Origin of the sequence: Mycobacterium sp. UM_CSW (assembly GCF_000455205.1) — a bacterium.
Classification (GTDB): domain Bacteria; phylum Actinomycetota; class Actinomycetes; order Mycobacteriales; family Mycobacteriaceae; genus Mycobacterium.
In genome coordinates this window covers 1-84,013 of the sequence record NZ_AUWQ01000007.1, presented here as the reverse complement: position 1 = coordinate 84,013, position 84,013 = coordinate 1, and the positions used below count along the sequence as shown (strand labels likewise).

Genomic DNA, 84,013 nt, shown 5'->3' with positions numbered 1-84,013 from the left:
CGGCGGGGCGGGCGGCGCGGGCGGCAAGCTGTTGGGCCTGCCGGGCCCGCACGGCTGACGGCTTTCAGGCCAGCCGGGTGACCTCCACGATCACGTCGAGATCGGTCGCGCCTTCCCCGGAATAGATGCCCTTGAGCGGGGCGACGTCGGTGTAGTCGCGCCCGGCGCCGACGCTGACGTACTGCTCGGTGATCTCGCTGTCGTTGGTGGGGTCGAAACTCCACCAGCCACCGGTCCAGGCCTGAATCCACGCGTGGCTTCGCCCGTCGACGGTGTCGCCCACGACGGCGTTGCGTCTCGGGTGCAAATACCCGGACACGTAACGTCCCGGAATTCCCATGGCGCGCAACAACATCAGCGACAGGTGCACGAAGTCCTGGCAGACGCCCTTACCCTCGTTCAGCGCGTCCAGCCCGGAGGAGTGCACCCCCGTGGTCCCCGGCAGATAGTCCAGCTCGCCGCGCACCCACTTGCCCGCCACCACGACGGCCTCGGCGGGGTCATAGGACTTGGCGATCTTCTTGGCGACCGACGCGACGCGCTTGCCGGTCGGCGTGTGCGCGGTGGGACGCAGCAATTCGTCGAAACGATCGATCACGGCCTCGGACCGCAGGTCGCTCCAGCTGACCTCGGCCACCGCCGGCTCCCCCCGTTCGGTCTCGACGACCGACGACGAGGTCACCGTGAGATCGGTGTGCGGCGCGTGCAGGTCGAATGCGGTGACGGCGGTGCCCCAATAGTCGATGTAGCGGTGCGACCTTGTCGCCGGGATGGTTTCGACGCGATTGAGGATGACGTTTTGCCTGGTGTCCGATCGCGGGGTCAGGCGGGCCTCGTTATAGGAGGCCGTCACCGGGGACTGGTAGGCGTAGCCGGTGGTGTGCACCACGCGCAGCCGCCACATCAGTTTTCGCCCTGCCTGCCGACCAGTCGGGCGCCCTGGCCGGCGTCCGACCACGCAACCCAGGGGGTCACGTGGAAGTACTGCAGCGACAACGCTTCTCCGACATCCCGACAGGTTCGCTGCAGGCCCGCCAAGCGGCTATCCAGCGACTCGAGCAACACACCCGGTTGGACGAATTCCAGTTCGCTGCGGGCCTTCCCGAGCAACCGCTGCGCTTCGGCGGTGGCCCCGATCCGGCTCTGCGGGCTGTGCACCAGCTCGTCAAGGTTGTCCTCGGCCAGCCTCAACGAGTAGAACACCGAGCGTGGAAACAGGCGGTCCAGCAACATGAATTGGACCACCCGGCCCGCGTCCAACACCCCCCGGTAGGTCCGCAGGTAGGTGTCGTGTGCGCCCGCCGAGCGCAGCAGGGTCACCCACGCCGGCGACGACGCGCTGTCGCCGACCCGCGACAGCAGCAGCCGCACCGTCATGTCGACCCGCTCGATCGCGCGGCCCAGCAGCATGAACCGGTATCCGTCGTCGCGCGACAGCGTCGAGTCGGCCAGCCCGGCGAACATCGCCGCGCGGCCCTCGATGAACGCCAGGAACTCATGCGGCCCAAGGCGTTTCGCGGCGCGCTCGCGTTCTGCCAGGGCGTGGTAGGTGGTGTTGAGGCACTCCCAGATTTCGCTGGACGTCACCTCGCGGGCCGACTTCGCGTTCTCCCGCGCCGCGGTGATGGCATCGACGATCGAACACCCGCCCGACGCGTTGGTGCTGAAGGCCACCAGGTCGGTCAACGACCACACGTCGAGGTCGTGATCCGGTGGGTCGATGCCGAGGACGCGCAGCAGCAACCGGGATGCCTGGTCCGGGTCGACGCTGGAATCCTCGAGCAGCTGGTGCAGCGCGACGTCCAGGATTCGTGCGGTGTCGTCGGCGCGCTCGACGTAGCGACCGATCCAGTAGAGCGCCTCGGCGTTGCGGGCCAGCATCAGCGCATCCTCTGCTGTTGCTGCTGCTGGGGCTGCTCGTCCGGCGCCCCGTTGGGCTGCGCCTGCTGCTGCGACAGCCGTGGCGACCCGTCGAGCACCGGATCCGGGATGGACTTCGGCAACGACCGCACCACCTCCGCGGCGCCCAGCTCCCGGGCGCCGGCCGCGGCGCGCGGCGCCAACACCCAGGTGTCCTTCGACCCGCCGCCCTGGCTGGAGTTGACCACCCGCGAGCCCTCGACCAGGGCTACCCGGGTCAATCCGCCCGGCAGCACCCATACGTCGTCGCCGTCGTTGACCGCGAACGGCCGCAGGTCGACGTAGCGGGGCGCCAGCGAGCTGCCGATCTGCGTCGGCACGGTCGACAGCTCCATCATCGGCTGCGCGATCCAGCTCCGCGGATCGTCGCGGATCTTCTTGGCGACGGCGGCCAACTCTTTGTCGGACGCCTCCGGGCCGAAGACGATGCCGTAACCGCCGGACCCTTCGACCGGCTTGAGCACTAATTCGTCGATGCGGTCGAGGACCTCTTCGCGCTCGTCGTCCAGCCAGCATCGGTACGTCTCGACGTTGGCCAGCAGGGGCTTCTCGCCCAGGTAGTACTCGATCATGGTCGGCACGTAGGTGTAGACGAGCTTGTCGTCGCCCACGCCGTTGCCGATCGCGCTGGAGATGACGACGTTGCCGGCGCGGGCGGCGTTGACCAGGCCGGCCACCCCGAGCACCGAGTCGGCTCGGAACTGCAGCGGGTCCAGGAACGTGTCGTCGATGCGCCGGTAGATGACGTCGACCTGGCGCTCGCCCTCGGTGGTGCGCATGTACACCTGGTTGTCGCGGCAGAACAGGTCGCGGCCTTCGACGAGCTCGACGCCCATCTGGCGGGCCAGCAGCGAATGCTCGAAGTAGGCCGAGTTCGCCACGCCGGGGGTCAGGACGACGACGGTGGGATCTGCCTCGTTGGTGGCCGCGGAATTGCGCAGCGCGCGCAGCAGGTGCGAGGCGTAGTCGTCGACCGCCCGCACCCGGTGGGTGGCGAACAGGTTGGGGAAGACCCGCGCCATGGTGCGCCGGTTCTCCATCACGTACGACACCCCCGAGGGCGAGCGCAGGTTGTCCTCCAGGACGCGGAAGTTGCCCTTCTCGTCGCGGATCAGGTCGATGCCGGCGACGTGGATCCGCACCCCGTTGGGCGGGACGATGCCGAAGGCCTCCCGGTGAAAGTGTTCGCAGGAGGTGATCAGGCGGCGCGGAATGATGTCGTCGTTGAGGATTTCCTGATCGCCGTATATGTCGTCGAGGTACATCTCGAGCGCCTTGACCCGCTGGGTGATGCCGCGCTCCAACCGGCTCCACTCGGCCGCCGAGATGACGCGCGGCACCAGGTCGAGCGGGAACGGCCGCTCCTGGCCCGACAACGAGAACGTGATGCCCTGGTCGATGAACGCGCGGCCCAGCGCCTCGGCGCGGGCCTTCAGCTCGGACGCGTCGGACGGCGCCAGCTCGGCGTAGATCCCCTTGTACGGGCCGCGGACCGTGCCCTGGGCGTCGAACATCTCGTCGAAGGCCTTGGAGTAAACCTCGGCGTACGAGTCCGACGCGGTGTAGCCGCGGAAGATGCGTTCGGAGCGCGCATCCGGCCGCGCCACGGCGCCGCGCGATCCCCGCCTGGTGTCCTCAAGCTGGCTCGGAAGACTCACTTTAGAGATGGTGCCTCACGTCGGCGTTGTAGCAGGCCACGGGTTCCCCTTTTGGGAAAAAACGTAACCGACTGCTAACCTGGGCAGTCGCTATTGGGTGTGGGGCCGCCCCCCGAGAAGCACCGCAATCACCGATTCGAAGAAGGAACTCACGCGTGGCCAACATCAAGTCGCAGCAGAAGCGCATCAAGACCAACGAGCGCGCCCGGCTGCGCAACAAGTCGGTGAAGTCCTCGCTGCGTACCGCCGTCCGCGCGTTCCGGGAGGCCGCCGAGGGCGGCGACAAAGAGAAGGCCGCGGAGTTGCTGGTCTCGACCAACCGCAAGCTGGACAAGGCGGCCAGCAAGGGCGTGATCCACAAGAACCAGGCCGCGAACAAGAAGTCGGCGCTGGCGCGGGCGCTCAACAAGATCTGAGCACCCGAGCTTCTCTGGGCCGGTCAGCGGCCCCGGTCGGCCACCAATTCGGCAACCTGCCGGACCGCCGATTCCAGCGCGTAGTCCGCGTCGGCGACGGCCCCCTTCACGTTGGCGTTCAGCTCCGCCACGACTTTCATCGCGGCCGCAACCGTTTCGCGCGTCCAGCGCCGGGCCTGCTTCTGGGCCTTCTGCACACGCCAGGGCGGCATGCCCAGCTGCGACGCCAGGCGGTACGGGTCGCCGGATAGCGGTCCCACCCGGCCGATGGTGTGCACGGCCTCGGCCAGCGCGTCGGCCAGCACCACCAGCGGCTCGCCGCGCATCATCGCCCACCGCACCGCCTCGGTGGCCCCCGCGACGTCGCCCGCCACCGCCTTGTCGGCGATGTCGAAGCCCTTCACCTCCGCCTTCCCGCTGTGATAGCGGCGCACCGCGGCGGCATCGACGTGGCCGGCGGTGTCGGCGACCAGCTGCGAGCACGCAGCGGCCAGCTCGCGCACGTCGGACCCGACGGCGTCGAGCAGCGCCGTCACTGTCTCCTCGTCGACCTTGACCCGCAGCGCGCGGAACTCCTTGCGGATGAAGTCGACGCGTTCGCTGAGCTTGGCGATCCGCGCGCAGGGATGCACCTCGGCGCCCAGCGACTGCAGCTCGGTGGCGAGCGCCTTGGCGCGCCCGCCGCCCGAGTGCACCACCACCAGCACCGTGCCGGCCGGCACGTCGGCGGCCGCCGCGGCGATGACCGCGGCCGCGTCCTTGCCGGCTTCGGCGGCCGCCTCCAGCACCACGATGCGCTCGTCGGCGAACAGCGACGGGCTGAGCAGCTCGGCGAGCTCGTAGGTGCCGACGTCGCCCGCCCGCATCCGGCTCACCGGGACGTCGTCGGTTCCGGCCCGCTCGCGCGCCGACCGCAGCACGTCGGCCACGGCCCGCTCGACCAGCAGCTCCTCGTCCCCCAGCACCAGGTGCAGGTGCGCAACCTCGCTCACCCCCCGATGGTGTCACGCGACACCGACTAACCGGCGAGCGCTCCCGACAGCGACCAGGCCAGCGCGCACACGGCCGCCGCTCCCCCGGCCCATCCGAGCGCCCGGCGACACCAACGCCAGCGACACGCCAGTCTGCCCACCAGAAGCACCGCTACGGTGGCCGAGGCGACCAGCACCACGCCGGGCGCACCGGCCGGAACCGGCAGCGTCGCCGCGGGCACGCCGGCCGACCACCTCGCCACGTTCACGACCCACCACAGTTCCGGGCCGGTGAAACGGATCAACAGCTGCGCGCCGGCAGGCCACGCGACACACAGCAGGGCCGCCGCGCTGCCCAACACGGTGATCGGCGCGATCACCGGCGCGACCGCGAGGTTGGCGGCCACGGCGACCAGGCTGACGCGGCCCGAGACGCCGGCGACCAGCGGGGCGGTCACCACGTGTGCGGCGCAGGCGACGGCGAGCGCATCCGCCAGCGGCTTGGGCCAGCCCCTGCCGACCAGGCGCCGCGACCAGGCCGGCGCGATCAGGATCAGCGCGGCCGTCGCCAGCACCGACAGCGCAAAGCCCACGTCGACGGCGAGGTGCGGGGCGACCGCCAGCAGGATCAGCACCGCGGCGGACAGGGCCGGAATCGCCTGCCGCCGACGCGACGACAGCACCCCCGTCAGCGCGATGGCGGCCATCACGGCGGCCCGCAGCACGCTTGCCGTCGGCTGCACCACGATGACGAACGCCACCAGCGCGACCGCGGCGAGGGCGACGGCGGCGCGCGGCCCGATCAACCGGGCCGAGAACAGCACCGCCCCGCACACGATCGTGACGTTGGCCCCCGAAACCGCGGTCAGGTGCGTCATGCCGGCCGCCCGAAACTCGCGGCTGGTCTGACCGGTTACGGCCGAGGTATCGCCGAGAACCAGGGCGGGCAGCATCGCGGCCTGGTCCACTGTCAGGGTCTCGCGGGCGGCGGCGGCAAACCGGCCGCGCACGGCGTGGGCGGTGCGCTGCACCACCCCGGCGGTGCCCATGGTCGGACGGCCCGATGCGTTGAGCACCGCGACGGTCAGGTCGTGGCGGCCCGGACGGCTGATCCGCGCGGTGAACCGCACCGGCCGGCCCACGGTGAGGTCACCGAAGTCCGACGCCCGGGCGAAGACCACCACTCGACCGGACATCCTATCGTCGCGCAGGCGCTGCAGGGTGGCGCGAAACATCAACCGGCCCGGCCCGAGGGGCAACGGGCTCTCGGTGGGGCTGACCGTCACCGGGGCGGCCGTGCCGAACGTCGCGGTGATCGGGTGGTGAGCGACCGCGTCGCTGCGCAGCGCGATGGCCAGACCAAACCCCGCGCCCACCACGCCGACCGCCACGAGGCCGGCGCCGACCGTCCGCAACCGGGGGGCCCGAGCCGGCCCGAGCGCCGCGTGGCAGGCCAGCGCCGCACCCACGCCGAGCAGCACGACACAACACGCCGCGACCGCCCGTCCGACCGGCCAGCAGATACCGGCGGCGGTGACCAGCCAGCCGGTCAGCGCGGCCGGGACCAGCCGCACATCGACGTGTGCGGACGCCGGGTCGCGCACCGCGGTCAGACACGGACCAGCGGGCGCAGTTTCTCCAGCCGCGCCGGGCCGATGCCGTCGACGTCGGCGAGCTGGTCGACGCTGGTGAATTTCCCGTTCGCCTGCCGCCACGCGACGATGGCCGCGGCCGTGACCGGCCCGACCCCGGGCAGCGCGTCCAGCTGCTCCTGGGTCGCGGTGTTGAGGTCGAGCGCCTCACCGACCTTCGGCTTCACCGTCCCCGAGACCGGCCCCGGCGGCCCGGCCGCCGCCGACGTCCCGGCGGACACCGAGCTGCCAAGCGCCGTCCGCTGCCCCGGGACGGGAGCGAGCCCGACCACGATCTGCTCGCCGTCGCCGACCGGCCGGGCCATGTTCAACCCGATGGTGTCGGCGCCGTTCACCGGTCCCCCGGCGGCCTGCAGTGCGTCGGCGATGCGGGCGCCGGGCGCCAGGGTGACCAGCCCGGGGGTGTGCACCAGCCCGACCACGCTGACCACCACCGGCCGGTCGGAAGCGGGCGGCCCGGCACCCGGGTTCGCCGACGACCTGGGGCTCGCGGTCGCGGCCTTCTCCACCGGCGGCAGCTTGGCCGACATCACCGGCGCAGGCCGGTCGCGCACCAGGGTGAACACCGTCACCAGCACCGCGAGGAGGGCCACCACCGCCAACGCGATGGCACCGGCGCGGCCCGGGTCGGCGCGCATCTTCGCCACCCAACCCCGGTGATCGGCGGCGTCGGGAAGCCAGCGCGGCAACAGCGAGTTCGGGTCCTCTGACTCGTCCGAGTCCGGGGACTGTTCCTCCGGGTCCGATTCGTCAGCTGGCTCGGCGCCGAGGCGTCGCTGTAGCCGCTCGGCGGGCAGTTCTGTTCGCATGTGCCGACCGTAGGCGCGCCGACCGCCACCACGGCCGCGCGCGACTTCGCCGCGGAACCAGGATGTGGACGAATCCGAGGCTGTGCAAAAGAGGATGCCGGGTTTGGCGTGCGCATGCGGGGGTAGCCAGCCGCGTATGAACCCGGAGGCAAAGCCGACGCCGGACGCGTCGATCGGCGAGCTGATGAGTCAGCTTTCGTCGCAGCTGTCACGGCTAGTTCGCGACGAAATGCAGTTGGCGCAGAAGGAAATCGAGCGATCGGCGAAACACGCCGGCATTGGCGCGGGGCTGTTCGGCGTGGCCGGAATACTTGGCTTAGCGGGCCTGGCCAGCCTGATCGCGGCGGGCATTGCCGCGGTGTCGCTGGCAGTGCCGGTGTGGGCAGCCGCCCTGATCGTCGCCGCGGCGCTGTTCGCCGCGGCCGGGGCGGCGGCGCTGCTCAGTAAGCACCAAGCCGAAGACGTCGCACCGGCGGCACCCTTCACCGTCGCCAACATCAAGAAAGACGTCCAGACAGTGAAAGACGCCCGCCATGACCGGAGCTGAACGGCCGCGGGGTCCCGGAACTCCACCGGTTGGGCCCGACGCCAGCATCCACGAACTACAGGCCGACATCGAGCAGACGCGCGAGCAACTCAGCGCCACCGTCGAAGCGATCGCCGGTAAGGCCGATAGGATCCGGTCCGCTGCGCCGCGCCTGGCGATAGCGGCCGTGCTCGGCGCGGCCACGATCATCGGCTTGGCCTGGTGGCTACGCCGGCGATGAACGCCCGGCGGTGACTGGGGGGGCGCCCGTGCCCCCCGATTAACGTTGAACGGCGTTGTGCGCCTAACCTGCAGGACGAGACTGCCGGTCTGACGCTGAGGATTCACGATCCGGTGGTCGCGCGACAAAGGAGGCTGCCATGCAACTGGCGCTCACACCGGAGGAAGCCGCGTTCCGCGACGAGCTTCGCACCTTCTACACCACCCAGATACCCCAAGAGCTGCGGGACCGGGTACGCCAGGGCTCGGCGTCGGTGCGCCGCGAAGACATCGTGACCAGCCACAAGATCCTGCACGAGCACGGTCTGGCGGTCCCGAGTTGGCCCGTCGAATGGGGCGGCAAGGACTGGACGCCGACCCAGCACCAGATTTGGGCCGACGAAATGCAACTGGCGTGCGTGCCCGAGCCGCTGAACTTCAACACCAAGATGGTCGGCCCGGTGATCGCCGAATTCGGTTCCGAGGAGATCAAACAACGCTTCCTGCCGCCGACGGCCAGCCTCGACATCTGGTGGTGCCAGGGCTTCTCCGAGCCCGAGGCCGGCTCCGACCTGGCGTCGCTGCGCACCACCGCGGTCCGCGACGGCGACCACTACATCGTCAACGGCCAGAAGACCTGGACAACGCTCGGCCAGTACGCGGACTGGATCTTCTGCCTGGTGCGCACCGATCCGCAGGCGCCCAAGCGGCAGGCCGGAATCTCGTTTCTGCTCTTCGACATGAAGACGCCGGGCATCACCCTGCGGCCGATCAAGACGATCGACGGCGGCCAGGAGATCAACGAGTTGTTCTTCTCCGATGTCCGGGTGCCCGCCGATCAGCTTGTCGGACACGAGAATCAGGGCTGGACGTACGCGAAGTTCCTGCTCGGCAACGAACGCACCGGCATCGCCGGCGTGGGACGCACCAAGGTGCGCCTCGCCGAGGTGAAAAAACACGCCGCCGAAACCGGGGTGCTCAACGATCCCCTGTTCGCGGCGCGACTCGCCGAGGCCGAAAACGAGGTCCTGGCACTGGAACTCACGCAATCGCGGGTGGTGTCGGATTCCGCGGACGGCCAGCCCAACCCGGCGTCGTCGGTGCTCAAGCTGCGCGGCAGTCAACTGCAGCAGATCGCGACCGAGCTGCTGGTCGAGGTCGCCGGCCCGGACGCGCTGCCGGCCGACGGGGAAGACATTTCATCACCCTCGTGGGCGCAACACAGCGCGCCGCACTACCTCAACTACCGCAAGACGACGATCTACGGCGGCAGCAGCGAGGTACAGCGCAACATCATCGCGTCCACCATTCTCGGATTGTGAGGCAGCCATGGACTTCCAATTGACCGACGAGCAGTCCCTGCTGCGCGACACCACCCGCGACCTGCTCTCCCGCACATACGACCCGGAAAGCCGCAACAAGGTCATCGGGTCCGACCTCGGCTGGAGCCGCGAGGTGTGGAGTCAGCTCGCCGACACCGGGATCCTCGGCCTCGGGTTCGAGCCGGACGAGGCCGGCCAGATCGAGATCATGGTGGTGCTAACCGAGGTCGGGCGCCGGTTAGCGCCCGAACCCATCCTGCACGCCGCGCTCGCACCGGGTGCGCTGATCGCCGAGCTGGGCAGCGACGCCCAGAAGCAACAGCTCGACGAGGTCGCGGCCGGCCAACACCTGCTGGCCTTCGCCCACCTGGAACCGGGGCACCGCGCCCCGTCGGCCACGGTCACCACTACCGCTGCGCGGCAAGGTGATTCGTGGACGTTGAGCGGACGCAAGAACCCCGTGCTGGCCGGCGACTGCGCAGACGCGTTGGTGGTCAGCGCCGCGTTGCCCGACGGCGGCACCGGCCTGTTCCTCGTCGACGCGGATTCGGTCACCCGGCATCCTTACCGGACCTTCGACGGACAGCGCGGCGCCCAGGTCGATCTCGACGGCGCCGCCGCCGAACCGCTTGGCGAAGGCGGGGACGCCTCGCTCGCCATCCGCAACGCCGTCATCCGGATCCAGTCGGCGTTGTGCTCCGAAGCTGTCGGGGCCATGGAGGAAGCGCTTCGCCTGACCACCGACTACCTCAAGACTCGCAAGCAGTTCGGTGTCACGCTCAACAAGTTCCAGGCGCTCACCCAGCGGGCCGCCGACATGTATGTGTCGCTGGAAGTGGCGCGCAGCATGAGCTTCTACGCCGCGATGTCGATCGCCGACGGCAACCTGGACCCGCTGATCGCGTCGCGCGCCAAGGTGCAGATCGGCCGGTCGGGGCGGCACATCGCACAGGAATCGATCCAGATGCACGGCGGAATCGGCGTCACCGCCGAATATCCCGTCAGCCACTACGCGGCCCGGCTCACCGCGATCGAACACACGCTGGGCACCTCCAGCGACCACCTGCACAACCTGATCGACCATCTCGGCGACTACGACCTGGCCCGGCTGTAGCGCACGGCCGAACCCGCAGAACTCTCCGACCGGGTCGTTGAGTTCCTCTCGGTGTTTTTCGGAGGCTGCCCGCACCGTGAATGTTCGGCTACGTCGCCGCCGACGGGCGGCCGCTGGTCGCGCCGGTTTGGTTTGTTGTCGACGACGGCCAACTGGCGTTCACCACCGGCCGGGACACCTCGAAAGGCCGTGCACTGGCTAGGGATTCGCGGGTCGTGATCTGTGTCGACGATCCGCATCCGCCGTATTCGTTCGTCCAGGTGCAGGGCCTGGCGTCGGTGAGCGAGGATCAACCGGACGTGCTCGACGTCGCGACGCGCACCGGTGCGCGCTACATGGGCGCCGACCGCGCGGACGAGTTCGGCCGCCGCAACGCCGTCCCCGGCGAACTGGTGGTGCGGGTGCGCCCCACCAAGGTCATCACCGGATTCGATATCGCCGACTGAGGCGTCGGGGCATCAACTCGGGTCCGGCCGCGCAGCGGATTCCTGGCTCGTCGCAATGGATTCCGGGCTCGGCTCCGCCGCAGCCGATCCGGCCTCCTCCGCGGGCGCTTCCGCCTCCTGCGGGGCCGCCGGGGCCGGCTCCGATTCCGCATCCGGTAGCTGGCTTGCCAGGTACTCGGCGAGCCCGCCGATCGTCGGATAGTCGAATACCGCGGTGGCGTTGATCGTGAACGCCCCACCGAACTGGCTGTAGAGCCGGTTGCGCAATTCGACCGCCATCAGCGAATCAGTACCCAGGTCCAGGAAGCGGCTAGTTGCGGCGGGCGGTTGCGCGAGCCTCAGGAAGCCCTGCACTTCGCGCTGCAGAAATTCGGTGATGAAGCCGGCGCGCTGGGCCACCGGTATCTCCTGCAGCTGCCGGAGCAACTCGCTGTCGCCGGTCGGCTCGGTGACGGCACTCGGCAACACCAGGTCGAGAATCGGCGGGCGGGAACTGCCCAGCAGCTTCGCGGCGCGCTGCCAGTTGGCCTTGATCACGGTCGCCTGCGCGGTCCCGCTGGCGACGGCCTCGGCCAGCGCGTTGAGGGCGGCCGCGGGTTCCAGCGGAATCAGGCCCTGCGCACCGAGATTGGCGCGCGCGGCCTCCGAAGACGCCATGCCGCCCTTGCCCCACGGACCAAGGTTGACACCGGTCGCCGGCAAGCCGTACGCCCTTCGCTCCGCCACCAGCCCGTCAAGCAGCGCGTTGGCGGTCGAGTAGTTGGCCTGGCCGGGTGAGCCGAGCAGGCTGGCCACCGAGGAGGACACGATGAAGAAGTCGAGATCGTCTTCTCTCGTCAACCTGTCCAAGTAGCTGGCGCCGAAAGCCTTGGGCGCCAACGTCGTCCGGAAACGCTCGAGGCTCTGCTGGGACAGCAGCGCGTCGTCGAGCACGCCCGCCAGATGGGCCACCCCCGCGAGCGGCGGCAACTCCGCACGGATCCGCTCCAGCAGCTTTTCGACTTGCGCCCCGTCGCCGACGTCCGCCGCGAACGTGTGGACGCGGCAGTGGTATCGCTCGACGATGTCCTCGATCGCCCGTTGCGCGTCCGCGTCGGGTGCGCGCCGGCTGGTCAACACGATGTCACCGGCGCCGAGTTGGGCCAGATACGCCGCCAGGTGCAGGCCGATCGCCCCGAGTCCACCGGTGATCAGGTAGCTCCGATCGCCGCGCGGCTGAAGCGGTTTCGGCATTTGCAGCACGATCTTGCCGATGTGCCGGGCCTGCTGCATGCGGCGGAACGCCGTCCTCGCCTCGGTCAGCGGGTAGATCTCCGCCGGCAGTGGCGCCCACTCACCGGCGGCCAGCCCCTCCGACACCTCCGCCAGCAGGCCGCGGATGCGTTCGGGCTCCTGGAACGTGACCGTGTCCAGCGCGACGATCTCGTAGGCGATGTCGGGACGGGCCGCCGCCATCTGCTCGGGGGTCCAGATGTCGCGCTTGGCGATCTCTGCGAAGCGGCCATTCTGTGCGGTGGCCCGCACGGTCGCTTCGACAAACCCCTCGTTGGTCAGGCTGTTGAGCACCACGTCGACGCCGGCGCCGTCGGTGTCGGCCAGGATCTGGTCGGCGAAATCCGTGCTGCGCGAGTCGTAGACGTGTTCCACGCCCAGCTTGCGCAGCGTCGCGCGTTTGTACGTGCTGGCGGTGGCGAACACGATCGCGCCGTGCTGCTGCGCCATCTGGATGGCGGCCAGTCCGACACCGCCGCTGGCGGCGTGGACGAGGACGCGGTCACCGGGCTGAAGCTGCGCCCAGTCGAATGCGAGCCGGGCCGTCAGCGCCGCAGCGGGGATCGTCGCCGCGTCCACCGCGCTCAGCCCGTCCGGAATCGGCGCCAGCAGCTGGGCCGGCACGTTGAACCGGCTGGCGAACGCACCCTGCATGAAGCCGAAAACGCGCTGACCGACCTCGAGTCCGGTGACGCCGCCGCCCAATTGGGTGACCACGCCGGCGAAGTCGCCGCCGATCGGACCCGGATCGCCGGGGTAGAGGCCCAGCACATTGAGCACGTCCCGGAAATTCAACCCCGCGGCCTCCACGCGGACCTGGACGTAGCCGTTGCCCGGCGGCGGCACTTCCGCCTCGGTCAGGCGCAGGTTGTCGATCGCGCCGCGCTCGGTGGGTGCCAGGACGTAATCGGTTGACCGCGGCAACGCGAGATGACCGCTACGCGACCACTGCAGCAACCGGGACGCCAGGAACTTGCCTTGCCGCACAGCGAGTTCGGGCTCTTCCATCGGTGCGCCGAGCAGACCCGCCAGCGAGTGCACGGCCTGCTCCGACCCGTCGCAATCGACCAGCCTGCAGCGCAGGGCCGGTTCCTCGTTGACGATGGTGCGCCCGAGTCCCCACAGCGCCGCCTGCACCGGGTCGACCGGCTCGCCGGACTCGGTCGCGACGGCGCGCTCGGTGATGATCCACAGCCCGTTCGGAAGTTTGAGCTTCCCGTCGGCCTGTACCGCGTGCACGACACTGAGCAACTGGGCGATCCCCGCCTCGAGGCGGGCGGCCGCTTGCGCGTCCGACTCCTCCGCGCTCGGTCCGGCGCTGCGCCAGACGATCCCGGAGAACGGCATGCCGCGCTCCTTGGCCTGCGCCAACAGCTGCCCCACGGGCTCCGGGTCGGTGGCCGGATCAAACGCGATGCAGCCCGGCAGCTCGGCCGCGAGTTGATCGAAGCCGGCAACCAGCCAGGTGCCGTTCAGGTTCCCGGGGCCCTCGGCGTCACCGCTGGACGGCGGGGCCGGCACCTCGTGCCAGCCGAGGGTGTACAGCAGCCGGGTGGCGTCGCCGCCCAGCCCGCGCAGCAACGCCTCCCGGGGCGCCCGCTTGACGGTGAACTCACGAATCCCGCCGAGGCGGCGGCCATCGCGATCGACGAAGTCGAGATCGAAGACCTGGGTTTCGCTGTCGAGGCCGCTGGTGTGCCACTTCGCGCGGCAGTAAAACCGCCGCGGCATCTTCTCGCGCAGCTCGACCTGCCCGTATCGCAACGGCAAGAACAGGTCGGAGACGCCCTGTTCGGCCGCCAGCAGCGCCGGGAACGCCGGGAACGCGACACCGGTGCACAGGTCCATCAGCACCGGATGCATCGGCTCTGTTCCGAGATGTTCGGCCAGTTCCTCGCCGACGGTAATGTCGCCGATCGCCTCGCCCTCACCGAGCCACAGCGACTTCAGCGAACCTGACCAGTTGGGCCCCCAGGCCAGCTCCATGTCGGCGAAGGTTTCGAACAGCTGCTGCGGACGCATGCGGTTCATCCGCTCGATCGCCGTGTCGATCGAATCCTCGGACTCCGCGGGTCCCGCGCCGGCATCAGCGACATCAGCGACAGGGCTGAGTCCGGTGTTCAGGGTCCCGTCGGCATTCAGCGACCATTCGGCATCGCTGACGCCGTAGGGGCGGCTGTGCACGCGGAAGCTCCAGCCCCCTCCGTCCTCCAGCGGGTGCAGGGTCAGCTGCACCTCGCGAGAAGCCCTCTCGGGCAGGATGATCGGCTCGTAGAAAAACACGTCCTGTACCCGCGCCGGCGGCCCGACGGCGGCGAGCGCCATGGCCGCGTACGTCGCGCCCGGAACGACGACAGTGCCGTAGATGACGTGATCGGAAAGCCACGGCTGCGACTTGACGGAGAGTCGGCTCGTGTAGACGGAATCGCCGGAGGCGAGCTCCTTTGCGCTGCCGAGGATTCCGGATACTCCGGCGCCCGGTCCGTCGATGCCGGCGATCCCGGCGGTCTTGGGCCAGAAGTGACGGCGCTGGAACGGATAGGTGGGCAGTTCGAGCCTGCGACGGGGTTGACGGTGTAGCGCGGCGAACGTGGGCCGGTGGCCGCTGACGTAGGCCGCGGCCACCGCCTCGGCGATCTGGCGCCGGTCGCCGATGCCCTTGCGCAGCGAGACGATCGCGCGCGGCGCGGCGAGGTGTTCCGGCCAGACCTGCACCGCGGCGCCGGTCAAAACCGGTTGCGGACCGATCTCCATCAACACCGAGCAGCCCAGCGCGGCCACGGTGCGCACGCTTTCGGCGAACTGCACCGGCTGGCGCGAATGCCGCCGCCAATACTGTGCGTCCAGAGGGGTTTCCGCGGTCAGCACGGCGCCGGTGCGGTTGCACACCAGCGGCAACGTCGGCACGGCGAACTCGAACTGCGCCGCGTACGACTCGAATTCACCGAGGACCGGTTCCAGCAGCTCCGAGTGGAACGCGTGGCTGGTTTCCAGCCAGCTGCACCGGATCCCGTCGCCACCGCACCTGGCGAAGATCTGTTCCAGGTCGTCGCCGGGTCCCGAGAGCACCGTGTTCGGGCCGTTGTAGGCGGCAACCGACACCAGGGGGAAGTCGTTGGCGATCTCCTCGACGTACTTGGCGTCGGCGAACACCGCCACCATTCGCCCGCCGTCGGGCAGGCTGCCGAACAGCCGGCCGCGCTCGGCGATCAGCCGGGCCCCGTCCTCGAGGCTGAAAACCCCGGCCACACACGCCGCCGCGTACTGGCCCACGCTGTGCCCCAGCACCACGTCGGGCTCGATGCCCCAGGACTGCCACAGCCGGGCCAGACCCATCTCGACTGCGAAAAGCGCGGGCTGCGCAAAAGAGGTGTGCCGCAGCATCTTCCCGGCCTCACCGGCCGTTTCCCGGTCCGTTGCGAACAGCACCTCCAGCAACGGGCGCGGCAGCATTCCGTCGACCGCTTCGGCGCAGCGGGTCACCGTGTCCGCGAAAACCGGCTCCGCATCGAACAACTCGCGCGCCATCCCCGGGTACTGGCTGCCCTGCCCGGTGAACAACCACGCCGTCGTCGGCGGGTCCGTGCACTCGCCGCGCACCACTCCCGGCCGCATCCGGTTCTCGGCCAACTCGGCCAGCGCTTCCCGGGCGCCCTGAACCGAATCCACGACCAACGCGGCCCGGTGCTCGAAATGCGAACGCCCGGCCCCGGCCGTGAAGCACACGTCGGCGATGTCGACCTTCGGGTGGGCATTCAGCCATTCCCCGTATCGCTGCACCAACGCCACCAACGCCTCCGGTGAGCGCGCGGACAGCGGCAGCACCTCGACCGGTTCGTCCTGAGCGTCCGACTCCGCTGCCGCGGTATCGTCGCGAAAGACGTCGCTGGTCGAGTATTCGTCGGCGGTCGAGAGCGGTGGCGCCTCCTCGATCAGCACGTGCGCGTTGGTGCCGGTGAAGCCGAAGGAGCTGACGCCCGCCCGTCGGGGGTTTCCGTTGGCCTGCCACGGAATCGCCTTGTCGACGACGCGCACCGGTAGCGAATCCCACGGGATGTGCGGCGACGGCGTCTCGAAGTGCAGGCTCTGCGGCAGCATTTCGTGCTGTAGCGACAGCACGACCTTGATCAGACCGGCGACCCCTGATGCCGACTCGAGGTGGCCGATGTTGGTCTTCACCGACCCGATCAGCAGGGGCCGGTCGGCGTCCCGCGCGGCGCCGAAGACGGCCCCCGCCGCCTGCACCTCGATCGGGTCACCCAGCGCGGTACCCGTCCCATGCGCCTCCAGGTAGTCGACATCCCGGCCGGTGAGACCGGCGCGGGCCAACGCCGAGCTGATAAGCCGTTGCTGCGCACCACCATTGGGTACCGTCAAACCGCTCGATGCGCCATCCTGATTGACCGCGCTGCTGGGAATGACCGCGCAAACCCGGTCACCGTCGCGCACTGCGTCGCTCAGCCTCTTGAGCACCAGGATCCCGCAGCCTTCACTGCGCACATAGCCGTCGGCGGAGGCGTCGAAGGTCTTGCACCGCCCGACGGGCGACAACATCCTGGCGCGTGACGCGGCGATGATGGTTACCGGACTCAGCAACACGTTCACCCCACCGGCCAACGCCAAATCGCAGTCACCGGAGTGCAATGCCTGGCAGGCCTGATGGACGGCCACCAGCGACGAGCTGCACGCGGTGTCGACCGCGACGGCCGGTCCCTCGAGTCCGAGTGCGAACGCGACCCGGCCCGAAATGGCATTGAGTGCATTGCCGGTGATGAAGTGGGGCTCGAGCTTCTCGACCGAGCCGGCCGACAGCAGATGCGAGTACTCGTTGGCACCCACCCCGACGAAGATGCCGCTTCGGCTGCCGCGCAAGGCCCCTGGGGAATAGCCGGCCCGCTCCAGGCCCTCCCACGCGGTTTCCAGCATCAGCCGCTGTTGCGGATCGATCCACACAGCCTCGCGCGGGGAAATACCGAAGAATTCCGGGTCGAACCCGTCGATTTCGTCGATGAATCCGCCGAAGCGGCTGTAGATCTTGCCCGGGGTCTCCGGGTCCGGGTCGTAGAACTCGTCGACGTCGAAACGGTCCTCCGGAATTTCCCGGATCGCATCGACACCGCCCGCCAACAACTCCCAGAACGCTTCGGGATTCGGCGCGCCGGGAAAACGGCACGCAACCGCGACGATCGCGATGGGCTCGTCCGTGCGCGTCGGCACCGCCGCCGCCGGCCGGGGCTTGCTCTCGGTCTGCTCGCCGATCCCGAGCACGTCGGCGAGCAGGTAGTCCGCCACGTCCACCAGGCGTGGGTGGTCCATCGCCAGCGTCGCCGGTATCTCCTTGCCCACTCCTTGCTCGAGGCGCTGCCGCAATTCGATCGCCATCAGCGAATCCATGCCGAGATCGAAGAACCCGGCGTCCTCGCGGATCTCCGACGCGTCAACGCGCGTCACCTCCGCCACCGCCTCGCGCAGATAATCGACGAGAAGTTTCTTGCGCTGCTGCACCGGTGCATTGGTGAGCTGCTCGACCAGTCGAGTCGGCCCGGACGGCCGCGACAAGGGCAGCGCGGCAACGGAATCCGGCACCTCGCGCTCCAGCTCGGCGAGCAATGACCGGCGTCCCGCTTGCTGGTAGAGCGGCAGGAAGCGGGCCCAATCGATCCGGGCCACAACGCCATTGGCCACCCCCTGCGCGGCAGCAGCCGCCATGAGCTCGGCCATCCCCGCCAGCGCGTCTGAGGGAGCCAATGTCCGGACCCCGCGCCGATCCAGTCGGGCACGGGCATCCGCGTCGGCCATGCCCGCCGACCAGGGACCGAAATTGACGCTGATCGCGGGAACGCCGTGCTCGCGCAGTCGCCAGGCCTGCCCGTCCAGGAAGGCGTTGGCCGCGCCATAGGCGGTCTGACCGAACCCGCCCCACACCGAGGCGATCGACGAGGTGTTCACGAAGAAGTCCAGCTGCAGGCCGAACGTGTCAAGGGCGGCTTCGCTCAAATTCCAAGCGCCCCAAACCTTCCCGGCGAACACCCGGTCGACCTCGTCGTCGTCCAGGGCGCGCAGCGGGGTGGTGCCGATTTCGCCGGCGGCGTGGACGATGCCCTTCACCGGCGGCAGTTCGGCCTGCACGGTGGCCAACAGGCGCGCGACGTCGTGCGCATCGGAGACATCGGCCGCGATGACCCGGACTTCGCAACCGTGCTGTTCATGGATGCCATCGATGCGCTGTTGCGCGGCGTCACTGGGGGCGCGCCGGCCGGTCAACACCAGATGCCGGGCGCCGTGCGCCGCCAAATAGCCGGCGATCTCCAGTCCGATCGAACCCAACCCTCCGGTCACCAGATAGGTTGCGTCGCCGCGCAGCGCCAGCGGTGCGGCGGCCGGCGAGCCGGCCCGTCGAACCAGCCGGGGCACGTAGACGGCCTGATCACGCAGCGCGACTTGGTCTTCCCTGACGCCCGACTCGCGCGGTGCGGCCGTCAGCCGGTCGATCAGCCGCGACCATTCGTCGGCGTCGTCTTCGCTGCCTCGCGGCAAGTCGGCCAGTCCACCCCACACCTGCGGATGCTCCAGCGCGGCGGCGCGACCGAATCCCCAGAGGCAGCTTTGATCCGGCGACACGCTGTCCGCGTCGGTGACCCGTTGCGCGCCACGGGTTACCACCCAGATGGGCGCGCGCAGTTCGGCGGACACCGCGGCGCGGAACAGCCGCCGTGTTCCACCTAGGATTCGGTGTTGCATCCGCAACAGCGACCGCGCCGACGGTGCGGTGTCGGAATCGAGGGCCGCGACGTGCAGGACTCGCAACGTCGATTCGTCAGCCTCCGCGGCGCGCAAGGCGGCCGCGAGGTGCTCCTCGTCGGCGTCGGACACCGGCAACCCGAGAATCCGGTGCTGGTGCCCACGGGAGGTCAGCACGTCGACCAATGGCCGAACCGCTTCGGCATCGTTGCCGATGAGCAGCCACGCCGGCAGCGCGGCGTCGGGGTCCGGGACCTTTGCGGGCTCGGCGGTGGACGTCTCCCAGCGAACCTCGTAGCGGTCATCCGCGATGGAACGCGTGTCACGCTGTTGGTTGTGTTGTGCGGCAAGCTTTCTCAGCACATGCAAGGTCTGCTGGTCGCCGCTCGTGCCGTCGAGCAGCGCCGCGAGTTCCTCGATCCGGCCGTCCTCCAGAAGCCGGACGGTTTCGGTGCTGGTGGCGGTGTTCTGCTGCTGGTTGGGCCGCTCCCGATTATCGCGATACCAGTACTCGCGATGCTGGAACGGGTAGGTCGGCAGGTCGAGCTTGCGCGCCGGTCCTGTGACGGCGGCGAAGTCGGGCAGGTGGCCCATGACATACGCACCCGCGAGGGCTTCGCCGATCTGGCGGTGGTCGGCGGCGCCGCGACGCAATGAGGCGATCGCCCGCGGCGCGGTGCCCGGGTCGGGCCAGGCCCGCAGGGCCGCGGCGGTGAGCACCGGTTGCGGGCCGATCTCGAGCAACACCTTGCAATTCAGCTCGGCGAGGGTGCGCACGCTCTTGGCGAATTCCACTGGTTGGCGCGCGTGGCGACGCCAGTAGGCGCCGTCGAGTCTCACGCTCCTACCGAGCGCGGCCCCGGTGCGGTTGCACACCAAAATCCGTTGCGGCGGACTGAAATCAAACCGATTCGCGTACGACTCGAAGTCGTCGAGGATCGGATCGAGCAACGACGAGTGGAAGGCGTGGCTGGTGTCCAACCAGTCGCATCGCACACCATCGGCCGCCAGCCGGGCCACCGCCTGGTCCAGATCCTGCGCCGGCCCCGAAAGCACGGTGTTGGCACCGTTGTAGGCGGCCACCGACAGGCTCGGGAATTCGTCGGTGAGGGCCTCGACCCGCTCGGCGGCCGCGAACACCGCGACCATGCGACCACCCTCGGGCAGACTGCCGAACAGCCGGCCGCGCTCGGCCATCAGCAGCGCGCCGTCCTCCAGGCTGAACACGCCCGCCACGCAGGCCGCCGCGAATTGACCCACGCTGTGGCCCAGCACGACGTCCGGTTCGAACCCCCACGACTGCCACAGCCGGGCCAGGCCCATCTCCACCGCGAACAGGGCCGGCTGGGCGTAGGAGGTCTGCCGCAACGTCTCTTCGCTGTCGGGGCCATCCACGTCGAAAATCACATCCAGCAGCGGTTTTTCGAGAACGTCCGCGACCACCGCCGCGCAGCGGTTCACCGTCTCGGCGAACACCGGCTCGGTGTCGAAGAGCTCTCGGGCCATGCCCGGGTACTGGCTGCCTTGACCGGTGAACAGCCACGCGGTCTTCGGCGTGTCGTCGGACAGCCCGCGCAGCAGGCCGGGCGCCGGCCGGTCGTCCGCGAGCGCACCGAGCAGCTCGGCGGCGGATTCCTTCGAGTTGACCACCAACGCGGCGCGGTGCTCGAAGTGCGCTCGCCCCACCCCGGCGGTGAAGCAGACGTCGGTCAACGAGGCTTCCGGGTGCGCGCTCAACCAGCTGCGGTATTGATCGGCGATCTGCACCAGCGCGGCCGGCGTGCGCGCCGAGAGCGGAAGCACCCGGAACCGTTGGTCGCCCGGACCGGGCGCGACCGCGACCTGCCCCGCCTCTGCGGGCGCTTCCTCGATGATCACGTGCGCGTTGGTCCCGGCGAAGCCGAACGAGCTGACTCCCGCAATGCGTGGCCGGCCGTCGCGCTCCCAGGCGGTGGCCTCCTGCACGACCTGCACCGCAAGCCGCTCCCATGGAATGTGTGGCGACGGAGTGCGGAAGTGCAGGTGTCGCGGCAGCAACTCGTGCTCGAGCGCCAGGATGACCTTGATCACGCCCGCGATCCCCGCGGCGGCCTCCAGATGGCCGATATTCGTTTTAACCGAACCGATTAACAGCGGACGGCTGGGGTCGCGCCCCTCGCCGAACACCGCGCCTGCCGCCTGCGCCTCGATCGGATCGCCCAGCGAGGTCCCGGTTCCGTGTGCCTCCAGGTAGCCGACGTCGCCGGGTGCGATGCCGGCGCGCTTGCACGCCTCGGCGATAACCTTTTGCTGCGCAATGCCATTCGGGACGGTCAAGCCACCCGATGCACCGTCCTGGTTGATCGCGCTGCCCCGGATCACCGCCCTGATGCGGTCACCGTCGCGGATCGCGTCCTCGAGCCGCTTCACGACAATGACACCGCAACCCTCGCCGCGCACGTAGCCGTCGGCGGCCGCATCGAAGGTCTTGCACCTGCCGTCTGGCGCGAGCATGTGTGCGTGGGAAAAGGTGATCATGGTGGCCGGGGTGAGCATGACGTTCGCGCCGCCGGCCAGCGCGAGGTCGCATTCCCCCAACCGCAGCGCCTGGCATGCCTGATGGATCGCCACCAACGACGAACTGCATGCGGTGTCGACGGCGACCGAAGGGCCCTGCAGCCCCATCCGATAGCTGATCCGGCCCGCTGCCGCGGCGTTCGACGTCCCGATCGCCATATAGGCCTCGATCTCGGGATAAGCCAGCTCGCCGGAAGCCATCCCCAGGTAGTCATGGGTGGCCAAACCGACGAACACGCCGGTGTTGGAATTCGCCAAAGCCGTTGGCGCGGTGCCCGAATGCTCCACCGCCCGCCACGCCGTCTCCAGCAGCAGCCGATGCTGCGGGTCCATCAACCTGACTTCGCGCGCCGACATGCCGAAAAACGGCGCGTCGAACCCGGTTACGTCATCGACGAAGCCCGCCCGACGGGTGACAACCTTGCCGGGCACATCGGGATCCGGATCGAAGAACTCGTCGACATCCCACCGGTCCTCGGGCACCTCCGATATCGCATCCCGGCCTTCGGCCAGCACCCGCCAGAATTCGTCCGCATCCGCCGCACCCGGAAAACGCGCCGCGTACCCGACGATCGCGAAGCCCCCAGAAGCCGACGCCCGCTCCATCGGGTCCTCGACGGATGTCATGCGGTTGTCCTCCCCGTTTCGACCGGAAAATTTGATGCCCGCGGGCCCTTGCGGCACCGGAGCCGTGGCTACTTCGAACCACGTCCTAGGCCGCTCACTGCACACACCCAGGACCAGAGCTGGCAGAACCCCCCCGGGTACTGCCTTACAGCGACTGTCATCGCGAATCTACACATCCAGCCCGGGTTGCCGCAGCCGAATCGCCTACGCGGACCAGTATTACAAGCGCCGGCCGGTTCCCGGCGCCGCGACGCGCAGATGTCATGATCTGCGGCTGTCGGCAAGGCCCGGCGGGGCCCGTTGCACGGTGCGTTCGATGACCGGCGCCCGCCGTCCCATGAGCAGTTGGGCGCGGATATGTGCATGTCGGGGACGGTGGCTGCCGGAGGGGGCTATCTTGGGTCTCGCTACCGGCGGGGCCGAAGTGCCGCCGTGAAACTCGGGGAGAACATATTGCGCATCGGGAAAATCAGGATCGGCTCACTCGGTGACTGGACGCCCACCGTGGGATCGGTCATCTCGTGGCATCCGACGGCCGCGTCCCTGGAGAAGGCCCGCCAAGCGCCGGTGAGTTCGGTGCCCGTCAGCTACATGCAAGGCCAGCACCTTCGCAACTACCACGAGCGGACGGCCGCCGGGCTTGACTTCTCTCGGCAGATCATCGCCACTTGCGATGTACCCGGCCAGTGCGACATCGCCGCCATGGATCACGCCGTCAATGCGTATCTGCGCCGGCATGACACCTTCCGCAGCTGGTTCGAACCTACTGAAAATGGGGAGTTCATCAGGCACACCCTCAGCGATCCCGCCGATATTGAATTCACGCCGATCGACCACGGCACGATGACGGTTGAGGAGATTCGGGCGCATCTGGTGGCCATTCCGAATCCGCTGGAGTGGGGCTGTTTCACCTTCGGAATCGTCCGAAACGAGGGTCATTTCACTTTCTTTGTCGCCATGGATCATGTTCACGGGGACGCGACGCTGGTCGGCACGACGATGCTGGAGGCCAGCGGGATGTATGCGGCGCTGAGCGGCGGCGGTGAACCCCTCGCGCTTCCCGAGGCAGGCAGCTTCAACGATTTCTGTGCGCGCGAGCGCCAGTACGTGTCGGCGTTGACCCTGGAGTCGCCGCAGGTGCGCGCCTGGGTCGACTTCGCCGAGAACAACAACGGAGGCTTTCCCGAATTTCCGCTCCCGCTGGGTGATCCGTCGGAGCCGAGCGGCAGTGAGTTGCTATCCGAATTCCTGATGGACCCGGAACAGACGGAGCGGTTCGAGTCGGCCTGCACCGCCGTCGGTGCGCGCTTCATCGGCGGCCTGTTCGCCTGCTTTGCCCTGGTAGAGCACGAATTCACCGGGGCCCTTACGTATTACGGCCTCACCCCCAGGGACACCCGCAGGACCACGGACAATTTCATGACGCAGGGTTGGTTTACCGGCTTGGTTCCGATCACGGTGCCAATAGCCGCGGCCTCGTTCGCCGAGGCCGCGTGGGCGGCGCAGGCTTCCTTCGATTCGGGTCTGGACTTGGCGAAGGTGCCGTATTACCGCGTGTTGGAATTGGCGCCGTGGTTGAAGTGGCCGGAGCCGAATTTTCCGGTATCGAACTTCCTGCACGGCGGAGCCGCGCCGCTCAACGCCGTCCTTGCCGCGGCTGACCTGGGTTATGCGAATAATTTGGGAATTTATTCCGACGGTCGCTATTCGTATCAATTGACCATTTACGTGTTTCGGTACGGCGAGGGCACGGCAATGGCGATCATGTATCCCGACAATCCCGTCGCCCTGAAATCGGCCACCCGCTACATGGAAGCAATGAAGTCCGTGTGCGCGCGGGTCGCCGACAGCGGCCATTGGGGACGCGTTGCCTAGCGTGAAGTAGTTCAATGGCTCGGAATGGGAAATATTCTCGGAATGCGAAATCGTGTGGTTTGAGGTGAGGCCAATATGCGACGGCTAGCCGATTTTGTGGTGCGGTGGCCCTGGGCGGTGATCGGGCTCTGGGTGGCTATTGCGGTCGCCATGCCGCTGACCCTCCCCTCCCTGAACGAGATGGCCCAGAAGCATCCGCTCGCGATCCTGCCCAGCGACGCACCGTCGAACGTCACCGCGCGAAAGATGACCGAGGCGTTTCACGAATCGGCGTCGGAAGATCTCCTGTTGGTGGTCCTGACTGACGACAAGGGGCTCGGCCCCGCCGACGAGGCCGGGTACCGAAAACTGGTGGACGCCCTGCGCGCGGACACCCGAGACGTCGTGATGCTGCAGGATTTCATCAGCACCCCACCGCTGCGCTCGGTCGTGACCAGCCAGGACCACAAGGCTTGGGTACTGCCGGTCGGCGTGGCGGGCGAGTTGGGCACTCCCCAGTCCTACACCGCCTTCAACCGCATTGCCGACATCGTCAAACGCACGATGGAACAGGCCCCACCCGGGACGCATCTCACCGTAAACGTCACCGGACCCGCGGCGACCGTCGCCGACCTCACGGTCGCGGGTAATCGGGACCGGCTACCGATCGAGCTGGCTATCTCCGTGCTGGTGCTGATCGTCCTGCTGGTGGTGTACCGCAGCGCGGTCACCATGCTGCTGCCGCTGATCACGATCGGGCTGTCGCTGGTGATCGCCCAGGCGCTGGTGGCGGGCTACTCCCAGCTGACCGGCTCGGGCGTCTCGAACCAGTCCATCGTGTTCCTGAGCGCGATCATGGCCGGCGCCGGAACGGATTACGCCGTGTTTCTGACCAGCCGATATCACGACTACCTGCGGTCCGGCGCGGATTACGACCAGGCGGTCAAGAGGGCGATGATCTCGATCGGGAAAGTGATCACCGCGTCCGCCACCACCGTGGGCCTCACCTTCCTCCTCATCAGCTTCGCCCGGATGGGAGTGTTCGAAACGGTCGGGGTGTCCTCGGCCATCGGGATCGCCGTGGCATTCCTCGCCGCGATGACCTTGCTGCCCGCGATCCTGGTGCTCGCCGGCCCCCGCGGCTGGGTCAAGCCGCGGCGCGAGCTGACCGCCCGGTTCTGGCGGCGTTCGGGCATCCGCATCGTGCGCCGGCCGAAGGCGCACCTGGTTGCCAGCGTGTTGGTGTTGATCATTTTGGCCAGTTGCGCCGGCCTGGTGCGCTACAACTACGACGACCGCAAAGCCCTGCGGGCTTCGGCCCCGAGCTCCATCGGGTACGCCGCACTGGATCGCCACTTCCCCGTGAACCAGTCGATTCCGGAGTACATCCTCATCCAATCGCCGCATGACCTCCGCACGCCGCAGGCCCTCGCGGACTTGGAACAGATGGCCGACCGCGTCAGCCAGCTGCCGAACATCGCCGCGATCAGCGGCATCACTCGTCCCACCGGAAATGTGCCGGAACAATTCCGAGCCACCTATCAGGCGGGCGCCATCGGCTCCTTTCTGGCCGGCGGGTCGACCCTGATCAACGAGCACACAAACGACCTCAACCGGCTGGTCGAAGGCGCCGGCACGCTGGCCGACAGCCTCGGCGACGTGCGCGGCCAGGTCAGCCAGCTCGCCGCCAGCGTGCAGGAACTGGAAAACGCCCTTTCCTCCACGAAGAACCAGTACAGCGGCGACACGCTGGTCAAAGAGGTCGACATCGCGGCCCAGCTCGTCGACCACGTCAACTCGCTGACCAACACCATGGGGTGGAACTTCTCGGCCGCCAAGAACATGTTCGCCTGGATCGGCCCGGTGCTGGCGGCGCTGCAGGGCAACCCCGTCTGCGACGCCGATGCGTCGTGCAGCGCAACCCGCGGGACGTTCGAGCAGTTGGTCGGCTCCCGCGACCAAGCGGACCTCGACGCCATCAACGACCTGTCCCACCAGCTGCAGGCCTATCCGGACAGACAGACCCTGAAGGCGTCGACCGATCGCCTGCGCACCGCGGTCGGCAAGCTCACCAACGTGCTGCGCACCATGGGGATGGATCAGCCTGGTGGCCTGCAGTCCAACCTGAACAGCCTGCAAAACGGCGCGGACCGGTTCGCGGGTGGGAGCCGGCAGGTGGCCGACGCGGTGGCCCAACTCGTCGAGCAGGTCAAGAAGCTGGGTGCCGGGCTGAGTGAGTCGGCGACGTTTTTGCTGTCGCTCAAACACGATGCGGCGCAACCGGCGATGGCCGGGTTCAATATCCCGGCGCAGCTTTTACATCTCAAAGAGTTCCAGGAGGCCGCCAAGGTCTTCATCTCGCCGGACGGCCACTCGGTGCGGTATTTGGTTCAGACCAAGCTCAACCCGTTCAGCACCGAAGCCATGGATCAGGTCAACGCGATCACCGCGACCGCTCGGGGAGCCCAACCGAACACCAGCTTGGCGGACGCCAAGATTTCGATGGCGGGATACACCGTCGGCCTAAAGGACACGCGCGACTACTACCAGCACGACATCCGGTTCATCATCGCGGTGACCCTCATCGTCGTGCTCCTGACCCTGATCGCGTTGCTGCGTGCGATTGTCGCGCCGCTCTATCTGGTTGCGTCCGTGGTCGTTTCGTACTTGTCGGCGGTGGGCATCGGTGTGGTGTTCTTCCAGTTCATGCTGGGCCAGCACTTGCATTGGAGCGTGCCCCCGCTGGCATTCGTGGTCCTGGTCGCGGTCGGCGCCGACTACAACATGCTGCTCGTCTCGCGAATGCGCGACGAGTCCCCGAACAGCGTGCGCTACGGCATCATTCGCACGCTGAGCTCGACGGGCGGTGTGATCACCGCCGCGGGCCTGATCTTCGCGGCCTCGATGGCCGGCCTGCTGTTCTCCAGCATCGGCACCGTGGTTCAGGGCGGTTTCGTGATCGGTGTCGGAATTTTGCTGGACACCTTCCTGGTACGCACCATCACGGTGCCGGCCGTCGCGGCGCTGTTCGGGCGGGCGAACTGGTGGCCGTCGCGGCCGAACCCGCGGCGCTCGCAACTCGGACGCGCCGAGCCGCAAACCGGTTAGCAGGCACACCTCATGTATGTGAAACTAGACAAGCACAGCGGTCGGGGGCAGGGATGAACAAAACACTCGCAAGGGCTACCGCGCTGGTAACTGTCGGCGCCACAGTGTATTTCGGCGTGGGGGCGGCATCGGCCGACGACACGCCCATCGGCGGACCGCCGACGCCGGGGGCCCCGGGCGACCAGACGGCGTACGCCCTCGGCGGCGCTCACGTTCTTGGCATCCCCTACGACGAGTACATCCGCCAGGAGGGCGCCCAGTGGTTTCCCGGCCAGCAGCGCAAAATCATCGACTACCCGGCGGGGCAGGTTCAAGGCCACGTGCTGGGGCGGCTCTTCCCGGGAATCGGCAAGGCCGGCGACGAGATCATCCCGGGTCTGGGTCTGGACGGCCCCAGCGTCGGCGAGTCGGTCGACACGGGAGTGGACAACCTTGTTGCCGCGATCAAAAACGGTCGCCCGGGTACGGCGATCGGCCTGTCCGAGGGCGGGTTCGTGGTCGACGGCGCGCAGGCGCGGCTGGCAACTGACCCGACCGCCCCGCCGCCAAACACGCTGAACTTCGCCACATTCGGCGACCCGATCGGGCATCACGCCTTCGGTCAGAGTTTTCTGACCGCCGTGTTCCCGGTCGGCAGCACCGTTCCCGCGCTCGACTACACCATGCCGCCGACCTACGAGAGCCAGTACGACACTGACAGGTTCGTGGCCGCGTACGACTCCATCGCGGACTTCCCCGACCGGCCCGACAACTTGTTCGCCTTCGCCAACACGCTGATGGGTCTGGCCACCGGTCACACCGCGGTGGCCTTCACCAACCGGAGCATGGTGCCGCCGCAGAACATCCGAACCACGATCAACTCCCGGGGCGCGAAAGACACGACGATCATGGTGCCGGAGAAGCACCTTCCGCTGGTGATGCCGCTGAAATACATCGGGATCCCGGAGGACACGCTGAACAAACTCGACGCCATCTTGATCCCCAGGGTGAACGCGGGCTACTCGCGAAACGACGACCCGTCGACCGCCCCGGTTCAGGTGGACCCGGTGCATGGCTTCGATCCAGCGGAGGTCACCGCGCCGGCCAACCAGGCGACCTTCGGCGGCGGCGCGGACCCGTTCTCCCAGATTCTCGCCGGTGCCATGTCCGTGTTGTCGCACAGCGCGCTGCAAACCGACCACTGACTCCATCGGAGTCGACGAACTACTACGGACGTGATGTAACCCCGATGGCTCAGTCAACAATCCTGTCCATGCTGCACGGACGTGCCAGCCTGCGGCCCGACGACGTGGCGTACACGTTCACCGATTACACCGACGATTGGGCCGGAGTTCCGCACAGCCTCACGTGGTCACAGGTGTCCCGCCGAACCATGAACGCGGCACGCGAGCTCAGCCAGCACGGGTCGGTCGGAGACCGTGCGGTGATCCTGGCCCCCCAATCCCTCGACTACGTCGAGGCGTTTCTCGGAGCCATGCAGGCCGGGCTGATCGCGGTTCCGCTGCTGTTGCCGCACAAGGGCTCGAGCCATGAGCGGGTGAGTGCGGTCCTTTCCGATACGGCGCCCTCGGTGGTGCTCACGACGTCGGCGGTCGCCGAAGACATCGTCAAATACGTCGACGAGGCCCGCCTGGCCACCGTTCCCAAGATCATCGAAATGGATTCGCTCAATCTCGACGCGGAGGGCGGAACGAGCGTTCGGGCGGCCGACATGCCCAGCATCGCCTATCTGCAGTACAGCTCGGGTTCGACGCGGGCGCCGACGGGAGTAATCGTCTCGCACCGCAATCTCCAGGTGAATTTCGAGCAGCTGATGCGCAGCTTCTTCGCGGACTCCCACGTCAAAGCCCCCGCGGATACCACGATCGTGTCGTGGTTGCCCTTCTACCACGACATGGGCTTGGTGCTGGGAATCTGCGCGCCGATCCTGGGTGGCTATCGCGGCGAGCTGACCAGTCCGGTTTCCTTCCTGGAGAGGCCGGCCAGATGGATGCGGTCATTGGCCGAGAATCCTCATGCCTGGTCGGCGGCGCCCAACTTCGCCTTCGACCTGGCCGCCCGCAAGACAACCGACGCCGACCTGGCCGGGCTCGACCTCGGCGAGGTGCTGGGCATCATCAGCGGTGCCGAGCGCGTCGAGCCGGCAACGCTGCACCGTTTCGTTGACCGGTTCGCCCACTTCAACTTTCGCGACCACATGATGCGTCCCTCGTATGGATTGGCGGAGGCGACCGTCTTCGTCACGGCGGGCACCTGGCATGAGTCGTCGAGCGCGGTCGCCTTCGACATCGACGAGCTGTCCGCGGGCCGCGCGCGGCGATGTGCAGAAGGGACCGGCACCGCGCTGGTCAAATACCAAGTGCCGCAATCACCCACGCTGCGGATCGTCGACTCGGACACCAACCGCGAGTGCGCGCAGGGCTTGGTGGGCGAGATCTGGGTGCACGGGCCCAATGTCGCCGACGGCTACTGGGGCAAACCGCTTCAGGAGCAACGCTGCTTCGGCGCAACGCTCGCCGACCCGTCGCCGGGCACCCCCGAAGGCCCCTGGCTGAAGACCGGGGACCTGGGTTTCATCTTCGAGGGTGACCTGTTCATCGTCGGCCGCATCAAGGACCTGCTGATCATCCGTGGGCGCAATCACTATCCCGAGGACATCGAGGCGACCGTTCAGCAGATCACGGGCGGCCGGGTCGCGGCGATCTCGGTTCCGGTCAGAAGCACCGAGGAGCTGGTCGCCGTCGTCGAGCTCAAGAAGCGAGGCCATTCCCACGACGACGCCCAGGACATCGGGCACTGGCTCACCTGCATCAAGCGCGACGTCACCTCCGCGATATCCAACGCGCACGGCGTGAATGTCGGCGACCTCGTTCTGGTGCCGCCGGGGTCGATTCCCACCACGACGAGCGGCAAGATCCGGCGCGCGGCGTGCGTCGAGCAATACCGCCGCGACCAATTCACCCGGTTGGACGGCTAAGCCGAACCCGCGTAGGAACTCGGCCGGCCTCCCGTCGATCGGGACGACCGGCCCGCATTCTCGCGGGCCGGGTTGAACATAATGGGTCCAATCGCACCGGCAAAGGAGCCCCCAATGAGCCCGACCAGCGCAGACCGTCCCTATCGCGTGATCCAGTGGACGACCGGCAACATCGGGCGGCGGTCGCTGCACGCCATCATCGGCCGACCGGACATGGAACTGGTCGGGGTGTATGCCCACGGCGCCGAAAAGGTCGGCGTGGACGCCGCCGAGCTGTCCGGCTGGCCGGAGCCGACGGGGATCAAGGCCACCAACGACATCGATGCGCTGCTGGCGCTGCGACCCGACGCGTGCTGCTACAACCCCTTGTGGCCGAACGTCGACGAACTGGTGCGGCTGCTGGAGTCGGGCGTCAACGTGTGCACCAGCGCCGCCTGGATCACCGGCGGCAAGCAAACACCCCAGGACCGCAAGCGCATCCAGGACGCCTGCGAACGGGGCGGTGCGACGATCTTCGGCAGCGGAGCGCACCCCGGGATGACGAACATGGTCGGGATGGTGCTGTCCGCATCGTGCGAGCGCGTCGACGAGATCCGCATCACCGAGTCGGTGGACTGCTCGACGTATGAGTCGGCGGAAACGCAAACGGCGATGGGGTTCTCGCAAGACCCCGACACGCCGGGACTGGCGGAAAGCGTCCGCCGGGAAAGCGAGGTCTTCGCGGAATCGGCCGCGATGATGGCCGACGCGGTCGGCGCCAAACTGGACAAGATGACGTTCGACGTCACGTTCACCGCGGCCACCGCCGACTCCGATCTGGGCTTCATGAAGATCCCCGAGGGAACGGTCGGCAGCGTCTACGGCTACCACCGCGGCTGGGAGGGCGACCGCAACGTGGTCAGCGTCGGATTCAACTGGACCATGGGCAGCCATGTGGTCCCGCCCAAACCGCTGGAGCACGGCCACGTCATCCAGGTGTTCGGCCTGCCCAACATGCGCACCGTCCTGCATTGCCTGCCGCCGAAGGATTGGACGGAACCCGGCTTCATGGGACTGGGAATGATCTACACCGCGATGCCGGTTACCAACGCCGTTCCGGCTGTCGTCGCAGCCAGGCCCGGGATTGTCACGCTTGCCGATCTGCCGCCGGTCACCGGCCGGGTGACGCGCTAACCCAGCGTCGGCCGCCCCGTTAGCGCGGACCCAGAGGAACGGTTCCGTGCACTAGGTCTACGATGCTTAGCTGAGCAATGTATCGGCAACGGGTGTTGTCGGCGACGGCGGTGATCCGCACGGGGCGAGCGGAAGGCGGTCAAGATGAAGGCCCTAACCCGGGCGCTCAGGCGAGCGTGGATTCCTCTGGTGTTGGTGGTCGTGCTCGCCGTCTCGGCCTTGGTGGTCTCGCGGCTACACAAAATTTTCGGGTCCCAGGACCTCAACGCGAATGCGGGCAAGGGGATCGAGATCGTGCAGTTCAATCCGAAGGTCGTCGTCTACGACATCTCCGGGCCGCCCGGATCCACCGCGAACATCAACTACTGGGACGAGAACGCCAACACCCACCAGATCAACAACGCGCCGCTGCCCTGGTCGACCACCATCTCCACCACGCTTCCCTCGGTGAGCGCCAACATCATGGCGCAAAGCGACGGCAGCCGAATCAGCTGCAAGATCAGCGTGGACGGCGTCGTCCGCGACAGCCAGAATTCCGACGGCCACAACGCCCAGACCTTCTGCCTGGTGAAGTCCGCATGACCGACATCGACAAGGCGGAGCGCGACGCGAGCACGGCGGACACCGGTCCGATCAGAACCAAGCCCAGCATGGCGGATCGCGGCCACCGCCCGTATCTGCCCCACGCGATCCGAATCTTCGCGATACCGATCATTTTGGGCTGGGTGGCGGTCACCGTGTTGGTGAATGTCATCGTCCCCACGCTGGAAAAAGTCGGCGAGGCGCATTCGGCGCCGATGGCTCCGCTGGACGCGCCGTCGATGAAGGCCATGATGCGGATGGGCCACAACTTCCGCGAATTCGACTCCAACAGCACCGTCATGATCGTGCTGGAGGGCCAACAACCCCTCGGCCCCGACGCGCACCACTACTACGACAACGTCATTCGCCAACTGCGGCAGGATTCCAAGCACATCCAGCACATCCAGGACTTCTGGGGAGACCGGCTGACCGCGGCCGGGGCACAGAGCGCCGACGCCAAGGCCGCCTATGTGCAGATAAACCTCGCCGGTAACCAGGGCACCACACAGGCCAACGAGTCCGTGGACGCGGTCCGCAAGGTGATCGAGGAGAACAAGGCGCCGCCCGGTGTGAAGGCCTACGTCACCGGTCCCGCCGCGCTGTCCGACGACATGCACATCATCGGCAACGCCAGCCTGGCCAAGATCACCCTGTTCACGCTGGGCGCCATCGCGATCATGTTGCTGCTGGTCTACCGGTCCATCGTCACCACGCTGCTCCAGCTGTTCATGACCTTTGTCGCCCTGGCGTGTGCGCGCGGGGTCGTCGCGGTTCTCGCGTATCACAACGCATTCGGGCTCACCACCTTCGCCGCGAACATCCTCACCATGCTGGCGATCGCCGCCGGGACCGACTACGGCATCTTCCTCGTCGGCCGCTACCAGGAAGCGCTCGCCGCCGGCGAGGATCGAGAAAGCGCGTACTACACCACGTTCAAGGGCGTCGCTCCGGTCGTCCTGGGTTCGGGCCTGACGATCGCCGGTGCGACCTATTGCCTGAGCTTTTCGCGGTTGCCCTGGTTCAACACCATGGGCGCACCCGTCGCGATCGGCATGCTGGTCGTGGTCGCGGCCGGACTGAGCCTGGGGCCCGCCGTGGTCTTCGTCGGCAGCCGCTTCCACTTCTTCGAACGGCAGGCCAAGCGCGGTCGGCTGTGGCGGCGGGTGGGCACCGCGGTAGTGCGTTGGCCCGCACCGATTTTGGCCGTCAGTGGCGCGGTCGTGCTGGTCGGCATGATCGCCCTGCCGAGCTACCACACGAGCTACAACGACCGCCATTACCTGCCGTTGTCAGCCCCGTCCAATCAAGGGCAAGAGGCGGCGAACCGGCATTTCTCCGAGGCGCGAATGAATCCCGACCTGTTGATGGTCGAGTCCGACCACGACATGCGAAACCCGGCCGACATGCTGGTGTTGGACCGGGTGGCAAAGAACGAGATGCGCACGCAGGGCATCGCCATGGTCCAGGACATCACCCGGCCGCTGGGAATCCCCATCCAGCACAGCTCGATTCCGTTCCAGAACAGCATCCAGAGCCAGACGACGATGCAGAACATGAGCTTCCTCAAGGACCGCATTGCCGACATCCTGCGGATGGCCGATGATCTGCAGACCCAGATCGACACCACGCAACGCCAGTACGAGGTGTCGCTGGATTTGGCCAACGCCGCCGACGACAGCGCGAAGACCACCGAGGTGACATCGCAGATCACCGACAAGTTGCGCGACCACATCGCGGATTTCGACGACACCTTCCGGCCGGTACGTAGCTACTTCTACTGGGAGAGGCACTGCTACGACATCCCGTTGTGCATCGGCATCCGGTCCCTCTTCGACACGTTCGACGGCTTCGATCAGCTCGCCGAGCAGTTCCACTACCTCACCGCCGATATCGCGCACACCGCCAAGGCCACCCACGACCTGAATGCGCTGTTCCCCGTGCTGATCTCGACGCTGAAGAACACCAGGGGCATCACGCTGACGCTCTACCAGACGTTCAAGGCGATGATCGATCAGATGGAGGCGATGAGCAACACCGCCATCGTGATGGGGCAAAGCTTCGATCAGTCCAAGAACGACGACTTCTTCTACCTGCCGCCGGAGGCCTTCGACAACCCCGATTTCCAGACGGGCCTTCGCATGTTCCTGTCGCCGGACGGTAAGTCGGCCCGGTTCTTCATCACCCATCAGGGTGATCCGATGACGCCGGAGGGCATCGCACGGGTCGACGCCGAACGCACCGCCGCGCAGGAGGCGTTGAAACAGTCCTCGCTGTCGGATGCCCGGGTGTATCTCGGCGGAACCGCCGCGACGTTCCGGGACATGGCCGACGGCGAAAAATATGACCTGATGATCGCGGTGGTGTCGGCCCTGACGCTGATCTTCATGATCATGCTGCTGCTCACCCGGAGCGTGGTTGCTGCGCTGGTGATCGTCGGCACCGCGGCCAGTTCGATCGCCGCGTCATTCGGGCTGTCGGTGCTGATTTGGCAGGACCTGTTCGGCATCAGAATCCACTGGATCGTGATGGCGCTGTCGGTCATCATCCTGCTGGCGGTCGGATCTGACTACAACCTGCTACTGGTGTCGCGGTTCAAAGAGGAGATCCACCACGGGCTCAAGACGGGGATCATCCGCTCGATGGCCGGCACCGGTGGGGTGGTGACGGCAGCGGGCCTGGTGTTCGCCTTCACCATGGCGGCGATGCTCGGCAGCGAACTGCGCGTGCTGGGGCAGTTCGGGTCCACGGTATGCATCGGCCTGCTGCTCGACACCCTGATCGTGCGCACGCTGCTGATGCCGTCGATCGCCACCCTGCTCGGTCGCTGGTTCTGGTGGCCGCTCGTCGTGCACCCGCGCGGTGACTACGGCCGTCCCCCGGCCGTGGCGGCACCGGTGGCGTCAGGCGCCAGGAGCTAAGTCCAGGCACACCGCGACGGCCCCGGGGCCGACGTGCAGCCCGAGCACCGGGCCCAACGGACCGACGATCGCCGGCTCGCAGGCGGGCAGCCGCCGCGCCAGCTCCGCCGCCACCTCGCTCGCGCCCTCCGGGTTGGCCACATGTTGCACCGCCAGGGCCGCGGAGTTCTCGCCGACGACTTCGCACACCCGGTCGATCATCGCCGCGGTCGCGGCCGTCACGGTCCGCACCCGTTGGGCGAGAACGAGTTTGCCGTCATCGATGCGCAACAGCGGCTTGAGCGCCAGCGCGGTCCCCAGCCACGCCGTGGCCCCGCCGATGCGTCCGCTGCGACGCAGGTTGTCCAGCCGGTGCACCACCACGAACGCGTGGCCGCGCGACACCGCCGAAGTGGCTGCGCCCGCGACGGCGCCCAGGTCGCCGCCGTCGGCCGCGGCGCGGGCGGCGGCCAGCGCCACGAACCCGGTTCCCATTGCGGCCGAGCGCGAGTCGACGACGCGCACGTTCGCGTCGAGGTCGGCCGCGGTCCGTTGGGCGGCCCCGTAGGTTCCGGACAGCGCCGAGGAAAGGTGCACCGCCACGACGCCGTCACCGTCGCTGTCGGCCAGCGCCTGCTGATAGGCGTTGGCCAGTTCGGCCGGGGTGGCCGCCGCGGTGGTCGCGTGCTGCTTGTAGATGTCGTCGGGGATGTCGTCCACGCCGTCGCGGAGGTCGCGGCCATCGAGCAGGATGTGCAACGGAACCACGCGGATGGCCCACTTTTCGAGCAGATCGGCGGGCAGGCGCGACGACGCATCGGTCACCACCACGACGGCCATGGGCGCCGCTCCTCCTCATCGCTTCGCTCTGCATCGTCGCCGGCGCGTGCCATGGCCGCTACCCGCGCGGCTTCTCGTTGGCAATGCCGGCTTCTGCCAGTGCCTTGAGCATCAGCTCCGCGACCGCCTGATGGGCTTCGAAATTCCAATGGATGCCGTCGGGATTGCCGCGCCCACTCATAACCTGTTCGGCCACAGCGGCTTTGAGATCCACCAGGGGAATGTCGTGTTGCTGCGCCCATTCCGTGATCGCGGCCACCGTCCCCGCGCGGCCGTGGTGAGCCTTGCCGTACGTCTCGGCGATGTGCACCGACGGCAGCGACGCCACGATCGGAATGCCCGGGCGATTGAAATCGATTGCGCCGCGGGTCTGTTCGAGGTATTCGGCGCTCAGGTGCGGCGGCAGCGCCGACCGGGCCACCGGCGAGAGCCGGGGCTGCAGCCACGCGTAGCCGTCGCGGACCCAGCGCCGCAGCCACGGCGGCCGCACGTAGCGGATCAGCTCGCGCACCGCGGTCGGCAGCACCGAGGGAAGCGAATCCATCCCGCCGGTCGCGAAGATCACCGCACCCGCCCGGGGCAGCGCCGCCCAGGCCCGCGGGTCCTGCGTCGCCGCCCACCAGACATCGCGGCAAGTCCAGCCGATGCGCCCGATCAGTTCCACGTCCCAACCCAGTTGGGTGGCAACGATATTGGGCCAGATGCGCGGGTCGTCGGCGGGCAAGCCGCCGGTGGGCCCGTAATAGGACAGGGAATCGGCGAACACCAGCAGGGTGGGCCTCGCGGGCGCGTCAGAGGACATCGTTGGCGACCTGAGCAGAAGCGTTCCACACGTCCAGGCGCCACCGGATGCTGCCGAAATCGACATCCGAGTCACCGGCATGCCCACTCAGTTGAGCCCAACTGGCGTTGCCCATGCCGCCCAGCATCGGCCAGTTGTCGACCGGCAGCTTGAGCAACGCGGCGGACAGGGCCGCGATCAGACCCCCGTGCGCCACCAGCACCACGGGTCGGTCCGGGCCGTCGGGGTCACCCCATTCCGGCTCGCCGGCCACCAGCTCGGCGACCACCGGCACGCTTCGCGCGGCCACGTCGACCCTGCTTTCCCCGCCGTGCGGCGCCCACCTGGCGTCGTCGCGCCAGGCCAGCCGCGCGCCGGGGGCCTGCGCGTCGACCTCGGTGTGCGTCAGCCCCTGCCAGTCGCCCAAATGGGTCTCGCGCAACCGCGGGTCCACCCGGACCGTCAACCCGGTCCGCTCCCCAAGCGTGACCGCGGTGTCGTAGGCGCGATGCAGGTCCGACGAAACGATCAGCAGCGGCGGCAGCTTGCCCAGCACTTCGGCGGCGGCGACCGCCTGGGCGCGACCGAGTTCGGTGAGCGCGGAGTCCAGCTGTCCCTGCATCCGGCTGCCGGCGTTGAAGTCGGTTTGGCCGTGCCGGAGCATCACCAGGCGGCGGATCCTCATCGCGCGCTCGCCGAGTCTGCAGGACCTTCCGGGTCGTCGAGGTCCACCGAGATCACTGGGCAGTCGCCCCACAGCCGGTCCAGCGCGTAGAAGTTCCGGTCGTCCTGGTGCTGGATGTGCACGACGATGTCGCGGTAGTCGAGCAGGGTCCAGCGGCCTTCCCGGGCGCCCTCGCGCCGCGCCGGGCGGTAGCCGGCCTTGCGCATCTTCTCCTCGACCTCGTCGACGATGGCGTTGACCTGCCGCTCGTTGGACGCCGAGGCGATGACGAAGCAGTCCGTGATCACCAGCTGGCTCGAGACGTCGATGACGAGTACGTCGTTGGCGAGTTTCGAGGCGGCCGCGCCGGCCGCCACCGTGGCCATGTCGATGGCTTCCTGGGTGGCGGTCACGTGTTGTTTCCCGCCGCGAATGTCGTTGGGCGCGTATTGGGTTCGGCCGTTCGGTACAGGCGACGCTTCGACACGTACTGCACCACACCGTCGGGCATCAGGTACCACAGCGGGCGGCCCTCCTCGGCGCGCCGGCGGCAGTCGGTCGACGAGATCGCCAGCGCCGGAACCTCCACGAGGGTCAGCGCGTCCTCGGTGAGCTCGCCGAGGACGCCGGTGACGTGTTCGCGGCGCAGCTCATATCCGGGACGGCTGACGCCGATGAAGCGCGCCAACCCGAACAGCTCCTCCCAGCCCTGCCACGACAGGATCGACTCGAGCGCGTCCGCACCGGTGATGAAGTACAGCTGCGATTCGGGGTTCAGCGCGTGCAGGTCGGCCAGCGTGTCGCGGGTGTAGGTGGGCCCGGCGCGGTCGATGTCGACGCGGCTCACCGAGAACCGCGGGTTGGACGCCGTCGCGATCACCGTCATCAGATAACGGTCCTCGGCGGCGGAAACCTGCCGGCTCTTCTGCCAGGGCTGGCCGCTGGGCACGAAGACCACCTGGTCCAGGTCGAACAGGTCGGCGACCTCGCTGGCGGCCACCAGGTGGCCGTAATGGATGGGGTCGAACGTCCCACCCATCACCCCGAGCCGGCGAAGCTGCTTTTGCACGATTTGCCAGCTTACTTGAGCTCAACAGCGGCACCGATTCCCCAGCTAGCGGCCCCACCGCGCCGAGAGTCACGCCAGCGTGGCGCTGGGCGCCGACGGCCACGCCAGCGTGACGCTCGGCGGATAAAGCCGCGCCGTCTACACCGGCAGCAGTTGGTCGATCACCGCCGCCAACTGCTTGGCGGAGCGGCATTCGTGCATCGTGATGACCTCTTGGTAGCGCGGCACCGCTGAGTCGCCGCTGCCCCACAGGTGCTTGGGTTCGGGGTTGAGCCAGTGCGCGTGGCGGCTGGCGGTCACCATGTCGACGAGCACATCGATGGCCGGGTCGCGGTAGTTGGTGCGCCCGTCGCCGAGCACCAGCAGCGAGCTGCGCGGCGACAGCGCGTTCGGGTGCGCCTGCAGGAACGAGACGAACGCGTTGCCGTAGTCGGAGTGCCCGTCGCGGCTGTACACGCCGGCCTCACGGGTGATCCGCTGAATCGCCACGGCCAGGTCGGCTTCCGGGCCGAACATGTGGGTCACCTCGTCGGTCGTGTCGATGAACGCGAAGACCCGAACCCGGGAAAACTGCTGCCGCAGGGCGTGCACCAGCAGCAGGGTGAAGTGGCTGAACCCGGCGACCGAGCCCGAGACATCGCACAGCACAACCAGTTCCGGCCGGGCCGGGCGGGGCTTGGCCAGCACCACGTCGATCGGCACCCCGCCGGTGGACATGGACTTGCGCAGCGTCTTGCGCAGGTCGATGGTCCCGGCGCGAGAGCGCCGCCGGCGCGCGGCCAACCGGGTCGCCAGGGTGCGGGCCAGCGGCGCCACCACCCGTTGCATCTGGCGCAGCTGCTCGCCGGATGCGCGCAGGAACTCGACGTTCTCCGAAAGCTGTGGGATGCCGTACATCTGGACGTGGTCGCGACCCAACTGCTCGGCGGTGCGCCGCTTGGTCTCGGCGTCGACCATCTTGCGCAGCTGCGTGATTCGCTGGGCCGCCAGCGCTTTGGCGATCTGCTCCTGGGTGGGCGTGGGCTCGTCGCCGTACGGCGCGAGCAGTCCCGCCAGCAGCTTGCCCTCCAATTCGTCCAGCGCCATCGCCTTGAGCGCCTGATACGACGAGAACGACGGGCCGCGGCTGGAACTGTATTTGCCGTAGGCCTCCACGATCCGGGCGATCATCGCGACGAGACGCTCGTCCATGTCGGCCAGTTCGGGGTTTTCGGTGAGCAGCTCCAGCAGCATCTGGCGCATCGCCTCGACGTCGTCGGGCGGCAGGGCGCCGTCCTTGGCCTCGCCGGCCTCCTCCTCGGTGACCACCGCGCGGGCGCCCAGCGCGGCGGGGAACCACAGGTCGAACATGGCGTCGTAGGTTTCGCGGTGGTCGGGGCGGCGCAGCACGGCGCAGGCGATCCCCTCCCGCAACACCTCACGATCGGCCAGGCCGAGGGTGGCCATCACCCGCCCGGCGTCCACCGTCTCCGACGGGCCCACCGAAATGCCTTGCGCGCGAAGCGCTTCCACGAAGCCGACCAGGTGGCCCGGCAACCCGTGCGGGGCGAGCGGGCGGCTGGGGCGGATGCGGCGGGCGGCCATCAGTTGAGCCTCAGTTCTCCCGCGGCGCGTTGCTGGTCGGATTGATGCTTGAGCACCACGCCGAGCGTGGCGGCGACAACCGCGTCGTCGATGGTGTCCAGGCCCAACGCGAGCAGCGTGCGGCCCCAGTCGATGGTCTCGGCGATGGACGGCACCTTCTTCAGCTGCATTCCGCGCAGCACCCCGATGATGCGCACCAATTCCTCGGCCAGGTGCGCCGGCAGGTCGGGAACCCGGGACAACAGGATGCGCCGCTCCAGGTCGGGGCTCGGGAAGTCGATGTGCAGGAACAGGCAGCGCCGCTTGAGCGCCTCGGACAGTTCACGGGTGGCGTTGGAAGTCAGCACCACGAACGGCGCCCGCTCCGCGACGATCGTGCCCAGTTCGGGCACGGTCACGGCGAAGTCGGACAGCACCTCGAGCAGCAATCCCTCGATCTCGATGTCGGCCTTGTCCGTCTCGTCGATCAGCAGCACCGTCGGCTCGCTCCGCCGGATGGCGGTCAGCAGCGGCCGCGAAAGCAAGAACTCCTCGCTGAACACGTCGTCCTTGGTCTGGTCCCAGTCCCCGGAGCCGGCCTGGATCCGCAGGATCTGCTTGGCGTGATTCCACTCGTAGAGCGCGCGGGCCTCGTCGACGCCCTCGTAGCACTGCAGGCGCACCAGGCCCGAGCCGGTGGCCTGTGCGACGGCGCGGGCCAGCTCGGTCTTGCCGACGCCGGCCGGACCCTCCACCAGCAGCGGCTTGCCGAGCCGGTCGGCCAGGAATACGGCCGTCGCGGTGGCGGTGTCGGGTAGGTAGCCGGTCTCGGCCAACCGCCGCGAGACGTCGTCGATGTCGGCGAACAGCGGCGCCGGCCGGGCGGGCACACTCACGATGTCAGGTCTCCTAAGGCTTTGGACGTCAGGCCGGGCGGGTCTGCCCGTCTCCCCACGCGATCCACTTGGTCGAGGTCAGTTCCGGCAACCCCATCGGGCCGCGCGCATGCAGCTTCTGCGTGGAGATGCCGATCTCGGCGCCAAACCCGAACTGCTCGCCGTCGGTGAAGGCCGTCGAAGCGTTGACCATCACCGCGGCCGCGTCGACTCCGTCGCTGAACCGTTGAGCCGCAGCCATATTCGTTGTCACGATGGCCTCGGTGTGCCCGGTGCCGTACTCGTTGATGTGGGCGATCGCCGCGTCGACGCCGTCGACGACGGCCACCGCGATGTCCAAAGACAGGTATTCGCGACGCAGGTCGTCCTCACCCGCGTCCAGGTGAACCGTCACCCCCGCGTCCTGCAGGGCGCCGACCAGCCTGGGCATGGCCGTCCCCGCGATCGCGGTGTCGACCAGCAGCGTCTCGGCGGCGTTGCAGACGCTGGGCCGACGGGTCTTGGAGTTCAGCAGGATCCGTTCCGCCACGTCGAGGTCGGCGGACTCGTGCACGTACACGTGGCAGTTGCCGACACCGGTCTCGATGGTGGGCACCCGGGCGTCGCGCACCACCGCGTCGATCAGGCTCGCTCCGCCGCGCGGGATCACCACGTCGACCAGTCCGCGCGCCTGGATCAGGTGGGTCACCGTGGATCGATCGGCGGCCGACAGCAGCTGAACCGCGTCGGCGGGCAGGTCCTCGCTGACCAGCGATCCGCGCAGCACGTCGACGAGGGCCTGGTTGGACTTCGCCGCCGACGAGCTGCCGCGCAGCAGCACCGCGTTGCCCGACTTGAGCGCCAGCCCGAACGCGTCGACCGTGACGTTCGGCCGGCCCTCGTAGATCATGCCGACCACGCCGAGCGGGACCCGCTGCTGGCGCAGGTGCAGCCCGTTGGGCAGGGTGTAGCCGCGCAGCACCTCGCCGACGGGGTCGGGCAGCCCGGCGACCTGGCGCAGGCCGGCGGCGATTCCGTCGACGCGCTTGCGGTCCAGGGCCAACCGGTCGAGCATCGCGGCGGGGGTGCCGGCGGCCCGGGCGGCGTCGAGGTCTTCGGCGTTGGCCGCCAGGATCCGCTCGGTGTGGGCGCCTATCGCGTCGGCGGCCGACTGCAGCGCCGCGTCCTTGGCGACGGTCGGCAACAACGCCAGCGCGCGGGCGGCGACCCGGGCGCGGCGCGCGGCGTCGTGGACCTCCCGGCGCAAGTCGGGGCGCGTCGGAGCTTGCAGACTCATTTATCCAGGGTAACGGTCCTTAGCGGGCCAGGTCAGAGCGGGCGGCTCACGCGACCCGCTCGCCGCGCCGCGCCTGCCGCACTTTGCTTTGCCGCTCTTCGAGGATGTGGCCGAAGTTCTGTAGCAGCAACGGTTCACGCATCACCAGGTGCTCGATGTGTTCGCGGTCGATCTCCAGCGCGGTCACCTCGTCGAGCGCATACGCGCTCGCCATGTTCGGCTGCCGGGTCAGCGCGGTCAGCCCGAGGAACGAGCCCTCGAGCAGGGTGCTGATCGGGACGATCGACCCGTCGTCGGCCATCGCGGTCAGCTGCACGCGGCCCTCGACCAAAAACGTCATCCCGCCCGGAATCTGACCGGCGTATTCCACGGTTTCGTCCGCACCGTAGCGGACGAGTTTCGCGCACGAATGCAGCGAGCGTTGTTCGTCGGCGTTCAGCCGCAACGCCGGCGCCACCACCGTGCGCAGCGCCTTCTCCACGCGTTCGGGGGTCGAGTAGTCGTCGTCGCTGTTGTCCAGGTGCAGGTCTTCGCGCCGTGCGGCGTACCAGACCCAGCGCAGGAAGGTCGCTTTCGCGGCGCCGTCGTCCGCGGGCGAGGTCAGCCCGATGGAGGTGCGGTATTCGCCGCCGCCGACGGGTACCGAGCGGGGCACCGTGTCGGCCTTCAGCTGTGGCAGCCCAAGGGCCACGCGCGTCAGCATGGCGCACACCCGGTCGGGCGGGTCGGCGGGGGAAAACGTGGTCGTCATGGCCAGCTTGTGGGTGCCCGCCGGCCGGCTGAGGTTGGTGAACGCCGTGGTGGCCAGCACCGAGTTGGGCGTGACGCGCATTCCGCTGCCGGTGTCGATGTGGACGGCCCGCCAGTTCACCTCGACGACACGTCCCTTCGCGGTGCCGGTGTCCAGCCAATCGTTGATCCGGAACGGCTGCTCGAAGAGCATGAACAAGCCCGACACGATCTGGCCGACGGAGTTCTGCAGCATCAGGCCGATGACGACCGATGTGACACCCAGCGCGGTGAACAGGCCGCCGACCCGGACGCCCCAGATATACGACAGGATCAGAACCAGCCCGACGCCGATCATCGCGAAACGCGCGACGTCGAGGAAGATGGCGGGCATCCGCGCCCGCCAGCTGTCTTCGGGCGCGCCTTCGAAAACGGTGGCGTTGAGCCCGGACAGCATCAGCACCAGCACCAGGAAGCCGAAAACCGTGGTGAGGAGCCGCACCGGCACCTCCCCGGCGGGAATCTGCGACGCCTTGACGAGCAGCAGCAAGAGCGCAACGAGGGGGAACAGGTAATTGCGCAGCAGGCCAACCTGCCTCGCAACGCGGCTGTTCCGGCGGACCAGCGCGTGGTGCAGCTCGGTAAGGAAAATCAGCCCGACCGGGAACCCGATCGCGATGCCGATCGCCCAGTAGAACCACGAGGAGTTCCAGGCGTTCATCATCGTTCCGACAACCGGTACATCGCCTGCTCGGTGCCGCCCACCGAGATCGTGCCCGCGGGCGTGAAGTGCCGCACGTCGCGCATGGCCTCGTACACCGGGGTGCTGACGTAGATGCCGGGCTGCGGTGCGCCCCTGTGCATCTGGGAGGCCAGGCTCACCGCGGCGCCCCACATGTCGTAGACGAGGCTCGATCGGCCGACCAGCCCGCTGATGACGTTTCCAGTGTTGATGCCGACCCGAAGGCCCAAGTCGTGGCCGGTCTGGCTGTTGAACCGTTCGATGATGCGGCGCATCTCGACGGCGAAGTCAACGGTTCGGTGAATGCTGTCCAATCGTGGCGTAATCACCCCGCAGGTGGCGAGGTACCCGTTGTGGAAGGTGCGGATCCGTTCGACGCCAAGGGTTTCCGCGGCCGAATCGAACTGCCGGAACAGCTCGTCGACGATCCCCACCAGTTCGTCGCCGGAAAGATCGTTGGAAAGCTCGTCCAGCCCGGCGATGTCCGCGAAGATGATCGCGACGTCCTGGTGCTTCTGCGCGATGGTCGCCTCACCCTCGCGATACCGCTGGACGAGCGACTCCGGCATCAGCGCCAGCAGCAGGCGATTGTTTTCGTTGCGCTGCTCGTTGAGCAGCTCCTCCTTGATTGCAAGGTTCCGGCTCATCTCGTTGAAAGCCGCCGTGAGGTCGCCGATTTCGTCGCGGGTCATCACCGGAATGTTGACGTCGTAGTCGCCGGAGCTGATCTTTCGGGTGCCCTCCTCCAGGCGCCGAACCGGCCGCATCGCCGCCCCGGCGATGAGCATCGAGGCCACGCTTATGACGAACACCAGCGTGGTCACCGCGATAACGAGCGTCTTGCTGAACCTGCCCAGCCGCGCGAAAGCGTCCGAGTCGTCGCGAGTGGCCAGGATCGACCAGTGCAGGTTGGAATCGGGAATATCCAGTGGCGCATACGCTTCCAATTCCTTATTGCCCAAGTAATCGGTGGCGCTCATGGTGCCCGACTCCCCGCGCTGCGCAGCGCGAAAACCCGCGGTAGTGACCGGTTGCACCAACGTCGTGCCGCCCAACCGGATCGCCTTTTCCACGACTTCGGGTGCGGTACCGGCGGCGATCGCGTCCCGCTTGTATTGCTCGGGGTCCTGCAGGAATTCGCGCGAATCCGAACGCATCAGACCGTCGGGGCCGGCCAGATAGGTCTCGGTCGCCGCGCCCATGCCGGCGGCTTCCCAGTGTCTGCCCGCGGTCATGATGTTGTTGATCTTCGCGATCGGCACCGGGAAGGCCATGACACCAACCATCTTGCCGTTCATTCCGACCGGTGAGACCACCCACGCGTTGGGTGCATCGAGCGCCGGCTGGTACGGCTGAAAGTCGGTGATCCAGACGAAATCCACGTCATTGGAACGCAGCGCCTTCTGGTAGGCGTCCTTCAAATTCGATTCCCGATAGGGACCGGTCAGGATATTCGTCCCGAGGTCGGGGCCCTTGCGGACGGAATAGATGACGTTGCCCTGCATGTCCAGCAGCAGGGCGTCGCGATAATCGAAGCGGGTGACGATGCCGCGCATGTAGAAATCGAAGCGCGCATTGGCCGCCGTCCACGCGCTCCCGTCGCCGGCGTCCTCGACCGGCAGCGAGTCGGCGGTCGGTCTCGGCGGCGCGGTGTAGTACGCCTGCACGTACTTCTGCGCCGGGGAAGTCGGCAGGACCGCATTGAGATCGATCGAGTCGCCGGTCACCTTTTTGATCGGCGCAATCATCTGGTTCTCGTAGTAGTTGACCAGCGCCTGCTGCTGGGCCGGGCTGATCGGCGCGTTGGCCAACTGCTCGAAGCCCGCGGTGAGCGACAGCGTGGCCTCGTTGATGCTGAATCCGCCGCTGTAGACGATCAGGGAGTTCGTCACCTCCCGGAACAGCGCCTGCACCTGCCTCTTCTGCGACTCCCGCAACTCGATCAGCCGCTCTGACTCGACCTGCCGCAGCGCGTTGCGGCCGGATATCGCGCCGATGAGGCCGATCACCGACACGCCGAGGATGCCCGAGAGGAGCATCGCGATGAGGATCTTGGACTGGATGCCGAAGCGGAAGCGGTGCCACACCAAGGGCGGACGCGGACCGTGCCGCGGCTTTTCGGGCGATACGGATTCGGGAGCGGATTCCGGCGGGTTTTCAGACGCCGGTTCGGCCATTTTCGGCTCGGTCAACGTCATTTGCCTTTCCCCCTCCTTCCAACCGGATTGAGCACCGATCACGCAGCAGACTAGCGCGCGGACATCACGATATTGGGGATTGCCGAAAAAGGATCAGCGTCAATGGGCCGGCCACCGCCATTGTGTGTGCCCAATTCGGCCCGACTAACGTCGGCATGATGGCGCGGGTCTGCGTGGTCGGCAGCGTGAACATGGACCTGACGTTCGACGTCGACGCCCTGCCGCGGCCGGGCGAGACGGTGTTGGCGTCGTCGCTGACCTCGGCCCCCGGCGGCAAGGGCGCCAACCAGGCCGTGGCGGCGGCGCGCGCGGGCGCGCACGTGCAGTTCGTCGGCGCGCTCGGCGACGACGCCGCCGCGGCACGGTTGCGGGCCCATCTGCGGGCCAACGGCGTTGGGCTCGACGGGATGGTCACCGTGCCGGGGCCAAGCGGTACGGCGGCCATCGTGGTCGATGCCAACGCCGAAAACACCATCGTGGTGGCGCCCGGCGCCAACGGGCGGCTGACGCTGGCAGGCGCCCAAGCGCGCGACGTGATCGCCGGCTGCGATGTGCTGTTGACGCAGTTGGAGATTCCGGTGCCGACGGCGGTGGCGGCGGCGCACCAAGCCCGCTCGGCGGGGGCGGCCGTCATCGTCAACGCCTCGCCCGTCGGCCGACTCGACGACGGCTTGGCCGAGCTGGCGGCCGCCGCCGACGTGGTCATCGCCAACGAAGCCGAAGCCGAAAGATGGCCCTGGCGGTCAACCCATTTGGTGGTCACCCTCGGCGCGCGCGGCGCACGCTACAGCGGAGCCGACGGTGAATTCGACGTGCCCGCACCTGCGGTCAAGCCATTGGATACCGCCGGCGCCGGCGACGTGTTCGCCGGCGTGATGGCCGCCAACTGGCCGCGCGACCCCTGCGCCAACCACGCCTCTCGGGCCGAGCGGCTGACCGCGCTACGCCGCGCCTGCGCCGCGGGTGCGCTGGCCACCCTGGTGCCCGGCGCCGGTGACTGCGCCCCGCGCGCCGACGCGATCGACGCGGCTCTGCGGGAAGTGTTTCGGTGACCGAGAGCCGTGATGTACCCTCGCTGGCGATGACGGCGGTCATGGGAATTCGCATGCCGGCGACAGCCGCTGCCGACATGGCCCTGGTGCTCTTCGCGATCTTCGGGGTGCTGGGATTCGGCTGGCGCAGCTGGCTGCAGTATCGGCGCACCGGCTCCACCGGTTTCCGCGGCATCAGAACCGGCGGCCCGGTGGAACGCGTCGCCGGCGTCGGCTTCGTGGCGGCGCTGGCGGTGGCGGTGAGCGCCCCAATCTTGCAGGAGGCCAAGGTGGTTGGCCCGCTGCGGGTGCTCAACGAGGTCTGCATTCAAACCGTCGGCATCGTGCTGGCCACAGCGGGCATCGCCGCGACGGTGTACGCGCAGCTCGAGATGGGCGATTCGTGGCGGATCGGGGTTGACACCACGGAGACCACCACGCTGGTGCACACCGGCACGTTCGCCCGGATCCGCAATCCCATCTACGGCGCGATGTTCCTCTTCGGGATCGGCATCGTCCTGGTGACGCCGAACGTCGTTGCAGTCGCGGGCTTCATCCTGCTCGTCGCCACGATCGAGCTGCAGGTCCGGCGCGTCGAGGAACCATACCTGCTGCGGACGCACGGCGACGCCTACCGCGCCTACGCGGCCAGTGTCGGGCGGTTCGTCCCCGGGGTCGGCCTCATTCGTTAGCGTGGCGCGGCACGTCGTGGGCAATGGTCAAGCCGTCGCCCGTTTCCAATTCGTCAGCCGTCTGGGTGAGCAGCAGTCGGCTGCGGCTGGGCGACAGCAGAACCGACAGATGGTGATGCGGCGCATCGCCTACGAACGCCAGGCGGTTGACGCGCAGCAGCGCGGCGCCGATCGGCGTGTCCAGTAGATGCGCGTTGCGCGGGCCCGCGATCTCGGCGGTGATTTCGTGCCGGATGCGGTCCACGACGATGCCGGCGTCCGCCAGCAGCTGATACAGCGGCGCTCGTCGCAGCGCGGACTCGGACAACGCGCCGGCCAGTTCCGACGGCAGCCACGCATCGCTGACCATCAACGGCTCGCCGGTCCGGCGTTGCCTGCGCACTCGCACGATCTGCAGCAGCTCGCCGGACGCCGATAGCGCATCGGCTATGGCGCGGGGCGGGCGCCGGGTTTCGAGTTCGACCACGTCGACCTCGGTTTCGAATTGGGTCTGGCGCAACCCCTCCATGTACGAGCCACCCGCCGGCAGGTCCGACGGACTGTGCTCCCTGACGAACGAACCGACGCCGTGCCTGCGCTCGATATATCCCTGCTCGGCCAGATCCGCCAGCGCGCGGCGCACCGTGATCCGGGAAACCCCGAACTGCTCGCACAGTGTCTGCTCGGTGGGCAACGCCTCGCCCGGGACGATGGCGCCGCGATCGATCTCGTCGTGCAACACCAGGAACAGCTGCCGATGCAACGGCACCCCGGCGTCACTGGACACCGGTCCCGTCCTGCCGCCGCTCCGCTGCACGGGCGTCAATGCTTCCACACCGCCTCCCTTGCGCCGGCTCGTAGGTTGTTATATGTATATAACAACTGCTCACTCGAAGGAAGGCTCGATGACCGCGGTGCACCGGCAACCCGCCACCGATCCGGCGGGGCCGACGGGCCGACTGGCCACCTGGGTCGCCGGCCTCACCGTCGACGATGTTCCCCCGACCGTCGTCGAGCGGGCCAAACATCTACTGCTCGACGGCCTCGGTTGCGCGCTGGTGGGGGCCCAGTTGCCCTGGTCTCGCGTCGCCACCGACGCCGTGCTCGGCCTCGAGGGCGCCGGCGATGCGGTCATCATCGGCACTGGGCGCACCGCTGGCGCGCCGGCGGCCGCGGTCCTCAACGGCACCTTCATCCAGGGCTTCGAGCTCGATGACTTCCATCCCCTGGCCCCGCTGCACAGCTGCTCGCTGCTCATTCCCGCGCTGCTGTCGACGGCGGCGACGCGCGGGGTCGGCACGAGAGGCGCCGACGTGCTGCTGGCGGCGATCGCCGGCTTCGAAGTCGGCCCCCGCGTCGGCTACACGCTGCACGGCACCCAGATGCTCGATCGCGGCTGGCACTCCGGCTCGGTCTTCGGCACCCACCCGGCGGCCATGGCCTCCGGCAAGCTGCGCGGGCTGTCGCCCGCGCAACTCGAGGACGCCCTCGGCCTGGCCGGCACCCAATCGGCGGGGCTGATGGCCGCGCAGTACGAGGCCATGAGCAAGCGCATGCACCACGGCCTGGCGGCGCGCAACGGCTTCTATGCCGCGGGCCTCGCGGCGGCTGGCTATACCGGAATCAAGCGGGTGTTCGAGCGCGAATACGGCGGCTTCCTCAGCGTTTTCGGCGAGGGCCACGATCCCGATGCCTCGCTGCTGACCGGACAACTCGGCCAGCGCTGGGAGACCACCAACATCATGGTCAAGTCGTATGCCGCGATGGGCGGCCTGCACGGAGCGATCGACGCGGCCAGGCGACTGCGCAATTCGGTTGCACCCCAGGATATTTCGAAGGTGGACATCACGGTCGGCGAGACTATCTACAAGCACGGTTGGTGGACGCCCGAGCGGCCGCTCACCCCGATCGGCGCCCAGATGAACATCGGGTACGCGACCGCCGCGGCCCTGCTCGACGGCAACGTGTTGCCCGAGCAATTCACCCCCGGCCGCCTCGATTCCGACGACGTCTGGTCGCTGATCGCGGCGACCACAGTTCACCTCGACGAGTCGTTGGCCCGCGCGGACATCACCGAGAAGTTCCGCACCGACGTCGCGGTGACCACCCGCGACGGCGCGGAGCACCGCGCACGGGTCGCCCTGCCGCACGGCGCGCCCAATGATTCCGTCACCAACGACGAGATCGTGACGAAGTTCGATGCGCTCGCCGACCGCGTCACGAACCGCGCACGGGCGGACGCGATCGAGCGGGCCGTGCTGAATCTCGACGATCTCGACGACATCGGCGACCTGATCGATCTTCTCGCCGCTCCCGTAGCGGGGGCACTGGACTGAAAGGGCGGATATGGCCACCACACCGGCCCGCCGGCGGCTGAGAGAGCTGCTGGCAAAGCGCGAACTCATTATTGCGCCAGGCGTTTTCGACGGCATCTCGGCGCAGCTGACCAAACGAACGGGGCACGTCGCCGCATACATGAGCGGCGCCGGCGTGGCGGCGTCGGGATTCGGGCTCCCGGACATCGGACTGGTAACCGCCACCGAAATGGCCGACCGGGCACGGATGATCACCGATGCGCTGGGCGACGTTCCGCTGATCGCCGACGCCGACACGGGGTACGGCGGACCCATGAATGTGGTGCGCACAGTCCGGTCCTACGACGCGGCGGGCGTGGCAGCGATCCAGTTGGAGGACCAGGTGTTTCCAAAGCGATGCGGTCACCTGCCGGACAAGCAGGTCGTCGATGCCGCCGTATTCGAGCGGACGCTTGCAGCCGCGCTCGACGCCCGCACCGATGACGGCCTGCTGGTGGTCGCTCGCACCGATGCCCGTGCCCCGCTCGGCCTGGACGCCGCGATCGAGCGCGCCAACCGGTACGCGGACGCGGGCGCCGACATCATCTTTGTCGAGGCGCCACAGGATTCCGGCGAAATCGCTCGCATCGCAGCCGAAGTCGACGCTCCCCTCCTGATCAATCTCGTCCTCGGCGGCATGACGCCGCTGCAGTCCGCGTCTCGGCTGCAGGAGTTGGGTTACGCGATCGCCATTCATCCGGGGAATCTCCTGATGCGGGCGACATTCGGCATGCTGCAGAGTCTTTGCGAGCTCAACGGCACCGACGTCGCAAACCACCTCGGCAGCACCCCCGGGGACTTCTTCAACCTGATCGGCATGGCGGAGTGGCTGGCTCTCGACGACAAGTACGCACAAACTGAGGACCGCTCATGGGCATGACCATCATCGAAAAGATCTTCGCCCGCAAGGCCGGCCTGGCCTCGGTGTCGCCGGGTGACACCGTCGTGGTCGACGTCGACATGACCGTCCTGATCGATCTGCAGTTCGCCACTCTGTGGATACCGCCCAACCGGATCCACGACCCCGACAAGCTCGCGGTCGTCATGGACCACGCCGTGCCGGCGCCGACGATCAAGGACGCCACCGGCGGCGGGCACGCCCGAAAGTTCGTTGCCGACTTCGGCATCGAGCGCTTTTATGACGTGGGTCGGCACGGCATTTGCCATCAGGTGATCGCCGAGAACGGGCTGGCGCGCCCGGGAGAGATCCTGGCCTGCACCGACTCTCACACGTGCGCCGCCGGCGCCTATAACACCGCGGCGCGCGGCCTGGGGCCGGCCGAGGTGTATTCGATCATGTGTACCGGTACGACGTGGTTCCAGGTTGCGCCGACGATCCGCTACGAGCTCGACGGCATGAAACCGAACACGGTGAGCGGCAAGGACATCTTCCTTCACATCGCCAACGAATACGGCGATGTGCCCAACCTGAACCTGGAATTCGGCGGCCCTGGTTTGGCCGGCATCCCGATGCACGATCGGCGCACCATCGCCACCCAGGGCGCCGAGGTGTCGGCTGACTTCAGCACGTTCGAACTCGACGCGGTGCTGGCGCGCTTCCTCGACGAGGCCGGTGTCACCGGATACGACACTGCGGCACCGGATCCCGACGCGAACTACCACGACGTCCGGCGTATCGACCTTTCGGTGCTGGAGCCCTATGTCGCGCGCCCGGGCACCGTCAGCCGCAACGGTGTGCCCGTGTCACAGCTGGACAGGCAGAAGGTTGACCAGGCGTTCATCGGGTCGTGCGCGAATGGCCAACTCGAGGACCTCGAGATCGCGGCGGAAGTGTTGCGCGGCAAGACCGTCGCTCCGGGGGTGCGCCTGCTGGTGACGCCCGCCTCGCAGTCGGTGTACCGCGAAGCGATGCGATTGGGTTACTTGCAGGACCTGGCGGACGCCGGCGCGGTGATCACCAACTCGACGTGCGGCGCGTGTTTCGGCTACCACATGGGCGTGGTGGGCCCCGGCGAGGTGTGCATCACGTCGAGCACTCGCAATTTCACCGGCCGCATGGGCAGCACCGAGGCGGAGATCTTCATGGCGGCACCCGCGACCGTCGCCGCCTCTGCCGTCACCGGATACATCACCGACCCGAGGAGCGTGACCGCATGACGATCGCCTTTAGCGGCAAGCTTTGGGTGTTCGGCGACAACCTCAACACCGACGCCATGTATCCGGCCTTCGCCATGAAGATGGATCCGCACGAGGCGGCCAAGCACGTCTTCCATGAGGTGCGCCCCTGCTGGACCGACCAGGTTTCGCCGGGCGACGTCGTGGTGGCGGGCAAGAACTTCGGGCTCGGGTCGTCGCGGCCGGTCGCGGCCCTGTTTACCGAGCTCGGGGTGGCAGGTCTCGTCGCCGAAGAATTCAACTCGTTGTTCTTCCGCAACGCCGTTAACGCCGGGCTGCCGGCGATGACCGTGCCCAACGCCACCGAAGTGTTTCGCGAGGGCGACACGGGATCCTTCGACCTGACAGCCGGCACCTGGCGAAACGACACCACCGGAGACTCAGGCACCGTCCCCCAGCTGCCCGAGCTGATCCTCGAGATCATCGAAAGTGGCGGCGTGCTACCACGGTTGGCGGAGCAGGGCTATCTGCCGGCCGAGCTGGGCGACGTCCTGCGGTCGAGCACTGTCGCCATGCGCGGCGCCGGCAGCGGCGCCTGATGGCGCTGCTGGGACGGCTGCTCCGCGGGGCGCGTGCGGGCGCACACCGAAGTCCGTTGGCCGGCAAAGCTTTTGACGCGCCTGCGTCGATCACCGTCACCAGCCCGGCGTTCGACGACGGCGGACCGATGCCGCCGGCCAGTGCGGGCAACGGCGTCGGCGACAACGCCTCGCCGCCGCTGCGCTGGGAGGGGGTGCCGCCAGACGCCCGGCAGCTGGTGTTCGTCATGGACGACATCGACGTTCCGCTGCCGCGGCCCCCACTGCACACAGTTGCAGTGCTCGAGCCAACGCTGGGCGGCGTCGCCGCCGGCGAATTGCTTCCGGGGACCGACGGAATACGGTTTGTCCGGGCCGATCTGGGTCACCGGGGCTACGCGGGGCCTCGCCCGATTCCCGGTCACGGACCCCACCGCTACCGGTTCCATGTGTTCGCGACCGACGAGTGCATCCCCGACACCGTCACCACGGCCAAGGCTCTCCTGGTCTCGATGGCTGGACACGTGCTGGCCCGCGGGACGCTGACTGGCACGTACGAACGGTAACGCGGTCCAGACACCCGGCGTGCAGTGCTGACGCACAAGGGATTTGCAAAAGTGAGCGGCGCGGCACCTGGCCACGTACGATGCGCATGCACGTATTCGGCGTGCTCACCGAACGGGAGGTTGGCCAATCAGCCGCCATCCTTGGCCGCATCGCTCCCGAGTGCTCCTGAAGCTCGGCTAGCGAAGGTGTTCACCGCCAAACCGCACGCCCTCAAAGGTGTGCCCGTTGCGATGGGGCGGGACTGATCCCGCTGGTTGGCCTTCCGCCACGGTTGCATCACAAACAGCTCGACCCAAAAGCCTTAAAGACAAGGTAGAAGGACCCATTGCATATGTGCGGGGATCGGACCAGAAGATGGGGAACCGATCTGGTTGCTATTTGCGGCTAATTCATCGGAGTTGACTGACGATTAGCAATTACCACATAGTCCGGCTGGTGAACCATTGAACCCGCCGACGGTCGCGCCGCTTTTGACATGCGGCAGAGCGGAACCGCCGACACCATGAGAACCGATCCTGTTGAGGCGAAACCCATTTGCCAACCACCCTCGGGCCGATATTTCGGCAAACGATCGCAGTGGGCCGTAGATTTATTGGGACGGGCACATGACTGCAGAATTGGTGGCAGACTGCAGCCCGAAAACAGAAGCGATGTTGCGAGAATGGCTTTCGGCGACGTCACTAGCGCGATAGGGTATGACTTCCCGGCCGTTGACTATCCCCACTTATCGAATGTTAGGAAAGGGCTGAGATCGTGTACCTCTCCGCCAGCAGCTCGAATAGCTGATGAACGCTGGCAGGCGTCAGCACGCCAGTAGTAGGGCTGCTCAGTCTCGCCATCGCAGCCCACGGAACGGGATCTCCGTCGCGCGGCGGCATAACCGCCTATGAAGGATGCGGCGGGGCGTTCGCTGTTCAACAATCGCGCCGATGTTGTGACGCGTTCGGGGACAAAAGCCGCGACCGCAAGCGCGGGAATGGGCCGGAAGATCTTCAGTGAAAATCACAACCATACCGAGGCAAGGATCGATCGATGACGTATTTGGTCACACAACCGGATGCAATGGCCGCGGCGGCGACAGAGGTTTCGCGGATTCGCTCGGTGATCGGAGAGGCCAGTTCGGCGGCGGCTCGTCCAACGAGCTCGCTGATCGCAGCGGCTGGCGACGAAGTGTCAGCGGCCACTGCGACAGTGTTCAACACGTACGCCGCGCAGTATCACGCAGCAGTCGCGCAGGCGTCGTCATTCCAAGGTCAATTCGTCCAGCTGCTGCGCGGTTCCGGACTTGCCTACGCCGAGACAGAGGTGGCGAACGCCGTGTCGGCCGCGCTGAACGAGATCACCTCGGCGTTCCCGTCGCTTCTTGGCGGGGGTACGGCGACCCCCGCCGCCGGCATCACCAACTTGATCTTGGGTGCCAGCGGCTACCCGATACCGTGGCAGATCCCGGAATACGTAACGTTGCTTCCGCAGATATATCTCGACCAATTGTGGAACCCGGGCATGAGCGGCACCAATGTCGGCATCGCCACGCCCGAGGGGCTGTATCCGCTCACCGGCATCAAGGATTTGACCTTCGACGTGTCGGCTGCGCGCGGCGTCTCAATCCTCAACAACGCAATCCAGTCGACAATCGCCTCCGGGGCCACCCAGATCAACGTCTTCGGCTACTCGCAGAGCGCGAACATCGTGTCCCAGGAAATGATGGCGCTCAACCCCACGAACACCCCGGGCGGGAGCAATCTGCCGCCGGGGGTGACGCTGAACTTCACACTCGTCGGTGATGTGAGCAATCCCAACGGCGGCTTGCTCACTCGTTTCCCGGGATTGAGCCTGCCTAGTCTGGGTTTGACGTTCGGCCTGGCGACTCCGGACAATTCGTTCCCTACCAAGATCTTCACGATCGAGTACGACGGTTTCGCCGACTTCCCGCGATACCCCCTCGACATCGTGTCAGATGTCAACGCTTTCTTCGGCATCATCGAGTTGCACGGCCAATATCCCTACATGGACCCCACCACCGCAGTCCAGCTGACGAACACGGCGGGACCCACGCTGACCGACTATTACATCTATCCCACGGCGAACCTGCCGCTGTTGGACCCCGTGCGGGCAATTCCGGTGATAGGACATCCTGTCGCCGACCTAATCCAACCCGACTTGAGAGTCATCGTCGACTTGGGCTACGGCAGCACTACCCAGGGCTGGTCGCCCGACGCGCCCAACGTCCCAACCGGATTCGGGGTCATTCCACCAGTCAGCCCCGTCACCGTGCTCCAGGCCCTTGGCACCGGAACCCAGCAAGGATTGAACTCGTTCATCAGCGACATCGGCGCAGAGGCCGCCTCGGCAGGTGCGTCGTTCTCAACCTTGTCACTGCCCAGCCTCGCGTCCACAGTGGGAGCTGGCGTAACCGGCGGACCCGGAGCGCTCGCCGGGGTCATGTCCGTCCTCGCCTCACCGGACAGCGTTATCGGTGCCCTTCAGGGCACGAACAGCTATTTGGCCACCGCGGTCTCGGGCGCAGCCTCCGACGCCTACGCGACTCTGCTTCCGACGGCCGATATCGCGAATGCGCTTACGATCTCCATGCCGTCCTACGACATCAACCTCTTCTTAAGCGGCGTCAAGCAAGCGTTCGATGGTGATCCTGTCGGCGGGCTCGTCTACGCGCTGGGCGCTCCCGTCGCCGCCGATACGGCGCTGGTGACGCTGGCGACCGGGTTCGAATTCCGAGTTATCGAGCACGCCGCCACCTCCATCGTCGCCGACTTCACCGGCACGACAGACCCACTCAACCCATAGCCGGAGCCCAACGTCAGGGCTTGAGCTACCACGATGACGGCCCCAGCGAACAGTCACAGACAGGCGACTTGGCCCGATGCCAGACGATTGGCACGTCAAGAATCCCGGCGCCGACCCACTGCTGTTGGCGGAACTTCAATACCAGGACTGGAGCCGCGCGAAGGCGTAACCCCGCCTAGTCTTCGGGGACCTCGCGCTCGATCTCGTCGAGCCAGATGCGCGCCGACATGTCCGACGGGGCGCGCCAATCGCCGCGCGGCGAAAGCGCTCCGCCGTGCGACACCTTGGGGCCGTTGGGCAGCGCGGAGCGTTTGAACTGGCTGAACGAGTAGAAGCGTTGCACGAACACTCCCAGCCAGTGCCGGATCTCCTTGAGCGAGTACGACGGTCGCTTGTCCTCGGGGAAACCCGGTGGCCAGTTGCCCTGCTCCGGGTCGCTCCAGGCGTGCCACGCCAGGAAGGCGATCTTCGACGGCCGGAACCCGAAGCGCAGCACATGGAAGAGTGAAAAGTCCTGCAGGGCAAAAGGTCCGACCTTGGCCTCGCTGCTCTGCAGCTCTTCCTCCTCGCCGCTCGGGACGAGCTCCGGCGTGATCTCGGTGTCCAGCACCGACTGCAGCACCTCGCACACGTCCGATTCGAACTGGCCCGACGAAATGACCCAGCGGATCAGGTGCTGGATCAGCGTCTTGGGGACACCGCCGTTGACGTTGTAGTGCGACATCTGGTCGCCGACGCCGTATGTCGACCAGCCGAGCCCCAGCTCCGAGAGGTCACCGGTGCCCAGCACGATCCCGCCGCGCTGGTTGGCCAGCCGGAACAGGTAATCGGTGCGCAGGCCGGCCTGGACGTTCTCGAACGTGACGTCGTAGACCTTCTCGCCGCGAGCGAACGGATGGTCCATCTCCTTGAGCATGAGCCGCGCGCTCTCGGTGATGTCGATCTCCGAAAAGGTGACGCCCAGCGCGCGGCACAGCTCGATCGCGTTGCGCTTGGTGCGATCTCCCGTCGCGAAGCCGGGCAGCGTGAACGCCAGGATGTCGCTGCGCGGCCGTTCCTCGCGGTCCATCGCACGGGCGGCGACGATCAGCGCGTGCGTCGAATCCAGCCCGCCGGAAATCCCGATGACCACCTTGGGGTAGTCCAGCGCCCGCAGCCGCTGCTCGAGACCGGAGACCTGAATGTTGTAGGCCTCGTAGCAATCCTGTTCCAGCCTTTGCGGATCGGCGGGCACGAACGGGAAGCGCTCGATCTCGCGGCGCAGCCCGATGTCGCCGGCGGGCGGGTCGAGCCGGAACTCGATGCGCCGGAACGACTCTGCCGTCGTCCGGTGGTGGCGCCGGTTGTCGTCGAAGGTGCCCATCCGCAGCCGTTCCGCGCGAAGCAGCTCGAGGTCGACGTCGGCGACGCTGCGCCGCTCCCCCTTCGGGAAGCGCTCGGACGTGGCGAGCAGCACGCCGTTCTCCCAGACCATGGTCTGGCCGTCCCAGGCCAGGTCGGTCGTCGACTCGCCCTCCCCCGCGGCGGCGTAGACGTAGGCGGCCAGGCAGCGAGACGACGCCGAGCGCGCCAGCAGGCAACGGTCCTCGGCGCGCCCGATGGTGATCGGGCTGCCGGACAGGTTGGCCAGCACCGTCGCCCCCGCCAGCGCCGCCTCCGCGCTGGGCGGGATCGGCACGAACATGTCCTCACAGATCTCGACGTGCAGCACGAAGCCCGGCAGGTCGGACGCGGCGAACAGCAGATCCGGACCGAACGGGGCCTCGATATCGCCGATGCGGATGTTGCCGCGCTCGTCGTCGCCGGGCGCGAGCTGGCGGCGCTCGTAGAACTCTCGATACGTGGGCAGGTAGGACTTCGGCACGACGCCCAGCACCACGCCCCGGTGGATCACCACCGCGGTGTTGTAGATGCGATGCCGGTAGCGCAGCGGGGCGCCCACGACCAACACCGGCAACAGGTCGGCCGAAGCCGCGACGACGTCGGCGACGGCGCCTTCGACGTCGTCGAGCAGCAGGTCTTGCAGGACGATGTCCTCGATGGAGTACCCGGACAGCGTCAGCTCCGGGAAGACGGCCACCGCGACGGCGTCGTCGTGGCATTGGGCCGCCAACCGCAGCACCGACTCGGCGTTGGCCGCCGGATCGCCGATCGCGGTGTGGTGTGTGCAGGCGGCGACGCGGACAAAACCCTGGTGGTAGGCGTTGTAAAAGTCCATGACCCTCCCATTGTCGCCCGACGGGCGTCAACTCGTCGCCGCCGGGTATCCCCAACGGCATGAGCGATACCGCTGTCGTAATCGTCGACATGATGAACACGTATCAGCATCCCGACGCTGAGGATCTGATACCCAATGTCGAAAAAATCATCGACCCGCTTGCCGACCTGATTCGCCGCGCGCGGAACGCCGACGGCGTCGACTTGATCTACGTCAACGACAACTACGGCAATTTCGCCGCCCAGTTCTCCGACATCGTCGGCTCCGCGCTCGATGGCGCGCGGCCCGATCTGGTCAAGCCGATCGTGCCGGGCGACGATTGCCGGGTGATGACGAAGGTCCGCCACAGCGCCTTCTATGCGACGGCGCTGGCCTATCTGCTCGGGCGCCTGGAGACCAAGCGGTTGATCCTCACCGGTCAGGTCACCGAGCAATGCATCCTGTACACCGCGCTCGACGCCTACGTGCGCCACTTCCCCGTCGTGATCCCGACCGATGCCGTTGCCCACATCGACGCCGATCTGGGCAAGGCGGCGCTGAAGATGATGCAGCAGAACATGTCCGCCGAGCTCACTACGGCCGCCGACTGCCTCGAGACCTCCTGAATTGCCCGTACCCTCGAACGGGTGACCTTTAGCCGCGCGGAATCGCCCGAACTCGTCGCGCTGCTCGCGGGCCGGCGGGTCGCGGTCCTGACCGGCGCCGGCATCTCCACCGACTCGGGCATTCCCGACTATCGCGGCCCCGATTCGCCGCCGAGCAACCCGATGACCATCCGCCAGTTCACCTCGGATCCGGTGTTCCGGCAGCGGTACTGGGCGCGCAACCACGTCGGGTGGCGGCACATGGACGACACCGCGCCCAACGCCGGGCACCGGGCGCTGGCCGCGCTGGAGCGCGCCTCCGTGGTGACCGGCGTGATCACCCAGAACGTCGACCTTTTGCACACCAAGGCCGGCAGCCGAAGCGTCATCAACCTGCACGGCACCTACGCGCGGGTGGTATGCCTGAGCTGCCGGTACGGCATGAGCCGGGCCGCGCTCGCCGAAGAGCTCGAGGCGCTCAACCCGGGATTTATCGAGCGCGCGGAGGCCGTCGGCGGGCTGGCGGTGGCTCCCGACGCCGACGCCGTCGTCGCCGACACCGCGTCGTTCCGCTACCTCGACTGCCCGCGCTGCGGCGGCATGCTCAAGCCCGACATCGTCTACTTCGGCGAGAGCGTCCCCAAAGACGTTGTGGCAACGTCATATTCGCTGATCGACGAGGCGGACGCGCTGCTGGTCGCGGGCTCGTCGCTGACGGTGTTCTCCGGCTACCGGTTCGTGCGGCACGCCGCGGCGCTCGGCCTCCCGATCGCGATCGTCAATCGGGGACGCACCCGCGGTGACGACCTGGCCACCGTGAAGGTCGACGGCGGCTGCTCGGAGCTGCTGACGTTGCTAGTTGACGAGTTGTCCCCGACCGCAGCGCGTTAGAACGTGCACGGCATGCTGCGGACGGCGTGGACGAAGTTGCCCGCCACGTAGGTCGGCTCGCCCGCCTGAATGTCCGGCAACTGGCGCAGCAACTCACCGAAGATGGCCCGCAACTGTGCCCGGGCCACGTGGGCGCCCAGGCAGAAGTGCAACCCGCCGCCGCCGAAGCCGACGTGGGGGTTGGGACTGCGGCTCAGATCGAAGCGCTCCGGATGATCGAACGCGTCGGTGTCCCAGTTGCCGGACGAATAGAACATCACCACCTTCTCGCCCGCGCGGATGCTCTGACCGCCCAGCTCGACATCCGTTGCCGCCGTGCGGCGGAAGGTCATGACGGGCGTCGCCCATCGGACGAACTCCTCGACGGCCGCGCCGATGCGGTTGTCGAAATCCTCCAACAGCCATGCCCGCTGGTCGGGAAAGTCGGTGAGCGCCTTCATCGCGTGACTGATGGTCTGCCGGGTGGTGTCGTTGCCGGCCACCGAAAGCAACACGAAAAACGCCGCCACGTCCGCGTCCGTCAGCCGGTCCCCGTCCACCTCGGCGTTCACCAGGCTGCTGAACAAGTCGTCGCCGGGATGCTCGCGACGCTCGGCGGCGAGCGCGCCGGCGACCTGGTGCACATACGTCTGGTTCTCGAACAACACCTCCATCGGGTGCCGACCGCCGAGGTAGGCGGGGTCGGCCCACGACACCATGGCGTCGGTCGCGTGCGCCATCCGCTGCCGCTCGGATTCCGGGATCCCGACCATGTCCGACAGCGTGCGGATGGGCAGCTCCTTGGCGCACAGGTCGACGAAATCCGCACCGCTGCCGGCGGCCCGCAGCTCTTCGACGATGGTCTTGGCGTTCGCCTGGATCGACTCCTCGATGCGGCGGACCTGCCTGGGCGTGAACGCGGCGTGCGCGAGCTTGCGCAGCTTGGTGTGCCGCGGCGGGTCCATCGCCAGGAAGGACTGCGACGCCTCGAGCAACTCCACGGGGATGTTCTCGAACATCACGCCGCGGCCGGACAGGAACACCTCGTTGTTGCGGCTCACCGTGACGATGTCCGCGCGACGGGTGACCGCCCAGTAGCCCGGGTCCGCCGGATCGGGCATAAGCGCATCCTCGACGGGAGGATGCCAGCTCACCGGGCGCTCGGCCCGCAGCACCGCGAAGGAGCGCTCCCGCTCCGCCGCGGTCGTCGACCAGAACGCGCGCGACGACAGATCGATCGGGTCGTAGGCACGGCTGCTGGACACCCCGGTCGCCACTGTCATCGTCGGCCCTCCCTTATGACCCCAATCACACACTTCGCCCGACAATATGCCTAGACACTATGTCTAGTCAATATGTTGAGACGGGGGTTATGCTGGGCGAATGCCGTCGGTCACCCGAAAGGCGCAGGCCAATCGCGAACAGGGTCGTCAGCAGCGCCGCGAGCAAATGGAGCGCCGGTTGCTGGACGCCACCGAGCGGCTGATGCGCGACGGCGCCAGTTTCACCGAGCTCAGCGTGGACCGGCTGTCGAGCGAGGCCGGCATCTCGCGCGCCAGCTTCTACATCTACTTCGAGGACAAGGGCCACCTGTTGCGCCGGCTGGCCGGCCAGGTTTTCGCCGACCTCGCCCACAGCGCGGACCGCTGGTGGAGCATGGCGTGGCGACACGACCCCGACGACGTCCGCGCCGCCATGGCCGGAATCATCGGAAACTACCGGCGCCACCAACCGGTGCTCGTCGCGCTGAACGAAATGGCCGGCTACGACGCGGTGGTCGGGGCGACCTACCGAAACCTGCTGACCGCCATCACCGGGCGCGTGACCCGCGTCATCGAGGACGGGCAGGCTGACGGCTCCATCCGCCCCGAGCTGTCCCCGACCGCGACGGCCAGCGCGCTGACCTGGATGGTCGAGCGCGCCTGCCAGCAGAACCTGCCGACCGCCCCGGGCACCTACGATGCCGAACTGGCCGAGTCCCTGGCTCAAATCATCTGGGGCGCACTGTATCTCGAGCCCATACCGCCGAGCTGATCGGTCAGCGGCTCCCCACCGGCTTTAAGACCGGGCGCAGGGCGTGCAGCACGTCCGGATCCTCGATGGTGGCGGGCATCTCGTCGTCGTGACCGTGCGCAATGCGGTGCATGGCCTTGCGCAGGATTTTGCCGGAACGCGTCTTCGGCAACGCCGAGACGATGTCGACCCGCTTCAGGCACGCCACCGCGCCGATCTCGTCACGGACCAGCGCAACCAACTCGTCTTCGAGTCCGTCCCGCGCCGACCCGGCCTGCAGGACGACGAATCCGCGCGGCACCTGACCCTTGATGTCGTCGGCGACGCCGATGACCGCGGCTTCGGCCACGGCGGGATGGGACGCCAGCACGGCTTCCAAGGCGCCGGTGGACAGCCGGTGGCCGGCCACGTTGATGACGTCGTCGATGCGGCCCATGACGAACAGGTAGCCGTCCTCGTCGACGTATCCGCCGTCGCCGGTCAGGTAGTAGCCGGGATGCTCGCACAGGTATGACGATTCGTAGCGTGCGTCGTCCTCCCACAGCGTCGGGAACGTCCCGGGCGGCAGCGGCAGGCTCAGGCAGATCGCGCCCTCCTCACCGGGCGTGCAGCCGGTGCCGTCCGGCTGCAGGATCGCGACCCGGTAGCCCGGCATCGGCACGCCCGGCGAACCAATCTTGATCGGAAGTTCCTCCACGCCAACCGGATTGGCCGCGATGGCCCAACCCGTCTCGGTCTGCCACCAGTGGTCGATGACGCGAACGCCGAGTTTCCGCGACGCCCACAGGTACGTGTCGGGGTCGAGCCGCTCGCCGGCCAGGAACAGCGACTGCAAGCCGGCGCGGTCGTATTCGCGCAGCCAGGTGCCATCGGGGTCGTCCCGGCGGATCGCGCGTATCGCGGTCGGCGCGGTGAAGAGGGCCTTCACGTTGTGCTCGGTGATCACCCGCCAGAAGGCGCCGGGGTCCGGGGTCCCCACCGGTTTGCCCTCGTAGAGCACGGTGGTGGCTCCAGCGAGGAGTGGGCCGTAAACGATGTAGGAGTGCCCGACCACCCAGCCGATGTCCGAGGCCGCCCAGTAGACGTCGCCGGGGCCGATGTCGTAGATGTGGCGCATGCTCCACAGCAGCGCGACCGCATGCCCGCCGTTGTCCCGCATCACGCCCTTGGGTCGTCCCGTGGTGCCCGAGGTGTGCAGGACGTAGAGCGGGTCCGTCGCGGCGACGGCGACGGCCGGCGCCGGTTCGGCCCGGCCGATCAGGGTGTCCCAGTCCTGGTCGCGCCCGTCGACCAGGCCGCACCGCAATTGCTCGCGGTGGACGATGACGCAGTGCCGCGGCGGGTGCGCGCTGGCGTCGATCGCCGCGTCGAGCATCGGTTTGTATTCGACCAGCCTGGTCGGTTCGATGCCGCACGACGCCGAAATGATCACGCTGGGACGGGCGTTGTCGATCCGAGCGGCGAGTTCGTGTGCGGAAAATCCGCCGAAGACGACGGCATGCACGGCGCCGATTCGGGCACACGCCAGCATGGCGACGACAGCTTCGGGAATCATCGGCATGTAGATGACCACGCGGTCGCCCTTACCCACCCCCAAGTCACGCAGGACGCCGGCGAAACGCGCTGTGAGATCCAGCAATTCGGCATACGAGAAGGTGCGCTTCGTCGACGTCACGGGTGAGTCGTAGATCAGCGCGGGCGCACCGCCGCGGCCGGCATCGACGTGCCGGTCGAGCGCGTTGGCGCAGGTGTTGAGTTGGGCGTCGGGAAACCAGCGGTAGAACGGCGGGCGCTCGTCGTCGAGGATCCGCCCTGGCGACCGGATCCAGGTCACTGCCGACGCGGCCCCGGCCCAGAATGCCGTCGAGTCATCGAGGCTGGACTGGTAAAGCTCGCGATAACCGTTCATGTGTTTCCTCTGCCGGACGAAAGTGACCGATGCCAGATGATTGCCAGATGATATGGCCGGAGCCCGAGGGACAAAAGGGCCAATGGGCGTCACCGCCGAGGGCCTCCGATCTGGCCCCGATTTTTCGGCGCCGGCGCCGAGCTTGTGCACGTTCTCATTTCCGATGTCATTTTGCGGTCCCCTGACCTTCGGCGGTGCGGGTTTGTCTCACGTCATGTCATGTCCGTTTTGTCGCAACCTCGTGTCATGTGTTCAGCCGGTGCATCCGGGGGCACTCCGGCATCACTTCCCCGCCAGGGCGCGGTTCATAGCCCCCATCCGATTCCGGATCCGCTACTCCCGCCATCGACGGCTGGCTGTACTGACCTGAGAGGTTAGCTACTCCGACTCACCACTGCTGGCCCGTGGCGAGTTGACGTCAGTCTGAGTGACGACAACCTTGGCCGCTGCCTTGGCCTGACGAAGGGCTTCTGCCTTTGCCCTCGGGTAGGTGCGGCGGCCTACGACGAAAAACACTGCGCCAACGCCCGATACGCCACCGGCGGCGAGCAGGAGAAGCGGTAGCGGATTCGAGTCCGTCACGGGGGCACCGCCAGCGTGGTAGTGGCCTCGGAACCTTTCGTCAGCGCCGGGTCTGTGCGCGGGATGTCGCGTTCATCGCGGGCGAGCCTCCCAGCTCCCGTTCGTTTCAATAGGCGTGCTTCCGGCCCGGACGCAGGCTTGATAAAACAGGGCACCCATGTCGCGTGGTCCGACAAAATAGCCTTCCGCAGTGTGCCAGCGGTTGAAGAACAAGACGACGCGCTCCTCGTCGACCCGCGGAAAGAGGACACTGCCCAGCCATGTCCAAATCGTTGGCCGCGTGTCGCGATAGAGCACCATCATGCTCGGATAGTTCAACGCACCACTTTGGGTCGTGTGCATCCGGATGTAGCGATAACGGCTGGGGGCGAAGGGAATTCTGACGTCACCGCGTATCAGGGTGATAGCGCCGTATATGTCGACCTCGCAGCCCTGGACCGCCCGTTTCGGGCGCAGGTACGCCAGGGCTGCCAACAATAGCGGGGCAGCCGCCGCTGGCACTGCTATCGGCAGCGGCAGTCCGATCATCATGGGGATAGCCACGACAACGCCGGGGATCACCCCCAGCCACGCGGCCGCGGATTTGAAGTGCAGGACGCTTACGACTTCCGTGGTCATCACAGCGGGACCCCTTGGCCGCCTCTGGAAAAGAGTTGTCTGGCCGGGCGCTGCAGGTCTCGGTGTGTAGCGATTCCGGAAGCGGGGGTGCAGGCTTATCAGCACAACTACGACAGCGAAGACCACACACGCCGACACGCCTGGCAACCAAACCGGCACGTTCGATGCCACGGCCATAGGTGTCCTCATCGGCGCCACCCACGGCGAATTCGGGGTCGAGCCCATTTCCACTGTCCTGAAGATGGTGTGGGCTCGGCGCTCGGATGGATGAGCCGAGGACCGGTCAAGCCGTTAAGCCTTGCACGGAGGTTTCGGGGGCCAGCCAGGCCCGTAATTGCACTCCATAGGACCCTGTGCCACCTCGCCGATCGGCAAACTCGGGTCCATTAGCCGGGGATTGTGCCAGTCGTGGCACGCAGTCATATCCCAATCCCCCACAACATGTCCGGGTAGGGGCTGCCCTGGACACCAACAGCTGGGTTGTGTGCAACCGGGTGGGTAGGCCTCGGCGGCGCCCGCGGCCAGAGCTATCCCGGCCACCGCGACACCGCCCGACAGCAGCGTCCCGGTGATGATTCGGCTCAGGGTGCGAAAGGTGTTCATGGCGGCGCCTTTCGGTTCTCACATCTAGTTCCATCACGCTTCCTCGTGCGATTCGACAGATGGGTCGCGGCGGGTATCTGGTGTGCGTTATTCCGGTGAACAGGGGCGTGCACGGGCCGCCGCGGCGATAGACTTTTAGCCGCATCTGGACCGATGTGGGATTTTGCTGGTGTCGCAGCAGTTGCCCGCGCACGCTCAGTTCGTAGTGTGGGCGGGCGGCTGGCCGCGGCGCATGGGCAAATTTGCCTATTTTGGTCGACGGCCGCCCGCCGCGGCCTCGACTCAACCGAACAGTCTCAAGAGGCGGAAGGCTAACAGCCCGGTGAGGACGCTGCTCGAGCGTGACGTGGTGCTGGCCGAGTTGGCTGGGTTGGGTCGGCGCGTGGCCGGCGGCGCCGGTCAGGTGGTGTTGTTGCGGGGGCCGGCCGGGGTGGGCAAGACCGCGGTCGTCGACCGGTTTGTCGAACAGTGGGGCCGGAAGGTGCAGGTGTTGCGGGGCGGGTGTGATCCGCTGTCGGTGCCGCGGCCGTTGGGGCCGCTGATCGACATGGCGGCCCAGCTGCCGGCCGACCAGGCGGCCGAGTTGGTAGCGGTGATCAATCGCGGTGAGCCCGAGGCGATTTACGCGGCCCTGTTGCGGCTGCTTGGGGTGGGTCCACCCTGGGTGTGTGTGATCGAGGATTTGCATTGGGCCGACGGAGCCACGCTGGATCTGCTGCGGTTCTTGGCCCGTCGTATCGGTAGCCTGCCGGTGCTGCTGATCGTGTCGTATCGCGACGACGAGGTCGGGCCCGCCCACCCGTTGGCGGTGGCGCTGGGCGATGTGGCGACGTGTGTCGCGGTCACCCGCGTCGAGGTGCGGCCGCTGAGCCGACGCGCCGTTGAGGTGCTGGCCGCCGGCAGCGGTGTGAACGCCGAGCTGCTGCACCAGCTCACTGGTGGGAATGCATTTTTTGTCACCGAAGTCTTGGCTGCCGGCCGCGATGCTTTGGACGGGAATGCGTTGCCGCGCAGTGTGTCCGAGGCGGTGTGGGGCCGGTTGGGGCGGTTGACGCCGGCCGCGCGCGACACCGCGTACGCCGTCGCGGTGTGCGGTCCGTGGATCGATGCGGATGTGGTTACCATGGTGTGTCCGGGCGCGGCGCTGGACGAATGCTTGGCCGCGGGAGTTCTTGTCTTTGACGGCGCAGCGGTGGGGTTTCGGCATGAGTTGGCCCGCCGCGCCACGTTGAACCACATCCCCGACCACCAGCGCCGCCTGTTGCATGCCCGCGCGTTGGCTGTGCTGGCCGAAGATCCGATTACGCCGGAGGCGTTGGGGGCGTTGGCGTTTCATGCCGATCAGGCCGGCGATGACGAGGAAGTTGTGCGGCATGGCGTGGCAGGCGCCGAGCGGGCCTCAGCGCTCGGCGCCAATCGACAGGCCGCCGATTTGTACGCGCTGGTGCTGCGCCATGCCGAAACCGCATCACGCGAGCAGACGGTCGAGTGGCTGGAAGGCCACGCATTCGCCAGCTACCTCAGCGGGTCGGTCGAGGAGGCGGCGGTGTCCTGGCGAGCGGCGATCAGGCTACGCCGTGAGATGGGCGACCGGCTCGAAGAGGGCGACGACCTGCGCTGGCTGTCACTCATGCTGTGGCCGCTGGGCCACGTGACTGAGGCCGCCGAGGCTGGGCGGGCGGCGCTGCGGCTGCTCGAAGGGCTCGGCCCGTCTGAAGAACTGGCCTGGGCGCTGGTCAATGCGGCGGTGTTGGCCGCGCACACCTACGACCCGGCGTGCGCAGACTATGCGGCCCGAGCCGTAGCGCTCGGTAGCGAGCTGGGCGAGCGCGCGGTCGTGATCAGGGCCCGCGGGGCGGCGGCGGTGGCCACCGTGTGTCGCAGCGACACTGGGTGGGACGAGTTGGAGGCAGTATGGCGCGACGCGATCGCAATGCCAGGACTTGCCGAGCACGCTGGGATGATCGGAGCGTCCCTGTCCGTTTTCGCGGCCCTGCACTACCAGCTGGGCCGCGCCGAGGGCTACATCGCCGACACGGTTACGTTCTGCGCCGACCACGACTTGGGCATGTTCCAGCTCCTGGCCGTCGCCGCCGACGGGCTTGTGCAGCTGCACCGCGGCGACTGGGACCGTGCTGCAGCGCTCGCCGAGCACGTGCTGACCCGGCCCGGGCTCGTCCCGGTGCATCGAATTCTGGCGGTCATCACTGCTGCGTTGATCATGGCGCGCCGCGGGCAGCGACCCGTCGGGCCGCTGCTCGACGAGGCGCTCGGCTGTACGGAGCCTGATGACTTCTTCCGTCTTGGGCCGGTGTGGGCCGCGCGCGCCGAGGCGGCGTGGCTGGCCGGCGATGACGACACCGCGCGCGCCGAGGCGCACAAGGGGCTGGTGTGCGCCACCGGTGTGATGGCCGATCCATGGCTGGCGGGCTCGCTGCGCCGCTGGGCCCACCTAACCGGCGGCACGCCAGACTTGCCCGGGGCGGTCGACAGCGTCACACCGTTCCGTTTTGAAGTCAGTGGCGATTGGCTGGCCGCCGCCGCGGAGTGGACCCGGCTGGGTAGTCCCTACGACGCTGCCATCGCCCAACTGAGCGGCGACATCGAAGCCGTGGAGATCGCGCTGACCACCTTCCGCGGGCTCGGTGCCCGCGCCGCCACGCGGCGCGCCCAACAACGGTTGGCCCAGCTGCGTGGGCGCACTCACAGCGGGCGGCGCGCCGACACCCTGGCCGATCCCTACCAGCTGACCCGGCGCCAACGTGATGTGCTGGCACTGCTCGTCGCCGGCCATAGCGACGCCAACATCGCGACCAAGCTGTGCATCAGTCCTAGAACCGCCGCCCACCACGTGGAAGCCATCCTGACCAAACTCGGCGTCAACAATCGGACGCAAGCAGCCGCCGTCTACAAGGTAGAGACCGCAGCGGGCGGTCGTCGATCAAAATAGGCAAATTTGCCCATGCGCCGCGGCGCATCGCCCGTCCATACTGCGAACGCGGGCGTCGATCCGATGGCGCACAACCAGCATGGGGGAACGAAGACATTGTCAACCCCGCGGCGGCCGTCGCATTTGGGGAGGGTTACTCGATTCCGGATCGACGACGGGTCACCTCACCGGCGGTCGGCGGAAACGTAGGAGACCAGGATGGCGAATTTTGCGGTGTTGCCGCCGGAAATCAATTCTCTGCTGATGTTCAGTGGTGCCGGTTCCGCGCCGATGCTTGAGGCGGCGGCGGCCTGGGACGGCCTGGCTTCGGAGTTGGGATCGGCGGGGTCGTCATTTTCCGCCGTTACCTCGGGGCTCGCCGGCCAGGCCTGGCAGGGCCCGGCGTCTGCGGCGATGGCGGCCGCGGCGGCACCCTATAGCGGATGGTTGAGCGCCGCGGCGGCGCAGGCTTCCGGTGCGGCCGGGCAAGCCCGGGCGGTGGTTAGCGCGTTCGAGGCGGCCCGGGCCGCGACGGTGCAGCCGCTCATGGTTGAGCTCAACCGCAATTCCCTTGTGCAGATGGTGATGTCGAACTGGTTTGGGCTCAACGCGCCGGCGATCGCTGAACTGGAGGGCGACTACGAGGCGATGTGGGCCCAAGACGTGGCGGCGATGGTCGGCTATCACGGCGGCGTTTCGGCCGCGGCCGCGCAGTTGGTGCCCGCGCAGACGCTGCAGGACATTCTCGCCAACCTGCCGAACCTGGGCATCGGCAACAAGGGCAACGCCAACGTGGGCCCCGGCAACACCGGCATCGGCAACCTCGGCAGTGGAAACACGGGCAACAACAACCTCGGCGGCGGCAACGGCTTTGCCGGTGTCCCGGCCAACGGGAATATCGGCTTCGGAAACCACGGCGACGGAAACATCGGTTCCGGCAACAGCTCCAACCCGGCCCTGGGCACCGACGCCGGCCACAATGTCGGCTTCGGCAACGCCGGCAGCAACAACTGGGGCTTCGGCAACGCCGGGGACGGCAACCGGGGCCTTGGCAACGCCGGGAACAACAACATCGGGGGCGGCAACGCCGGCAACAACAACATCGGCGGCGGGAACAGCGGCAACAACAACATCGGCTTCGGGCTCACCGGCAGCAACGAAATCGGCATCGGGAACACCTATTTCAACACCGCGACCAACCAGTTCAGCTTCGGCGGGCTGAACTCGGGTGCCGGAAACATCGGCATCGGGAACTCCGGGTCCGGCAACATCGGCTTCTTCAACTCCGGCAACGGCAACGTCGGCTTCCTCTCCACGGGCACCAACACCCATTTGCCCGGTCACCTCAACAGCTTTGGCTTCGGGAACGCGGGCGCCGGCAACATCGGCTTCGGAAACGCAGGCGACTGGAACTTCGGCTTCGGGAACTCGAGCAACGTCAACACGGGCTTCGGGAACTCGGGCGGACTTGACACCGGCTTCGGGAACGGCGGCGGTTTTGATACCGGGTGGTGGAATTCGGGTGCCACGAACACAGGCTGGGGGAATTCGGGCGGCGTCAACACGGGCGCGTGGAATTCCGGTCTGGCCAACACCGGTTTCGGCTTCACCACCGACACCGGGGCCAGCCAGTCTGGCTTCAACAACTCCGGCACAAATGTCTCGGGCTTCGACAACACGGCCACCCTCGGGTTCGCCTCGGGCTTCTTCAACACCGTCATCAACGGGGGCGCGATGTCGGGAATCGGCAACACCGGGGTCCCCACTCTCAACCCGACCTTCAGCGGCTCACTATCCGGATTCTTCAATACGGGCACCCAGTTCGGAGGTCTCTTCAGCCTCGCTCGACTGCTGGCGGGTTAGGGACGACCGCATAGCAATCCCGCCAGTAGCCTGCGCGTCTGCTGGGCAGTTCTGTGACCAGAACAACATAGTTAGCGTCCTAACTATTAGCGTACGATGTGAATATGGCCGCGCCGACCGCTCCGGAGATCGACCCCCTCGCCCTCGAGCAGCAGGTCTGTTTCGCGCTGAGCATCACCAACCGCGCCGTCCTAGCGGTCTACCGGCCGCTGTTGGAGCCGTTGGGGCTGACGCATCCGCAGTATCTGGTGATGCTGACGCTCTGGGATCGCCAGAAGGCCGGTCAACAGAAACCGCTGTCGGTCAAGGAGATTGCCGCCACGTTGCAGTTGGATTCGGCGACGCTGTCGCCGATGCTCAAGCGCCTGGAGGCGCTCGGCCTGATCACCCGCACCCGAAACGCCGTCGATGAGCGCACCACCGACGTCAAACTCACCGACAGCGGTACCGCCTTGCGCCGGCGAGCATGCAAGATCCCGCCCGCCGTCGTCGCGCGGCTGGGCGTCGGAATGGACGAACTTCGGCATCTGCATCAGGTGCTGACGCGCATCAACTCGGCCGCCTTGGCGGCCGGCGCACTACAGACCTAAACAACGCAGGAGCAACCATGACCACCACCAAGCCCAACCTTTGGCAGTACATCGGCTATTCGTACGGTCGACGCCTACCGGATTCGATGCGCACCTGGGTCGCGAACGACCTGGCGGGCTGGGGAGCCGTGCGCCGGCACATGATCCGGTGGGCCATCCCGCCGCTGTTCGTGCTCGCACCGTTCTGGCTGCTGCCCGCTTCGCTGTACGTGCACACGGAGATGACGGTGCCGCTCTACATCTGGGCGCTGCTGATATCGCTTGCGCTGAACAAGGTTTGGCGCCGGCACCGGCTGGCGCAGCATGGCCTCGACCCAAACTTGGTCGACGTGATCAAGCGCGAGAAAGAGTCGAAGATGCACGAGGACTACGCCCGGCGTTACGGGCCGCGTCCCGAGTCGGCCAGGTGGCAGGACAACAGCAACCCGTTCAATTAGCCGACTACACCGCGACGAGGTCGTCGGCGTGCACCGCCGGCCGGCGCAGCTCCCCGGGCAGATCGGTGGTCGATCGGCCCATCATGGTGGCCAGCTCGGTCGCGTCGTAGGCGACCACGCCCCGGGCCACCATGGTCGCGTCCGGCCCGCGCAGTTCGACGACGTCCCCGGCATAGAACCGGCCGGAGATGGTGGTGATGCCGGCAGCCAGCAGGGAGCGGCGTTGCCGCACCACCGCGCGCACCGCGCCGTCGTCCAGCATCAGCGAACCGGCGGCCTCGGCGGCGTAACGCACCCAGAACCGGCGGGCCGACATCCGGACCGGGCGCGGCGCGAACACCGTTCCGCTCGAGGCGTCGCTGAGCGCGGTCGCGGCGTCGGTCGCCGCGGCCAGCAGCACCGGGACGCCGGCGTCGGCGGCCAGCAGCGCCGACGACATCTTCGACGCCATGCCGCCGGTGCCCAGGTCGCTGCCCGGGCCGGCGACCACGCCGTCCAGGTCCACGGCGCCGGACACTTCGGGGATAAACCTGGCGCCCTTGGTTTTTCGCGGATCGGAGTCGTAGAGGCCGTCGATGTCGGAGAGCAGCACCAGCGCCTCGGCGCCCACCAGGTGGGCCACCAGCGCCGAGAGCCGGTCGTTGTCGCCGAACCGGATCTCGTTGGTGGCCACCGTGTCGTTTTCGTTCACGATTGCCACCGCGTGCAGTGCGCGCAGCCGGTCCAGGGTGCGCTGGGCGTTGGTGTGTGAGGCCCGCACCGAAATGTCGTGCGCAGTCAGCAGCACCTGCCCGACCGTGCGGCCGTAGCGGGCGAACGCCGCGCTCCAGGAGTTGACCAACGCCACCTGGCCGACGCTGGCGGCGGCCTGCTTGGTCGCCAAATCCTTTGGGCGACGGGATAATCCGAGTGGTTCGATACCCGCGGCGATGGCACCGGACGACACGATGACGACGTCGGTGCCGGCCTTCATCCGCGCCTCGATGGCGTCGGCCAGTCCGGCCAACCGGCCGGCGTCGAACACCCCGGACGGTGTGGTCAGCGCGTTGGTGCCGACCTTGACGACCAGACTGCGCGCGGTTCGGATGGTTTCGCGGTGGGCGCTCATTCGTCGTCACCGTGTTGGCGGCGCTGACGACGGGCTTCCTTGCGCTCGGCGGCCCCGATTCGTTCGCTGCGATCCAGCCGCGCGTCGGTGCCGCGGCCGGACAGCGCAACGTGTTCTCCCGCAGGCGTTTGCGGCTCCCAGTCGAACGTCATTTCGCCGATGGTCACGGCGCAGCCCGGTTTCGCGCCGAGCTTCAGCAGTTCCTCCTCGACACCGAGGCGCGCCAGGCGATCCGCGAGGTAACCCACCGCTTCGTCGTTGTCGAAGTTGGTCTGGCCGACCCACCGCTCGGGCCGTGCGCCGGTGACGACGAACCCGCCCTCCCCGTCCGGCTCGACGGTGAAACCGCTGTCGTCGACGGGCAGCGGTCGGATCACCGGGCGGCGCGGCACGATCTGGGGCCGCGCGGCGTTGTACTCCGAAATCATCTGCCAGAGCCCGAAGACCAAGGGCTGCAGCCCATCACGGGTGATCGTGGACACCAGGAACACCGGCCAGCCGCGCGCGGCGATCTCGTCGCGGACGAATTCGGCAAGCTCACGGGCCTCGGGCACGTCGATCTTGTTGAGCACCACCGCCCGCGGCCGTTCGGCCAGGTCGCCCAGCACCGCGTCCCCCTGCAGGGTCGGGGTGTACGCGGCGAGTTCTGCTTCGAGCGCGTCGATGTCGGAGATCGGGTCGCGGCCGGGGTCCGCGGTGGCGCAGTCGACGACATGCACCAGCACGGCGCATCGCTCGATGTGGCGCAGGAATTCCAGGCCCAGGCCACGCCCCTCAGACGCCCCCGGGATCAGCCCCGGCACGTCGGCGACCGTGAAGGTGTGCTCACCCGCCGACACGACGCCGAGGTTGGGCACCAGCGTGGTGAACGGGTAGTCCGCGATCTTCGGCTTGGCCGCCGAAATCGCGGACACCAGCGAGGATTTCCCGGCCGAGGGAAACCCGATCAGGCCGACGTCGGCGACGGTCTTGAGCTCCAGCGTCAGGTCGCGGGCCTGGCCCGGCTCGCCGAGCAGCGCGAAGCCCGGGGCCTTGCGGGCGCGCGACGCGAGCGCGGCGTTGCCGAGGCCGCCGCGGCCACCGGCGGCCGCCTCGAAGCGGGTGCCGGCCCCCACCAGGTCGGCGAGCAGGCGGCCGCGTTCGTCCAGGACGACGGTGCCGTCGGGGACTTTGACCTCCAGGTCCGCGCCGGCGGCGCCGTCGCGGTTGTTGCCCATCCCCTGCTTGCCCGAGGGCGCGGTGACGTGCGGGTGAAAGTGGAAGTCCAGCAGGGTGTGCACCTGGGGGTCGACGACCAACACGATGCTGCCGCCGCGGCCGCCGTTACCGCCGTCGGGGCCGCCGAGCGGCTTGAATTTCTCGCGGTGGACCGACGCGCAGCCGTTGCCGCCCGAACCCGCGCGCGCGTGGATGACGACGCGATCGACAAACCGGGGCATCGAGGGTCCTCTCAACTACCGCGGGCGCCGATGCGGGCCGGTGCCCGCGGCCGGACGCAGCGCCCGGGCCGGGCCCGGGCAAAAACGCCTAGTCGGTGGTTTGCCCGGCCGCGACGATGCTGACGGTCTTGCGGCCGCGCTTGGTCCCGAACTCGACCGCACCGGATTCCTTGGCGAACAGGGTGTCGTCGCCGCCCCGCCCGACGTTGACGCCGGGGTGGAACTTGGTGCCGCGCTGGCGGACGATGATCTCGCCGGCCTTCACGACCTGGCCGCCGAACCGCTTCACGCCCAGCCGCTGCGCGGCGGAGTCGCGGCCGTTGCGCGAGCTGGAAGCGCCCTTCTTGTGTGCCATGTGGTCCTCGCTACTTGATCCCGGTGACCTTCAGGACCGTCAGCTGCTGACGGTGACCCTGACGCTTGTGGTAGCCGGTCTTGTTCTTGAACTTGTGGATGCGGATCTTGGGGCCCTTGGTGTGCTCGAGCACCTCGCCGGTCACCGCGACCTTGGCCAGCGCCGCGGCGTCGCTGGTGACCTTGGCGCCGTCGACGACCAAGGCGACCGGCAGCGTCACGTTGGCGCCCGGCTCGGAGTCCAGCTTCTCGACCTTGACGACGTCTCCGACGGCGACTTTGTACTGCTTGCCGCCGGTCTTGACGATTGCGTACGTCGCCATCGTTGCTCCTGCCTCTTTCCTTCGCGCGCGTGCCACCGGCTCGTTCGTGGTGGGTCTGGGGTGCGGGTCCGCGCCGGTCACCCGGGAGTCCCGCCCGTCGCCGGCCATAGTCTGGTTGACCTGCCCTGACGACAACTGTCCAAGGGTACGTGACCAGCGGCTACAGGGTCAAACCGGCTCGCCTGACCGCTCGGGTGACGCAGGTCAGTCGACGTGGATCGGCGGGCCGGCCGGCCTGCCCGCCGCGCGGCGGCGGCGCGGGCGGCCGAAGCCCGCTCCCGCGTCACCGGCCGCGCTGGTGTCCTCGTCGTCGAGGTCGTCGTCGTCCTCGTCATCGTCCTCGTCGTCCTCGTCGTCATCGTCGTCCACGTCGAGGTCCTCGTCATCGAGGTCGTCATCGTCGTCGTCGAGGTCGTCTTCGTCCTCATCCTCATCGCTGTCGCTCTCGCCAAAGTCCTGGCCGTTGTCCTCGAAGTCGTCCCGGTCGGCGTCCGCCACGGCCGCGTCGGGCGGCACTTCGGCCTCGCCGTCGACCTGGGCGATGACTTCCTCGGCCGTCTCCTCGGGCTCCCCGCCATCCTGGGACACCGCCTCCGACGTCCCGGACGTGCCGGCCGCCATCGCCTTGAACATCGGGTGTTCCCCGGGCGTGTGGGCCGGCAGCACCTTGGCCACGGTGGGCTCCTCGGCGCCCTTCTTCTTCGACCGCCTGCCCCGGCGGCCACCGGATTCGGATTTCCGGCCGTTGGACGGGGCCGAATCCACCGGATCGCTGTGCAGCAGCAGGCCGCGGCCGCCGCAGTTCGGGCACGTCGACGAGAACGCCTCGATCAGCCCGGTGCCCAGCCGCTTGCGGGTCAGTTGGACCAGGCCCAGCGATGTCACCTCGGAGACCTGATGGCGGGTGCGGTCACGGGCCAGCGACTCGGTCAGCCGGCGCAACACCAGGTCGCGGTTGGACTCCAGCACCATGTCGATGAAGTCGATGACCACGATGCCGCCGATGTCGCGCAGCCGCAGTTGGCGCACGATCTCCTCGGCCGCTTCCAGGTTGTTCTTGGTGACGGTCTGCTCGAGGTTGCCCCCGGATCCGGTGAACTTGCCGGTGTTGACATCGATCACCGTCATCGCCTCGGTGCGATCGATCACCAGCGTGCCGCCCGACGGCAGCCACACCTTGCGGTCCATCGCCTTGGCGAGCTGTTCGTCGATGCGGTGCACCGCGAACACGTCGGGCCCGGTCGAGTCGTCGGGTCCGGTGGCGGGCTCGTACTTGGTGAGTTTCGAAACCAGTTCTGGCGCAACGGCGTTCACGTACTCGTTGATCGTGTTCCAGGCCTCGTCGCCGGAGACGATCAGGCCGGCGAAGTCCTCGTTGAACAGGTCGCGGATGACCTTGACCAACACGTCGGGCTCTTCGTAGAGCGACACCGCGGCGCCGGCGGCCTTTTGTTTGGTTTCGGCGGCCTTGGCCTCGATCTGCTCCCAGCGTTCCTGCAGGCGGGTGACGTCCTTGCGGATGTCCTCCTCTTTGACTCCCTCGGACGCGGTGCGGATGATCACCCCGGCGTCGGACGGCACCACCTCGCGCAGGATCTCCTTGAGCCGCTGGCGTTCGGTGTCGGGCAGCTTGCGGCTGATCCCGGTCGACGACGCGCCAGGCACGTAAACGAGGTAGCGGCCGGCCAGTGAGACCTGCGTGGTCAGCCGGGCGCCCTTGTGGCCGACCGGGTCCTTGCTGACCTGCACGACGACGTAGTCGCCGGGCTTGAGGGCCTGTTCGATCTTGCGGTCCGACCCGCCCAGTCCGGCGGCCTCCCAGTTGACCTCCCCGGCGTAGAGCACGCCGTTGCGGCCGCGGCCGATGTCGACGAAGGCCGCCTCCATCGAGGGCAGCACGTTCTGCACGATCCCGAGGTAGATGTTGCCCACCAGCGAGGCGGAGGCGGCGGAGGTCACGAAGTGCTCGACGACGATGCCGTCTTCCAGCACCGCGATCTGCGTGTAGCGCGCGCCCGGATGCGGTGGCTCGGTGCGGACCCGGTCGCGCACGACCATCATCCGCTCGACGGCCTCGCGGCGCGCCAAGAACTCGGCCTCGGTCAGCACCGGCGGGCGGCGCCGCCCGGCGTCGCGCCCGTCGCGGCGGCGTTGCCGCTTGGCCTCCAGCCGGGTGGAGCCGTCGATGCCCTTGATCTCGGCGTTTGAGCTGCCGCCCTCGTCGCCGTTCTTGCCGCTGCGCGGCGGGCGCTCGTGCACCACGGTGTTGGGCGGATCGTCCGGCGACGGACCCTCGTCGCCGTCGTCGCCGGCCCCCGACTTGCGCCGTCGGCGCCGGCGGCGGCGCCGACTGGCGGCCTCGGAGGATCCGTTCTCGTCGTCGCCGGCGTCGGAGTCGTCCTCGTCGGTGTCCTCGGAGTCGGCGTCCTCGTCTATGTCTTGGCCGTCGGCGCCGCCCTGTTCGCCGCGGCCGCGGCCCCGGCCCCGGCGGCCGCGCCGCCGCCGCCGGTTGGCGGGCCGGTCGGCCTGTTCGTCGTCGTCGCTGTCGGAATCGTCGGAGTCGGCCGAATCGTCGTCGGTGTCGCGCTCGCCGCCGATCTCGACCGGCTGCGGCGCGACGAACAGCGGCATGTAATCCCTTCCCGCACTTGAGGCGTCGAGCAGCAGGGGTTGTTGTGCGGCGGCGGCGCTGCTGAACCCCGGGATGTTGGGCAGGGGTTGGGCGAAGAGCAATTCGCGCACCTTGATCGCGTCCTCGCGGTCCACGCCGGAGTGCACGTTGCGGTCCCGCCCGTCGATCGCGGTGAGCGCCGCCAGCACCTCTTTGTTGGTGCTTCCCAGCGCCCGTGCCAGCTGGTGGACCCTCAGGCGGTCGGGCAGGTCCTCGTTGTGGGCCGGCTCTCGTGACGAGTCTGTGGGCGGTGCACTGTCTACCACGTATTCTCCTTTAGCCCCCGGGCGCGTCGTTTCGACGCGGCCACGCGAGGGCTTCGCTATAGGCCCGGGTCGCTTCTCCCAGGCTTGTGATGGTCTCGCCCCGAGCGGCTCAGGTAGAACTCACTCGGCGCCGTACTGAATGTAGGCCTGACATGCGGCGCAACATCGCGGGGGCGCGATGGTCGCGCTTGTCTAAGTCTTCATTCGGGTGTCCGAAGCCGGTCCGGCGACGTTCACCCGCTGTCAGTATCCCACATCACTTCCAGTGCCCACCCGCGCCCGATCCGCGCGCGTCAGCAAACGCCGCCGAGGCCCCGGTGTGGCCCGGATTGCCCCGGCGCTAAATTCCGGGAAACCAGAGCGCGATCTCGCGCTTGGCGGAATCTTCCGAATCGGACCCGTGCACCAGGTTGAACTGCGTCTCCAGCCCGAAATCGCCCCGGATGGTGCCGGGCGTGGCCTTGTCCACCGGGTCGGTACCGCCCGCGACCTGCCGAAACGCTGCGATCGCGCGCGGCCCCTCCACGATCGCCGCCACCACCGGCCCCGAGGTGATGAATTCCAGCAACGATCCGAAGAAGGGCTTGCCCTCGTGTTCCGCGTAGTGCTGGCCGGCCAGCTCTTCGCTGACGTGCCGGAGCTCCAGCGCCGCGATGGTGAGGCCTTTCCGCTCGATGCGGCCGATGATCTCGCCGATCAGATGCCGCTCGACGGCGTCCGGCTTGATCAGTACCAGGGTCCGTTCGGTCACGGCGGACAGCGTACAGAACCGATTCGCGTCTAGCTTGGCGGCGACTGACGCCGCCGGACCTCGGCCCGGAAGTACGCGATCAGCGCCCATAACCCGGTGAACAGCACGCCGATGAATCCCACCCCCGGGTAGATGGCGAAACCGGCGAGCAGCACCACCTGCACGGCCAGGTTCACCCAGATCGCCCACGGCCTGCGCTGCAGCCCGGCCAGCAGGATCAAGACGACGGCCAGGCCGATCAGATAGACCAGCGACGCGGCGTTCAGGCCGCCGCCGACGGCGCCCACCACCGGAATCGCCAGCAGCACCACGATCGCCTCCAGGACCAGCGTCGCGGCCATCACGCCGCCGAAGCTCTTCCAGGGGTCGGGTCTCTGGTCTGTCATTGCGGGTCTCGACCGAACAGGGTCCGCGCGGCTCCGGCGGTGACCACCGAGCCGGTGACGACGATCCCCGTGCCCGAAAGCGATTCCGCCTCACCGATTTCCGTGGCCGCCTCGTCGACCAGGGCCGTCGCGACCTCGACAGCGTCGCGCAGGTTTTCCGCCGTCGCCACGCGATCGGGCCCGAACCGCTCACGGGCGGCCAGCGCCAGCGACTCGACATCCAGCGCGCGCGGCGAGCCGTTATGGGTCACGACAACCGAATCGAACGCGGGCTCCAGCGCGGCGAGGATGCCGTCCACGTCCTTGTCGGCCATGATGCTCAGCACGCCGACCAGGAACCGGAAGTCGAACTCGCCGGCCAGCGTCTGCGCCAGCGCCGTCGCCCCGGCCGGGTTGTGGGCGGCGTCGATGAACACCGTCGGCGCGCTGCGCAGGCGTTCCAGCCGGCCGGGGCTGGTGACCGCGGCGAAACCGGCCCGGACCGCCTCGACGTCGAGCTGTCGCTGCGCGCCCGCCCCGAAAAAGGCCTCGACCGCCGCGAGCGCCACCACCGCGTTGTGGGCCTGGTGTTCGCCGTGCAGCGGCAGGTAGACGTCCGAGTAGACGCCGCCCAGGCCCTGCAGCTGCAGCACCTGCCCGCCGATCGCGACCTGGCGGCCCAACACCGCGAACTCCGAGTCCTCCCGGGCGACCGCGGCGTCGGCGCGCACCGCCTGGGCCAGAAGCACCTCCATGGCCTCCGGCGCCTGCCGCGCGATGACGGCGACGGTGTCCGGGGCGCCCTCGGGCGCCTGATGGATGATGCCGGCCTTCTCGCCGGCGATCCCGGCGAGGTCGCCGCCGAGGTATTCCACGTGGTCGATGCCGACGGGGGTGATGACCGCGACCGGCGCGTTGATCACGTTGGTGGCGTCCCAGCGGCCGCCCATGCCCACCTCGACCACCGCCACGTCGACGGGCGCGTCGGCGAACGCGGCGAACGCCATCGCGGTGAGGACCTCGAACTTGCTCATCGCCGGGCCACCGTCAGCTTGTGACTGTGCGTCGACCATCTGCACGAACGGCTCGATCTCGCGGTAGGTCGCCACGTATTGGGCCGGGCTGATCGGCTGCCCGTCGATGGCGGTGCGCTCGACCGCCGATTGCAGGTGGGGGCTGGTGGTCCGGCCGGTGCGCCGGCCCAGCGCGGTCACCAGGGCGTCGACCATGCGCGCCACCGAGGTCTTGCCGTTGGTGCCCGCGACATGGATGGACGGATACCCGAGCTGCGGCGACCCCAGCAGGTCCATCAGGGCGCTGATCCGGGTCAGGCTGGGCTCGATGCGGGTCTCCGGCCAGCGTTGGTCCAGCAGGTGCTCGACCTGCAACAGGGACGCGATCTCATCCGGTGTGGGAGCCGCGCTGTTGGCCCGCTCGGGCGGCTCCAAAGTCATTGCAGCGCGGCCAGCCTGGCGTTGATCCGGTCGGTTTCCTCCTGCGCGACGCGCTGGCGGTCGCGGATCTTGGCGACGACCTGGTCGGGCGCCTTGGCCAGGAAGTCGGCGTTGCCCAGTTTGGCGGCCGTGGACGCCAGCTCCTTTTGCGCCGCGGCCAGATCCTTTTCCAGGCGCCGGCGCTCGGCGGCGACGTCGATGGTGCCCGACGTGTCGAGTTCGACGACGACGGTGCCGCCGGACAGGCGCACCTCCACCGACGCGGACGGCTGAAAATTCGGCTCCGGCGCGGTGAGCCACGCCAGCGACGTCACCGCCGCCACCTGGCCGCTCAGGTCGGAGGCTTCCACGCCGGCCAGCCGGGCGGGCACCTTCTGCCGATCGGCCAGCCCCTGGTCGCTGCGGAACCGGCGGACCTCGGTGACGAGCCGCTGCATGTCGGCGATCCGTTGCGCGGCAACGGGATCCAGGGCGATGCCCGAGGCCTTGGGCCACTCGGCGATCACCAGCGACTCCTGGTCGGTGAGGGCCTGCCAGAGCGCCTCGGTGAGGAACGGGATGACCGGATGCAGTAACCGCAGCAACGTGTCGAGCACCGCGGCCAGCACGGCGGTGGTGTGGGCGAGGCCCTCGGCGAGCTGCGTCTTGGCCAGTTCGACATACCAGTCGCAGAATTCGTCCCACGCGAAGTGATACAGCGATTCGCAGGCGCGGCTGAACTCGTAGCCGTCGAAGGCCGAATCCACTTCTGCGCGAACCTCTTCCAGACGCCCGAGGATCCACCGATCGGCGTCGGTCAGGTCGTCATGGGCCGGTAGCTCCGCGAGCGCGGCCCCGTTCAGCAGCGCGTAGCGGGTGGCGTTGAACAGCTTCGTGCCGAAGTTGCGCGACGCGCGGACGGCATCCTCGCTGACGGACAGGTCGCCGCCGGGGTTGGCGCCGCGGGCCAGCGTGAACCGCAGGGCGTCGGCCCCGAACGCCTCCATCCAGTCCAGTGGGTCGATGACGTTGCCCTTGGACTTGCTCATCTTGCGGCCGAACTCGTCGCGGATCAGCCCGTGCAGGAAAATATCGGTGAACGGCACCTGCGGGCCCCGGCGGCCGCCGAGCGTGATGGCGTCGTCGCCGCCGACGAAGGTGCCGAACATCATCATCCGCGCGACCCAGAAGAACAGGATGTCGTAGCCGGTGACCAAAACGCTTGTGGGGTAGAACTTTTCCAGCTCGGGGGTCTCCGCCGGCCAACCCAGCGTGGAGAACGGCCACAGCGCGGAGGAGAACCAGGTATCCAGCACGTCGGGGTCCTGCTCCCAGCCCTCCGGCGGCGCCTCGTCGGGACCGACGCAGACCTGCTCGCCGTCGGGCCCGTACCAGATCGGGATGCGGTGGCCCCACCACAGCTGCCGCGAGATGCACCAGTCGTGCATGTCGTCGACCCAGGCGAACCAGCGCGGCTCCAGGCTGGCGGGGTGAATCACGGTGTCCCCGTTGCGAACCGCGTCACCGGCGGCCTTGGCCAGCGATTCCACCCGGACCCACCACTGCAGCGACAGCCGCGGTTCGATCGGCTCGCCGCTGCGCTCCGAATGCCCGACGCTGTGCAGGTAGGGCCGTTTCTCCTCGACGATCCTGCCCTGCGCTGCCAGCGCTTCGCGCACGGCGACCCGCGCCACGAAACGATCCATTCCGTCGAATTGCGTTCCGGTGTCGGCGATCCGGCCCTTGGTGTCCATGATCGAGATCATCGGCAGCTCGTGCCGGAGCCCGATCTCGAAGTCGTTGGGGTCGTGCGCGGGCGTCACTTTGACCGCGCCCGTGCCGAATTCGGGGTCGACGTGCTCGTCCGCCACGATGAGGAGCGGACGGTCTACGAAGGGGTGCGGCAGGCTGGTTCCGACCAGGTGGCGGTACCGCTCGTCGTCGGGATGCACCGCGATCGCGGTGTCGCCGAGCATCGTCTCCACCCGGGTGGTGGCGACCACGATGTGCGGCTCGGCGTCGTCCAGCGAGCCGTACCGGAACGACACCAACTCGCCCTCGACGTCGAGGTAGTTCACCTCGAGGTCCGAGATCGCCGTCTCGAGGACTGGTGACCAGTTCACCAGCCGCTCGGCCCGATAGATCAGACCCGCGTCGTAGAGCCGCTTGAAGATGGTGCGCACCGCGCGCGAGAGGCCCTCGTCCATGGTGAAGCGGTCGCGGCTCCAGTCCACGCCGTCGCCGAGCCGGCGCATCTGGCCGCCGATGGCACCGCCGGACTCCCGCTTCCAGTCCCACACCTTGTCGACGAACAGCTCCCGGCCGAAGTCCTCCTTGGTCTTGCCGTCGACCGCCAGCTGCTTTTCCACCACGCTCTGGGTCGCGATGCCCGCGTGGTCCATGCCCGGCTGCCACAGCACCTCATAGCCCTGCATGCGCTTTCGCCGGGTCAGCGCGTCCATCATGGTGTGCTCCAGCGCGTGGCCCATGTGCAGGCTGCCGGTGACGTTGGGCGGCGGCAGCACGATCGAGTAGGCGGGCTTGGAGCTGCTCGCGTCGGCCTTGAAGTAGCCCGCGTCCAGCCACTTCTGGTAGATCGCGTCCTCCATCGCGGCCGGATCCCACGACTTGGGGAGCTGGTCGGCGGCGGGGTGGGGGGTGGCGGTCACCGGTCAATTCTAGGGAGACTCGAATTGCCCGCGCTTCAGCGGTCGAATCCGCAGCTGCGCCCATGGACGTGGTCGCCCTGTCGCGAGTCGAGCGGTCGGAGCCCCGGGGGTCACCCGGCCAGCCGGTCGACCCGCAGCGACACACCGGCGGCTGGAAATCGCGCCAGCAGTGCGTCGCCCATCGCGGCCGCGGGCGTCAGCACGCCGAGCAGATCGGAGAGCTTGTCGCGATCCAGCGCGAGGGCCAGGCCGCACTCCCCCAGCAGCACCGAGGTGGCCTTGTAGCCCGGGTCTCCGCGCTGCTCCATGCGCGCCACGTAACGGGCGCCCGCGGTCGTGGTGGTGTAGGTCTCGGTCCGGTAGTAGCCACGCTCGCGCGTCTTCGCGCTGGGACCGGTCCCCGGTTTGGGAACGACCCGGTCCACCAGGCGGCGCGGCAGCAGCCGGAAGTAACGGCTGCTCAGCTCGAACATCGCGTTACCGACGCCGCCGAGGACCGCCGACGCCACCGGTGCGAGGGCCGACGACCCGACGCTCATGTTCTCGTCGTAGCGGAATCCCCGGCCGTATGCCCAGTCCAGCAGGGCGTTGCTGCGCCGAACGATCCGGGTGTTGTAGGGCGCCATCAGGAATCCGGCGGTCCACACCCCGGCCAGTTCCGGCGCCAGGCGGTCGCCGCGGCGCCACGGCAGGTCGGGCTGGCGGCCGAGTTCGGGTTCGGCGGCGCGGTCGGTGCTCAACGTGTAGGGGTCGGCGAGCTGGCGGCGCGCGTCGGGATCGCTCGAGGACGTCTGCAGCACCTCGAGCAATGTGGCGTAGGTGCCGCCGGAAAATCCGCCGCGCAGGGAACGCACCACGAAGTGGGTGTCGCCAAGCTCCCCGGCGCCGTCCCGCTGCGCCGCGCGGTACAGCGCGTACACGCTCAAATCCGACGGGATCGAGTCGAATCCGCAGGCGTGCACGATGCGGGCACCGGTGTCGGCGGCCTGCTTGTGGTGTAGATCGATGCTTTCGCGGACGAACAACGCCTCACCGGTCAGGTCGGCGTAATCGGTGCCCGCCGCCGCACAGGCGGCCACCAGCGGCAGCCCGTACCGGGCATACGGGCCCACCGTGGTCACGACAACCCGGGTTCGGGCCGCCATCTCGTCCAGCGTCGACGGGGACGCGGCGTCGGCGGTCAGGACGGGCCAGTCCCGCGCCGCGTCGCCCAGGGTGTCGCGGACGGCGCGCAGCCGGTCCGGTGACCGGCCCGCCAGCGCGATCCGGGTGCCGGCTCCGGCGCGGGACAGGTACTCGGCGGTCAGCTTCCCGACAAACCCGGTCGCCCCGTACACGACGACGTCGAATTCGCGCGGCGTTGCGGTCACCGACCCGACGCTACGCCCGCAAACAAAGCCCTAAACAAGTAGTGCCGGGCCCGATGGCCCGGCACTACTTGTACCTCTATTGACAGCGCAGGTCAGCCGCGGCGACCGCAGACCGGCCAGGCGCCGATGCCCTGCGAGTGCAGCACGTTCTCGGCCACCCGGATCTGCTCCTCACGGCTCGCGCTGGCCGGAGAGCCCGAGCCACCGTTGGCGTGCCAGGTGCTCGAGGTGAACTGCAGACCGCCGGAGAAGCCGTTACCGGTGCTGATGCCCCAGTTGCCACCCGACTCGCACTGCGCGATGGCGTCCCAGTTCACGCTGTACGCCTTGTGAACCGGCGGAGGGGGCGGCGCGTCCGGCGCCGGCGG

The 84,013-nt window shown here is 68.0% G+C and carries 61 protein-coding genes; 28 read left to right on the top strand and 33 right to left on the bottom strand.

Going from position 1 to position 84,013, the window contains the following annotated elements:
- Window positions 1-64: 64 nt before the first annotated feature.
- The 3 genes from N415_RS03430 to N415_RS03420 are packed head-to-tail and all read right to left on the bottom strand — an operon-like array spanning window position 65 to window position 3,587.
- Window positions 65-904 carry a transglutaminase family protein gene (locus N415_RS03430; RefSeq protein WP_068177228.1) on the bottom strand — a complete coding sequence of 280 codons (840 nt, stop codon included), beginning with the start codon at window positions 902-904 and terminating at the stop codon, window positions 65-67.
- Complete coding sequence (locus N415_RS03425; protein WP_068177226.1) at window positions 904-1,881, bottom strand: alpha-E domain-containing protein; 978 nt, start codon at window positions 1,879-1,881, stop codon at window positions 904-906. Before N415_RS03425 ends, N415_RS03430 begins: the two co-directional genes overlap by 1 nt.
- On the bottom strand, window positions 1,881-3,587 hold the full coding sequence (locus N415_RS03420) for a circularly permuted type 2 ATP-grasp protein (RefSeq protein WP_068177225.1): 1,707 nt from the start codon (window positions 3,585-3,587) through the stop codon (window positions 1,881-1,883). The genes N415_RS03425 and N415_RS03420 overlap by 1 nt, the downstream gene beginning before the upstream one ends.
- Before the next feature lie 146 nt (window positions 3,588-3,733).
- Here N415_RS03420 and rpsT point away from each other — a divergent pair, with 146 nt between their 5' ends.
- Window positions 3,734-3,994 carry a 30S ribosomal protein S20 gene (rpsT, locus tag N415_RS03415; RefSeq protein ID WP_068107880.1) on the top strand — a complete coding sequence of 87 codons (261 nt, stop codon included), beginning with the start codon at window positions 3,734-3,736 and terminating at the stop codon, window positions 3,992-3,994.
- Window positions 3,995-4,017: 23 nt separating this feature from the next.
- On the opposite strand, the gene holA is transcribed toward rpsT, so the two are convergent.
- From holA to N415_RS03400, 3 genes are read right to left on the bottom strand one after another with little or no spacing between them, the layout of a single operon-like run.
- Entirely contained in the window at window positions 4,018-4,968 is a 951-nt protein-coding gene (gene holA / locus N415_RS03410; protein WP_152531227.1) for a DNA polymerase III subunit delta, read from the bottom strand.
- A gap of 44 nt (window positions 4,969-5,012) precedes the next feature.
- Entirely contained in the window at window positions 5,013-6,539 is a 1,527-nt protein-coding gene (locus tag N415_RS03405; RefSeq protein ID WP_068177245.1) for a ComEC/Rec2 family competence protein, read from the bottom strand.
- Window positions 6,540-6,574: 35 nt separating this feature from the next.
- Window positions 6,575-7,426 carry a ComEA family DNA-binding protein gene (locus tag N415_RS03400; RefSeq protein ID WP_068177220.1) on the bottom strand — a complete coding sequence of 284 codons (852 nt, stop codon included), beginning with the start codon at window positions 7,424-7,426 and terminating at the stop codon, window positions 6,575-6,577.
- A gap of 136 nt (window positions 7,427-7,562) precedes the next feature.
- Here N415_RS03400 and N415_RS03395 point away from each other — a divergent pair, with 136 nt between their 5' ends.
- The 5 genes from N415_RS03395 to N415_RS03375 all read left to right on the top strand — a co-directional run bounded on the left by N415_RS03395 (window position 7,563) and on the right by N415_RS03375 (window position 11,053).
- Window positions 7,563-7,973, top strand: a complete 411-nt coding sequence (locus N415_RS03395; protein WP_068177218.1) for a phage holin family protein — start codon at window positions 7,563-7,565, stop codon at window positions 7,971-7,973.
- Entirely contained in the window at window positions 7,960-8,193 is a 234-nt protein-coding gene (locus N415_RS03390) for a DUF3618 domain-containing protein (protein WP_068177216.1), read from the top strand. The genes N415_RS03395 and N415_RS03390 overlap by 14 nt, the downstream gene beginning before the upstream one ends.
- A 139-nt stretch (window positions 8,194-8,332) precedes the next feature.
- Entirely contained in the window at window positions 8,333-9,493 is a 1,161-nt protein-coding gene (locus tag N415_RS03385) for an acyl-CoA dehydrogenase family protein (protein WP_068177214.1), read from the top strand.
- A 7-nt stretch (window positions 9,494-9,500) separates the two neighbouring features.
- Window positions 9,501-10,607 (top strand): acyl-CoA dehydrogenase family protein, encoded by a 1,107-nt coding sequence (locus N415_RS03380; protein ID WP_068177212.1) that lies wholly within the window; start codon window positions 9,501-9,503, stop codon window positions 10,605-10,607.
- An 80-nt stretch (window positions 10,608-10,687) separates the two neighbouring features.
- Window positions 10,688-11,053, top strand: coding sequence for a PPOX class F420-dependent oxidoreductase (locus tag N415_RS03375; RefSeq protein WP_068177209.1), 366 nt, complete (start codon window positions 10,688-10,690; stop codon window positions 11,051-11,053).
- Between the two features lie 12 nt (window positions 11,054-11,065).
- Here N415_RS03375 and N415_RS03370 read toward each other — a convergent pair whose 3' ends face one another.
- Complete coding sequence (locus tag N415_RS03370) at window positions 11,066-22,249, bottom strand: type I polyketide synthase (protein WP_081665049.1); 11,184 nt, start codon at window positions 22,247-22,249, stop codon at window positions 11,066-11,068.
- A gap of 453 nt (window positions 22,250-22,702) precedes the next feature.
- Here N415_RS03370 and N415_RS03365 point away from each other — a divergent pair, with 453 nt between their 5' ends.
- From N415_RS03365 to N415_RS03335, 7 genes are all read left to right on the top strand, one after another.
- Window positions 22,703-24,124 (top strand): condensation domain-containing protein, encoded by a 1,422-nt coding sequence (locus N415_RS03365; protein ID WP_068177243.1) that lies wholly within the window; start codon window positions 22,703-22,705, stop codon window positions 24,122-24,124.
- 75 nt (window positions 24,125-24,199) lie between these two features.
- Complete coding sequence (locus N415_RS03360; RefSeq protein WP_081665046.1) at window positions 24,200-27,211, top strand: MMPL family transporter; 3,012 nt, start codon at window positions 24,200-24,202, stop codon at window positions 27,209-27,211.
- A gap of 53 nt (window positions 27,212-27,264) precedes the next feature.
- Complete coding sequence (gene pe, locus N415_RS03355; protein WP_068177206.1) at window positions 27,265-28,395, top strand: acyltransferase PE; 1,131 nt, start codon at window positions 27,265-27,267, stop codon at window positions 28,393-28,395.
- A 44-nt stretch (window positions 28,396-28,439) separates the two neighbouring features.
- Complete coding sequence (locus tag N415_RS03350) at window positions 28,440-30,188, top strand: AMP-binding protein (RefSeq protein WP_068177205.1); 1,749 nt, start codon at window positions 28,440-28,442, stop codon at window positions 30,186-30,188.
- Between the two features lie 114 nt (window positions 30,189-30,302).
- The gene (locus tag N415_RS03345) at window positions 30,303-31,361 is read left to right on the top strand and encodes a dihydrodipicolinate reductase (RefSeq protein WP_068177203.1); all 1,059 of its coding nucleotides are present in this window, start codon (window positions 30,303-30,305) and stop codon (window positions 31,359-31,361) included.
- 144 nt (window positions 31,362-31,505) lie between these two features.
- Window positions 31,506-31,943: an MmpS family transport accessory protein gene (locus N415_RS03340; RefSeq protein ID WP_068107905.1), complete on the top strand. Its 438-nt coding sequence runs from the start codon at window positions 31,506-31,508 to the stop codon at window positions 31,941-31,943.
- Window positions 31,940-34,861: an MMPL family transporter gene (locus N415_RS03335; RefSeq protein ID WP_068177202.1), complete on the top strand. Its 2,922-nt coding sequence runs from the start codon at window positions 31,940-31,942 to the stop codon at window positions 34,859-34,861. The genes N415_RS03340 and N415_RS03335 overlap by 4 nt, the downstream gene beginning before the upstream one ends.
- Here the strand turns inward: N415_RS03335 and N415_RS03330 are convergent.
- From N415_RS03330 to N415_RS03285, 10 genes are all read right to left on the bottom strand, one after another.
- Window positions 34,844-35,680, bottom strand: coding sequence for a DegV family protein (locus N415_RS03330; protein WP_068177200.1), 837 nt, complete (start codon window positions 35,678-35,680; stop codon window positions 34,844-34,846). The two genes, N415_RS03335 and N415_RS03330, sit on opposite strands and share 18 nt — an antisense overlap.
- 58 nt (window positions 35,681-35,738) lie before the next feature.
- Entirely contained in the window at window positions 35,739-36,482 is a 744-nt protein-coding gene (gene octT / locus N415_RS03325; protein WP_068177198.1) for a diglucosylglycerate octanoyltransferase, read from the bottom strand.
- The gene (gene gpgP / locus N415_RS03320) at window positions 36,472-37,146 is read right to left on the bottom strand and encodes a glucosyl-3-phosphoglycerate phosphatase (protein ID WP_068177196.1); all 675 of its coding nucleotides are present in this window, start codon (window positions 37,144-37,146) and stop codon (window positions 36,472-36,474) included. The genes octT and gpgP overlap by 11 nt, the downstream gene beginning before the upstream one ends.
- On the bottom strand, window positions 37,143-37,538 hold the full coding sequence (gene rsfS / locus N415_RS03315; RefSeq protein ID WP_068107916.1) for a ribosome silencing factor: 396 nt from the start codon (window positions 37,536-37,538) through the stop codon (window positions 37,143-37,145). Before rsfS ends, gpgP begins: the two co-directional genes overlap by 4 nt.
- Window positions 37,535-38,194 (bottom strand): nicotinate-nucleotide adenylyltransferase, encoded by a 660-nt coding sequence (gene nadD, locus N415_RS03310; RefSeq protein WP_081665045.1) that lies wholly within the window; start codon window positions 38,192-38,194, stop codon window positions 37,535-37,537. The genes rsfS and nadD overlap by 4 nt, the downstream gene beginning before the upstream one ends.
- 138 nt (window positions 38,195-38,332) lie before the next feature.
- A complete protein-coding gene (locus N415_RS03305; RefSeq protein ID WP_068177194.1) occupies window positions 38,333-39,778 on the bottom strand; it encodes a VWA domain-containing protein in 1,446 nt (481 codons plus the stop codon).
- A complete protein-coding gene (locus tag N415_RS03300) occupies window positions 39,778-40,653 on the bottom strand; it encodes a MoxR family ATPase (RefSeq protein WP_068107921.1) in 876 nt (291 codons plus the stop codon). The genes N415_RS03305 and N415_RS03300 overlap by 1 nt, the downstream gene beginning before the upstream one ends.
- Before the next feature lie 28 nt (window positions 40,654-40,681).
- Entirely contained in the window at window positions 40,682-41,929 is a 1,248-nt protein-coding gene (locus N415_RS03295; protein WP_068177192.1) for a glutamate-5-semialdehyde dehydrogenase, read from the bottom strand.
- 46 nt (window positions 41,930-41,975) lie between these two features.
- Window positions 41,976-43,379 carry a mechanosensitive ion channel family protein gene (locus tag N415_RS03290; protein ID WP_068177191.1) on the bottom strand — a complete coding sequence of 468 codons (1,404 nt, stop codon included), beginning with the start codon at window positions 43,377-43,379 and terminating at the stop codon, window positions 41,976-41,978.
- Entirely contained in the window at window positions 43,379-45,439 is a 2,061-nt protein-coding gene (locus N415_RS03285) for an adenylate/guanylate cyclase domain-containing protein (RefSeq protein ID WP_239645435.1), read from the bottom strand. The genes N415_RS03290 and N415_RS03285 overlap by 1 nt, the downstream gene beginning before the upstream one ends.
- 314 nt (window positions 45,440-45,753) lie before the next feature.
- Between N415_RS03285 and N415_RS03280 the strand changes: the two genes are divergently transcribed.
- Window positions 45,754-46,650, top strand: a complete 897-nt coding sequence (locus tag N415_RS03280) for a PfkB family carbohydrate kinase (protein WP_193376397.1) — start codon at window positions 45,754-45,756, stop codon at window positions 46,648-46,650.
- A 29-nt stretch (window positions 46,651-46,679) separates the two neighbouring features.
- The gene (locus N415_RS03275; RefSeq protein WP_239645434.1) at window positions 46,680-47,321 is read left to right on the top strand and encodes an isoprenylcysteine carboxylmethyltransferase family protein; all 642 of its coding nucleotides are present in this window, start codon (window positions 46,680-46,682) and stop codon (window positions 47,319-47,321) included.
- On the opposite strand, the gene N415_RS03270 is transcribed toward N415_RS03275, so the two are convergent.
- A complete protein-coding gene (locus N415_RS03270; protein ID WP_193376396.1) occupies window positions 47,311-48,135 on the bottom strand; it encodes a GntR family transcriptional regulator in 825 nt (274 codons plus the stop codon). The two genes, N415_RS03275 and N415_RS03270, sit on opposite strands and share 11 nt — an antisense overlap.
- 70 nt (window positions 48,136-48,205) lie before the next feature.
- Between N415_RS03270 and N415_RS03265 the strand changes: the two genes are divergently transcribed.
- The 6 genes from N415_RS03265 (at window position 48,206) to N415_RS03240 (ending at window position 55,680) form a co-directional block, all read left to right on the top strand.
- The gene (locus N415_RS03265) at window positions 48,206-49,636 is read left to right on the top strand and encodes an MmgE/PrpD family protein (RefSeq protein ID WP_068177185.1); all 1,431 of its coding nucleotides are present in this window, start codon (window positions 48,206-48,208) and stop codon (window positions 49,634-49,636) included.
- 10 nt (window positions 49,637-49,646) lie between these two features.
- Window positions 49,647-50,534 carry an isocitrate lyase/PEP mutase family protein gene (locus N415_RS03260; RefSeq protein ID WP_068177182.1) on the top strand — a complete coding sequence of 296 codons (888 nt, stop codon included), beginning with the start codon at window positions 49,647-49,649 and terminating at the stop codon, window positions 50,532-50,534.
- Window positions 50,525-51,772, top strand: a complete 1,248-nt coding sequence (locus N415_RS03255; RefSeq protein ID WP_068177180.1) for an aconitase/3-isopropylmalate dehydratase large subunit family protein — start codon at window positions 50,525-50,527, stop codon at window positions 51,770-51,772. Before N415_RS03260 ends, N415_RS03255 begins: the two co-directional genes overlap by 10 nt.
- Window positions 51,769-52,329, top strand: coding sequence for a 3-isopropylmalate dehydratase (locus N415_RS03250; RefSeq protein WP_068177178.1), 561 nt, complete (start codon window positions 51,769-51,771; stop codon window positions 52,327-52,329). Before N415_RS03255 ends, N415_RS03250 begins: the two co-directional genes overlap by 4 nt.
- Window positions 52,329-52,874, top strand: a complete 546-nt coding sequence (locus tag N415_RS03245; RefSeq protein WP_068177176.1) for a YbhB/YbcL family Raf kinase inhibitor-like protein — start codon at window positions 52,329-52,331, stop codon at window positions 52,872-52,874. The genes N415_RS03250 and N415_RS03245 overlap by 1 nt, the downstream gene beginning before the upstream one ends.
- A gap of 1,033 nt (window positions 52,875-53,907) precedes the next feature.
- Window positions 53,908-55,680 carry a PE-PPE domain-containing protein gene (locus N415_RS03240; protein WP_068177173.1) on the top strand — a complete coding sequence of 591 codons (1,773 nt, stop codon included), beginning with the start codon at window positions 53,908-53,910 and terminating at the stop codon, window positions 55,678-55,680.
- Window positions 55,681-55,855: 175 nt separating this feature from the next.
- On the opposite strand, the gene N415_RS03235 is transcribed toward N415_RS03240, so the two are convergent.
- Window positions 55,856-57,898: an NAD(+) synthase gene (locus N415_RS03235; protein ID WP_068177171.1), complete on the bottom strand. Its 2,043-nt coding sequence runs from the start codon at window positions 57,896-57,898 to the stop codon at window positions 55,856-55,858.
- Between the two features lie 59 nt (window positions 57,899-57,957).
- Here N415_RS03235 and N415_RS03230 point away from each other — a divergent pair, with 59 nt between their 5' ends.
- Both N415_RS03230 and N415_RS03225 read left to right on the top strand, forming a co-directional pair.
- The gene (locus tag N415_RS03230; protein WP_068177169.1) at window positions 57,958-58,503 is read left to right on the top strand and encodes an isochorismatase family cysteine hydrolase; all 546 of its coding nucleotides are present in this window, start codon (window positions 57,958-57,960) and stop codon (window positions 58,501-58,503) included.
- A gap of 21 nt (window positions 58,504-58,524) precedes the next feature.
- Entirely contained in the window at window positions 58,525-59,373 is an 849-nt protein-coding gene (locus tag N415_RS03225; RefSeq protein ID WP_068177167.1) for an NAD-dependent protein deacetylase, read from the top strand.
- On the opposite strand, the gene N415_RS03220 is transcribed toward N415_RS03225, so the two are convergent.
- Entirely contained in the window at window positions 59,370-60,635 is a 1,266-nt protein-coding gene (locus N415_RS03220; protein WP_068177165.1) for a cytochrome P450, read from the bottom strand. The genes N415_RS03225 and N415_RS03220 overlap by 4 nt on opposite strands.
- 100 nt (window positions 60,636-60,735) lie before the next feature.
- Between N415_RS03220 and N415_RS03215 the strand changes: the two genes are divergently transcribed.
- On the top strand, window positions 60,736-61,386 hold the full coding sequence (locus N415_RS03215) for a TetR/AcrR family transcriptional regulator (RefSeq protein WP_068177164.1): 651 nt from the start codon (window positions 60,736-60,738) through the stop codon (window positions 61,384-61,386).
- A gap of 4 nt (window positions 61,387-61,390) precedes the next feature.
- On the opposite strand, the gene N415_RS03210 is transcribed toward N415_RS03215, so the two are convergent.
- Entirely contained in the window at window positions 61,391-63,274 is a 1,884-nt protein-coding gene (locus N415_RS03210) for an AMP-binding protein (protein ID WP_068177162.1), read from the bottom strand.
- Window positions 63,275-63,928: 654 nt separating this feature from the next.
- A complete protein-coding gene (locus tag N415_RS03205; RefSeq protein ID WP_068177160.1) occupies window positions 63,929-64,474 on the bottom strand; it encodes a hypothetical protein in 546 nt (181 codons plus the stop codon).
- Between the two features lie 925 nt (window positions 64,475-65,399).
- Between N415_RS03205 and N415_RS03200 the strand changes: the two genes are divergently transcribed.
- The 4 genes from N415_RS03200 to N415_RS03185 all read left to right on the top strand — a co-directional run bounded on the left by N415_RS03200 (window position 65,400) and on the right by N415_RS03185 (window position 70,896).
- A complete protein-coding gene (locus N415_RS03200; protein WP_239645432.1) occupies window positions 65,400-68,027 on the top strand; it encodes a LuxR family transcriptional regulator in 2,628 nt (875 codons plus the stop codon).
- A gap of 198 nt (window positions 68,028-68,225) precedes the next feature.
- A complete protein-coding gene (locus N415_RS03195) occupies window positions 68,226-69,869 on the top strand; it encodes a PPE family protein (RefSeq protein ID WP_068177158.1) in 1,644 nt (547 codons plus the stop codon).
- Between the two features lie 104 nt (window positions 69,870-69,973).
- Window positions 69,974-70,459, top strand: a complete 486-nt coding sequence (locus N415_RS03190; protein WP_068177156.1) for a MarR family transcriptional regulator — start codon at window positions 69,974-69,976, stop codon at window positions 70,457-70,459.
- Window positions 70,460-70,476: 17 nt separating this feature from the next.
- Entirely contained in the window at window positions 70,477-70,896 is a 420-nt protein-coding gene (locus tag N415_RS03185; RefSeq protein ID WP_068177153.1) for a DUF5313 domain-containing protein, read from the top strand.
- A gap of 4 nt (window positions 70,897-70,900) precedes the next feature.
- Here the strand turns inward: N415_RS03185 and proB are convergent, their stop codons facing one another.
- The 11 genes from proB to N415_RS03130 all read right to left on the bottom strand — a co-directional run.
- Window positions 70,901-72,004, bottom strand: a complete 1,104-nt coding sequence (proB, locus tag N415_RS03180; protein WP_068177152.1) for a glutamate 5-kinase — start codon at window positions 72,002-72,004, stop codon at window positions 70,901-70,903.
- A complete protein-coding gene (gene obgE / locus N415_RS03175; RefSeq protein WP_068177149.1) occupies window positions 72,001-73,443 on the bottom strand; it encodes a GTPase ObgE in 1,443 nt (480 codons plus the stop codon). The genes proB and obgE overlap by 4 nt, the downstream gene beginning before the upstream one ends.
- An 88-nt stretch (window positions 73,444-73,531) precedes the next feature.
- The gene (gene rpmA, locus N415_RS03170) at window positions 73,532-73,798 is read right to left on the bottom strand and encodes a 50S ribosomal protein L27 (RefSeq protein WP_068104066.1); all 267 of its coding nucleotides are present in this window, start codon (window positions 73,796-73,798) and stop codon (window positions 73,532-73,534) included.
- Between the two features lie 10 nt (window positions 73,799-73,808).
- On the bottom strand, window positions 73,809-74,120 hold the full coding sequence (rplU, locus tag N415_RS03165; protein WP_067158787.1) for a 50S ribosomal protein L21: 312 nt from the start codon (window positions 74,118-74,120) through the stop codon (window positions 73,809-73,811).
- A gap of 204 nt (window positions 74,121-74,324) precedes the next feature.
- A complete protein-coding gene (locus N415_RS03160) occupies window positions 74,325-77,057 on the bottom strand; it encodes an Rne/Rng family ribonuclease (RefSeq protein ID WP_068177147.1) in 2,733 nt (910 codons plus the stop codon).
- A 340-nt stretch (window positions 77,058-77,397) separates the two neighbouring features.
- Window positions 77,398-77,808: a nucleoside-diphosphate kinase gene (gene ndk, locus N415_RS03155; RefSeq protein ID WP_068129860.1), complete on the bottom strand. Its 411-nt coding sequence runs from the start codon at window positions 77,806-77,808 to the stop codon at window positions 77,398-77,400.
- Window positions 77,809-77,837: 29 nt separating this feature from the next.
- Window positions 77,838-78,194, bottom strand: a complete 357-nt coding sequence (locus N415_RS03150) for a DUF4233 domain-containing protein (protein WP_068104057.1) — start codon at window positions 78,192-78,194, stop codon at window positions 77,838-77,840.
- The gene (locus N415_RS03145; RefSeq protein WP_068177145.1) at window positions 78,191-79,627 is read right to left on the bottom strand and encodes a folylpolyglutamate synthase/dihydrofolate synthase family protein; all 1,437 of its coding nucleotides are present in this window, start codon (window positions 79,625-79,627) and stop codon (window positions 78,191-78,193) included. The genes N415_RS03150 and N415_RS03145 overlap by 4 nt, the downstream gene beginning before the upstream one ends.
- Window positions 79,624-82,275 carry a valine--tRNA ligase gene (locus N415_RS03140; RefSeq protein ID WP_068177143.1) on the bottom strand — a complete coding sequence of 884 codons (2,652 nt, stop codon included), beginning with the start codon at window positions 82,273-82,275 and terminating at the stop codon, window positions 79,624-79,626. Before N415_RS03140 ends, N415_RS03145 begins: the two co-directional genes overlap by 4 nt.
- A 110-nt stretch (window positions 82,276-82,385) precedes the next feature.
- A complete protein-coding gene (locus N415_RS03135) occupies window positions 82,386-83,645 on the bottom strand; it encodes a trans-acting enoyl reductase family protein (RefSeq protein WP_068177141.1) in 1,260 nt (419 codons plus the stop codon).
- A 92-nt stretch (window positions 83,646-83,737) separates the two neighbouring features.
- Window positions 83,738-84,013: transglycosylase family protein (locus N415_RS03130; protein ID WP_193376395.1), on the bottom strand; the 276-nt coding region annotated here is incomplete at its 5' end.

What these genes read in the sequence shown, in the direction of transcription:
- N415_RS03375 (WP_068177209.1), top strand. Translation starts at nt 10,688, where the DNA reads ATGTTCGGCTACGTCGCCGCCGACGGGCGGCCGCTGGTCGCGCCGGTT.
- N415_RS03430 (WP_068177228.1), bottom strand. Translation starts at nt 904, where the DNA reads ATGTGGCGGCTGCGCGTGGTGCACACCACCGGCTACGCCTACCAGTCC.
- N415_RS03295 (WP_068177192.1), bottom strand. Translation starts at nt 41,929, where the DNA reads ATGAGTCTGCAAGCTCCGACGCGCCCCGACTTGCGCCGGGAGGTCCAC.
- N415_RS03425 (WP_068177226.1), bottom strand. Translation starts at nt 1,881, where the DNA reads ATGCTGGCCCGCAACGCCGAGGCGCTCTACTGGATCGGTCGCTACGTC.
- N415_RS03190 (WP_068177156.1), top strand. Translation starts at nt 69,974, where the DNA reads ATGGCCGCGCCGACCGCTCCGGAGATCGACCCCCTCGCCCTCGAGCAG.
- N415_RS03395 (WP_068177218.1), top strand. Translation starts at nt 7,563, where the DNA reads ATGAACCCGGAGGCAAAGCCGACGCCGGACGCGTCGATCGGCGAGCTG.
- N415_RS03390 (WP_068177216.1), top strand. Translation starts at nt 7,960, where the DNA reads ATGACCGGAGCTGAACGGCCGCGGGGTCCCGGAACTCCACCGGTTGGG.
- octT (WP_068177198.1), bottom strand. Translation starts at nt 36,482, where the DNA reads ATGTCCTCTGACGCGCCCGCGAGGCCCACCCTGCTGGTGTTCGCCGAT.
- N415_RS03400 (WP_068177220.1), bottom strand. Translation starts at nt 7,426, where the DNA reads ATGCGAACAGAACTGCCCGCCGAGCGGCTACAGCGACGCCTCGGCGCC.
- gpgP (WP_068177196.1), bottom strand. Translation starts at nt 37,146, where the DNA reads ATGAGGATCCGCCGCCTGGTGATGCTCCGGCACGGCCAAACCGACTTC.
- N415_RS03145 (WP_068177145.1), bottom strand. Translation starts at nt 79,627, where the DNA reads ATGACTTTGGAGCCGCCCGAGCGGGCCAACAGCGCGGCTCCCACACCG.
- obgE (WP_068177149.1), bottom strand. Translation starts at nt 73,443, where the DNA reads ATGCCCCGGTTTGTCGATCGCGTCGTCATCCACGCGCGCGCGGGTTCG.
- N415_RS03210 (WP_068177162.1), bottom strand. Translation starts at nt 63,274, where the DNA reads ATGAACGGTTATCGCGAGCTTTACCAGTCCAGCCTCGATGACTCGACG.
- N415_RS03370 (WP_081665049.1), bottom strand. Translation starts at nt 22,249, where the DNA reads ATGACATCCGTCGAGGACCCGATGGAGCGGGCGTCGGCTTCTGGGGGC.
- N415_RS03360 (WP_081665046.1), top strand. Translation starts at nt 24,200, where the DNA reads ATGCGACGGCTAGCCGATTTTGTGGTGCGGTGGCCCTGGGCGGTGATC.
- N415_RS03305 (WP_068177194.1), bottom strand. Translation starts at nt 39,778, where the DNA reads ATGGCCGCCCGCCGCATCCGCCCCAGCCGCCCGCTCGCCCCGCACGGG.
- N415_RS03335 (WP_068177202.1), top strand. Translation starts at nt 31,940, where the DNA reads ATGACCGACATCGACAAGGCGGAGCGCGACGCGAGCACGGCGGACACC.
- N415_RS03330 (WP_068177200.1), bottom strand. Translation starts at nt 35,680, where the DNA reads ATGGCCGTCGTGGTGGTGACCGATGCGTCGTCGCGCCTGCCCGCCGAT.
- N415_RS03345 (WP_068177203.1), top strand. Translation starts at nt 30,303, where the DNA reads ATGAGCCCGACCAGCGCAGACCGTCCCTATCGCGTGATCCAGTGGACG.
- N415_RS03280 (WP_193376397.1), top strand. Translation starts at nt 45,754, where the DNA reads ATGATGGCGCGGGTCTGCGTGGTCGGCAGCGTGAACATGGACCTGACG.
- N415_RS03380 (WP_068177212.1), top strand. Translation starts at nt 9,501, where the DNA reads ATGGACTTCCAATTGACCGACGAGCAGTCCCTGCTGCGCGACACCACC.
- N415_RS03245 (WP_068177176.1), top strand. Translation starts at nt 52,329, where the DNA reads ATGGCGCTGCTGGGACGGCTGCTCCGCGGGGCGCGTGCGGGCGCACAC.
- N415_RS03265 (WP_068177185.1), top strand. Translation starts at nt 48,206, where the DNA reads ATGACCGCGGTGCACCGGCAACCCGCCACCGATCCGGCGGGGCCGACG.
- N415_RS03220 (WP_068177165.1), bottom strand. Translation starts at nt 60,635, where the DNA reads ATGACAGTGGCGACCGGGGTGTCCAGCAGCCGTGCCTACGACCCGATC.
- N415_RS03385 (WP_068177214.1), top strand. Translation starts at nt 8,333, where the DNA reads ATGCAACTGGCGCTCACACCGGAGGAAGCCGCGTTCCGCGACGAGCTT.
- N415_RS03185 (WP_068177153.1), top strand. Translation starts at nt 70,477, where the DNA reads ATGACCACCACCAAGCCCAACCTTTGGCAGTACATCGGCTATTCGTAC.
- N415_RS03195 (WP_068177158.1), top strand. Translation starts at nt 68,226, where the DNA reads ATGGCGAATTTTGCGGTGTTGCCGCCGGAAATCAATTCTCTGCTGATG.
- proB (WP_068177152.1), bottom strand. Translation starts at nt 72,004, where the DNA reads ATGAGCGCCCACCGCGAAACCATCCGAACCGCGCGCAGTCTGGTCGTC.
- pe (WP_068177206.1), top strand. Translation starts at nt 27,265, where the DNA reads ATGAACAAAACACTCGCAAGGGCTACCGCGCTGGTAACTGTCGGCGCC.
- N415_RS03255 (WP_068177180.1), top strand. Translation starts at nt 50,525, where the DNA reads ATGGGCATGACCATCATCGAAAAGATCTTCGCCCGCAAGGCCGGCCTG.
- N415_RS03230 (WP_068177169.1), top strand. Translation starts at nt 57,958, where the DNA reads ATGAGCGATACCGCTGTCGTAATCGTCGACATGATGAACACGTATCAG.
- N415_RS03290 (WP_068177191.1), bottom strand. Translation starts at nt 43,379, where the DNA reads ATGAACGCCTGGAACTCCTCGTGGTTCTACTGGGCGATCGGCATCGCG.
- N415_RS03260 (WP_068177182.1), top strand. Translation starts at nt 49,647, where the DNA reads ATGGCCACCACACCGGCCCGCCGGCGGCTGAGAGAGCTGCTGGCAAAG.
- N415_RS03275 (WP_239645434.1), top strand. Translation starts at nt 46,680, where the DNA reads ATGACGGCGGTCATGGGAATTCGCATGCCGGCGACAGCCGCTGCCGAC.
- N415_RS03235 (WP_068177171.1), bottom strand. Translation starts at nt 57,898, where the DNA reads ATGGACTTTTACAACGCCTACCACCAGGGTTTTGTCCGCGTCGCCGCC.
- N415_RS03340 (WP_068107905.1), top strand. Translation starts at nt 31,506, where the DNA reads ATGAAGGCCCTAACCCGGGCGCTCAGGCGAGCGTGGATTCCTCTGGTG.
- N415_RS03150 (WP_068104057.1), bottom strand. Translation starts at nt 78,194, where the DNA reads ATGACAGACCAGAGACCCGACCCCTGGAAGAGCTTCGGCGGCGTGATG.
- N415_RS03250 (WP_068177178.1), top strand. Translation starts at nt 51,769, where the DNA reads ATGACGATCGCCTTTAGCGGCAAGCTTTGGGTGTTCGGCGACAACCTC.
- N415_RS03285 (WP_239645435.1), bottom strand. Translation starts at nt 45,439, where the DNA reads ATGCTCCTCTCGGGCATCCTCGGCGTGTCGGTGATCGGCCTCATCGGC.
- N415_RS03205 (WP_068177160.1), bottom strand. Translation starts at nt 64,474, where the DNA reads ATGACCACGGAAGTCGTAAGCGTCCTGCACTTCAAATCCGCGGCCGCG.
- rplU (WP_067158787.1), bottom strand. Translation starts at nt 74,120, where the DNA reads ATGGCGACGTACGCAATCGTCAAGACCGGCGGCAAGCAGTACAAAGTC.
- N415_RS03215 (WP_068177164.1), top strand. Translation starts at nt 60,736, where the DNA reads ATGCCGTCGGTCACCCGAAAGGCGCAGGCCAATCGCGAACAGGGTCGT.
- N415_RS03240 (WP_068177173.1), top strand. Translation starts at nt 53,908, where the DNA reads ATGACGTATTTGGTCACACAACCGGATGCAATGGCCGCGGCGGCGACA.
- N415_RS03350 (WP_068177205.1), top strand. Translation starts at nt 28,440, where the DNA reads ATGGCTCAGTCAACAATCCTGTCCATGCTGCACGGACGTGCCAGCCTG.
- rpmA (WP_068104066.1), bottom strand. Translation starts at nt 73,798, where the DNA reads ATGGCACACAAGAAGGGCGCTTCCAGCTCGCGCAACGGCCGCGACTCC.